Source organism: Paenibacillus psychroresistens (assembly GCF_009728935.1).
Taxonomy (GTDB): Bacteria; Bacillota; Bacilli; order Paenibacillales; family NBRC-103111; genus Paenibacillus_AC; species Paenibacillus_AC psychroresistens.
The window spans coordinates 400172-515514 of record NZ_CP034235.1 but is presented as its reverse complement, the minus strand read 5'-3'; the positions used below and the strand labels follow the sequence as shown (position 1 = coordinate 515514).

Annotated in this window: 112 protein-coding genes, 1 tRNA gene, 1 other RNA gene and 1 pseudogene (2 of these 115 running past the window's edge); 37 read left to right on the top strand and 78 right to left on the bottom strand. The window is 40.2% G+C overall.

The annotated features are described in order from the left end of the window. From EHS13_RS02580 to EHS13_RS36545, 9 genes are all read right to left on the bottom strand, one after another. Positions 1 to 98: the start of a GNAT family N-acetyltransferase gene (locus tag EHS13_RS02580; protein WP_155698865.1), read on the bottom strand. Its footprint begins 298 nt before the window's first position; 98 of the gene's 396 nt are visible here — the first part of the coding sequence; its start codon is at positions 96 to 98; its stop codon lies beyond the left edge, outside the window. A 231-nt stretch (positions 99 to 329) separates the two neighbouring features. Next, the gene (locus EHS13_RS02575) at positions 330 to 806 is read right to left on the bottom strand and encodes a UPF0158 family protein (RefSeq protein ID WP_155698864.1); all 477 of its coding nucleotides are present in this window, start codon (positions 804 to 806) and stop codon (positions 330 to 332) included. A gap of 51 nt (positions 807 to 857) precedes the next feature. Further along, entirely contained in the window at positions 858 to 1334 is a 477-nt protein-coding gene (locus EHS13_RS02570; RefSeq protein WP_155698863.1) for a GNAT family N-acetyltransferase, read from the bottom strand. 278 nt (positions 1335 to 1612) lie between these two features. Then, positions 1613 to 2173: an ATP-binding protein gene (locus EHS13_RS02565; RefSeq protein ID WP_155698862.1), complete on the bottom strand. Its 561-nt coding sequence runs from the start codon at positions 2171 to 2173 to the stop codon at positions 1613 to 1615. 24 nt (positions 2174 to 2197) lie between these two features. Beyond that, positions 2198 to 3211: a serine hydrolase domain-containing protein gene (locus EHS13_RS02560; protein WP_155698861.1), complete on the bottom strand. Its 1014-nt coding sequence runs from the start codon at positions 3209 to 3211 to the stop codon at positions 2198 to 2200. Between the two features lie 27 nt (positions 3212 to 3238). Continuing rightward, positions 3239 to 3748, bottom strand: coding sequence for a hypothetical protein (locus EHS13_RS02555; protein WP_155698860.1), 510 nt, complete (start codon positions 3746 to 3748; stop codon positions 3239 to 3241). A 308-nt stretch (positions 3749 to 4056) separates the two neighbouring features. Further along, the gene (locus EHS13_RS02550) at positions 4057 to 4401 is read right to left on the bottom strand and encodes a hypothetical protein (RefSeq protein ID WP_155698859.1); all 345 of its coding nucleotides are present in this window, start codon (positions 4399 to 4401) and stop codon (positions 4057 to 4059) included. Positions 4402 to 4603: 202 nt separating this feature from the next. After that, complete coding sequence (locus EHS13_RS02545; RefSeq protein WP_155698858.1) at positions 4604 to 4930, bottom strand: hypothetical protein; 327 nt, start codon at positions 4928 to 4930, stop codon at positions 4604 to 4606. Between the two features lie 14 nt (positions 4931 to 4944). Beyond that, positions 4945 to 5127 carry a CCDC50 family protein gene (locus EHS13_RS36545; protein WP_227013765.1) on the bottom strand — a complete coding sequence of 61 codons (183 nt, stop codon included), beginning with the start codon at positions 5125 to 5127 and terminating at the stop codon, positions 4945 to 4947. A gap of 95 nt (positions 5128 to 5222) precedes the next feature. On the opposite strand from EHS13_RS36545, the gene EHS13_RS02535 reads away from it, so the two are divergent. Next, positions 5223 to 5519 carry a hypothetical protein gene (locus tag EHS13_RS02535; RefSeq protein ID WP_155698857.1) on the top strand — a complete coding sequence of 99 codons (297 nt, stop codon included), beginning with the start codon at positions 5223 to 5225 and terminating at the stop codon, positions 5517 to 5519. 164 nt (positions 5520 to 5683) lie between these two features. Here EHS13_RS02535 and EHS13_RS37120 read toward each other — a convergent pair whose 3' ends face one another. The 5 genes from EHS13_RS37120 to EHS13_RS02515 form a co-directional block, all read right to left on the bottom strand. Beyond that, the gene (locus tag EHS13_RS37120) at positions 5684 to 6040 is read right to left on the bottom strand and encodes a histidine phosphatase family protein (protein WP_319633431.1); all 357 of its coding nucleotides are present in this window, start codon (positions 6038 to 6040) and stop codon (positions 5684 to 5686) included. Between the two features lie 92 nt (positions 6041 to 6132). Next, positions 6133 to 6225, bottom strand: a complete 93-nt coding sequence (locus tag EHS13_RS37115) for a histidine phosphatase family protein (protein WP_264373571.1) — start codon at positions 6223 to 6225, stop codon at positions 6133 to 6135. 74 nt (positions 6226 to 6299) lie between these two features. After that, a complete protein-coding gene (locus EHS13_RS02525; protein WP_155698856.1) occupies positions 6300 to 7259 on the bottom strand; it encodes a D-2-hydroxyacid dehydrogenase family protein in 960 nt (319 codons plus the stop codon). A 138-nt stretch (positions 7260 to 7397) separates the two neighbouring features. Next, positions 7398 to 7919: an AAA family ATPase gene (locus EHS13_RS02520; protein ID WP_155698855.1), complete on the bottom strand. Its 522-nt coding sequence runs from the start codon at positions 7917 to 7919 to the stop codon at positions 7398 to 7400. A 222-nt stretch (positions 7920 to 8141) separates the two neighbouring features. Next, positions 8142 to 9041, bottom strand: a complete 900-nt coding sequence (locus tag EHS13_RS02515) for a manganese catalase family protein (RefSeq protein WP_155698854.1) — start codon at positions 9039 to 9041, stop codon at positions 8142 to 8144. 196 nt (positions 9042 to 9237) lie between these two features. Here EHS13_RS02515 and EHS13_RS02510 point away from each other — a divergent pair, with 196 nt between their 5' ends. Beyond that, positions 9238 to 9378, top strand: coding sequence for a lmo0937 family membrane protein (locus EHS13_RS02510; RefSeq protein ID WP_155698853.1), 141 nt, complete (start codon positions 9238 to 9240; stop codon positions 9376 to 9378). 63 nt (positions 9379 to 9441) lie between these two features. On the opposite strand, the gene eutC is transcribed toward EHS13_RS02510, so the two are convergent. The 3 genes from eutC to EHS13_RS02495 are packed head-to-tail and all read right to left on the bottom strand — an operon-like array spanning position 9442 to position 13023. Next, on the bottom strand, positions 9442 to 10155 hold the full coding sequence (gene eutC, locus EHS13_RS02505) for an ethanolamine ammonia-lyase subunit EutC (RefSeq protein WP_155698852.1): 714 nt from the start codon (positions 10153 to 10155) through the stop codon (positions 9442 to 9444). 16 nt (positions 10156 to 10171) lie between these two features. Further along, positions 10172 to 11536 (bottom strand): ethanolamine ammonia-lyase subunit EutB, encoded by a 1365-nt coding sequence (locus EHS13_RS02500; protein ID WP_155698851.1) that lies wholly within the window; start codon positions 11534 to 11536, stop codon positions 10172 to 10174. A gap of 2 nt (positions 11537 to 11538) precedes the next feature. Further along, positions 11539 to 13023: an ethanolamine ammonia-lyase reactivating factor EutA gene (locus tag EHS13_RS02495; RefSeq protein ID WP_155698850.1), complete on the bottom strand. Its 1485-nt coding sequence runs from the start codon at positions 13021 to 13023 to the stop codon at positions 11539 to 11541. A 153-nt stretch (positions 13024 to 13176) separates the two neighbouring features. Between EHS13_RS02495 and EHS13_RS02490 the strand changes: the two genes are divergently transcribed. Further along, entirely contained in the window at positions 13177 to 13419 is a 243-nt protein-coding gene (locus tag EHS13_RS02490; protein WP_155698849.1) for a hypothetical protein, read from the top strand. A gap of 475 nt (positions 13420 to 13894) precedes the next feature. On the opposite strand, the gene EHS13_RS02480 is transcribed toward EHS13_RS02490, so the two are convergent. The 4 genes from EHS13_RS02480 to EHS13_RS02465 form a co-directional block, all read right to left on the bottom strand. Next, a complete protein-coding gene (locus EHS13_RS02480; protein WP_155698847.1) occupies positions 13895 to 14635 on the bottom strand; it encodes a cell shape determination protein CcmA in 741 nt (246 codons plus the stop codon). Between the two features lie 27 nt (positions 14636 to 14662). Continuing rightward, on the bottom strand, positions 14663 to 15292 hold the full coding sequence (locus EHS13_RS02475; RefSeq protein ID WP_155698846.1) for a polymer-forming cytoskeletal protein: 630 nt from the start codon (positions 15290 to 15292) through the stop codon (positions 14663 to 14665). A 13-nt stretch (positions 15293 to 15305) separates the two neighbouring features. Next, on the bottom strand, positions 15306 to 15935 hold the full coding sequence (locus tag EHS13_RS02470; RefSeq protein WP_155698845.1) for a YhbD family protein: 630 nt from the start codon (positions 15933 to 15935) through the stop codon (positions 15306 to 15308). Positions 15936 to 16507: 572 nt separating this feature from the next. Beyond that, complete coding sequence (locus tag EHS13_RS02465; protein WP_155698844.1) at positions 16508 to 17752, bottom strand: hypothetical protein; 1245 nt, start codon at positions 17750 to 17752, stop codon at positions 16508 to 16510. Between the two features lie 172 nt (positions 17753 to 17924). On the opposite strand from EHS13_RS02465, the gene EHS13_RS02460 reads away from it, so the two are divergent. After that, positions 17925 to 18815 carry an SPL family radical SAM protein gene (locus tag EHS13_RS02460; protein ID WP_227013988.1) on the top strand — a complete coding sequence of 297 codons (891 nt, stop codon included), beginning with the start codon at positions 17925 to 17927 and terminating at the stop codon, positions 18813 to 18815. 207 nt (positions 18816 to 19022) lie between these two features. Here EHS13_RS02460 and EHS13_RS02455 read toward each other — a convergent pair whose 3' ends face one another. Beyond that, on the bottom strand, positions 19023 to 19679 hold the full coding sequence (locus EHS13_RS02455; RefSeq protein ID WP_155698843.1) for a hypothetical protein: 657 nt from the start codon (positions 19677 to 19679) through the stop codon (positions 19023 to 19025). A 105-nt stretch (positions 19680 to 19784) separates the two neighbouring features. Continuing rightward, complete coding sequence (locus EHS13_RS02450) at positions 19785 to 20534, bottom strand: putative periplasmic lipoprotein (protein WP_155698842.1); 750 nt, start codon at positions 20532 to 20534, stop codon at positions 19785 to 19787. Positions 20535 to 20768: 234 nt separating this feature from the next. Between EHS13_RS02450 and EHS13_RS02445 the strand changes: the two genes are divergently transcribed. Then, positions 20769 to 21362: a DUF4352 domain-containing protein gene (locus EHS13_RS02445; RefSeq protein WP_162462926.1), complete on the top strand. Its 594-nt coding sequence runs from the start codon at positions 20769 to 20771 to the stop codon at positions 21360 to 21362. Positions 21363 to 21448: 86 nt separating this feature from the next. Here the strand turns inward: EHS13_RS02445 and EHS13_RS02440 are convergent, their stop codons facing one another. Beyond that, positions 21449 to 22735 (bottom strand): Gfo/Idh/MocA family protein, encoded by a 1287-nt coding sequence (locus tag EHS13_RS02440; protein WP_155698840.1) that lies wholly within the window; start codon positions 22733 to 22735, stop codon positions 21449 to 21451. Between the two features lie 163 nt (positions 22736 to 22898). On the opposite strand from EHS13_RS02440, the gene EHS13_RS02435 reads away from it, so the two are divergent. The 7 genes from EHS13_RS02435 to EHS13_RS02405 all read left to right on the top strand — a co-directional run bounded on the left by EHS13_RS02435 (position 22899) and on the right by EHS13_RS02405 (position 31808). Continuing rightward, positions 22899 to 23747, top strand: coding sequence for an AraC family transcriptional regulator (locus tag EHS13_RS02435; RefSeq protein WP_155698839.1), 849 nt, complete (start codon positions 22899 to 22901; stop codon positions 23745 to 23747). Positions 23748 to 23780: 33 nt separating this feature from the next. Further along, positions 23781 to 25523, top strand: coding sequence for a sensor histidine kinase (locus EHS13_RS02430; RefSeq protein WP_227013764.1), 1743 nt, complete (start codon positions 23781 to 23783; stop codon positions 25521 to 25523). Between the two features lie 2 nt (positions 25524 to 25525). Further along, positions 25526 to 27076, top strand: a complete 1551-nt coding sequence (locus tag EHS13_RS02425; protein WP_155698838.1) for a response regulator transcription factor — start codon at positions 25526 to 25528, stop codon at positions 27074 to 27076. A 119-nt stretch (positions 27077 to 27195) separates the two neighbouring features. After that, positions 27196 to 28527 carry an ABC transporter substrate-binding protein gene (locus tag EHS13_RS02420; RefSeq protein WP_155698837.1) on the top strand — a complete coding sequence of 444 codons (1332 nt, stop codon included), beginning with the start codon at positions 27196 to 27198 and terminating at the stop codon, positions 28525 to 28527. 486 nt (positions 28528 to 29013) lie between these two features. After that, the gene (locus EHS13_RS02415) at positions 29014 to 29916 is read left to right on the top strand and encodes a carbohydrate ABC transporter permease (protein WP_155698836.1); all 903 of its coding nucleotides are present in this window, start codon (positions 29014 to 29016) and stop codon (positions 29914 to 29916) included. Between the two features lies 1 nt (position 29917). Continuing rightward, positions 29918 to 30760 (top strand): carbohydrate ABC transporter permease, encoded by an 843-nt coding sequence (locus tag EHS13_RS02410; RefSeq protein WP_155698835.1) that lies wholly within the window; start codon positions 29918 to 29920, stop codon positions 30758 to 30760. Between the two features lie 22 nt (positions 30761 to 30782). Then, a complete protein-coding gene (locus EHS13_RS02405) occupies positions 30783 to 31808 on the top strand; it encodes a glycoside hydrolase family 88/105 protein (protein ID WP_155698834.1) in 1026 nt (341 codons plus the stop codon). A gap of 183 nt (positions 31809 to 31991) precedes the next feature. On the opposite strand, the gene EHS13_RS02400 is transcribed toward EHS13_RS02405, so the two are convergent. The 5 genes from EHS13_RS02400 to EHS13_RS02380 form a co-directional block, all read right to left on the bottom strand. Continuing rightward, the gene (locus EHS13_RS02400) at positions 31992 to 34541 is read right to left on the bottom strand and encodes a glycoside hydrolase family 97 N-terminal domain-containing protein (RefSeq protein ID WP_155698833.1); all 2550 of its coding nucleotides are present in this window, start codon (positions 34539 to 34541) and stop codon (positions 31992 to 31994) included. A gap of 77 nt (positions 34542 to 34618) precedes the next feature. Beyond that, a complete protein-coding gene (locus EHS13_RS02395; protein ID WP_155698832.1) occupies positions 34619 to 36718 on the bottom strand; it encodes an alpha-galactosidase in 2100 nt (699 codons plus the stop codon). Positions 36719 to 36816: 98 nt separating this feature from the next. Next, the gene (locus EHS13_RS02390; protein ID WP_155698831.1) at positions 36817 to 38469 is read right to left on the bottom strand and encodes an extracellular solute-binding protein; all 1653 of its coding nucleotides are present in this window, start codon (positions 38467 to 38469) and stop codon (positions 36817 to 36819) included. Positions 38470 to 38566: 97 nt separating this feature from the next. Beyond that, positions 38567 to 39508, bottom strand: coding sequence for a carbohydrate ABC transporter permease (locus EHS13_RS02385; RefSeq protein WP_227013763.1), 942 nt, complete (start codon positions 39506 to 39508; stop codon positions 38567 to 38569). A gap of 34 nt (positions 39509 to 39542) precedes the next feature. Continuing rightward, on the bottom strand, positions 39543 to 40511 hold the full coding sequence (locus EHS13_RS02380; RefSeq protein ID WP_155698830.1) for an ABC transporter permease: 969 nt from the start codon (positions 40509 to 40511) through the stop codon (positions 39543 to 39545). A gap of 216 nt (positions 40512 to 40727) precedes the next feature. Between EHS13_RS02380 and EHS13_RS02375 the strand changes: the two genes are divergently transcribed. Both EHS13_RS02375 and EHS13_RS02370 read left to right on the top strand, forming a co-directional pair. Further along, a complete protein-coding gene (locus tag EHS13_RS02375) occupies positions 40728 to 42311 on the top strand; it encodes a response regulator (protein WP_162462925.1) in 1584 nt (527 codons plus the stop codon). Further along, entirely contained in the window at positions 42308 to 44050 is a 1743-nt protein-coding gene (locus EHS13_RS02370) for a sensor histidine kinase (RefSeq protein ID WP_155698828.1), read from the top strand. The genes EHS13_RS02375 and EHS13_RS02370 overlap by 4 nt, the downstream gene beginning before the upstream one ends. A 202-nt stretch (positions 44051 to 44252) precedes the next feature. Here EHS13_RS02370 and EHS13_RS02365 read toward each other — a convergent pair whose 3' ends face one another. The 12 genes from EHS13_RS02365 to EHS13_RS02310 all read right to left on the bottom strand — a co-directional run bounded on the left by EHS13_RS02365 (position 44253) and on the right by EHS13_RS02310 (position 53383). Beyond that, positions 44253 to 44636: a retropepsin-like aspartic protease gene (locus EHS13_RS02365; RefSeq protein WP_155698827.1), complete on the bottom strand. Its 384-nt coding sequence runs from the start codon at positions 44634 to 44636 to the stop codon at positions 44253 to 44255. Continuing rightward, positions 44633 to 44890 carry a hypothetical protein gene (locus tag EHS13_RS02360; RefSeq protein ID WP_155698826.1) on the bottom strand — a complete coding sequence of 86 codons (258 nt, stop codon included), beginning with the start codon at positions 44888 to 44890 and terminating at the stop codon, positions 44633 to 44635. The genes EHS13_RS02365 and EHS13_RS02360 overlap by 4 nt, the downstream gene beginning before the upstream one ends. Positions 44891 to 45090: 200 nt before the next feature. Then, positions 45091 to 46230, bottom strand: a complete 1140-nt coding sequence (locus EHS13_RS02355; RefSeq protein ID WP_155698825.1) for a hypothetical protein — start codon at positions 46228 to 46230, stop codon at positions 45091 to 45093. Between the two features lie 100 nt (positions 46231 to 46330). Further along, positions 46331 to 47644, bottom strand: a complete 1314-nt coding sequence (locus EHS13_RS02350; protein ID WP_227013762.1) for a hypothetical protein — start codon at positions 47642 to 47644, stop codon at positions 46331 to 46333. A gap of 78 nt (positions 47645 to 47722) precedes the next feature. Beyond that, the gene (locus EHS13_RS02345; RefSeq protein WP_155698823.1) at positions 47723 to 48283 is read right to left on the bottom strand and encodes a GNAT family N-acetyltransferase; all 561 of its coding nucleotides are present in this window, start codon (positions 48281 to 48283) and stop codon (positions 47723 to 47725) included. 133 nt (positions 48284 to 48416) lie between these two features. Further along, positions 48417 to 48842, bottom strand: coding sequence for a YkvA family protein (locus EHS13_RS02340; RefSeq protein WP_155698822.1), 426 nt, complete (start codon positions 48840 to 48842; stop codon positions 48417 to 48419). A gap of 203 nt (positions 48843 to 49045) precedes the next feature. Next, a complete protein-coding gene (locus EHS13_RS02335) occupies positions 49046 to 49558 on the bottom strand; it encodes a hypothetical protein (protein WP_155698821.1) in 513 nt (170 codons plus the stop codon). Continuing rightward, positions 49555 to 50028 carry a hypothetical protein gene (locus EHS13_RS02330; RefSeq protein WP_155698820.1) on the bottom strand — a complete coding sequence of 158 codons (474 nt, stop codon included), beginning with the start codon at positions 50026 to 50028 and terminating at the stop codon, positions 49555 to 49557. Before EHS13_RS02330 ends, EHS13_RS02335 begins: the two co-directional genes overlap by 4 nt. A 120-nt stretch (positions 50029 to 50148) precedes the next feature. After that, on the bottom strand, positions 50149 to 50880 hold the full coding sequence (locus EHS13_RS02325; RefSeq protein ID WP_155698819.1) for a uracil-DNA glycosylase family protein: 732 nt from the start codon (positions 50878 to 50880) through the stop codon (positions 50149 to 50151). A gap of 152 nt (positions 50881 to 51032) precedes the next feature. Next, a complete protein-coding gene (locus EHS13_RS02320) occupies positions 51033 to 51575 on the bottom strand; it encodes a hypothetical protein (protein ID WP_227013761.1) in 543 nt (180 codons plus the stop codon). Beyond that, positions 51565 to 52437: a serine/threonine-protein kinase gene (locus EHS13_RS02315; RefSeq protein WP_155698818.1), complete on the bottom strand. Its 873-nt coding sequence runs from the start codon at positions 52435 to 52437 to the stop codon at positions 51565 to 51567. Before EHS13_RS02315 ends, EHS13_RS02320 begins: the two co-directional genes overlap by 11 nt. Positions 52438 to 52534: 97 nt before the next feature. Further along, positions 52535 to 53383 carry an alpha/beta fold macrolide esterase gene (locus EHS13_RS02310; protein WP_155698817.1) on the bottom strand — a complete coding sequence of 283 codons (849 nt, stop codon included), beginning with the start codon at positions 53381 to 53383 and terminating at the stop codon, positions 52535 to 52537. 431 nt (positions 53384 to 53814) lie between these two features. On the opposite strand from EHS13_RS02310, the gene EHS13_RS02305 reads away from it, so the two are divergent. Then, positions 53815 to 54231 carry a (deoxy)nucleoside triphosphate pyrophosphohydrolase gene (locus tag EHS13_RS02305; RefSeq protein WP_155698816.1) on the top strand — a complete coding sequence of 139 codons (417 nt, stop codon included), beginning with the start codon at positions 53815 to 53817 and terminating at the stop codon, positions 54229 to 54231. Here EHS13_RS02305 and EHS13_RS02300 read toward each other — a convergent pair. The 3 genes from EHS13_RS02300 to EHS13_RS02290 form a co-directional block, all read right to left on the bottom strand. Beyond that, on the bottom strand, positions 54206 to 57397 hold the full coding sequence (locus EHS13_RS02300) for a DUF3427 domain-containing protein (protein WP_155698815.1): 3192 nt from the start codon (positions 57395 to 57397) through the stop codon (positions 54206 to 54208). The genes EHS13_RS02305 and EHS13_RS02300 overlap by 26 nt on opposite strands. A gap of 96 nt (positions 57398 to 57493) precedes the next feature. Continuing rightward, positions 57494 to 57949, bottom strand: coding sequence for a GNAT family N-acetyltransferase (locus EHS13_RS02295; protein WP_155698814.1), 456 nt, complete (start codon positions 57947 to 57949; stop codon positions 57494 to 57496). A gap of 193 nt (positions 57950 to 58142) precedes the next feature. Next, positions 58143 to 59459 carry a family 43 glycosylhydrolase gene (locus tag EHS13_RS02290; RefSeq protein WP_155698813.1) on the bottom strand — a complete coding sequence of 439 codons (1317 nt, stop codon included), beginning with the start codon at positions 59457 to 59459 and terminating at the stop codon, positions 58143 to 58145. Between the two features lie 255 nt (positions 59460 to 59714). Here EHS13_RS02290 and EHS13_RS02285 point away from each other — a divergent pair, with 255 nt between their 5' ends. From EHS13_RS02285 to EHS13_RS02260, 6 genes are all read left to right on the top strand, one after another. Then, positions 59715 to 63056: an ATP-binding protein gene (locus EHS13_RS02285; RefSeq protein WP_155698812.1), complete on the top strand. Its 3342-nt coding sequence runs from the start codon at positions 59715 to 59717 to the stop codon at positions 63054 to 63056. A gap of 133 nt (positions 63057 to 63189) precedes the next feature. Continuing rightward, positions 63190 to 63654, top strand: a complete 465-nt coding sequence (locus tag EHS13_RS02280) for an anthrone oxygenase family protein (RefSeq protein ID WP_155698811.1) — start codon at positions 63190 to 63192, stop codon at positions 63652 to 63654. Positions 63655 to 63750: 96 nt separating this feature from the next. After that, positions 63751 to 64014 (top strand): hypothetical protein, encoded by a 264-nt coding sequence (locus tag EHS13_RS02275; RefSeq protein ID WP_155698810.1) that lies wholly within the window; start codon positions 63751 to 63753, stop codon positions 64012 to 64014. A 691-nt stretch (positions 64015 to 64705) separates the two neighbouring features. Further along, a complete protein-coding gene (locus EHS13_RS02270; protein ID WP_155698809.1) occupies positions 64706 to 65731 on the top strand; it encodes an ABC transporter substrate-binding protein in 1026 nt (341 codons plus the stop codon). A 66-nt stretch (positions 65732 to 65797) separates the two neighbouring features. Further along, positions 65798 to 66712, top strand: a complete 915-nt coding sequence (locus EHS13_RS02265) for an ABC transporter permease (protein WP_155698808.1) — start codon at positions 65798 to 65800, stop codon at positions 66710 to 66712. Beyond that, on the top strand, positions 66712 to 67506 hold the full coding sequence (locus EHS13_RS02260; protein WP_155698807.1) for an ABC transporter ATP-binding protein: 795 nt from the start codon (positions 66712 to 66714) through the stop codon (positions 67504 to 67506). The genes EHS13_RS02265 and EHS13_RS02260 overlap by 1 nt, the downstream gene beginning before the upstream one ends. Before the next feature lie 108 nt (positions 67507 to 67614). On the opposite strand, the gene EHS13_RS02255 is transcribed toward EHS13_RS02260, so the two are convergent. Continuing rightward, positions 67615 to 68355: a Fic family protein gene (locus EHS13_RS02255; protein WP_155698806.1), complete on the bottom strand. Its 741-nt coding sequence runs from the start codon at positions 68353 to 68355 to the stop codon at positions 67615 to 67617. Between the two features lie 466 nt (positions 68356 to 68821). On the opposite strand from EHS13_RS02255, the gene EHS13_RS02250 reads away from it, so the two are divergent. Both EHS13_RS02250 and EHS13_RS02245 read left to right on the top strand, forming a co-directional pair. Then, positions 68822 to 69712, top strand: coding sequence for an ATP-binding cassette domain-containing protein (locus EHS13_RS02250; RefSeq protein ID WP_155698805.1), 891 nt, complete (start codon positions 68822 to 68824; stop codon positions 69710 to 69712). After that, a complete protein-coding gene (locus EHS13_RS02245; protein WP_155698804.1) occupies positions 69709 to 70497 on the top strand; it encodes an ABC transporter permease in 789 nt (262 codons plus the stop codon). The genes EHS13_RS02250 and EHS13_RS02245 overlap by 4 nt, the downstream gene beginning before the upstream one ends. 147 nt (positions 70498 to 70644) lie before the next feature. Here EHS13_RS02245 and EHS13_RS02240 read toward each other — a convergent pair whose 3' ends face one another. The 3 genes from EHS13_RS02240 to EHS13_RS37335 all read right to left on the bottom strand — a co-directional run bounded on the left by EHS13_RS02240 (position 70645) and on the right by EHS13_RS37335 (position 73636). After that, positions 70645 to 71985 carry a DUF5808 domain-containing protein gene (locus EHS13_RS02240; protein WP_227013759.1) on the bottom strand — a complete coding sequence of 447 codons (1341 nt, stop codon included), beginning with the start codon at positions 71983 to 71985 and terminating at the stop codon, positions 70645 to 70647. Between the two features lie 73 nt (positions 71986 to 72058). Beyond that, a complete protein-coding gene (locus tag EHS13_RS02235; protein ID WP_155698802.1) occupies positions 72059 to 72439 on the bottom strand; it encodes a GntR family transcriptional regulator in 381 nt (126 codons plus the stop codon). Positions 72440 to 72613: 174 nt separating this feature from the next. After that, entirely contained in the window at positions 72614 to 73636 is a 1023-nt protein-coding gene (locus EHS13_RS37335) for a GNAT family N-acetyltransferase (protein WP_155698801.1), read from the bottom strand. Positions 73637 to 73763: 127 nt separating this feature from the next. On the opposite strand from EHS13_RS37335, the gene EHS13_RS02225 reads away from it, so the two are divergent. Continuing rightward, the gene (locus tag EHS13_RS02225) at positions 73764 to 74276 is read left to right on the top strand and encodes a hypothetical protein (protein ID WP_155698800.1); all 513 of its coding nucleotides are present in this window, start codon (positions 73764 to 73766) and stop codon (positions 74274 to 74276) included. 22 nt (positions 74277 to 74298) lie between these two features. Here the strand turns inward: EHS13_RS02225 and EHS13_RS02220 are convergent, their stop codons facing one another. From EHS13_RS02220 to EHS13_RS02195, 6 genes are all read right to left on the bottom strand, one after another. Further along, entirely contained in the window at positions 74299 to 75810 is a 1512-nt protein-coding gene (locus EHS13_RS02220) for a leucine-rich repeat domain-containing protein (protein ID WP_155698799.1), read from the bottom strand. 326 nt (positions 75811 to 76136) lie between these two features. After that, positions 76137 to 76439: a hypothetical protein gene (locus tag EHS13_RS02215; protein WP_155698798.1), complete on the bottom strand. Its 303-nt coding sequence runs from the start codon at positions 76437 to 76439 to the stop codon at positions 76137 to 76139. A 72-nt stretch (positions 76440 to 76511) separates the two neighbouring features. Continuing rightward, entirely contained in the window at positions 76512 to 77456 is a 945-nt protein-coding gene (locus EHS13_RS02210) for a Kiwa anti-phage protein KwaB-like domain-containing protein (RefSeq protein WP_155698797.1), read from the bottom strand. Further along, positions 77456 to 78001, bottom strand: coding sequence for an anti-phage protein KwaA (kwaA, locus tag EHS13_RS02205; protein ID WP_155698796.1), 546 nt, complete (start codon positions 77999 to 78001; stop codon positions 77456 to 77458). The genes EHS13_RS02210 and kwaA overlap by 1 nt, the downstream gene beginning before the upstream one ends. 15 nt (positions 78002 to 78016) lie before the next feature. Continuing rightward, positions 78017 to 78757 (bottom strand): stalk domain-containing protein, encoded by a 741-nt coding sequence (locus tag EHS13_RS02200; RefSeq protein ID WP_155698795.1) that lies wholly within the window; start codon positions 78755 to 78757, stop codon positions 78017 to 78019. 101 nt (positions 78758 to 78858) lie between these two features. Then, positions 78859 to 79707: an AraC family transcriptional regulator gene (locus EHS13_RS02195; protein ID WP_162462923.1), complete on the bottom strand. Its 849-nt coding sequence runs from the start codon at positions 79705 to 79707 to the stop codon at positions 78859 to 78861. Positions 79708 to 79835: 128 nt separating this feature from the next. Between EHS13_RS02195 and EHS13_RS02190 the strand changes: the two genes are divergently transcribed. Next, a complete protein-coding gene (locus EHS13_RS02190; protein ID WP_162462922.1) occupies positions 79836 to 80621 on the top strand; it encodes a phytanoyl-CoA dioxygenase family protein in 786 nt (261 codons plus the stop codon). 189 nt (positions 80622 to 80810) lie between these two features. On the opposite strand, the gene EHS13_RS37110 is transcribed toward EHS13_RS02190, so the two are convergent. Further along, positions 80811 to 80945, bottom strand: coding sequence for a hypothetical protein (locus tag EHS13_RS37110; protein ID WP_264373570.1), 135 nt, complete (start codon positions 80943 to 80945; stop codon positions 80811 to 80813). Continuing rightward, positions 80936 to 81193 carry a hypothetical protein gene (locus EHS13_RS02185; RefSeq protein ID WP_155698792.1) on the bottom strand — a complete coding sequence of 86 codons (258 nt, stop codon included), beginning with the start codon at positions 81191 to 81193 and terminating at the stop codon, positions 80936 to 80938. The genes EHS13_RS37110 and EHS13_RS02185 overlap by 10 nt, the downstream gene beginning before the upstream one ends. A gap of 595 nt (positions 81194 to 81788) precedes the next feature. Between EHS13_RS02185 and EHS13_RS02180 the strand changes: the two genes are divergently transcribed. After that, positions 81789 to 83405: a hypothetical protein gene (locus tag EHS13_RS02180; protein ID WP_155698791.1), complete on the top strand. Its 1617-nt coding sequence runs from the start codon at positions 81789 to 81791 to the stop codon at positions 83403 to 83405. A 122-nt stretch (positions 83406 to 83527) separates the two neighbouring features. Here the strand turns inward: EHS13_RS02180 and EHS13_RS02175 are convergent, their stop codons facing one another. The 6 genes from EHS13_RS02175 to EHS13_RS02150 form a co-directional block, all read right to left on the bottom strand. Continuing rightward, positions 83528 to 84505 carry a hypothetical protein gene (locus tag EHS13_RS02175; RefSeq protein WP_155698790.1) on the bottom strand — a complete coding sequence of 326 codons (978 nt, stop codon included), beginning with the start codon at positions 84503 to 84505 and terminating at the stop codon, positions 83528 to 83530. A gap of 26 nt (positions 84506 to 84531) precedes the next feature. Beyond that, positions 84532 to 85143: a hypothetical protein gene (locus tag EHS13_RS02170; protein ID WP_155698789.1), complete on the bottom strand. Its 612-nt coding sequence runs from the start codon at positions 85141 to 85143 to the stop codon at positions 84532 to 84534. A gap of 866 nt (positions 85144 to 86009) precedes the next feature. Further along, positions 86010 to 86768 carry a TIR domain-containing protein gene (locus EHS13_RS02165; protein ID WP_155698788.1) on the bottom strand — a complete coding sequence of 253 codons (759 nt, stop codon included), beginning with the start codon at positions 86766 to 86768 and terminating at the stop codon, positions 86010 to 86012. Between the two features lie 1173 nt (positions 86769 to 87941). Continuing rightward, the gene (locus tag EHS13_RS02160; RefSeq protein ID WP_155698787.1) at positions 87942 to 90131 is read right to left on the bottom strand and encodes an AAA family ATPase; all 2190 of its coding nucleotides are present in this window, start codon (positions 90129 to 90131) and stop codon (positions 87942 to 87944) included. Positions 90132 to 90397: 266 nt separating this feature from the next. After that, positions 90398 to 90961, bottom strand: coding sequence for a hypothetical protein (locus tag EHS13_RS02155; RefSeq protein ID WP_155698786.1), 564 nt, complete (start codon positions 90959 to 90961; stop codon positions 90398 to 90400). 166 nt (positions 90962 to 91127) lie between these two features. Beyond that, a complete protein-coding gene (locus EHS13_RS02150) occupies positions 91128 to 91391 on the bottom strand; it encodes a hypothetical protein (RefSeq protein WP_155698785.1) in 264 nt (87 codons plus the stop codon). Between the two features lie 591 nt (positions 91392 to 91982). Between EHS13_RS02150 and EHS13_RS36535 the strand changes: the two genes are divergently transcribed. The 9 genes and pseudogenes from EHS13_RS36535 (at position 91983) to EHS13_RS02105 (ending at position 97495) form a co-directional block, all read left to right on the top strand. Beyond that, positions 91983 to 92168 carry a hypothetical protein gene (locus EHS13_RS36535; protein ID WP_155698784.1) on the top strand — a complete coding sequence of 62 codons (186 nt, stop codon included), beginning with the start codon at positions 91983 to 91985 and terminating at the stop codon, positions 92166 to 92168. A gap of 448 nt (positions 92169 to 92616) precedes the next feature. After that, positions 92617 to 93132: a helix-turn-helix domain-containing protein gene (locus tag EHS13_RS02140; protein ID WP_155698783.1), complete on the top strand. Its 516-nt coding sequence runs from the start codon at positions 92617 to 92619 to the stop codon at positions 93130 to 93132. 242 nt (positions 93133 to 93374) lie between these two features. Further along, complete coding sequence (locus tag EHS13_RS02135; RefSeq protein WP_162462921.1) at positions 93375 to 93542, top strand: helix-turn-helix domain-containing protein; 168 nt, start codon at positions 93375 to 93377, stop codon at positions 93540 to 93542. 39 nt (positions 93543 to 93581) lie between these two features. Beyond that, positions 93582 to 93782, top strand: coding sequence for a hypothetical protein (locus EHS13_RS02130; protein WP_155698781.1), 201 nt, complete (start codon positions 93582 to 93584; stop codon positions 93780 to 93782). 36 nt (positions 93783 to 93818) lie between these two features. Continuing rightward, the gene (locus tag EHS13_RS02125) at positions 93819 to 94937 is read left to right on the top strand and encodes a site-specific integrase (protein ID WP_155698780.1); all 1119 of its coding nucleotides are present in this window, start codon (positions 93819 to 93821) and stop codon (positions 94935 to 94937) included. 305 nt (positions 94938 to 95242) lie between these two features. Beyond that, positions 95243 to 95500 (top strand): annotated as a pseudogene (locus tag EHS13_RS36530) (CPCC family cysteine-rich protein); the annotation flags it as partial. Between the two features lie 315 nt (positions 95501 to 95815). Then, the gene (locus EHS13_RS02115; protein ID WP_155698778.1) at positions 95816 to 96436 is read left to right on the top strand and encodes a DUF3885 domain-containing protein; all 621 of its coding nucleotides are present in this window, start codon (positions 95816 to 95818) and stop codon (positions 96434 to 96436) included. A gap of 259 nt (positions 96437 to 96695) precedes the next feature. Then, the gene (locus EHS13_RS02110) at positions 96696 to 97004 is read left to right on the top strand and encodes a GNAT family N-acetyltransferase (RefSeq protein WP_227013758.1); all 309 of its coding nucleotides are present in this window, start codon (positions 96696 to 96698) and stop codon (positions 97002 to 97004) included. Between the two features lie 146 nt (positions 97005 to 97150). Then, positions 97151 to 97495 (top strand): hypothetical protein, encoded by a 345-nt coding sequence (locus EHS13_RS02105; RefSeq protein WP_155698776.1) that lies wholly within the window; start codon positions 97151 to 97153, stop codon positions 97493 to 97495. Between the two features lie 444 nt (positions 97496 to 97939). Here EHS13_RS02105 and ssrA read toward each other — a convergent pair. From ssrA to EHS13_RS02035, 13 genes are all read right to left on the bottom strand, one after another. Next, positions 97940 to 98303: a transfer-messenger RNA gene (ssrA, locus tag EHS13_RS02100) on the bottom strand. A gap of 146 nt (positions 98304 to 98449) precedes the next feature. Further along, the gene (gene smpB, locus EHS13_RS02095; protein WP_155698775.1) at positions 98450 to 98932 is read right to left on the bottom strand and encodes an SsrA-binding protein SmpB; all 483 of its coding nucleotides are present in this window, start codon (positions 98930 to 98932) and stop codon (positions 98450 to 98452) included. A gap of 116 nt (positions 98933 to 99048) precedes the next feature. Next, complete coding sequence (gene rnr / locus EHS13_RS36525) at positions 99049 to 101730, bottom strand: ribonuclease R (RefSeq protein ID WP_227013986.1); 2682 nt, start codon at positions 101728 to 101730, stop codon at positions 99049 to 99051. Between the two features lie 167 nt (positions 101731 to 101897). After that, positions 101898 to 102131 carry a preprotein translocase subunit SecG gene (gene secG / locus EHS13_RS02080; protein WP_155698774.1) on the bottom strand — a complete coding sequence of 78 codons (234 nt, stop codon included), beginning with the start codon at positions 102129 to 102131 and terminating at the stop codon, positions 101898 to 101900. 149 nt (positions 102132 to 102280) lie between these two features. Then, the gene (locus EHS13_RS02075; protein WP_155698773.1) at positions 102281 to 102955 is read right to left on the bottom strand and encodes a M50 family metallopeptidase; all 675 of its coding nucleotides are present in this window, start codon (positions 102953 to 102955) and stop codon (positions 102281 to 102283) included. 118 nt (positions 102956 to 103073) lie between these two features. Beyond that, positions 103074 to 104366: a phosphopyruvate hydratase gene (gene eno, locus EHS13_RS02070; RefSeq protein WP_155698772.1), complete on the bottom strand. Its 1293-nt coding sequence runs from the start codon at positions 104364 to 104366 to the stop codon at positions 103074 to 103076. Between the two features lie 15 nt (positions 104367 to 104381). Then, on the bottom strand, positions 104382 to 105920 hold the full coding sequence (gene gpmI / locus EHS13_RS02065) for a 2,3-bisphosphoglycerate-independent phosphoglycerate mutase (protein ID WP_155698771.1): 1539 nt from the start codon (positions 105918 to 105920) through the stop codon (positions 104382 to 104384). Further along, positions 105921 to 106673: a triose-phosphate isomerase gene (gene tpiA, locus EHS13_RS02060; RefSeq protein WP_155698770.1), complete on the bottom strand. Its 753-nt coding sequence runs from the start codon at positions 106671 to 106673 to the stop codon at positions 105921 to 105923. 487 nt (positions 106674 to 107160) lie between these two features. Beyond that, the gene (locus EHS13_RS02055; protein ID WP_155698769.1) at positions 107161 to 108342 is read right to left on the bottom strand and encodes a phosphoglycerate kinase; all 1182 of its coding nucleotides are present in this window, start codon (positions 108340 to 108342) and stop codon (positions 107161 to 107163) included. Positions 108343 to 108465: 123 nt separating this feature from the next. Then, on the bottom strand, positions 108466 to 109470 hold the full coding sequence (gap, locus tag EHS13_RS02050; RefSeq protein ID WP_155698768.1) for a type I glyceraldehyde-3-phosphate dehydrogenase: 1005 nt from the start codon (positions 109468 to 109470) through the stop codon (positions 108466 to 108468). A 69-nt stretch (positions 109471 to 109539) separates the two neighbouring features. Further along, positions 109540 to 110562, bottom strand: coding sequence for a sugar-binding transcriptional regulator (locus tag EHS13_RS02045; protein WP_155698767.1), 1023 nt, complete (start codon positions 110560 to 110562; stop codon positions 109540 to 109542). 134 nt (positions 110563 to 110696) lie between these two features. Next, positions 110697 to 111284, bottom strand: coding sequence for a YitT family protein (locus tag EHS13_RS02040; RefSeq protein WP_155698766.1), 588 nt, complete (start codon positions 111282 to 111284; stop codon positions 110697 to 110699). A 65-nt stretch (positions 111285 to 111349) separates the two neighbouring features. Then, the gene (locus EHS13_RS02035) at positions 111350 to 112210 is read right to left on the bottom strand and encodes a DUF421 domain-containing protein (RefSeq protein WP_155698765.1); all 861 of its coding nucleotides are present in this window, start codon (positions 112208 to 112210) and stop codon (positions 111350 to 111352) included. 168 nt (positions 112211 to 112378) lie between these two features. Between EHS13_RS02035 and EHS13_RS02030 the strand changes: the two genes are divergently transcribed. Together EHS13_RS02030 and clpP are read left to right on the top strand one after the other, a co-directional pair. Further along, positions 112379 to 112453 (top strand) — tRNA-Arg (locus EHS13_RS02030). Between the two features lie 130 nt (positions 112454 to 112583). Continuing rightward, positions 112584 to 113189 carry an ATP-dependent Clp endopeptidase proteolytic subunit ClpP gene (clpP, locus tag EHS13_RS02025; protein ID WP_155698764.1) on the top strand — a complete coding sequence of 202 codons (606 nt, stop codon included), beginning with the start codon at positions 112584 to 112586 and terminating at the stop codon, positions 113187 to 113189. An 81-nt stretch (positions 113190 to 113270) separates the two neighbouring features. Here clpP and EHS13_RS02020 read toward each other — a convergent pair whose 3' ends face one another. The 3 genes from EHS13_RS02020 to EHS13_RS02010 form a co-directional block, all read right to left on the bottom strand. Then, complete coding sequence (locus EHS13_RS02020; RefSeq protein WP_155698763.1) at positions 113271 to 113540, bottom strand: HPr family phosphocarrier protein; 270 nt, start codon at positions 113538 to 113540, stop codon at positions 113271 to 113273. Positions 113541 to 113657: 117 nt separating this feature from the next. Beyond that, positions 113658 to 114587, bottom strand: a complete 930-nt coding sequence (gene whiA, locus EHS13_RS02015; protein ID WP_155698762.1) for a DNA-binding protein WhiA — start codon at positions 114585 to 114587, stop codon at positions 113658 to 113660. Positions 114588 to 114594: 7 nt separating this feature from the next. Then, positions 114595 to 115343, bottom strand: the 3' portion of a protein-coding gene (locus EHS13_RS02010) for a gluconeogenesis factor YvcK family protein (protein ID WP_227013757.1). It continues 232 nt past the right edge of the window; the window shows 749 of its 981 coding nt (coding positions 233-981); its start codon lies beyond the right edge, outside the window; the stop codon is at positions 114595 to 114597.

Below are 115343 nucleotides of genomic sequence, written 5' to 3'. Positions count from 1 at the left end.
GGATAGTCACTGTATCTACCGTCCCATCCGACCAATTCCCTTAAGGTTGGTACTTCATCTGCTTTTATTGGTAAGTTAATTATTATTTCGTGATTCAATTGTCCCGCTCCTTTACAAACATCTCTGTTTATAGCTTCTGCTATTAATTGAACTAAACTGATACCAAATTGTATTCGCTAATATAGAAATGAGCCACTTAGTTACTGTTTGATCACATAAAATCATCATCGCTCTTCAAATCTAACATGCATTGCGGGGCCAGTATTACCCACATCCTGTAGTAAGCGGTAATCCCCTTTTGGGGGTTATTGAACAGCACAAATAGTTCATCATTCCTCTATTGCAAGGCCATTCTCTTCACACCATTCAATAACTAGTTCCCTTAACTTTTTCTCCTTAAATTCATACCATTGTGTTTCTACTTCATGTTCTCTGATTCCGTCTTTAAATCTTCTGAATGCGCCTCTTCCTTGAATGACTCCAAACAACTCTTTTCGAACCTCTGTGTCGCTTATTGTCCCAATAAATTCTTCTATAATTTCATACTCATGAAACCCGTTTCTTAGTGTGAAATCGAGATAAACCTCATTTTCATCCTCTATAATTTGTATTGCTTTTTCAATGTTCTCTCTTTGCCAATCTGGATAGTTTTCAAGTGGCCCTTCATCTTCTGCCGCTCTCATCTCTTCTCTCGATAAAGTAATAATTTCTCCTGTTTGAGTGTTTATATATGTAAATGTCTCATCAATTTGAATTTCAATTTCACCAATTAGATCATTCAATTTCACCAGTACTTTTTTCTTCATTTCATTTCATTCCTTTCGCTGATATTTATCTAATAAAGTTTATTCAAATAATTACAAATCACGAATATACCATGCATCGCATGCAAAATGGTCGGAACCAGCAAGCGGTGCTTTCAGTTGCTCAAAGCCATATTTCACATAAAAGCGGTTAGCTGAATGCATATTTTGCAGCGTCTCCAGATAGCAAGCTTTATAATACTGTGTTGCAAACCGAAGTGCAGTCACTAGCAGTTCCGCCGCAATGCCCGTTCCTCTCGCCTCTGGAAGCAAATACATCTTCTGCAGCTCGCAAATCCTTTCCAAAGAAGAACCAAATTCCGCAATCCCGCAGCCGCCAAGTATCTTCCCATCTGAATCAAACGCAACCCAATATGCCCTGCCCTCATGGGAATAATAAACGGACAGATGACTTAAACTCTCGTCTTCCCATGCTAACCCTGCACGATTCCCGCCAAACTCGATTAAACAATTCCGAATAATTGCTTCTATGGCGCTGTTATCTTTATCTTGAATTATTCTGATATTCATATGCTGCCTCCATATTGTTCATTCACTTACTTGTATTTGCTCTATAATTTCACTAACACATTGTTCTATGTCCTTTTTTGAGCAATCAAGAGTTTTATCACTATACTTAATGTATGGCTTCCGACAAAAAAATGGGATAACTCTTTGGTAGATCTAGCATCAGGTATAATTCCACCTAACAAAAATGTTGGTTTATCTTTTAATGATAATTGGTCAGCTATCTGATTAGCAATAATAAGGTGCATAATTCGCAAACCCATTACTTACCAGCCCTTTCCTCACAAGCTTTGAGCGATATTCATAATTTCTTGAATGATGGCCTGAACTTCATTACTGTCCTTGATTACAAACAGATGGTCTGATTCCCCTTCTGTTGGTGTAATCACCTCACCATTATGAGACTCAACTTGTTGCCGACTAAATACTTCTTCAAAATTGGAGGCACTCCTGAAAATATTTGTGCTACGCTGACTATTCGCAATTCGAATTTGAAGAATATGATCGAGGATATCAAAATTAACAAGTATGCTGACAAATCCTTTCTGATTGAAACGTTCGAGCAATTCCAACCGACCTTTGTGTCCACGATTGGCGTTACATAAAATGAGATGAAAATTTGTTTCATTAACTGCATAATCTACAATTGTTCGAGAGATGTCGTTCTTGAGTGTATTAGCTCCCTGTATAGGTAACAAGTTTTTATAATATGTGTTGATGAATTCAGCATGGTTATCTCGGTCAATCACGACCGAGTTGTGTAAGTGCTGTTCTAATTCTTTAGCAAATGTAGTTTTCCCGCTATGTGTTTTACCGACTGTGATTATCACTAACCTTTTCATCCATGCAACTCCATTCTCAAGAAGTTAATCCCGAGATTTCATTATAGATTTATGTAATAAAATACACTTGCAAACAATGTCTCCAAAGTTTTGTATGTCTTTTATATAATCATATTCTGGAGGATTAGGTGCGATTTGATTTAACATTCTTACTGCTACCGCATTATACTCAGGAATGACTAATACTGCATTACCGTAAAATCCAAGGGATTGATATGATCCTACAGGAACCTCGCTTCCTAGTTCTGACATAGCACGTGCCTTATCCTGCACCCACCAGAAAAATCCATTCCGAGGTAAAATCTCATCTAAGTGTGAAGGAGTAACAATTTCAACAGCTTGCTCAAATATGGAGCTAGGTAGAATTTGCCTCCCCATATATTTTCCTTTTGTTAAGTGAATATATCCCCATAAGGCTAATTCTTTTGTACTTACAAAGAGGTTCGCATCACTGCCTTGGTTTCCTATATAATCTTCGTCAAGCCAAATTAGTTTATCATTTTTCTCTTTTACCCAAGCAGTCTGAGTAAATCCATAGGGACTAAAAAGTCTTTCCTCCATTACACTTGCAAGTGGTTTATCAAATACCTTGTGAATAATTTTGATGAGCAAATTAACACCTGCATTATTATACTGCCAGTCAGTTCCCGGCGAAAATACTCTTTTGTTATGCCCTTGCAAACCATGAGTATGAGTTAACAAATGCCGTATTGTTGTAGTTCCCATTAGATCTTTGTTCAGGTCATCTAAATATTCTGTAACATAGTCATTAATGCTTTTTATTCTTCCTTCATGGAGAGCAAGGCTAATGGCAAACCCCAAATAAGTTTTGCGGGTTGATGCTATATTAAACTTAGATTCTGCATCCACCAAACGACCGGTTTCAGTAATATCATGAATTCCTGTATACCATTCATTAACAATACAATCATTATGTATTATGAAAGTTGATGCTGCTGAGGCTGAAAGTAGGTTCTTTACTCCCAAAACGTACTGATTTAGTTCTTTGTATATTTCATTTGAAATATTAACTTCCATTTACTCCAATAACCCCTATTCAGAAACCTATTTAAGTGGAACTTCGATTTTCGCTGCTAATTCCTGCGCTTGCTTTATAAAATATTTCATATCACCACTAACTGTAATATTTAACCCTAACCCAACCTCACGGAGTATTTTTTGCAAGTTTTCAAAATTATCTTTGTCCTCTTTGGTTAATTCAGCAAACTTATATAATTCATCATTAGGAAATTGCCTTAATTTATAAAGTAAGTTATTAAGAATTTTCTTATCATTTTTGGAGGGAATTCCTAATTGGCCGTCAGTTGAGATACCAAGCGAAATTCCGTTCAATACGTCTCCCAATTCAGTCGTTACCAAGTTGGGCTCTGACCAATTATTATCCTTCTGATTAGCAATTAATCCTTCTAACTCTACTAAATTATGTTGTACCTCAGTAATGAGTATCTGTTCTTTTACACGATTAATATGTACATATCCCCAAGCTGCAAATACAATTAATAAAATATTCAAACCAATTGAAAATTTAAATAATAGCGTTTGTTTTTTGCTCAATGCTTCATCCCCTTTCTCTGTATAAATCAAGGATAGTAAGAGAATGGTGGTATTTCTCTTTCCTGATCTCTTTCAAAATGGACCTCTTTATATTTAATGTGTATCCATCGGCGAACAAATTATGTTTTCAGAAATAGATTTTATATAATCTTCGTTGATTGCAATCTGACTTTCTTTAAGTTCGGATGCGATTAAGTTGGATTGTATAAGCTCTTGCTTTGTTAATAGATATGAAATTGTAGTCTTGGCAAATGGTAAACCAATAGTGATAGTTCCTTTGTTTAGAGCATTATCATTAATTGTACAAATTATATCATTTGACGAAAAAATGGACCTATGACCATTTCCGCTTTATTTACGCTTAACCGAACATCTCCATCATAATACAGTTTAACCCTATTTTCTATCTCACTGCCATCTGTATAAACACCCTTGCCTAATATGGTTTTCTCAAATGAATCATACATCAGGTTTCCAATATTAGAACGAATTAAATATCGATCCCATTGACTAGGAGGATCAATAAGTTCCGATATTCGATATAAAAGATCATTTCCTTCGAACCAAAAGGATTTCAACTCTAAATTCATGTGGATATCTTTATATCCCTCAAACTTCAGAATTAAATCATAATTATCGAAAAATTTTCTCATTTACTAATTGATCTATATTCTGTCTCAAAATTACTTTTCTTGACTTTTATATATAGACTCACGTTTAGTCCTAAAAGTTCAGTGATGGGTGGAGCAATACACCCTAATTTATTTTTCCGTTGTTCTACTACTCCCCAATTATTCACATGTAGTATGTTCGTCATTATTGGGTTGGACTAATATACACTTACTCGGCTCTTGGCTATCCAAGCTGTATACCCAGTAGATGCTCTTGCTCAATCTTGGCTTGAATGCTTTCTAATACAAGAAAGTCCCTCGTTTTTTTGAATATCTCATCCCGCAACTGAGGATCAATTTTATCATCTTTTAGCCAGAACTTTACTTCAAGGGATGGGTCAATTTGCCGTATTGTCATTTTTTCAATTTCGTTTTGATTTATGAGCAGGCCATTCAAAAATGTATGAATTTCTTCATTTCCTACTTTTTTTACTGTGGCACAGGAAACAAATAATATAACCATAGCGATTAGTATCTTCAGGAAAATGATCTTGCGTGACAAGAAAGTCATACTCATTCCCCCCGTTAGCATAATTTCTTACTAATTTGTATTTCATGTTCTTCAACATAATTGCGGTACTTGTTGCCGGTATAATAATCAATAATATCTTGATTAATTTCTGGGTACAATTGAATCGAGTGCAACTCTGCAGTTGGTATCCATTTGACGTAGCATTTATGGATTATTGTACCATTATTTGTTGCCATTAGAAGAAGTATCTTACACTTCTACTTCTCGCTTAACCGAGTTTTTTATAGTAAAATGATGACTCAACTACACTAAATGATTATGAGGTGTTTAAATGTCCATTAATTTCACAAAAGCGATTGTCAATCTGTTACAACGAGAAGTTGCTGACATAGAAAGCAAAAGCATTCACGAAATGAACAAAAAGGAAAAAGCACAATCCAAGGTTAAACAATTGCAAAGAGATGTGAAATTAAGCCAATCGCCCAGCGATTTAAGCAGCAAAATGACGCGAATAAATAAGTTAAACGAAGAAATCAAAAACATTACTCGTATACAAGCTGATCTCGCCAAGCAGTTAGTGCTGAAGAAAACCTCGCTTAAACAGCATCTGACCAAGGATTCCCAATAAGAGGAATCCTACCACTAGTGATACCTTCACATCTTTTCCTGTTTCCTACAAAACTAAAAACCGCCTTATCACGAGGCGGTTAATTTAGCTTTCGAACCCGTTATGAGGTATTGGTCAACTACGATACTGCGTGTGGTGCGTTCTATTCTATTCGCTTACGACTTTCAATTGAATTTATAAACTTTATATTGTCCATTATCTGATGAATACCTTAAAACATTGCCATCCATTGGAATACCTTCAAAATAAGCACCAATACCGCCTGTTGTACATCTATGCCCAGAAAGCAAAATGTTAATATCTTCTGTGCCGTAAGCATTCTTAAGTTGATGCATAAATTCGAAAATCCTCTTTATGAAGCTATTTATATCTTCGACGCCTCTATACACACTAGAATCAGGAACTACTCCAGCCATCTTAACTTCGCCTCTTTTCAGAGTGTCAGCCTCACCTAAGTCAAATACATCAAGTCTATTATCAATTATCGGCTTCACTCCAGTTGCAATCTCTGCTGTTTGGATGGCTCTTTCATGCGGGGAAGAATAAACATAATCAAATTTGATATTTTCAAGTCATTCCGCTAGGGAGTAAGCTTGTTGTTTTCCATATTCGTTTAATTGCAAACCTTGTCTCCCTGAAGCCTTCCTTCTTTGTTCAAATCTGTTTGTCCATGTCTTACAACATAAATCACACATTTACCTCCCATGTATCAACAAGCAAATAGTAATAGCAATATTGTATTTAATATTACCACAAAATGGATATCTTGTTACTATAGTTTCACGGCAAAAGCGTTCGAACCGGCGATTCGGATAGATAAGCTTCAATATCTTCAACCACGTCTGTATAAAAAGCCTCATAAGTCGATTTCGATACATAGCCGATATGCGGAGTAGTAAGTAGATTTGGAAGCGACCGATAGATATCGTCCTTCGGCAACGGTTCCACCTCGAACACATCTACTGCGGCGCCTGCGATCCAGCGGTTCTGCAAAGCTTCGACAAGTGCAGCTTGATCCACGATCGGAGCGCGGGACGTATTGATTAAATATGCCGAAGGGCGCATACGCTTGAGCTCTGCAGCACCAATCAATCCTCTTGTCCGGTCGCTTAATACAAGATGAATGGACACGAAGTCGCTGCTCTCCAGAAGCTCCTCCTTGGTAGCGGCTAATCTAACTCCAACCTCGTCAGTCTGTTCTTTCGTTAAATTCTGGCTCCACGCCGTGACATCCATACCGAACGCATGGCCAAATTTGGCGATCTTGCTGCCCAGTTTGCCGAGTCCAAGTACGCCAAGCTTCTTGCCGTACAAATCTGCTCCTATAGTGCTTTGCCACTGACCGTTGCGGATCGCATTATGCTCCAGCACAATGTTGCGGGCAAGCCCCAACATCAAAGCCCAAGTGAGCTCGGCGGTTGCGTTGCCTGCTCCTCCCGTGCCGCAAACGATAACGCCTTGCGAAGCGGCTGCGGTCAGGTCGATCGACGCATTGCGCATGCCTGTGGTAATTAGCAGCTTCAAGCGGGGGAGCCGGGCAAGTAACGATGCGGGGAAGGGAGTCCGTTCACGCATAAGCACGACAATCTCGCAGTCGGCGATCTGTTCGACCAACTCATCCAGTTGATCGATATGCCGATCGATACTCTTGACCTCCACCTTGTCCAAAATCCGAGACCAATCTGCGGCAGTAAACGCCACTTGCTGGTAGTCGTCTAATATCATACACCTAAGCTTCATAATAAATTTGCCTCCTTCATAGTGCGCATAGTAACACCAATCATCCAGCACATAAATGTATTTAAAGTATATTCCTGACACGAGTGCCTGTAAACAGATGGCAAAATAGGGTTTAGTTTATTAAGCTATCTTATCCGTTCAAGCGTATTGTAAAACCCATTGTTTTATTTGAGCTGCTACATCGGCTACATCGGCAAAAGTTGTATCAACAATCGGCATTGGCGGGGTATATTCCTTATCCGCATTTTCAAATAACCATTTTGCAAATTTCTTATAGTCTTGAATCATTTCTTCTGACCAATTTCTTTCACGTAATCGTTTCTCACGAGTTTCATCATCACAATGCAAATTCAGGTAATACACATGCTTAAAATAAGCAAAGTCCATACATTTCTCAATATCCCAAGTCATTGCTGTTCCACATATTATAGTCATCCGTCCACTTTCAGCAGTATTTCGTGCAACCCTAAGCCAAATGTTTAGGATTTGCTGCTCGTCGGAAATACCTATTTCGCGGAGATTATCGATATCAAAGATATCAAAATCTTGCAATATTCTTCGCAGTTCATTGATAACGTAGGTTTTCCCCGATCCACTAGAGCCTGTTACAATAAATAGGGGAACCTTTTTCTCCAATATAGTAAGATTTTCATTAATCATTTACTATTCCACCTTTGATTTCGATGAAAGGCCAATTTCTTATTGGTCATAATAAGTTTTAAGAAAATTATATACAAATTTCATGTAACTAATCACTATATAGTTTTTTTATAATTAAAAAGGAGCAGAAAAATACCATTTAGTATTTCACTGCTCTTCCATTATTCTAGTATGCTTTTCATAATTAATTCTGGTTATTTTACTATCGTTATAATGGGCGGTTTATGTAATATTCCCAGCCATTTTGAGCCGGTTGGCAATTTCTTTAAAATCCTCTGGGGAAATTCCAGGTGCGAATTCCTCGTCCACAGCAGGAGCTTCTGGAATCGCATAGCCTTTAGGTACACCTTTGATAACTTCAAGTGGCAAGCCATCCTCTGGATTTGTGCCTTTCCATATTTGATCAATGGCATTAAAATCTTTATCGCTCCACGTGTATAGCTTCGTATGAACGCCTTTTTCCTCGTATTTTCTCGCTTCGTTGAATGCTTTATTGTTTAACGAGGGAATCGGAATTAATTTGGTTACATTAACGCCAGTTGCAACTTCCAATGCTTTGGCATAAGCAACGACATGGACTCCACCCCGAACCAAAAGGTAGCCGATTACTGCACGTGCTGAAGGATGATCTGTCATTTCGTAAACTTTCATTTTATGTGTTCTTGCTCCGACCTCGAGGAAGAAGTTATGGAGCAAATCCTCGACCAGATTGCCACTGTTAAACACATTAGCTCCTGTCCAAGGGTTACCTGTAGAGTCGAACGGCATAGCACCTTGAGCTCCAGCTAGAAAATGGTACGACAAACGTGCGTCTTTTACGGAACCAAGCGGGGTAGCATCAGGCTCTTTATACTGCGTTGAACCCCGTAGACATTTGTTGATAGCATGTGAGACCAGCTCTACATGGCCAAGCTCCTCAGCCGTGATACTCATTACCAAATCATAGAAGGGCTTAAGTTTTTCCTTAGATCGAAAATTAAAGGATTGATACAGGTAATTATTTAACGTAGACATCTCCCCGAACTTCCCACCTAACAGCTCTTGTACGGCTGCCGCAGCATTTGGATCTGGTTTTTCGACATCAGGGATCTCAATCAAAATTTCATCCATCCGTTTGAACATAATTACTCATCCTCCTGATAACAATAATTATTTACTTTATATTGTTCAGCATAATAGATGATTTTTAAACCTAAAGCCGTTGAACTTATTTAAACAGCAATATTTAATAAACTTCTTCTAAATAAATGTTTAGAGAAATAGACATATGGTTATATCTTATCAAGCAAGCAATAAAATTTTAAGGAGGACATACATTATGCTATGGTCCATTTTTATTATCATTCTCGTCTTATGGCTTTTAGGCTTCTCACTTCACGTTGCAGGTGGATTTATTCATATTCTACTAGTCGTCGCTTTAATTTCATTAATCATTAATTTGCTAAGAGGCAGACGGTAAATATTTTTTACAATCGCTACTCTAATGAACACAAAAAAACACCGACTCCGGTGTTTTTCTATGTTATAGGATTAAATTAACCCCGCTGACCTGCTGCTCGATCATTTTGCGGAGGATAGTGCCAATGTGTGCTCCCGCTTCTATAGGAGGAGTTCCTCTGCGGTGGATGTTAGAAATCACCATACGGTCAGAATCCTTCTTGCCTGGTCTTGGCTGATAGCACATATAAGCACTCATCGAGGCTGCCGCCTCTAGACCTGGCCGCTCACCAATTAATAAAACAAGCACCTCTGGCTCTAGCAATCGCCCAATATCATCCATGCAGCCAACCCGGCCACCCCTCACAAAAAATGGCGTACCCGATCCCAGCTTGTTGATAGCCAAAGAATCTATTAAAGCTGGCAGAATATCCGGTAAATTATCATCCACTGCTTTGGCGCTAAGTCCATCCGATATCACAATTTGCACCTGTGGTTTGTGCACACAACGTTCTGTGATTTCTGCTCCCGCTTCCTCGGTCAATACTCTGCCTCTATCCGGCCGCTTTAGGTAGGTCTCTTTATCACCAAACATCGTGTTGACTGCAAATAAACCAAATGCCTCTAAAGTTACAGCGGAAACCTCGCCGTAAACGGAATCAACTGCCTGCGCATGAGCTAAACGCAGCTTTAATATCTCTTCCGTTAAAGGGCGCGTTCCAGTTCTGCCAACGCCAATACGTGCAGGTGTTTGCAACGTCATCTTTTCGAACAATTGAGCTTGCTGCACTTTATCCATTTTCTAACCTCCTATCTCAATATACAAAATAAGCCCCATTTCCTGCATTTGCAGTCAATCGCCCATTCCGTATAATCCCATTATGCTCTAACCAAGCTTCAAACTCGGGTGCAGGTCTTTTTTGCAGAATCTCGCGGATTGTAGCAATGTCGTGGTAGCTTGTTGATTGATAATTGAGCATACAGTCATCCGCCATGGGCACACCAATGATAAAATTAACACCTGCGGATCCAAGCAGAATGCCCAGATTGTCCATATCATTCTGATCCGCCTTCATATGATTGGTATAGCAAATATCACAGCCCATCGGTAAGCGATGCATTTTGCCCATAAAATGATCCTCTAAGCCTGCTCGCAACACTTGTTTGCTGTCATAGAGATACTCTGGGCCAATAAAGCCTACTACCGTATTAACAATAAACGGCTTAAAACGCTTAGCAAGACCATAACAACGTGCCTCAAGCGTCACTTGATCAATGCCATGATGGGATTCCGATGATAGCTCAGAGCCTTGCCCTGTCTCAAAATACCAGCGGTTTGCACCTTTGCTTGTACCACGCTCACGGATTAAAGCATCCGCCTCTTCAAGCAGCTGCAGACTAATCCCAAATCCGCGATTTCCTTCTTCTGTACCTGCCAAGCTTTGAAACAGCATATCCGCTGGAGCGCCATCCATGACGGCTCTCATTTGTGTAGTCACGTGAGCAAGCACACAGTTCTGAGTCGGAATCGACCAGTGATTAATGACTTCATGGGATGCATGCAGCAATGCTTTAATATTCTCCGTTGTATCATTAACTGGGTTGATCCCAATGACTGCGTCACCTATTCCATAAGCAAGCCCTTCGAATAACGATGCTTTCATGCCTCCTATATGATCGGTCGGATGATTCGGCTGTACTCTGGAGGCCAAAGTTCCTGCATACCCGATTGTGGTCCGGTTGGTCGTAATCACCTCTAGCTTGGATGCGGCTTGAATCAAATCAAGATTGGTCATCAGCTTACAGACGGCTGCGATCATTTCGCTAGTCATGCCATCGCCAATCCTATGCATGTCCGTACCCGTAACCTCGGAACGCAGCAGATATTCCCGCAGCTCGGCAACCCTCCAATTTTTTATGGAGTTATACGTTTCTTCGTTTAGATCCTCTTCAATTACTCTTGATATCTCATCTACTTCGGGAGGAAGCAAGGGGTGCTCCCTTATATCAGATAGAGTTAGCTGGGACAGCACATATTTAGCCGCTACTCGTTCTGCCGAATCCACTGCTGCAATTCCAGCCAATTGGTCACCTGATTTTTCTTCGTTTGCTTTGGCAAAGACCTCTTTTAGATCATGAAACAAGTAGGTTTGACCTAACAGCGTGATCGATAAATTCATTGTCATTCACCCCCACTTTCTTGCTTATTAAAGACAAGCGTTTTGATGACTACGGGTATAATATCTTCCTTTAGAGGCTTGCCGATATCTATGTAATCTCCAGCAGCTGGCTTGATTTGATCTATGCAAATGAGCTTCATGCTGGCTGGAAGTCGATTTCTTAACGCATGCCCAAGTGCTTTAGCCATATCATTTTCACAAATAACGAGTAATACTCTGGCAAACTGCGCCACTTCGTTATAGCTTAAGACTATTATATCAGCAAGTCGTTGCAGACGTTTATAAGTCATATACCGATTATCCCTTAATGCTAGAGCGAATGGGGGATCGGAAATGGAAGTTCCGTATGCTTTTGCGGCTCTATTCATAACTGCTCGGACTACTTCATCCAGATTCGTTTCACTATCATCAGCTTTAGGCCATTCACATATAACCACAGGTATATTCCGCAGCGGTAAAACACCGTCGTCATAATACAATGTCGCTCCACTAATTTCTGTAGTTTGCGTGCCTGCTCCAATAACGGTTGCACGTGCTGTTTCCTCAGCTTGCCGGAGGGGTACTGAGCAAATAGCGGATTGCTCATGCAGAGCTGAGGCCAGCAAAGGACCGATATCGCCGAATCTTGTTGCTTCCTCTATATTATCCAGAGTAGATAAGTCCATTAAGCCGCCGATACCACCAGAAATCCAAATTTCATCAGGTTCGGGCAACGGACCTAGCGCTCCAGCAACCAAAAGTGGTTCCAGATTAGCGCCTCTAATAACAGGTTCAATGCCCATAATACCGTCTAAAAGCGCTTTTACCAGCTGGCGAGCCAGCGCTTGCAGGAAAGTGAAAATATAAGCTTCACCTTCTATCGGCATTTTCACCGCAACATTACGCTCGGCCCAAAGCTTCAGATGGGGAGATACATATTCTACAAAGCCTTTTTTGCCTAAGCGAATAAGCCGCCCACCAATGTGCATTGTTACTGTCGCTATCATTGCCCCATCTCGAAAATACGCCGCATTAGCCGTACCTCCGCCAATATCAATATTAACAACAACACCATCCCGCTTCTTGGTATAAGCTTCTGCACCAGAACCTTTACCTGCTAGCTGAGATTCTAAATCCGCACCTGCTGTTGCCACGACAAACTGACCTGCATGCTTAGCCAAATGATGGGCGAGTTGTTCAGCATTATGCTTCGTTGCCGTTTCACCCGTAATTATGATCGCACCTGTGTCGATCATCTCTGGACTAATACCAGCCTTGATATATTCTTGTTCCAGTAGCTTAGACAAAGCCTCCATATTAATTTCTAGTTCATTGATAAGTGGCGTTGTATAAATTGGACTGACGTAGGTTAACCGTCGTTCCGTTATTTCATAGCGTGGCAGTGCGAATCCACCAGAGGTTTTTGTTAGCTTTAATCGGGAAAGGATCCACTTAGTCGTACTGGTCCCAATATCGATCCCCACACTTGTAATCCACTTTTCATTCATTAAAAGCACCTCCTATCTCACAAAAAAGTCACCTGTACATGTGTCGAAGTGTTTTGTTGAAAACTTTGTTAATTCGCCAGCATAAACCAACAAATTTCTCATTGAAATGCCATTATAATCTGTTATTATCACTAATTATTAATGGAGGCAACTATGCTAAAAACAACGGACAAGCTGGTTCGACAACACATGACCTACTTACTATCATTGGAGGATATCACAACGGAATTAAGCAGATTTGAAACCCTCTATGATCACATCCTATATTATTCTGTCTCGGTTCTCAACATGGATATCCATGAAGCGGTGCTTGCCATTGAGGACTTCCTGTCCGATCGAGTCTTCACAGATTCATTAGAAGAAAATTCGTCCGATTATATGATGCAATTAAGCTAATATTCTGCTAGTCCATACAGCAAATAAATACCGCATTAGGCGGTATTTTTAGTTACTGCAGATGAGAATAAACTCACTTATATTCAAAAGCGTCGAACCCAATGAATTTCAAACCGTCTTCGTGCTGTTGTCTGAGCATTATCTTCAACGTTGCGGGTGTATTTGTTGTACGTCACAAAACCGCTTACAGCAAACGGAACGGTGATTAAAATGAAAAACAGAACAATAAATTTAATCCGTATAGGCAATTAGAGGTTTTTTAGGAAATTAAGGTTCATAGGTTCTCCTTCTTGAGAAGGTTATGTGTTCTCATAGACCCTAAGATAACATTTCATTTCATAACTGACGATCTTTTTTGAAAGACTCCTTGGGGGACAGTGCTGGTAGAAAGCAAAAAGACACCGTCTCGGTGTCCTTTGCAATAGGTCATACTAATAGAAAAAGGACATCACAGAGACATCCTTTTTGTCACTATTCATATTTTATGATTCTCTTTAACGAGACTGTCTTTAACTTTGATAAATTGCTCTTCATACTCGACGAGTCCTATGTCGCATCCAGGCCCAATAGTAACATTCTTGCCACGGACAATCTTGGCTTTCGTATGCTCGAGATAGATTTCATCACCTTCTATTATTGAAGCCGTTAATGTTGCACTTGAAGACGGCTTAAAAAAGAAGTTCAAATGATTGATCAAGCTTGCTCGACGAATGTTGATTTGCTCTGCACCAATTTCTTTTGCCTCGCAATTATGATAAAGCTTAATGTCCAGCTCCCCCACATTCAACATACCGCCAATTGTGAAGATTCCTCGCCCCTTGAACACTTCCACTTCGCAGTCGCCTTTTGTAATTAGATGGCCATTTAAGTCAATATGTTCACTGTGCAGATTCCCGCGAGCTTCTATTGAGCCTGAACATTGAAGTTTTTTGAAGTTGGCATTCCCGCTAGCAACTACAGACCCTGTAATCCTAATGGCGTCCGCTTGGATATCCCCAGATATGGAGCAGGTTCCAACAATTCTGATCTCCCCTGCTTTCAAATGACCTTCCATATCCAACGTTCCTATGCACTTCAGTTGGATACAATCTACATCGCCGTCGATTTTTCCTTCACCAATCATGTTGACCTTGTTATATTTACCGCCAATTGAGGAGGTTTCACCGGTTGATTTTAAGTTCCCTATAACGGGCTTACCTTTTATCAAATTTGCCATTATCAATGCCTCCATTCTTACAACCTATTATATTTGTGTGGATCTCGATACTTTAGAGTCCTTATGCAGATCTAGTTTCGTTTTATATTCTACAAGCTCAATTTCACAGCCCGGCCCAATGCTTACGTTGGAGCCCCTTACAACCTCAGCCATTGTATATTCCAGATAAATATCATCGCCCTCGATGGTTTGAGCCTTCAGCTTGTCGAAAGGTGGGATCGAAAGTGCATTCAACAACTTGGTTACGGCGATGCCCCGTGGCTTGCGAATTTCAATCCACTCCCCGCCAATCTCTGCAACGACGCTGCTACCTCCGTGTAATGTAACTTGAATGTTCCCTGCATTTAGTGCATCCATCTCAAATCGACCATTGACCTTAAACTTCTCAGCTTCACATTTCCCTTTTACAATCGCTCTTCCAGTTAATTTAATACTCTCCGCGATTAGGTCGCCTTCAATAGTAATCGTTCCATTTATTTCAGCCGAGTTTGCTTTAACACTCCCGTGCATATGGGCTCTACCATTAACAGTGAAAACAGCACATTCCAAATCTCCCGTGACCGTTCCATTACCATCAATTTTGGCTAAGTAGACACTTCCACCATTTGTACTCCCCATACCCGTTATGATTAGATTACGTACGCGATCTTTATCCATGGATTACACTCCTCTACCTGGCCGTTAAGGTCAGCTTCAATTCTTCAATACTTCTAGCTACATTAACCCGCAGAATAATCTTTACACCACTCTCAAAATAGATCTCGCTCCCCAATGAAACAAGTAAGAACGCTGAAATCCCCATTTTGCGAATAAAAATCAGATCACAATTCTTCCCATCAAATTTCGCATAATGCTCTAAAAGAGTCTGCAACAAATATTTCCCTTCATCGAGGTTCATCTCACCGGTTTGTAAGCAATGCTCCAGTAAATACAGATATAAGGTTTGTTCAAAGGAATAAAGCGTCGGATTACCTACATGATGCTCAGCATAATCCACAGTATTTGTCGAAACAATGTTTCGTTCAATAAGCTCTTTTTTGGTAATTGCGAGGTCTGAAGGGACAGTTGAGAACATATTCGCCAGCTCATCTAGCGACAAGCCGTCCTTCATGTGCATGATTTTATCGATTCTCGCTAATATTTGCTGCTTAGGAAAAAAAGTTTCTTGGCCTGTAAAGGCTGATTTATGAATAAACCACTCTTCTGGCAGCAGGTTTTTACGCTTCCAACGGTATAACTGTCCGTAAGAGATACCCGTGAGCTCTAAAAGTTCTTTTTTCGAAATTAGATCTTCTTCCAAATTGTCTGCCTCCTTTGTTGCTCACATCGTAACATAACATTGTTACGATGTAAAGATACGAGTGAAACTATTGTAGAATAATAAGGGTCTCCACTTCCATTTGGGCTGTATCCCCTTGCCTCAGTAACTATTGATGTATTAATTTTTGATGTAACTGTTGATGTAGCTATAGGTGTAACTATTGCTGTAACTTTTGAAGTAACTAGTCCGTAATCCCCCAGGTAGATGAGAATGAAAATGCGAAAATCCAGTTTCATTGGATAAAAAAGCAAATAATGAGCATTCTGCCTGCAAATATCCAGTTAGAGTTTATGAAAAGGCCCAATAATAGCCCATTTCAAGCTTTTAGGAGAAGGCAAACTGTATAATTGCAGGCAAAACCCTTAAATTTATGTTAATTACTGAATTTAACTGTATATTTGCAGGTGGCATGAGATTTACAAGTCAGTCAGCCACGTATGCTGAGGGAAAGGGATAACACCCAAAAGGAAATGCACTCGAGAAATAAACAGCAAAAAAGCGACCCTCGCAGTAGCTTATCTGCAAGAATCGCTTAATTATTGATTACTACGTTATATTTGTGACAACTCATCTTGAAATGCCAGCTTTTTCGGATATAGCTCAAGCAGCTTACGAACAATTTCTTGCACGGGTGCGTCTTTGCCTGCTTTTTTGAATAGTCGAATCACCTTGCAAACCGCTTTATAATCCTTGCGTGAGCTTGCTTGTGATGCCATCTGTTCAATATGCTGCTTAAATAAATCAAAGACTTCACCAGGAAATGTTTTTATTAAGTAGGTATAGAACAGCTCAACTCGAGATGGAGATTGTTTAACATACTCCAGCAGCTTAGCCCACTCTTTTTCCTCAACTAGAATTTGTGTGTATACCTTTTGGAATGTGTTTTGCTGCTGTTCTAAGGTTTGAATTAGATGGGGATACATCTCTGACCAATCTGCCGAAGCATAGGTTAGTTTCAATTCTGCATAGTAGTTAAAGTGGTTATTCAACACGAACTCTACGGCTAATTTCTGCTGCTGTTCTAACTGGTTCGACCGCTTATACGCTTCATACCGCAGCTGCTTCCATTTAAAGACCAGCGTATTCCATTCATGATCTTGTTCTTCTCCCTCTAGTGCCAGTTGTTCCGCTTGCTTATAATTTCCTTTATCCATTTCAGCCTTAATTGCTCGCTCGCGAAAGCTGGCAATGGTTAAATTACTGCTATTAAACTCAGCCGCTTGCCCTTCTCCTTCATGCTTCAATATCAATTGATACAGCAGATTCTTGATTTGCTCGTTTAATCGATCCGCTACCCACGTGTTATCTTGATTCTGCTCTAGCAGCTTCTGAAAATACCCCTCTAAAACCACTCTCTTATCCAATGTGTCCGTGAGACTAACACAAACCTTCAGCAAGGTTAAGCTCCATTCCGACCAACCATCGTAAATTACGTTTGTGGACTCATCCGTTAACAGCTCGAACAAACTAGCATTTTGCATACTGTTTAAGGAGACTTCCGCTTGAGCTATCGTACCAATCAATTCCAAAGCATCTGTGATCGCATCACCTACATACCCTGCTGAATCATCGGCAGATTCCAATAGTAGAATCATCGCATGCAAGACAGTCAAACAAAGCTTCACCGCTTGAACATAATCTTGATTCTGAATATTATCCTGCGCCTTGCCTAGAACTATGCTTACTCCTGTTAAGGCAGCTTGTACATTTTCATAAGCTACAAATCCGTCCTCTTCTGAATTCCGCACAATGTACGATTGGATTAATTTCTCGCATTCTTGCAGCTCTTCGTTCATATTCACTCCACCCCGATCCTAAAAATATGTGCTATATCTTCTATTTACCATTTGCCATTAGTGGACTATTTTGGTACTGTTAAATCGAACGTACGTTCTATATAAATAGGCGGTGAATATCATCTCTCGCATCCAATATGAACCCATAACGTGCAAAACTTTATTGAATGATGTGAAGGCTACCTTAATGCCTTTTGAAAAATCGATCAATCCATACCGCGGCTGCCAGCATGGCTGCAGCTTCTGTTATGCCCGCTCGACACATAGCTTTCTTGGGCTTGAAGCCGATGATAGCTTTCAGAATCATATCCTCCTCAAATCCAATGCAGCTGAAGCTTTAGAGCAGCAACTAAAGCGCATGACCCGCGCTGGGAAGCATAAAGCTGCAATTGGACGAATAGCGATTGGTACAGCTACAGATCCTTATCAGCCCATTGAAGGAAAAATGAAAATAACTCGTCAATGCCTTGAAGTGCTTGCTAAGTATCAGCTTCCTACTACGATCACTACTCGTTCACCACTTATCCTTCGTGATTTGGATTTGCTTAAGGAAATCCCAATAGTCTCCGTTAATATTAGTTTGACTACCTTGGATCGAAAGGTTTGGAGGAATACCGAGCCCTCAACGCCATTCCCGATGAAACGACTAGAAACGGTCCAAAAGCTGAATGAAGCTGGTATTCCTGCCGGTATATTTATGGCACCAATTTTGCCTTATCTGACAGACGGGATAGAGGATCTTACAGCACTAATCCAGCAAGCTTCCATCCACCAAACTAAATTTGTCATGCCTTCCTACTTAAGACTTAGCACAAGAGCCGTTAAGGTTTGGTTTTTCCAGACACTCCAAGAGCATTATCCGCACTTAGTTCGGCGATATGCTGATCTATACCTGCACTCCGCTCATGCAGCTCCCGATTATCGCAAGCCCATTCAGCAGCAAATTCATGCCCTTTTGGAGCAATATAATGTTCAATCTAAAGAGCCTATTCAAGTAAAGCAGCCTGCAGTTAACCTCCAACCCGAAGCTGATCCGCCAGTGCAGCTTGCTTTTTTATTCTAATTATAAACTTTAGTCCGTTAGAGAGGCAACAAACCGCTAATGCTTGTAAACCAAAAAACCACAATCTCTAATTAATTGTGGTTTTTCAGCGGCTTACTTTTATTAAATTAATGAATTAGGTACACCGGCTACTCCCTATAATCCCATCGGCTCAGTTCCCTGAGGCAAAGGGATACAGGTCAGAAGGAAATGGATTGGACTTTACAATTAACCGTTCTTCTTCATCTCATGTATATCACGGCCATGGTGTTTATTATCTTTATCCTGGCGATGATCATTCTCTTTATTGGCATGATTCTTACTGTTTTTATTATCTTTACCGTCATTCTTACCATCAAACTTGCCATCACAATCTTTTTTATCTTTATCGTCTTTCAGTGCGGCAATTGCTGGATCTACAGCTTTCACTTTATGGATTGGTTTAACTACTTTTGGTGCGTCTGTTGGGCTCGGTGTTGGTTTAACTGTAGCCGTTGGTGCTAAAGTTGGTGCTGGTGTAGCTAATAAAGCTGCAGCTTCTGCTTTTAAGAAAGCTTCTGAGTAAGCTTTAATGAAAGCAACCTTGTTACTCGAATTAAAAGCAAATTCTAGCTTGTCCCCAACCTTCAGGTTCGCTAATACTGCTTTCTCTTTATCACGAAGCACTAAGATCGTTTTATCCAGCGGATAAAGCTCCGTTCCAGCTTCTAAACTCACCTTAACCTTCGTATTCTCTTCCTCTAAGGCGATGAATTTACCGGTTACAATTTTATGCGATATGTTAACCGAGTCGGTACTTGTCCCACCATTAGCAAAAGCGACCACACCAAAACTAAGTAATGCAATAGTCAGGCATGTGATAAATAGTAATTTTACTTTCTTCAAAACAACCACTCTCCTTCGAACCTTTTTAGCAACCATTTGATGCTGCTGATACAGTATTCGGGGTGAGCTCCTATTTTAAGTGGGTATAACTGGGCAAACAGTGCTCTACGGGGTTGGCTCTAGCACGAACATCCCGCTCGGATCTAGACGATAGCCCCGTATTTGGTCATCTACTCCAAGCGTAAAGAGTTTTTTCTCATTGTCATATAGAACGCCCTTTTCGGTATTTAAAACTTCATTTACATTCGTCTCCATTAATTGTTGCCCTAGCATTTTCACGATTTTAATGGTTGGAATAGTACCACTTAATCTAGATAGGATCTCAAGGCCACCATCTTGATCCAAGTCGATATGAGCCGCATCACCACCGAAGAACATTAGAGAACTTACACCACTACTATCAATCTGCAAATAATCGGTCATCATGCAATTGGCACCGCAAACTCCCTTTATCCGTACAAGCGATTTACCGAAAATCCTGGTTTCCAGAATAGAAATGTCCGCATAATAATGTCCTTCTCCAATATCGCCAATTGGATAGAATGCCTTACCCGCCTTATAAGCGTAGCGTACCATATCTCCCGTATTCTCATAAAAGACAATCTGCCCTTTCTGGCCAATAGGATGATTGGCAAGTTCCTTGTATGTTGTAGGCAGCGTTGATTGAGCAATTACTCTGGCAGGTGCGATTTCTTTAAATCCTGCCTGTATTTCATTAGCAAGTGTAGCTGGGGTTGAAGGTATGCTAGCTGTTGGTTGTTGGCTCGTAGTTATTTCGTCACTTGCTGCTGGTTTATTTGATTGACAGGCTGATAAAATTGCAACAAATATTAGTAGGATAGCTAAATACTTCATTACATAACCTCCATCGATTCTTCCTAGTGTATTAGACTATAAAAGTAGGATAAAGTTGTTAAATATACTAGTATTTTTCAAAAATAATGGGATAGCAAATATCATCAGGAATCCTTTGAACTGGGTTCACTCCTTTAGTCCCAAATATAAATTTTTTGTTGAAATATGTTGAAAAATGGAAAATTATCGTTTTTTATAGTATATTATTAAATAGTAAATTATAGGGGTCATACAGTGAAAAAGGCATTTTTAGGAGTTATTTTACTAGTAGTATTAACAGCATGTACAAGCACAACCGGCGAAAGCGCCAATCCAGACACGCCAAAAGAATCAGCTGCAGTTTCAGAGGCTAGTGCAACACCACTAGCAACACCTGTGGCAACACCCGTAGCTACAGCAGTAGCAACACCAGAACCAAAGAAAACACTTAAAGTCGGCGAAAAGTTTACTTTAAAGGATTGGGAAGTGACCGTAGAATCTACAAAATTTGATAAAGATGTATCCGATGATTTCATGTCATCTTCTGCCGATGAGGGTAGTAAGTTTTTAGTTCTTCGATTAGCTGTTAAAAACAACGGGACCGAAGACGCTAGTTTTGTGGAAATGTTCGGCGGAACCGAAATTAAAGCAGTTTATAATAGCAAGTATGAATACACACCTAGTACCACTTTAATTAAAGGGGATTTGAGCCACGAAAGTATTTCACCGCTAAAAACAAGCAAAGGCTTTAGTGTAATTGAGGTTCCCGATGAAGTGGTAACTGCCAAAGAAGGAATTGTTGTCAGCTTTGAATTGGATGGAGAAAGTAAAACAGTCCTAATCAGATAATCGCATTAAAAATCCTCACTCTAGTATTTAACTAGTGTGAGGATTTTTAATTTTCAGTAACCCTAATTTCAATAAGCTAGCCCAATCTAAAACCGCACCAGATCATCAATCCGAACAGCCGCGCCTGTACGCAACGAACGGTTTGCCGCTATTCCTGTCAGGATGGATCTCGCTCCATCGATATGATTAGCCGCACGATTGAAGCGGTCAGGTACAGGATGTCCAAAAACATCATTTAGCAATATCGGATCCCCTCCGCCGTGACCGCCCTCTTCCTTATCAACCTCAACCTTATATGGCTCAGCAAACATCGGAAATACTGTAATCGTTTGCCCCTCTATCGCCCCTTCCAGGGATTTGTCACCACCCGAGTTAACGTACGACTTCTCCACAACGTTCATTTCCAATCGACCTTTAGTACCGTTAAAAGCGATCCGATAACCTTCCCAAGGCATATAAGCATTCAACGAATAGGTCATAATCGCTCCGCTTTTATAGCGGACCAATACCCCCATCGTATCTTCAATAGAAATCCCATCACCGAATACACTCTGGTCACGGCGGTAGCCATCCTCGTGCTCTGCGTCCAGATACATCGCCTTAAGCTGTACATTTTCATCCAAATGCAAAGCAAACGGATCATCCTTGGCCAACGGATTTCCTGTAGCCCGTTCGTAGAATTTGGTTTCACCGCGGCTTTCAGCATTCTCCCGTCCATAGAATAAGAGATCGCCATAAGCAAACACGGATTCAGGCTCAGAGCCGATCCAGAAATTAACTAAATCAAAATGATGGGTTGATTTGTGGACAAGCAGTCCTCCGCTGTTGCGTTTATCTCTATGCCATCTCCGAAAATAATCGGCTCCATGCTGTGTATCAAGCAACCACTCAAAATGCACCGAATTAACTTTCCCGATTACGCCATCCATAATTAGCTCACGCGCTTTAGTATGATGGGGAGCATAGCGGTAATTGAAGGTTACTCGAATTTGCTTGCCAGTACGTTTTACGGTATCGAGAATAGCTTGGCATTTATGCTCATCCACTGTCATCGGCTTTTCCGTAATCACGTCACAGCCAAGCTCCATAGCTCTTATAATATAAGTGTGGTGTGACCTATCCAAGCAGGTAACAATCACAGCATCAGGTTTTTCCACGGCAATCATCTCATCAAATTGCTCTGATCGATACGTTCGTACCTCCGGATATCCATAATTATCAACCAGCAATCTGTTGGCATACGCCATTCTTGTTTCATTAATATCACAAAACGCAGTTAACTCCGCCGTTTCCCGATAATCCGTCGCAAGTGCTCCATAGAAGAACTCCGCCCTGCCACCTGTTCCAACTAGTACATACTTCTTTCGTTCCATTTCGGGCACCTCATTCATATAGATTATTTAGAACTAATAGGTCCAATATAGTGCATACGAATATATTTATCACCGCTTTTCATGCCACAAACAACCTAAACCACGCTTTTTTTGCTATAATGATTATAAATTACGGAATAGGAACTATAGAAGGGAGCTATTTGTGAATACTCCATTTCATCACTATTATGCAGATGACTCTAGCGGTTATAACATTGATCATGTCAAGAGAAAGGGCCATTTCTCCATGACCGTTAATCATTTCCATAATCATTACGAGCTTTATTATTTATGTGAAGGGGAACGGTTGTATTTCGTGCAGGATCGTACCTACCATGTCAAAGCTGGCAATTTTGTGCTAGTCGATCGACATGTGCTCCATCGAACCTTGGATACAGGAATGCCGGATCATGAGCGGATGCTCATTAACATTGAACAAGAATGGATTGAAGCATCTTATCCCAACCATGCTGCAATGCTACTGAAGCCATTTGGCCAAGGGATTCCCGTTCTGAGCTTTCCCACAGCCCAACTCGCACACAATCAGCGACTCATCGACCAGATTTCAAGCGAAATGCTGCAGCAAGAGCCCGGATATGCCATTCGGCTACAGCATGCGGTAATTGAGCTGCTCATATCCGCTGCACGCTGGACACAAACGGAGGATCATAACCCAGCCGAGCTGCAGTCGCCAGCCCATGCCAAAATAACAAAAATCATCCGTTATCTAAATGACCACTTTGCCGAAGCTCTCAATTTGCCGGATCTTGCAGCCCGCTTCAGCATAAGTCCGTATTACCTAAGCCGCACCTTTAAATCAACTACAGGCTTCACCTATAGCGAATATTTAAACCTGATTCGACTAAAAGCAGCCCAACGACTGCTCCGTGAAACAGAGCTGAACATCACAGAAATTGCATTGCAAACTGGCTTTGAGAACTTCTCGCATTTTGGCAAATCTTTTAAAAAGATGGCTTTAGTTTCCCCCCGCGCATACCGTGACCAACAATAAAATGACCCAATTACTCCTAAGCAGGTGATTCAATTGATTGCTATTTTCCGTAATTTACGAATTAAGCATAAGGTATTTTCACTTATCTCTTTAATTATGATCATCTGTTTTTCCATAACGTATTTCTCTGTGCAATATGCCTATTCCATTTATGATGAACAGCTTTATATCAAATCGTCGCAGGTATTGGATTTGTCCTCCAATGGGATTGAGAATGAGCTGAAGAAAATTGAGCGCCTCTCCTTTAATGTAGCTACTGACATCAATATCCAAACGGATTTAGAGGAACTAAACGAAACGGCTCTCGACTATCAGAAGCTGATTATTCGTAATGCAATAACAGACAAGCTTGTGCAATATGCCGGCTATGAAAAATATGTATACTCAATTGAGATCACGGATGCAGATGGGAATGAGTTTGCAGCTGGGCAAAGAGTAGTAGCTACCAATGAGAAAATAGCTGCTATTCGCAAAGAAGCGCAAGGTGGAGCTGGAGAAAATCGCTGGATTTATCCTGATCAAGAGAATACAACCATGGCAGCCGCTAGGCAAATTCGTTCCTATAAAACATTTGATTTCAACAATCTGGGAACGGTTGTCATTTGGGTTCGTATCGATCAGATTGTAGCCGATATCATTGCCGGATCAGAGCTTAAAAAAGGCGATATGGTTATTCGTGCAGGTGATCGCATCATTTATCCGGACAGTGGTGAATCCATTGATGTAACTGGTTTCGGCATCATCGATAGAAATGGCTACATGATTAAAAAAGTCGCGGGCAAGTCCTTTTTCTTCTCCCAATTCCATTCGACCACCTTCGAAAATTGGGTTTATTACAGCTTGGTTCCCTTCGATGCTATCTTTAATAAAATTATTCTGATGAAGCAGATTTTGCTAATTTCCTTTATTGCTAGTTTGTTGATTTTGTTAGGATTAGCTGTGAAGTTCTCTCGAAGCATTACGAAACCAATGGATGATTTAATGGCCAAAATGAAAGAATTTCCAAAAAGTGACCTCACTCAATCTAAATTTGAAATCGTGGAAGTTGAGCTGTTGCCAATGGATGAGGTCGGTCAGCTTCATCGCACATTTCGGATGATGATTCAGCAGATTAATGAATTGATTACAGAGAATTATGCCAAACAGCTGACAATTCGAGATGCGCAATTCAAAGCATTACAAGCCCAGATTAACCCACATTTTCTCTATAACACGCTTGAATCCATCAACTGGCTAGCGAAAGGCAACGGTCAGCCGCAAATATCCAAGATGGTCGAATCACTTGGCTTTTTACTGCGAAATTCAATAAGCTTGCAGGACACCTTAATCACAGTTAAAGATGAATTGGAAGTTGTCTTGAATTATATAACCATTCAAAAATTCCGGTTTGAAGAACGGCTTCAGTTCCATATGGAATTCCTGGAACCTATCGGGCATCATCGTATACCCAAGCTTACCCTGCAACCACTAGTCGAAAACGCTATCCATTATGCTTTGGAGCCGATGATTGAGCCTTGTACTATTACGATTCGCGCAGTTGAGGAACCAAGCCGATTGGTACTGATTGTCGAGGATAATGGACCTGGCATGACGCCAGAGCAGCTAGACCAAGTTCGTAAAGGTGAAATGCGCACCGCGAGTAAAGGCATTGGACTGAAAAATATTGAGGAACGCATCGTCATTGCATTTGGCGAGACTTATGGGATTCAAGTCGATAGCGAGCATGGCAAGGGTACTAGAATCTCTATTTATATCCCTTATTATTTAGGAGGTTAAACATGTACAAGGTATTGCTAGTCGATGATGAGCGGATTATTCTTGAGGGCATTTCCAAAGTTGTTAATTGGTCTTCCGTTGGCACTGAATTAGCGGGAACCTGCCGGAATGGGATAGAAGCTTATGAACATATTGTACAAGCCCAGCCTGATATTATTATTAGTGACATTAAGATGCCTGGTATGGATGGACTTCAGCTTGCTGCCAAGGTAGCTGCGACCTACCCCCGTATCAAGTTTATTATGCTGTCCGGCTTCGGGGAGTTTGATTATGCCCAAACCGCTATGCAATACGGGGTAAAGCATTATCTGCTTAAGCCCTGTAATGAAACCAAAATCATGGAAGCATTAACGGAGCTAGTAACCGAAATTAAGCAAACCGAAAGCGCAGAGTATTTTATCAAGAACATTAAGGATGGACTTGTGAAGGTACTGCCTCATGTTAAGGAGCAGTTTCTGAAAGAGTTTGTTACCAATAAAACCTATGGAGCCCACGATTGGGAGTACTATCGCAAGTTGTTTGAGCTTGATCTGGAGGAACGAAATATTCGGCTGATCCTCTTTAAATTGGAAGGCAGCTTTGAATTTGAGCATCTTTTTGCTGTAAAGAATATTGCTGGCGAGATTCTGCAGAATTCGATTCTCAGTACCACTGTCGGTGACCATGTGCTGATGGTGGTGGAGGATACTGAAACCACAGAGGAGCTTTACGAGCTCATTGACCGCGTCCAGCTCACCTTTTTGCAATATTATAAAATAGATTTGACGATTGCTTTAAGCGAGGCAGATGCCATTACCCAGGCCAGAAAGCTTTACAAAGAAACTCTGGAGTGCTTGAATCACCGCTTTTATCTAGGAGAGGGCAGCTTAATTACTAGATCGGATATTGGCGATGATAGCCTTGGTGAAACCCATGATTTCATTTATGATGAAGAAAATTTACTGCTGCAGATTAAAACCGGACGTTCGGAGGATGTTTGCCATGAGATGGATGCTTTTTTTGAAAGCTTAAGCTCTACTCGCTCGGATATCCCGCTTGCTAAATCCTATGTGATTCAACTCTATATGGCGATCATCCGCTTAAGTGATGCCGATACGTTCAATGCTTATCTGGAGAAACTGGTTACCTTAATGGAGATGACTACGCTTAAAACCATCCAAGTGTTTATTAAAAATGTAGCCTCCGAGATCGCACAGCAGCATTATAATCACAAGGTTCACCAGCACAGCTCGATCATTCAGAAGGTAATTGCCATTATTGAGGAGCAAGTTAGCCATCAGGAGCTCTCCCTAAATCGGGTAGCCCACGAAATGCTCTATATGAATGCGGATTATCTCGGCAAGTTATTTAAGAAGGAAACAGGTGAAAAGTTCTCTAATTACGTGATGAAATTTCGGATTAATAAAGCCATGGCCTTGCTGGAGCATAAAGAGGATGTGAAGATATTCGAGCTAGCCGAGCAGCTCGGCTTTGGTGATAACCCTCAATATTTCAGCCAGGTTTTCAAAAAGTATACCGGCTTGACTCCATCTGAATACATTAAAAAAATCTGAAACCCTGTTTTTTAAACAAACATAACGGTTTTTTGGATTAACGTTCCGACTGGAAAGCGACATAATAGGGAATGTAAGCACTACCAAAAAATAATTGTGTCAAAGGGAGGAAATACAAAATGAAGAAAATAATGACCCTTGCGCTCTCAGCGGCAATTCTACTAACAGCAGCAGGCTGCGGTACAAACGAAAAAACTCCAGCTGCGAGCACCGGTGCAACAGAGACAACGAAGGCAAGTATTGCCCCAAGTAAAGATCCTGTAAAGCTGCGCATTGCCTGGTGGGGTGGCCAATCCAGACATGATTATACGCTCAAAGTAATCGAAATGTATAAAGCCATTAACCCTAATGTAACGATTGAAGCTGAATATGCGCCTTTTGATGATTATTGGAAAAAGCTTGCTCCACAAGCAGCGGCAAATTCCTTGCCTGATATTATCCAAATGGATATTTCCTACTTAACCCAATATGGCGGCAGAAATCAATTAGCTGATTTGAAGCCTTTCATCGATAGTGGCGCGCTTAATACAACAGACATTTCTCCTAATGCCTTGTCTGGTGGAGAAGTAGGCGGAAAGCTAGTAGCCATGAACTTAGGTGTTAATGCCCTGTCTATGACAACCGATGTAGAAACGATTAAAAGCTTAGGTTTAACAGCACCTGCCAATGATTGGACTTGGGATGACTACGAAGCCCTTGCCGCTAAAGCCAAAGAAAAAGGCAAACAAATTGGCGGTTTCGCCTTTCACCATGAAGTTTTCTTCCCTTATTATTTAAGAACGCTTGACCAGAAAATGTTTAGCGCTGACGGAAGCACCCTTGGTTATACGGACGACAAGCCGTTTATCGACTATTTCAACCGTTACCAGAAATGGTATGATGCCGGCTACTTCCTATCTCTGGATAAAGAATCGCAAAAGAAAGGTGTAGCAGAAGAGGATGAAATTATTCTAGGTAACTCACTAGGATCTACCGGATGGTCAAACCAATTCTTAGCCGTAGCCAACCTATCCAAGACACCGCTTGAGCTAGTTCCCTTGCCAGGGCGTAATGGCAGCAAGGGTCTATTCTTGAAGCCAAGCATGTACTTTGCCGTATCCGAAAGCTCCAAGCAGAAGGAAGAAGCAGCCAAATTCATCAGCTTCTTCGTTAACGACATCGAAGCCAACAAATTGATTAAAGGTGACCGCGGCGTACCGGTTTCATCCAAAGTAAAAGAGGCATTAAAGCCGATTTTGAGTGCAAACGAAGTAAAAATCTTTGATTATGTGGCCTGGGCCGATAAAAACAGCAGTCCTGGAGATCCGCCAAACCCTATTGGTGCGGTAGAAATCGAGAAGCTGCTCCGCGATACAAGCGAGAAAATTCTCTACAAGAAAATCACCGTCGAGGAAGCAGCCGTTAAATTCCGCAAGGAAGCCAATGCCATTCTGGAGAAGAACAAAAAGTAATTTAGAAGATCATTAGTCGGCGGGTTCGACCAGACGCTTATTCCTCATCTGTAACGATGTTTTTTATTACTACAGAGGCAACTCTAAGGGAGCACATCCCTGAAACGATATTCTATATCGTTACAAGTCCGACTCTACAGCAAAATGAGCCACCTAGTCCGTCGTAACAATACTTTTTATCGCTACAGAAGCAAAGCTGAAAGAGACCACTTCTGAAACGATGTTTTATATCGTTACAACTTCGACTTGTGGTGAGGTAGCTAATAAGTATGCTTAAATATAGCCCCAGAGCCGTTTAAGGCTCTGGGGTTTTCGTATATAAATTCCACTGCAAACCTCTGCACACACACCCGAGTTTTGTCGGTTTTTTAAACAAATTCAACGGTTTTTTACCTTCTTATCCCTTCGAATACTTCCTATAATAAACCTATAGCAAACAAGAGGACTGAATTGTTCCCTTGTACCCTGCCTTTAGGAGTTGAAGCCATGAATAAATTTCGCAATAATGAGCATTTGGTTGGATATATATTTACGGCTCCATTTATACTGGGTTTTCTGATTTTCACCTTGTTTCCCATTGTATCTTCCCTATACTACTCGTTTACCAATTATAATCTGTTAGAAGCTCCCAGATGGATCGGATTTGATAATTATCAAGCGATATTTATGGAGGATGAGAAGATTGCCAAGTCCATTCAAGTCACACTAACCTATGTTTGTGTGAGCGTCCCCTTCCGGCTTATCTTCGCTCTAGCAGTAGCCATGCTGTTGAATAAAGCAGCAAGAGGCATCGGTGTTTATCGCTCTGCTTATTATCTGCCTTCCCTAATCGGTGGCAGTGTTGCGGTCTCCATCATGTGGCAGCAAATTTTCGGTGACAAAGGCTTAGTCAATTCCATGCTTTCTACCATAGGCGTTGAGACTTCAACCTCTTGGATCGGGAATCCAGGCACAGCTCTCTGGACGTTGATTCTCCTCTCGGTTTGGCAGTTTGGCTCTTCCATGCTAATCTTCCTTGCAGGATTGAAGAATATACCGGTTTCACTTTATGAAGCAGCCAATGTAGATGGAGCCAATGCTAGATATCGCTTTTTCAACATCACTTTGCCGCTCTTGAGCCCAATCATTTTGTTCAACCTGATTATGCAAACCATCTCTGGCTTTATGACCTTTACACCGGCTTACATCATTTCCCGAGGTGAAGGCGGCCCGCTGGATAACACATTATTATATTCGTTGTACCTGTTCCGTCGGGCTTTTTCGTTTTTCGAAATGGGCTACGCCTCAGCCATGGCTTGGGTTATGCTCCTAATTGTCGGTTTGATTACATTAGTCATATTCAAAACCTCAACCTATTGGGTCCATTACGAGTCAAAGGGGGAAAAGTAGCATGCCCGTTAACCGTCGCTTAAATAGAGTCCTCTACCACTTGATTATCAGTGCAATCGGTTTAGTGATGATCTACCCGATTCTTTGGCTCGTCGCCAGCTCCTTAAAGCCCAATGGCGAAATCTTCTCGCATGCCTACAGCTTAATTCCCAGCCGCCTCGAATTCTCCAATTACAGCTCGGGCTGGAAAGGCTTTGGCGGGAATACTTTTGGCACCTTTTTCATGAACTCGTTTTTTATAGTGATTCTTTCCACGATTGGAGCTGTGGTCTCCTCTGCCTTAGTGGCGTATGGCTTTGCAAGAATTAATTTTTTCGGAAAAAGCTTGTGGTTCACCTGCGTGATGTTGACCATGATGCTGCCTCATGATGTGATTATAGTTCCTCAATATGTGATGTTCGCCAAGCTAGGCTGGTTGAATTCTTTTAAGCCGGTTATTGTGCCTTTTTTCTTTGGGGTCCCGTTTTTTATCTTCTTGATTATGCAATTTATCCGCACCCTGCCTCCCGAGCTAGATGAAGCCGCTAAGATTGATGGGTGCAGTAAATATAGTATTTTTTACCGTATCATTGTGCCTTTGATTATTCCCGCACTGATTACGTCCTCGATTTTCTCTTTTTACTGGAGATGGGATGATTTTATCAATCCGTTATTGTATTTGAACCAACCTAGCCAGTACCCGGTTTCACTCGCGTTAAAGCTCTTCCTTGATGGAGAGTCGATCAATAACTGGGGCGGTATGTTCGCTATGGCGACCTTGTCCCTGCTGCCGATTGTAGTCGTATTCTTTATTTTCCAAAAATATATTGTCGAGGGCATAAGCACAAGCGGACTAAAAGGTTAAAGAAATGAGAGGAGAATTTAACATGCCAGCATTAAATTATAACGAGCAAGAAATTAGAGAGACCATTGACCGCGTTGTACACCGCACCTTCCAGATGGATTTTAATTGGGATTGGCCTGGCGGCGTGGCCTTTTATGGGGTTACAGAAGCCTATGAAGCCACAGGAAATGCCGAATATATTGAGCTTCTGAAAAAATGGGTCGATGAGCAGCTTGAGGATGGACTGCCGAAGCTCTCGGTCAATGCCGTATCTATCGGCCATTCACTGCTTACACTCTATAAAGTAACTCAAGAGCCGCAATATATTGAAATCGCCGAACAGATGGCTGACTTCCTTAAGATGGAAGCTCCGCGTTTTGCTGACGGGATCTTCCAGCACACAGTGAACTCGGAGGATTATAATTTTCCAGAGCAGGCATGGGTCGATACGATGTTTATGGCTGGCTATTTTCTGGTGCGGATTGGCGTCATTCTGGGAAGGGAAGATTATCTCGAGGACGGAATCAAACAATATCACGGTCATGAGAACTTCCTTCAGGACCCGACAAGCCAGCTTTATTATCATGGCTGGGATCATACCGTGCAGAGTCATATGTCAGGCATATTCTGGGCGCGCGGAAATTCATGGGCAGCGATTACAATGGCGAGAGCCTTAAAGAATATTCATGTCACTCACCCCTCCTTCATGATAATAGAAGGCTCCTTGCGGGATCAGCTTGCCGCGCTTGTGCGTTTGCAGGATGAATCCGGTTTATGGCACACCATTTTAACCGATCCAACCTCCTATCTCGAGACTTCAGGCTCAGCAGGTATTGCTGCAGCCCTGCTCTCAAGTGGTAAAATGTATAACAAATACATCAATAAAAGCATCCAAGGCATTCTCGGACAAATTGGCGAGGACGGCTCGGTGCATGGCGTATCTGCAGGTACAGCCGTCATGCGTGATAGCGTAGGCTATAAGGGCGTCTCTTATAAAAGAATTCAAGGCTGGGGCCAAGGGCTTGCTTTAACCTTCTTAGCCTCACTTCTTACTCGAAAACAATGGTAAGGCCAGCTACGCTTACCAAATAACAAATCAGAAACAAAGCATCCTTGGGCGGCTTTCGATCCCCCAAGAATGCTTTGTTTTGTGCAACATTTTCAACTAATACTATTTCGCAACCGCCTTCACAAACCTTCAAAAGAGATACAAGTTGCTCTTATGTTCAGGAATCATTATGCTACGCTAAGTTCATTCATCTGCTGTAAGCGCAAAACCGTATAAATGAGCTGCCCGACCTTGATCATTGTATAGACGCATTGTATTCTTACCCGCTTGCATCCAGATGCGGATTTCACGTTGATCTTTAATATCCCAAGTAGGGAAACCCCAGCCTGCTGTGTTGTGCAAATTTGTTCTGTACGTATTGGCTCCGTTCACTTCTACACTGAGGTCTCTGCTTTCCCCTGTACAGTAGTCAAAGCGCAACAAATAATATCCATCCTTCGGCAGCATAATAGGGTCAAACTTAAGCTCGCCTCCATTACCAAGACCTGTAGCCTTTTCTCCACCTGATGCATCCAAAACAAATTCTGCACCACCACATAGGCTGCCTCTTCCAACAGGAATATACGATTCTTTCTGTGGTTTGTTATCAATAATATGGATTTTTTCCAACGCGGGCACAGAGCCTGCAATACGTTCGATGATCAAAGTGCTCTCGCCGCTTGAAAAAGGAAATACCACGTCTTTCGTCATAAATATCTTATCGGATCCACTTTGCGGAATTTCCTTTTCCACTTCGTTGATTCCGTCGCTAATGCGCACCTTCCAAGGCTCTTTTGCTGCGTAGAACAACCTTATCGTTTGAGGCGTGTCCGTTGTTTTCACTAAAAACACAATACTGCCATTCAGCAATACGGCTTCCTGTTCATTTTCATACACGACAGGCTCGCTCCCTTGCCGCGTTTGTGCCGCTTGCGCCAAATATTCCGATCTTTCATCACTCATATAGCCAGAAGCAATCCCTTTTGGCAATGACAAAATCTCTTTGGCGATATAAATGCCGGCGCCGCCGCTTTTCTTAAGCGGTAGTTCGATCACATCCCTGCTAGTCACTTTGCAGCGTCTTACTTTCATCATTTCGCCACTGGAGTCATCCTCGTAAATATCAGCCTCAAACTCGCCTTCGGGCAGAAAATCCAGTTTCAGACGCAAAATCATAGCTTCGTTCGTGATGCAGCCAATCAACCAATCTTCTTTGGAGCGGCGTAAAATGGCTGCATGATGGCCTGGAAATCCAGACAGCACCTTTACCTCATCGTAAACGGGCTTCATGCGGCGTAAAAAATCTGTCCCTCTCCACGCTTCCAAATAATAAATGGAAGCTGCGATGTGCGCAGCGCCTGATTCAAATACGACTGAAAGCGCCATTTGATGCGCTAACGTTGTATTGCGGTTTTTGTTCGAAAAACCGGTCGGCGTATAATCCATCGGACCGACCACATTGCGCGTAAACGGAACCGTACAATTGTGTTGGGCGTCCGGCAAGCCGCTCCACATATAATGTTCGATTCCCAAAATCCCTTCTGCCGTCATAAGGTTCGGCCATGTGCGTCCTTCGCCCATGCATTTGGTTGCCCCATGGAAATTAATCATCAACCGATGCTCAGTCATCATATTGGCAATCATCTCATATTGCCACATCGTGTGCTGAGAATCGTTCTGGAAGAAATCGACCTTAAGCCCGTCTACCCCGCAGCTTGCCCACAACGAAATTTTCTCCCGTGCTGTTTCAGGAGTATTAATATACTGCATTGCGCTCCACAGCCAGACGACAATCCCTTTCGAATGTGCATAATCGCACAACTCTTTCAGCCACGTAATATCCCAGTCCGCATCCACGGTGAGTCCTTCAAATCCGATCCCTGCCGCAAAATCCACATAACGTTTTTGCTCTGTGTATAGCTGTGCACTATTCATATACTCCCACCAACCCCATAAACAACGCCCCGGCTTGATCCAGCTTGTATCTTCCATCGTGGAAGGCGGATTCAAGTTATAGTTTATGGTTGTATTAACCAATTCGTTTAAATCGTCTGTCACCGCAATGACGCGCCAAGGTGAGGAAAACGGCAGTTTGCAGGAAAGCGGCGCGCCTATTTCTTCCGGAGCGAATTCCAAAGACATGCTTTGATTTCCGGCTCCGCGCAAATGGCAAGAGCAATAGCTGCCGTCCGTGTTATATACCTCTGCTTCCGTAATCATGACCCAACCGCCATTGTCGGCGTGGAACAAGCTTGGCATTCCGTAATCTCTGCCTTCTTTGTCTTCCCATCCGGAACGATCATAGGTAGCTTCATAGCTGCTTGTCAAGTGCTGCAACCACAAATCATTATAGGCCTCCGCCAAAGTGAAGTTTGTTGCTTCACGGATTACTTTCATGGGTTTTTCTACATCGGACAGTACTTGATAGCGGAAAGCAGCACCATCATCATAAGCGCGCGCGCAAAGTACAAACGTATACGCTCCGCACTCAAACTCTAACGTCATCTCATTCGCATGATTCCCATAAACTGCTTTTTTACCTGCTGGTATCGAATATGTCTCGTCAACAACAGCACGTGATTCCCTTATAAAACGAAAGGCCTTTGTGAAATTTTCCAAATCACTTTCAAAACCAAGCTTACTTTGCTCGATTACCGCTTTGCCATTGCGCTCAACAGCGTACCCTAACTCCCCCTCGGAATTTTTACTAACCGTAATACTAACATCATTATTAGGCGAATACAGTTCCCACATAGTTCCAATCTCCTGTCCATTCGTATTTTTCTAGTTTTGTAGTTTTGTAGTTTTGTAGTTTAATAATCCATTCAGCCTTAACTTTCCGGCAATAAGCGCACCATGCAGCTTGCATAATCATGATTCAGTGTAATAGTTAGACCACTGTTCATCAAAAACGCTCCAGAATATTTCTGCTGTTGCTGCCCTTCTATTTCTACCCGATAACAAGTTTTCGCATCCAACCCTCTTGGACGAATAGTAAATGCCGTGCGCCAGCGAGAGGGATGATCTAAGAATGCAAACAATACGCTTTCTTTTCCATTCTCGTACTGTACTGCCTGCAATCCGTCCATCGGTAACGAAGCCAGTCGGTGTAATTGCCCAAACTGAATAATTGAACGAATTTCTTTATAAAGCCCCACATATTTTTCCAGAAGTTCAAATTCCTCTTCCTTACACTCATTTAAATTGAGACCAATCCCAAGAGCACCACACATGGAGCAATGAAGACGGAACAACAGCGGCATGGCACGTTTTCCATTATTTCCTGAATCCGTCACCCAAGCACGCATATACTTGATTGGGTAAAGATAGCTATATCCTTCTTGAATAGACAAACGATCCAGAGGATCCGTGTTATCACTTGGCCAGAATTCTTCAAAATACTGCATCGCGCCATAATCCACACGGCCGCCACCGCTTGCACAAGCTTCCCACTCTACCTCTGGATGCAGCGCCCTCAACGATTGGATAATATGGTAAAACCCTTTCGTATGCCGGTACCAAATACTTTTAAATTCACTACGATCCAACATAGCAGAAGCAACTTCACTCAAACCCCGGTTCATATCCCATTTGATATAGGAGATATCATTCTCCGTAAGCAACTGATCAATTTCACCAATGATATATTGTTGTACATCCTGCCTTGTAAGGTCCAGCATATACTGGTAGCGTCCTTCCATCACCGGACGACTAGCGTAATGATAAACCCAGTCAGAATGAGCGCGATACAATTCACTGTCGTGGTTTACCATCTCGGGCTCAATCCACAAACCAAATTGCATGCCGTAGCTCTTCAGCTTTTCGGTCAGCGGTGCCAGTCCGTTTGGAAACTTTACTGCGTTTACCCGCCAATCTCCCAACCCAGCATGATCGTCGCTGCGCTGTCCAAACCATCCATCATCCATGACAAACAGCTCCACACCTATTTGTGCGGCCTTTTCTATAAGCTGAACCTGCGCCTGTTCATTCACATCAAAATATGTGGCCTCCCAGGAGTTATATAAAACGGAAAGAGGCTTAGCTGCCATAGGCTTTGGCATTACATATCGTCTGGAGAACTCGCCCATCGCATTAGACATTCTGTCAAATCCATCCGGAGAATACCCCAGATAAAGAGCCGGTGTTTCCAGAGTTGCCCCGCCTGTCAATCGCCATTCAAAGTCTGTATCGCTCATACCCGCCAAAATATTTAAATACTCATAGGGAGTTTGCTCCAATACAATTTTGAAATTTCCTGACCATGCCAGTGCACCATAATATACTTCTCCGTATGTTTCCCCCGCATTTTGATACAGAATAAAGCTCGGATTTGCTACATGACCAGTTGTGCCTCGCAGACTTTCCAACACCGTTTTTCCGCCCATTATTCTTTGCTCGTAAGCATCAAAATCAGAATTCCACATGCCGTTAAAGTTTTTCAGATTCCAACCTGCTCCAGGCAACGAACACTCTCCCGAATGCAAACGCTCCACTGAAATTACTTCGTTGCCACAGTTTTTTACTGTACGGCGCTTTTCAATGATATCCACATCTTCATACACCTTATAATGCAAGTGCATTTGAAGCGGATACACCATATCCTCCAAGAGTACTGTAAGTTCACCATTCTCGATCGTGTGCCCCACATAACGATAGCGGAAGTCCCTCACACCATCGGCATAAGTTACTTTGAAAGAAGTTTCTTTGAACCGCATGGTTCCAAAAGATGAACATTCCTCTCTCTTCACGTCATTGAGGGGATGAAAACCTTGCTCCCATACATATGGCTCGTTTTTAAAATCTTCAATCGTATCTATGCGTGCGCCCCAATAAAGATGCCGCAACAGCCCTTCCTGATCTACACTGAAGCTATACGAACAGTTTTTTGTGTTTAATAAAAAAACATTGTTTTCTCCAATAGAAATAGCCATTTTCTGTCTCCTTGAAAAATGAATTCACGCTCTACAACATACAAAGGGCAGGGTACACAATGTCTCACCCTGCCTCTACTCTTTCGGATTGCTAATGCTTAGTTGTTTTCAGAAGCATTATACAATTTCATACGATCCTTATAGTTAGCCGTGTAAATATCTTCGATTTTTACTGCTTTGTTTGCATCTAACTCAGCAATCATTTTTGCATACATACCGTCAATTTCATCCTGTGACTTTGCATACACCATAGTGGAGAAGCTATTGTCGATAATATCCTTGATTTTTTGCTCACTCAATGCGTCAGGTGTGCCTCCCTTTGGACCGAGATCATCATAAAGCGCGGTATCCCAAGTGGAACCTGCCATTGATTTCAGTGCATGTTGATCCCATTTCTCTCTTTTGTAACGGAACATTAAGTCATAAGGAGTGCCGTCTTCGCCCAATCCATTACGAATCATCCATGTCCATTTGCGCGCGCCTGTTTCTTTCGAGAATTTCGCCCAATCAGCACTGATTGCATCCAATGCTTCTTGTGTCGGTTTATGAACACCGTTCTCCATATTCCAGTTCATGCCTTCTTTACCCCACATCAGCAAATATTGGCCTTCTTCACTCGCTAGGAAGTCCAAAAATTTGATCGTTTCTACCGGATGCTTATTCGCTGTTGTAATACCAACTCCGTCCCAGCCCAAAGAACTACGCGGCCCATAAGTTGTTTTATCTGGATCAACGCCTGGGGCCGTCACTTTAAATCCGTAGAATATTTTATTTGTATCCGCGCCGTATTGAGTGCGAAATGCAACGTTGGCAGCACCCACGATACCGCCCGCCGTTGCAAACACACGTCCGCTGGCCGTTTTCTGCTCATAATTTTGAACTTTATTGATTCCCCATTCACGGTCAAGCAAGCCTTCTGAATAAAGTTTATTGATGTATTTGATCATTTCCAAGTAATGCGGATCTCTTACATCAAATTCAAGACGGCCATCATGCTCATAATAAGTTTTCATCCCATACATCGCCTTGAATGAGCCAATTATGGTAGGCATGTGATCTGCGTTCACTGTCATCGGTATGGAAGGTTTTCCGTCTACCTCAGGATATTTCTCCTTAAATTTCTTCAGCAAGTCCAAAAATTCATCCTGTGTAAAGGAATCTCCGGCCAATGCGCGCTCGGCATATCCGAACTCTTCCAGGACATCCATACGCATATTGATTGCCCAGTTTGGATCCGGATCCAATCCGTACCAGTTGTTCAAATAATAATTCTTACCATCCTCGTACACACTTTTGGATAGCACGTCACCATAACGCTTCATGATATTCGGAGCGTGCTCCTTAATCAAATCATTCAGCGGAATCAAAGCTCCACCGGCAATGTATTTGTTCAAGGTTGCTTCACGTCTGTCAATTAGAGCAATATCAGGCAAATCTCCGCTGACTAACATCAAATTCAGTTTCTCATCCGGATTACCGGTAGGTTGCTGAACCTCAATAGAAACACCTGTACGCTCTGTAATTTCTAGTGCAACAGGGTTAGTAAACGGATCACCCACATTTTTGTCAAACAAAGTTAATGTAATAGGCTTCTTCGTTGGACTGTTTACTTCTTCCACTTTGGGCGTCGTTGTACTGTTTACTTCTTCCACTTTGGATACGGTTTCAGCCACATTTTTGTTTCCGGCACTACATGCGCTCCAAAGCATAGTGCATGCAAGTACCGCTACCATAACGATTCTTTTTCTCATTCTGATACCCTCCTATGAATTTTATATTTCAACCATATTCCGAACTGGATATCAGATACGGGATAGGGGCGAAAACACGATCTTTGATTGGTAGCGCTTAGCCTTTTACTGCCCCAATAAGCATTCCTTTTAGGAAGTACTTTTGCAGTAATGGATACATAAGGATGATCGGAAGTGTAGCTACCATAGTAACTGCCATACGGATACTCTCACTGGATACCGGCATCTTACGCTGTTCATTGGCAAGCTGCTCTGACGCACTTAACATGTCATTGGTCTGGAACTGATTCAGAATTTTCACCAAAACAGCAGACAATGTTTTCAAATCAGGATTATAGGTGTAAATGTAAGAATCATACCAAGCATTCCAATGACCAATGGCTGAAAACAAGGTAATCGTAGCCAGTACCGGAGTACACACAGGTATAATTATTTTCAGAAAAATCTGAATGTCATTTGCACCTTCTATTTGTGCCGCTTCCTCCATTTCTTTTGGCAAACCCTCCATGAAGGTGCGAACCAATATCATCCAAAATATACTCATAATCCCGGGGAAGATAAAAACCCAGAAACTGTCGATCAGATTCAAGCTGCGCACTACCATGTAAGTGGGAATCAATCCACCGCTGAAATACATCGTAAATACAAAAAACAAATTAATTCCACGCCAGCCTACAAGTTCTCTTTTACTTAGTGCATAAGCCAGCATTGAAACGCAAGCCAGCGTAAGAGGTACTCCTATCACCGTTCGACCAACCGTCACTACGATGGAATTCAGAATTTCTGCATCACTCAAAACGGTTTTGTAACTGGCCAGGCTGAAATCGCTTGGCCACAGCATAAATTGCCCATAAGTTGGGTCAGACGCATCATTCAGGGACAAAATGAAAATATGCCAGAACGGAAAAAATGTAACGATGAACAATAACAATAAAAATCCGTAAACGATTATATTTCCCGTAATTGTTGCCAGCGTATAGCGCTGTGGCCACTTGCTTCTAGCGCCTGTCTTGTTATACCGTGCAACTTCATTATCCATTTTCTTATTCCTCCCCCAGCCGTATGCACAACTTTTAGAACAGATGAGTTTGGCCCATTTTTTTAGATATATTGTTTACAGTAATCACCAGAATAAACGCTATTACTGATTTGAACATACTTACAGCAGCTGCATATGAGAACATGCCATTCTGAATGCCATAACGGAACGCATAGGTATCAATTACATCAGAATATGATCTATTCAGTGAATTACCCAGTAAAAAATATTGATCAAACCCGGTATTCATCAAGTTGCCGATGTTCAAAATCAACAGAATAATAATCGTAGGCCGCAGCATCGGCAGTAAAACGTGCCAGATTTGCTTCAACCGATTGGCGCCGTCCACTTTCGCAGCTTCAAATAACTCCGTTGGAATTGCAGCAATGGCAGCCAGATACATGATGGAATTGTAACCCATATCTTTCCAAGCATTCGAAAGGGCTATAATGATCCAGAACATCTTGCCTGCCTGCATAAACAAAACACCTTGTTCTACAACTCCGATTTTCATCAGCAGCTGATTTACAGGTCCTTCAGCGGATAACAATGTAATAACAATACTTGAAGCAACAACCCATGAAATAAAAAATGGTAAATAGGAGGCTGTTTGTACCGTCCGTTTAAACCAGTTTAATCTTACTTCATTCAGCGTTATTGCAATAAAAATAGGAAGAATAAACCCTATCGACAGTGTTAACACACTCGAAACCAAGGTATTGCGCATCACTCGCAAAAAATCTTGTCCTGAAAAGAAGTGTTCAAACCACTGAAATCCCACAAAATCCGCTTTAAAAAGAGAGCCCCAGAAATTTCCTAAAGTAGGCTGATAATTTACAAATGCCATGTACAAACCAACCATAGGAGCGTAAGCAAACAATGCTGCCCATACAACTCCCGGAATTAGAAGCAAATAAAAATATCGCTGTCGAACCATTTTTTTAATTGTAGGATTTTTAAGAAACGGCGTTTTCTCGTTGCTTCTATCCACCCCATATTCCATTCTCCCGCCTCCTCATGTCCAATTTAAGATTGCTAATTCATCATATAGAATCTTGTATTGTATGGCTATATCACGATTTTCCGATTTCTATCATAAAAAAACGAACTTTCACAATATCAAGTGTTTTGATTGAAAAATAGGGGTTAATGCTATACTCTATTCTAAGTAAGGGTACCATCTATAACGACTATATCTAACGATATGCGTGGAGGATCTATGTACAATATTATTTTAGTCGATGACGAACGGCTCACTTTAGATAATCTTGCCAATTATATAGATTGGGAACAAATGTCCTGCCGTGTCATTGCCACTGCCAGCAACGGACGAGATGCATTGACAAAAATAGAATCCCTACAACCGGATATTCTCATTACCGACGTTAAAATGCCTTTCATGGACGGCATTGAACTCTGTAAACAAGTTCATACTCGCTTCCCTAAAATTCAAATTGTTTTTCTAAGTGGATACAATGAATTTGATTATGCTTGTGCCGCACTGCAACATGGTGCCTGCGGCTATTTGCTGAAGCCAATTGACCACGAAGAACTGGCTACTACTATGAGGACGGTTCGTCAACGTTGTGAAGAGCAGAAAAACCTACTCAATTCCACCTTATTAACGTCGGGAGAATACCTGCGAGAACTTCTTCAAATCGGGGGTAATCTGCTCTCCGGCTTAGCGGACGAAGTTACTACTGTATACAACCACCATTTGCATCTTCCTGCGGATAACAAAACATTCTACTTTGTATTTATCAGTATAGACGAATATACTCTGTTGACAGAGAATCCGCTTACATTCGACGCGCCTTCCGGTGATTTTTCCACTGTGGAAAGATTAGAATTTTTCATCGTCGGATTGCCCAGTTTTTTCCCCGGTGTACTGACCAAACTGCGCGATGGCCAATGGATTTTCGTCACAAAGGAATCAGACAGCAAAGTGTTTACGCATTGGCGGAATCAGTCTGCGAATGCGCAACGTTGGATATCTCTATCCCTGACAGACAACCCACAGTCACTGCTCATCTTTACAAAACAATGGCCAAAGATGCTGCAAATGCGCAATCAACTGGTTGCTATTCACGGTACAGGACTTATCAACGACAACTGGGATAATATGCAAGTCGTATGGCGCAAGGAACCATTTCCCAAAACAGAACACTTGATTGCCGCCGTACAACAAAACCGCAGAGACCAAGTTGAAGAATGGCTCCATGACTTTTACGATGGTGGTCTGCCACCCGGAAATATCAGTCAAGCTTTTGTAGACAGCGTTTCAGTTTTTGATGCGGTGCTGTCTGCAGTTGCGGCTAATAACCGTCATTTGCAAGACATAATTGAAAAAGATTCCCGATTTTTCGGGCGCCTTTCCCTGATGGAAAGCATGCAATCTATGAAGACACACATGCGGCAAATACTGAGCACTATGATGGACGAGTTGGAAGCATCTCCTGTCGATCGACATATCGAGATTGTCAACGAAGTATGCAATATCATACAAAAAAATTATGGACAGGTTATTACGATTGATATGCTGACTGAACTCATCTTTCTTTCACCCAACTATCTCCGAACTATATTCAAAGATGTAACCGGAAAAACATTAATGGAATATGTGACTCAGATCCGCATGGATAATGCTGGCCTCATGCTGCAGGAAACAAATATTAGAATTCATGAGATTGCCAAACGAGTCGGCTATGAAAGCCCCTCCTATTTCGGCGCTGTCTTTTTCAAACGCACTGGGCTCACCCCTAACCAATACCGTACACACGCGAAAAAGGGATCACGAGCATGAAGACATTGAAAAGGCTTTTCAACAATTCGTCTTTGCTGCAGAAATTGCTGCTCATGTTTCTTACCGTAACGATCACCCCTCTTATATTTATTACGGTTTTCTTCTATGATCGCACGGAGCAACGGTTGTTGGAATTGACTTATGAAAATATGTATAGCAGCAACCAACAAATCAGCAGCAATGTAAATGCTCGTTTGGATACTCTTCGCCAAGTTTCATCTCTGATTTATACAGATGAAACCTTACAAGCTTATCTTACGCAAACCTACACAACCGACTATTCTATCCTCGAAGCATACCGATATATCGATGGACTCTTATACAGCTTTCTGACTGCGAACAACAACCTTGCCAGCATCAACCTTTATACAGACAATAATTCACTTCCGGAGGATGGTCTGTTTCTCAAACATATCACACTTGAAAATTTGCCGATTCAGTACCTAATTCAATTACAACAAACATACGGCAACAATATATTCAGCAACGTGATTCAAGACAAAAACGGGGAAAACGTGATATATCTTGGGCGAATTCTCAACTTTAACACACAAAGCCAATTTTACGGAATGGTGACTATCGGTCTCCATGAAGAATTACTCTACAAGTTAATTGAAAAAGAAGAGCAAAACAAAAGTGTCTACTTGCTCAATGAAAAAAATCAAATAATCTCTGCATCAGATAAATCGCTTTTAAACCTGTCATTTAGCGAAGCCATCGGCCCCGAGTTGTCAATCAATCAAGAAATCGTCACCATAAACGAACATCCCAATTTGCTGGTGTATAACACCATGAATCATGGTTGGAAAACAGTTTCTCTCACACCAATTGACGAAATAATGCGTTCATCTCGTAAAACAGCTTTGCAAATTGTTGTAATTGCGCTCTTTAGTCTTGTCTTATCCATCTTAATGATCATTGTCATTGCCAAATACCTTTCGCGCCGCCTGCGTAAATTAAACCGACAAGCAGCGCAAGTAGAGCAAGGAAATTTCACCCTCTTGCTCACTGATTCCAGCAAGGATGAAATTGGTCAATTAAGCGCAGCTTTCAACAAGATGAGCAGACGTCTCAAAGATTTGATTGATACGCTGTATGTCAAGGAAATTGCCAAGCGCGATGCGGAACTTTATGCACTGCAAAGCCAGATCAATCCACATTTTCTTTATAATACACTGTCGGGTATTTCCTCTCTGGCCATCCAAAACGATGATATTGAAGTAAGCAAAATTGTAAACCATCTCGCAAGATTCTATCAAACATCACTAAATATGGGGCATCAATATATTACGCTGGAAAAAGAAATCACCCTTACAAAACACTATCTTGCAATCCAGCATATGCGCTTTGATGATAGCTTTATTGAACGCTGGGAAGTTGACGAAAGCTTGTCAACCTATGAAACGTTAAAATTGTTATTGCAACCTTTTGTCGAAAACGCCATTAATCACGCCATATATGATGATCATAAGTGTCTGGAAATCTCCATCCGTGTTTACCAATCCATGCACGTTGGTGTTCCAGCGCTCTTACTTGAAGTAGAAGATGACGGTTGCGGAATGTCTTCAGAACAAGTAGAAGCACTGTTATCCTCAGAATCGAAAGCAGGATATGGTATCAAAAATGTTCATGAACGTGTGCAACTTGCTTACGGACAAAACTACGGTGTAACCATTCATAGTCAAGCTGGATTGGGCACAAAAATTACCATCATGCTGCCTTTGCAACAAGATGATTGAGTAAATGTGATTTTCAGGCTGGGGAGCTGGAGATTAGAGAACCTTCTAAATTAAATCTGAGGAAGATTATCTCATAGAAATATTCTTAATTTTAGGTGGGCAGTATTTTACGCTTAAATATCAATTAAAAACAAAACCTTGATACACCGAACACTCAGCGCATCAAGGTTTTATAAAATTAATGATACTGATTATGCTTAAATCATTTATGTACTGAAATCTTCAATTCCTTAGAATCAATAATCAGACTAGCATCTCGAATAAAATCAAATCCAAGAATGCCATCAATCTTCATTCCATAATTCATCTCTCCAATTTCCACTTCAAATCCTTTCAAAGAAACCTCTCCAAAACGAACGAAGTCAAAGTGTTTGGAATAAACGATTTCAACTCCACCTACACCTCTAATTTTATTCAGAATATCTTCAGGTTCTACCATTACTCCAATCTGATCTACAACGTCAGCATTAAAGACTGTACCGGCAGAACCCGTATCAAGTAATACTCGATCCAACAGAACTTCTTTCCCACGGAAACAAATGGAAACTGTAACGAATGGAAGTCCATATACCACGTCAATATTCATCTTGGACCGCGTACCCCCGCCCACTTTTCCCGGAGCTGTAACGTTTCACGAGAGGTATGGAAAAAACCATACTCCCTTAATGGCTTGTCTTGATGCAGCTCATAGTAACGCTTCATGGCAACTCTGGAATCTTCAAATCGATCAATAACCATTACCTCTTCAATAAAACAAAACCCGCCTTCAGAATGAGATTGTAACGTCTCACACACCACCCATTCATTGGGAAACTGTTCCCTAACCTCTTCCCACCGCATTTTGCCACCCCCCGAAAGAAATCTTATTTATTCATTATAACACAACAATAATCTTCACATAATTCGTAGAAGCTCATAGCTCTCATACATTGCTATGAGATCGCTAACTTGCCTTACATAAACATTATTCCTCAATTGCAAGAGTCCGAAAGCCCGTTTCGCTTCCTCCGGTGAACGTCAGTACGGTGAGGGCGAAGTGTTTATTGGAGTTCGAATGGGGCAGGTTTTTGAGCTTTACGTTTTAGTATTTCGACTCCTTCAGGAATTATTTGTTGTGGAGTAACCTTTACATTTTCCGTTTTATTGGTTGAATCGTATTCAAACATATTTGATTCTTTTTCTCCAACCAATGGCAATTGATTTTTCATATAGCCCAATGGCACTTGGAATTCATTATAAAATACAGTTAAACAAAAGAAGACTTTTTGAGCATCATCTCCGTTCCGTGAATACCCGCCTTTAATTAAACGGTGATCATAGAGCTTTACCAGATTTACATCCGATGTTTTTGCCGAATTAGTTAGTAAAAATTGATTGTAATCCAATGTGTTCGTTTCCACTTTCTTAACTTCAGCGTCATATTGTTCTTGATTATCAAAGGATTGGATGGCGATACTTGTATAAGATTTGAGCGCAGTATCCATATCATCAGCTCTAACCACAAGGTTCATATCGTCATATTTGGTATGTAGAAAAGTAATCCCCTTACCGTTTGTGATTTGGGGAACCGACCTACTCACCACACCAGTAGTCTGGGCAGTCGCTAAAGTTATGACTCCCTTTTCAATCAGCGTAGCACTAAGTTCCACATTACTTTTCATTGATGCTTTTAAAGAATTAAAGGAGAGTAGAGCAACATGATCTCTCAAAAACACAGTGCTATTCAATTGGTCTTTTTGCTCTGGTTTAATAATATTCAATTCAAGCAATTTATCTATCGATTGATTCCATTTAAAATCACCAAGAGTATCATCATATCCAAGCGCTCTGAGAATAAAAGTAGCATACTGCAACGCAGATAAATCGTCATTGGATCCAAAGCTGGTTGGGGTTATTCCGCTTGTTAAATGATTGGCATACATATATCCAATTGCCGAATCCGCCCATTTAGGGACATCTTTAAAAGGATGTTTATTCTTTTGCTCATTAGCTGTATCCTCTTTTCCAAGTAAACGAAGCAGCATTACTGCTCCCTCCACTCTAGAAGGTTTGCGAGTTAGTTCAAATCCCTTAGCGGTTCCTTGAAATAAACCTAAAGCTTTTAATGTATTCGCTTGTTGCAGATATTGCCCTTCATAAACCTTAACATCTGCGAAAACGGTACTCACATTTAAAATCATAACAAAAAAAATGAGGATTGAAATTACAGCTTTACTCCCTTTAAAATAACCTTTTCGAACCAAACCACTCACCTAACCCTTCCATTTAGAGAAAACTAATCTACTTAACTATCTTCTCAATACAAACAATATGACTATTCACAGTCAGAATAACTGAATTCCCATTAATCGGCAGAATGTTAGCATTGGCTATAATAGCATTCTTCATCGCCAGAATGAATCTCGGCTTGCCTTTATTATCAAGCGAATAGACCGTTCCTGCATTATTACCAAAGAATACATTCCCTTGTGGATCCACTCTTAAATCACCACTGTATAGACTTAAACCTGCTTGTCTCTCATATTTGCTCAAGCTATAACTCCACTTTGTCTTACCTGTTATATAATCCCGATCTATTACGGTATTCGTATTATCAATCAGATTATAGTATCCGCCGTTTTGATCTGAATTTCCCAGGTTTTTGTTGATAATGGATGCTTCTTTCACCAGGATCAGACCTTTCGCGGTCATATCATATAGCTTCGACTCGTATGAACTATAATCTTTAGCAGACGTTTGTTGCAGAAGAAATCCCCCTGTTGTAATGGAGGTAACCACATGGTTATAGTCCTTAGTAAAGGAATACTCGCGTGCCCAATTCACTTTTCCTTTAGTGCTAAGCGAAACTATGGTATTGCTAAATATCATAAAGATATTCCCTTTGGAATCGGAGAATAACCCATCCGTTGTCTTTGAATTAAAGCTAGCTTTTGAGGTTTTAATCTTGTCTAACAACCAATTCGTTGATCCATCTGGCTTAATCGATAACAAACCTTTGTCGGTTAATACAATAAAATTCCCTGCTGAATCCCCTACTTGCTGACTTGAATGAATCGACCTTTCTTTTGTAACATGTAATTTAATAGACGAGAATACCGTTTTAGTCCCATCCACTCCAAATCGAGAAATATCAGTCTGTAAAATATTCGGGGATAATTGCTTAGCGTTTTCCAAAGAAAATTTATAATAAGACCCATCGCTGCCTATCGTTGGAACAACTCCGAATTGATATTTACTTGGAATCTTCCATACTGTCTCTCCAGTATCCGCGTTAATCGCAATAAGTTCTTTAAAATTTTGAGCAAATAGCAGACCGTTTGGACCTTGAGAAAGCTCATAATGTTGATACGGACTTTCATCACTTAGGGACCATTTCATCTTATATTCCTTGGTATTTTTCAGTAACCAGTTCTCGCCTCGATCATCCTTAATAGCAAGCTTCTGAGTTATACTCAGAGGATCCTTCTGGGTAGTTGCTGCTGTACATATTACTACAATTAAACAAAGCATACTCATTTTTAAAAGCCAATTTCTTATAGTGCGTTTCTTCAAAATCATCATCCATTCTAGACCTATTTTATTAAACCTTACCATAATTCGCCAAATAGTGATATGGAGAAATGGAAAATGGAGAAGCCTCGAAAGCTTCTCCATCACTTAATTTTATTCATTCTAAGAATTTTTCAAAACAGCCAAAGTAATCACATCATGCCAAGTCTTAGTACCCTCGTGCCATAGATGTTTTTTTAACAAGCCTTCTTCTTGGAAGCCGAGCCTTTTTAATATTCTCAGGGATGCTGTATTCTCTGGAAAAACCTCCGCACAAACTCTGTGGTTGCCCAGCTCATCAAAAGCAAAAGCTATAGCCGCTTGCACAGCTTCCGACATAATTCCTTGGTTCCAGTATTCCCGTGACAATTCATACCCAATAACTAAGGGTAATTTCCATTCAAAAGGCCCTCTAACGGGAGCAAGCAGGATCGTGCCGATTACCTTTTTATCCTCTTTGAGGGTGATCCCCCAACGCATGAAAGTACCTTGCTGAAATTGATTGCTCCAGTTCGTAATGATATCTTTGGCATGATCTACTGAGGACGGACCGAACCAATCTAAATATTGGGTAACCAGCCGATCATTATAATAGCCAAATAAATCAGCTGCATCTTCTAATAAAATTTCTCTGAGGAGCAAGCGCTCTGTCTCTACTAACGGAAAGCTTTTATGTGAATTCATCGTCTACATCCCCCTTCCAAACATCTCCATTAATCATCATAGCAAGCATGATCAGGCTCTGTACAGTCCGAGAATGACTATAATTAAACATTATAAATCCTTTATAGTGGGTATGACCGCTTCATTAAAAGAATTATTTTTCAGGAGTCGATTCCCCCTCTTTCTCCTCATCCACTATCTGCGAGTCAACATCAATAATATCCTGATTATTCAAGATATCTGGTCCAAAAAAACCAGTAATTTTATCCTTTGCCTGTTGTTTGACGTTATCATCAATACTCATTGCAGTAGCTGCAATTGCTAGCCCCAAAGCTCCTAAATCATCGACATAACCAACCACCGGCAAGAAATCTGGTACCAAATCCAGAGGAAGAATTAAATATCCCAGAGCTCCATATATTTGGATTTTCGATTTTAACGGTGTGTTCGGACTTTGAACAGCATAATAAAGGATAAGGCCGCTATAGACTACTTTAGTTCCTGCTTCTTTAGCATACTTACCAATCTTATTCCAAAAGCTATCCTCGGAAAAATGCTTTTCGTATTTCGATTTCTCCATTTTCAAATCCTCCTTCATGTGTATAAGATCCAAACCTCGCTGCTATATTATCCAATAACTACTTCCATTATTATACTATGAAATTTGCCGCAATACTTCGAATACGTCTTCATGAAGCCATTGAACGAATAAGTTACAATAGCCGGACATGCAAAAACCCGACCCAAAACGGTCGAGTTCTTTATATTATGATTATACATCCTTTAACGAAGTTCTCCCCGAACACCACTTTTGACTGGATGACCCTTGATATATCTATAGAACAACCCTGTAATCGATTGAACAATAAGAAATACAATTATATTATAGGCTGGCTTGTATCCCTGCTGGTAATGAGTCATTTCCATCCACCCTGCTAACCACTGAAAAGCCAAGCCAATAACAATCCACCCGACAATATAATACAAAAGCGTCTTTTTACTGATTCTTAATACCTCATAAAAGTAGATAAAAAAGTAACCAAAAGGTGCGAACATGAAATAAGTAAACAAGTCCGTTAATTCATAGTGATTCGAGTCATTGACCCGATAGTAATCCAGCAATCCTCCACCAATTGTAAAGTCGAATAAAGTTGAACTGGCAAATCCCCAAACTAAACCAAGAATCAGTAAGCTCGTCGATACTCTCTTTGGCAGTATAATAATGGCTGAATAAGTAACGATTAACATCACTAACACAAACCATTCATTTTTATCAAAATGCTCCCACAAAATCATGATGCTTTTACCTCCCTGTGAGTAGATCTCCTATACAGCGTGAATAAAGCAAAAGCTATCGATTGAATAACCACAATTTGTAGAATATCGTAAAACACATTCCAACGCGTATAGCTCCATATGTCGTAGAAGCGCAGCACACCATTCAAGGCTAGAATGATTACCATCGTGATTCCTATGGATAACAATGTTATGGAAGTGGATTTCACCTTATAGATCACATTAAACATAATGAGCACAATTGTTGGCTTTATCATACTTCTGTAGAGAAAAAACGCTGCATACAGCCAGCCTTCCTTAGTTAACTCAATCAGCTTGAGTTCTTCGATAACCACCCAGGATATATTTATCCCGATAACCATAACTGTTAAATAGATAAAGCTGTTTTCTAGGACAGATAAGCTTTTGTTCATGGAATAGAAAATAAAAAAAGCCAACCAAGCCACGACAAAAATGACAACAAATCCCATAAATTTAGAGCCTCCCCACCGTACGCAAGATAGCTCCATCATATCCATATTTATGGCATGTTATACTATTCGCGGAGAATGAGAGGTAGTGTGCATCTGCCTCGGGAATAGACTTCATTCCTAAGCTTTAATTAATTCTGATGCTTTTTGCTTACGTAATTCAAAGTTTGGTTGCGTCAATCCATTTCCACTCGGGAAGGGGGATACAGCTGCTTTTTTCCCAGCAATATTAATGAACTCCCCACATTCAACTACATTCGAATAAATTAAATCTTTTCTCAACAAGCTCAAAGGTGCTCCACCCAATAAAATTAATAAATCAGGATCGCAGAATTCAATTTCTTGCAGCAATAACTCCCTGCTCTTTGGCTTATTGAAGTTATCCGAGTTTACCTCATAAACTTTTGAAGCGTCCGTAATAAATACAAAATCCAAATCTAATTCCCAATCACTTAATTGTTGTTTAATACGATTCCAGCTAGCAAAGCGAAACCTTTGATTTAAATTCAGTTCTTTATTATAAGCTGTATAACTCGCTCGATCATGGATATGTGCTAGTAAATGGGCAAAGAAGACAACACTCCCTGCATCTTGAGCTTTTGAATCTTGAGCAATTATAAAGACTCGTTTTCCCTTTTCTGTTGAGAAATAATGCTTTCCCCACCAGGGCAGGTCAGCACCTTTTCTAATGGAGGGATAATTATGGTTAGTGAGAAACTCTTGTATTTGATGACTGTAGTGACATGAGGGGTACTGCCGTTGAAAGACTTTAACTGGCGAGTCATTTAGGTATTTAATAGCTGGAAATATACAATAGGGTTCATAAACTTTACTTAATCCCTTAATAGTCATCCTTTTCACACCCACCTTATAATTTATTTCCACCCCTAATGTTACTTAATAAAATGTGCAATTGTTGTCGTTTGTTGTATAGGCAGCATAAAAAAAGACCCCGGAGGGTCGTTTACTTAACTGCATAATTTTAAGATCATATAGATGAGTGATCATACCATTAAGAACCGAACCAGACCCAATACCGCAAAGCAGAACAGAATGGTACCCGCTCCAATACCTGTAATCGCACTATTCGCAACGTTTAGTTTTTTAGATAAGAATATAGAAGCTGCAGCCACTATAATCAGGACCGAAGCAAGAATATTTAAACTGGAATCTTGAAAAACATCGACTAACGCAAAAAAATGAACACCCACAATAAAAGCAATCCACGGGGCGATATAGTCCTTATGTTTGAATTTAATCAAGAGGAACGCACCAACTCCAGCCACGAAAAACTCCGTATATACATAAATTAAATAATCCTTAAATGCACCAGAATCCGCTAGAGCCGAAGCTTCATGCCAATTCTTAATACTCAAGTAAACACCAATTAACCCAACGAGAAGCGCAATCCCTGAGGCAATCCCAAGATATAAGCGCCAGCTTTGCCGTGGCCTTTCCTGAGCCCACCCAAACCAATTAAAACTGAAAATACCGAAAATAGCTGCATACATCGTGTAATCCCGAATATAATCCACGTTAGCCTCCATTCTGAGCCTCCATCCAATATTTATAAAAATCAGCCATAGATGTATACCTCTCATTTCGCTTAGGTTCTGTGGCTTTAAGTGCTACATCATATAAGGCTTTCCCAGCCTCCCATTTAGAGTAAGCGTGATCGAGTTCCCCGCCAATCAGCCCAAAAGCAATGGCCCCCATATTAAATATATTCGTAACCCCATCAATACTTGCCCCAAGCTCAAATTCTTCAGGAGACATGAATCTAGAGGATCCCCAAAGCCTTCCCATCGTATTGATAAAAGGTTTCTGCTGGTAATAATCGATATCACATATCATAGTTGTATGGGAATTGAAATCATATAAAATACTGCCATCATAGAAATCTACAGCCACATAACCTCTTGCTTCCACATCCACATGAAAGGAAAAAATACTATTCAAAGAAAGCAGCCGCTGCTCAACGGGCAATTGTCTATACCGATAAAACGGAGAGTTGGGATCGTTGTACTTAGCAGGTGGCGGAAAGGACCAATGAGGATGCAAACACTCCCCTTCAAACCATTCAAAAACCAAAGCATATCCACCGGCAGCTTCAAAATGATCCACTAATTTTATTATACGCGGATGATTCAATGCTTCATAGACCGGTATTGCTTGTTTCAAGCGTTCGATCGCCTCCTGCGGATCACCCGAATATTCTAAAGTACTTGCGCCTGCGAATTTGACGAACCTTTTGGTTGTGCCGTTCTGGATGCCGAACGAGATGTTTCCTGAATCCTGCTGGTCGAAGACGCAGAAAACAGTTCCTAGTCTAGTTAGCCAGTCGAAGTTTTGAAGTTCTTTTAGCTGGAATGAGATGTTATTTAGTTTGATGGTTATTGGGTTTCGCATTGGGGCTCCTTTCTATAAAAGAAGAGCTACAACCAACAAAAATCGGTTATAACCCCTCTTATTTATCCGTTTAATAGCTAGTAACTACCTATAAAATTCAGACAGTATGTTTAGTAATAGCTTCAATAATTTGATCCCAATCATCCGAATGATTTTCGTGTCCCGTTCCCTCAAGGGTTAACAAGGCTGCATTAGGAATTTCCGCTGCAAGCGCTAGACCATGCTCATACGGAAGTATTGTATCTTCTGTACCATGGATAACCAACGTGGGAATACTGATCCCTGGAAGCTTTCCTTCATAGTTAGCATCACCCTTAAGCTGAGCGTGATTAAACATACTGAGTAGATTGTTAGCTCGTTTTATTTCTTGTCTTACCTGTTTATAAGCCCTCTTCTCATCAAAAGTATGCTTCGAACCACAGAGCAACGCTGAGCCTGCAACTAAATATCGGGCAACCGCCTCTTCATCTTTCCAATTTAAAGTCGCTCCAGTAGCATGATAAGCCAGAATCCGCTCGTCCATCGGTGGCAACCCGCGATCGATGTCATCATCCCCAAAAATACTCGATGCCTGCAGTGTCAAAGTTAACACTCTGTGAGGATTCCGCGATGCGATTACTTGCGCTATCATTCCGCCTAACGACATTCCAACAATGTGTGCCCGCTCAATATGGTAGGCATCCAGCACTCCAACAGCATCATCCGCCATGTCTGCCACGCTGTAATGGGAGGTTCCCGACTCATAAGTAGTGGAACGTCCAACATCTCGATTATCGAATCTGATCACATATCGTCCAGTATCGGCAAGTCGTTGGCAGAACTCTTCATCCCAATACACCATCGAACACATTGCACCCATAATCAGCAAAATGGTTGGATCATTGGCTTTTCCAAAGCTTTCTGCACATATCTCAATTCCATTAATATTTAATATTTGTTCACTCATAGTTAGTCCCTCGCTTCATTCGATTTTGGTTAATTGAATTTTTGCACACAAAAAATGCCTCATACATTTTCAAAAAAAATGAATGAGCATAATTGACTGCATCTCAAATTAACGTAAACGAATGAATTTGATAATCACGATAGCACTCTCCTATTGAGAAGTGGAAGATTTAGTTCCTTTTTTATTATAACATTTGAGTTATAGCTTTTCGAGTTGGCCGTTCTTGAATATCCATTTATTTTACCTTGGTCTGCTAAAGAGTTGTTTTTTTAAATCCTTTTTAATAATGGATAATTCAAATCAAAAGTATTTCTACAATATTTACTGTCAGATAAGAAAACTACCATTCTTGAATATAGTCAATGTTTCTTCCCCAATATAAAATGTGCTACTATAACATCATTACTATAGAATATTAAAGGAGCTTATTAATGAAAAAAATCGACGTAGTCGGAGCTGTTATATTAAACGAAAAGAATGAAATTCTATGTGCATTACGCTCTCAAAAAATGTCTTTACCCGGTCTATGGGAATTTCCAGGTGGTAAAATTGAAGCTAATGAGACACCACAAGAAAGTTTAATTCGTGAGATCCAAGAAGAATTGAATTGCACAATTAGAGTAGGTGAACTCGTTTCAGATGCAGCTTATGAATACCCTACTATAATAGTACGTTTAATTACTTATTTAGCTAAAATCGTAGATGGTGCACCTATAGCGAATGAACATGAGCGTCTTATTTGGTTACCTATTGATCAATTATTTACTCTTGAATGGGCACCAGCAGACTTGCCAACTATTGAAGCTCTAACTACTTTAAATATCAACGCACAAAATCTGAAAATATAGCCTCTGGGATGTCATGATGCAATTGCCATTTAATATTCATCGGTCTGTCGCCATGACTCTCTATATAATCAACTTCACCCAAGTAAGTAAAAGGCAAGGTAACCCCATGCATGTTTTCAAACTTGCGAATAAATAAGTGAATATGCTTACCTTGCCTTTTGTGGTGAATATATTCCTGACCCCGTTGCGAATCATGAAAGGTAGCATTCTGCGTTTGCCAATGAAAATGCTGTTGATCCATTAAATAATCATGGTACTGCAAATGATCTGCCGTTTTCTCACCTTTTTTAAGGTTAATAAATAAGAGAATATGGTTTCCTACTTTACTAATTCCTTCACGCCACGAACCTTCGGCTGCTTCTGATTCAAACAAATACATGAGATCATTCCGCGTATAGTTTTGGTAGAGTATCACATTTTTTGAACTAGCAAAGAACACATTAGGACGAAACATACGGCGAAATTCTGCTAGACCATATTCAATCCTGGCGTTAAGATAATTATTAATTGCAGTCTCTCGAACCACGTTTTGCATAGTAATTGATGCAGTGAATTCTCCCTCCACACAATCCCCAAAACTCCAAGTATGTTTCGGTGAAGCCGTTGCTAGCTTTTGCATAGCTCTTTCAATTCTACTCCCGTGTATTTCCTCTGAAATTTGCAGAGCAAATCGATATTGTAAATCTGCAATCACATCTTTTATGGTAACCTTCAAATGTACAAGAGCCAAAGCTAAAATTGAATATTCATAAGGCCATTTTATTGGCAGTAGTTTCTCTAAACGTTGAACTATTTGTAGCTTTAATGACTCTTCTAGTAGGGTTTGATCAAACTCGTTTATATCTAGCATTTTTCTCTTAGTCTCTAGCCAAGAACCGTATTTACTAATGAAAAAATGGATATTCGGCGCACCATCAAAATATAAGAAGTCACTGATTTCCGGAGAATAACCTAGTTCTTTCTTAAACTGATAATATAAATCCATTAGAAGCTGGTCACGATCCATACGAATCAATTCTATTTTTTTAAGTATCTGTTGTTTGGAGATCTCTTCAAGATCAACAAAGCAACCATCAGGCAAATCGGCAAACTCCGTTTCAATAGCCACACGTAAAGAATCACGATCGAAGGCTTTGTGATTATTTTGACCAGATAAAGCTAGAGGGACAATAAAAGATTTATGATAGTTTCCTATAAAGTCCAAAACGGTGACGTATTCTTTTCCGGGAACTTTCCGTAAACCACGACCTAATTGCTGAATAAAAATCGTAGCGGATTCCGTAGGTCGCAAGAATAAAATCAGATTCAATTTAGGAATGTCCACACCTTCATTAAATATATTAACTGTGAAGATAATCTGCAAAGGATCCTCGTTTGACTCTAATCTCGCTATTAGTTCTTGTCTTCGAGTCGGTGTATCCTCACCAGTTAAACAGCCTGCTACAAAATCACTCTTTTTGAACTCTTCCATCATAAATTTCGCATGTTCTATAGATGCACAAAAGCCTAAAGCCTTCAAAAAAGTGCCATCATAACCAAACTTTCGTATCATATCGATAACATAATCAACACGCTCATGTGTATTTAAAGCGCTGACCAACTGGTCTTCGACGAACTGTCCATTCTTTTGCATAGCAATTTCTGTATAATCAATTGTCGGATCACTTAAACCAAAATAACGAAAAGGTGTTAAAAGACCCGCATTTAAAGCATCACGCAAACGAATTTCATAGACAACATTATGATCGCATAACGCAAGCACATCCCGACCATCCATTCGATCAGGTGTTGCCGTAAGTCCTAAAAGGAATTTTGGTTTAAAGTAATCAATTACTTTTTTATAAGTCGCAGCCTCAGCATGATGAAATTCATCAACGATAATATAGTCAAATGCATCAGCAGAGAAATGATTCAAAGTCTCATCCCTAGATAGCGTCTGTACAGTAGCAAAAAGGAATGGTTTATCTAAGTCTTTGCTAAAACCTGACAGTTTACCACAATCATTAGCATTACCAAATACTTTCACAAATGTAGCTTTAGCACTCTCCAATATTTCATCACGGTGTGCAAGAAACAACATTCTTTTCGCTTCAAAATTTTTAACATCGAAAGCGGAAAGGTAAGTCTTCCCCGTACCGGTAGCCGCAATAACAACACCTTTATTATGTCCGTTTACTCTTGTAGTACTTAATGCTTCCAATGCTTCTTGCTGCATTTGATTTGGTATGATTTCCTTAGTCGAAGCTTCAAGAGAACTATCTACTTTTTCAAATACATCCACATGTTGAATGGCTAAGTATGGACTCACTAGCATAATTTTTCGATTCAGCAATTGCTTCTCATAATCTCGAATCAATTCTATTCGCAAGGGAATGGCTCTTACATCATCCCAATTCGTCTGAAAGGATTTCATCGCTTTGTCATAGATGGAATAATTAGCTGTATCCGGTAATTTCACATTCCACTCATAACCTGTATTCAAAGCTGCCTTGGATAGATTTGATGATCCGATAATAGAAGAATTTAATCCAGAATCTCGTTTAAAAAGATAAGCCTTCGTATGAAATGAAACTGAACCGGAATCGAATATTCGAGTTTCGACATGAGGCATTTCTAACAAGCGATAGAGTGCTATGGGTTCTGTAATATTCAGATAAGTAGATGTGAGAACTCTTAATTTATTAGATGGTGCAGCTTGGCGAAATTCATCCAATGGTCGTATTAATAGTTGTAACCCAGAAAAACGAATAAAACTAACCATAAAGCTAGCTTCGTCTGCAGTCTGTAGCTCATATTTTAGACCTCTGAATAAATTGAATTGGTCTGAACTGGAATTGGTTAACAACAACGGATTAGTTAGGAAAAATTCCGGATACATCGGCAGCATCCGTTCATCATTTCGATAATGTATAGCTTTTAATGGTAACTCATATTCAAACTCTTCCTGCTCCCGAATAACTTGTCTAATTTTACCTGTTAATTCATATATCTTTTCATATTGATTATCTGCAGCAAGCTGTTGAAAGCTCTGGCTCAAATCTTTGATCATTTGTTGGATTAATGCGTCACTATACTGTTGTGGAAGTAATGGTGAAGTGTGTTGGTTTGGAGGATATGGCTTATTCTTATGTAATAACTCTTCAAAAACTCCCTTTTGCTTATCCACGAATGTCCCCCTACTTAAGGTCATATTACTAATTTCTAGTATATGACATTAAATTGGGTTTTTCTATATGTCTTGTCACACTTTGTCTGATGTCCCTCACAAATGCAGTTCCATTGCTTCAGCAGCATTTGCATATCCGTTTCGTTCATAAAATGGTACCCCTTCCATGCTTGGCCATACAATGAGAAATTCTAAATTTCCCTCTTTTGCCCAACGTTCCACGCTTTTGATAATTTGGCTGCCAATCCCTTTTGAACGAAACAGCGGCAGTGTATATACATTGGTTACATAGCCAAACGGATAAGTAATTCTACCTGGCCGCGGCACCTTATCAATTAATTGTATGTATATATGCGAGACTACTTTCTCGTCCACTTCAGCCACCCATATGAACCACCTCGCACCTGTAATGGCCTTCTCTAGAAACGTTTTACATTCCAAATAAAATATTTCGTAATCCGCATTTATCTCAGGTGCATATTCCAATGTGAAGTCATACCGCATGCGAATCAATTGGTCTATATCTCGTTCAGTTGCTAAACGTATTTGCATACATTGCCTCCCCTTTATACTTTCTCACTTCAAAATCAAATCCATTTGTTTACCTATTCGTGCAACAACTTATAATCCCCTTTTTATGTAAGAGTTGAGTTAGGCAATACTGTCGGTCGCCTAGACATGCGAAAACCCGACCATTGTTCAGTCGGGTTTTTCATAATGAACCGCTGCTTTATAAAAAATCGCCTTAAAATGGGCTAACAGTAATTCCTGCAAGACTGATTTCACCATTACCACCCGTAAATCTAATGATATTGTCATTGCCCGAATTTAATTGAACCGTAATACTGGCACGACCAGTCAGGTGAGCCGAACCATCCGTCGACAGCACATTAAGCAATGAATAATCATCGCCATTGACCGTCAGATTTAGCTTAGCTAAACGCTCTACTGTAGCATAATGGATATAAATAGCTGCTCTCCCTCCATTCTCTCCATCAACATGATTAAATTGGCAGTAGGCACCTACAAGGTGCAAATGATTTACAACGCTTTTACCCTGCTCGTTTACTTCAATTTCCGCTCCCCCGCCAACACTACATTTCACCGCAGAGTACGTTTTCTGATTTGGATTGGGAATAGGCGCAGTTCCTACCGATTTGACACCATCTTTGGTCTGGACGACGGTTTGGATCGTTCCATCTTCGTTGAAATTCAGATAATCAATGCATACGCTTCTTAAATTACCTTGACCCGAAATGTCCTGATTGTGGTAAAACATATACCACTGCCCTTTAAATTCTACTACGGAGCCATGAGTGGTTGAACAACCTGTCGGTTCGAGAAAAATTCCCCTGTAACTCCATGGACCAAGTGGCTGTGTACTGGTAGCATATCTCATGCGGTTATTTCCATCGAGATTATCCGAATAAGTCAGGTAGTATAGACCTGCTCTTTTAAAAACCCAAGCCGCTTCATGAAAATCCTCTAAGCCTTCCATTTCCTGCATTCCGTGCTTGATTGTCATCATATCATCGTTAAGCTCGCCGCCCTCGCATCTGCTGCCTCCGCCGTAATACATATAGGCTCGCCCATCCTCATCGACAAGCACGCACGGATCAATCAGCGCAAATCCCCCAAGGCCTGGAATGTAACCTTGGTCGATAAAGCCACTTGCAGGTTCTTCGCTTGTCGCAACCCCTATTTTCCACGAGTCGTTCCAATTGGACCCGCTAGGATGCGGATAGTAGAAATAATAGGTTCCATTCTTATACGCGCAATCGGGAGCCCACATAAAGCCTCCCTCTGGTCTGCCCCATGACACATTCTCGGAGCGGAGGATTTCACCTTCATCCAACCAGTTAACCATGTCCTCTGATGAGAATACATGATATCTATCCATCAGATCGCAGCCTCTTGCCGGATCCATATCATGAGAAGCATAAATATATACCTTCCCGTCCTCCCAAACATGGGCAGATGGATCTGCCGTGAATAGCGTTGTTATAGCGGGGTTTTTTGAGGTTAATTTGCTGCCTTCTGTCAAAATCTCTTCTTTACTCATAATTATTTCCCTCCCATAGTCAGACTTCTATTTTTGTAATTTACTCATAATTAATAGAAGATTAGCTTATTTCAGCATAACCCGAATCAATCCTTGATCACCATGAGACGATATTAAACAATACAGTCGATTTATAGCTCATTTTGGGCCATCATTAAAATCTTACATAAAAAGGAAGAGAGAGGTTGTTTCACGAATATATTATTTCTGTGCTTTTCTATGGAGGGTTAAGATGATGCAAAGGGGGAGGATTGTTTGGTAGGCTGCAGCATTCAACTGTTAGGCGGTTTGAAAATCACCTTTGACGAAGAAGAGTTTACCACAGTTACTTCCGGTGCAAAGGCTCGGTTGCTGGCATATTTGGTTCTAGCCTATGACATACCGCAAAGCAGGAAGAAAATTGCCTTTGATTTCTGGCCGGACTCCACTGAGAAACAGGCTTTCTCCAATTTGCGGAAACTCCTTCACGATCTGCGGGAATGCTTACCACAATCTGATCGATATCTTAAAATTACTTCGGCATACATTCAGTGGAATCACGAATTACCCATTTATTCGGATGTGCGCAAGTTTGAACAAGGTGCAAAAGGAACAACTCTTTACGAGCTTCGCAATGCCGAAGAACTCTACAAAGGCCAGCTTCTGCCTGGGTTTCAAGAGGAATGGCTTGGTGCGAAACGGGAACAGCTGGCACAATCGTATACGTATGTGGTCGACAAACTCATTTCTATTTTGGAAAATCAACGGGAGTACTCGTCGGCACTATTTTTCGGGAATAAGCTACTTATACAGAATAAATTAAGGGAGGAAAGTTATGTCACGCTAATGCGGCTTCATGCCTTGAACAATGACAAGGCTGGAGTAGTGAACATTTATCAGCAGCTGCACAAGGTACTACAAGATGAGCTTGAGATAGGCCCTTCCGCGGAGACCGTACAGCTGTTGGAAAGGCTCACACAGATTGGCGTGGAACCATCGACTGCTGCTGGGCAAAGCAAGACGCCACTGGTAGGGAGAATCAGTGAATGGGGAAACATAGTTAGCCACTGGAAGCAGGCAACGGTCGGAAGAAATACCTTGCTTCTATTGAAGGGTGAGGCGGGAATTGGCAAAACCAGATTGACCTTGGAGCTTAAAGATTGGGTAGAGAAACAAGGCTATCAAACAGCCTTTGCCGGATGCTACCCGTCGGTAAGATCGTTGTCCTACAGTCCGGTCACAGCATGGCTCAGGAGTATTCCCTTGCCTAAACTCAGTCCAGTCTGGTTGTCGGAATTGACCCGGTTGCTGCCAGAGCTGTTGGAACGATACCCTGACTTGCCGAAGCCAGATCACATTCAGGAAAATTGGCAATTAAACCAATGGTATGAAGCGATAGAACGGATGCTGCTGGCTAAGCAACCACTGCTGCTCATCCTTGACGATATTCAGTGGAGCGATCGAGAGACACTTCAACTCCTCTCTTATCTACTCCGCAGTGATTCCAAGGCCAAACTGTTAATTATCGCGACAATGAGAACGGATGAGTTTTCGGGTGATGCCGTCAGACACTTTCTCTCCGGGCATCGAATCGAAAGGAAGCTGATGGAAATCGAGCTCGCGCCGTTCAGTGAGGATGAGACGAAACAGCTGATGACAGATACGGTTGGCGATGAGTTGGCAGACCTCCATTCGTCCGATTTATACACGGAAACTGGTGGCAACCCGTTGTTCATAGTGGAAACGTTACAGGAATGGCAAATCGGCAGCGATTCAATTGAATTTCGTCTTTCACCATTGGTGAAATCCATCATCGAAAATCGTTTAAAGAAGCTTTCACCGGATAATCGACAGCTTGTATCGACCTTTGCTGCTGCGGGCAGACCTTTATCATTAGCGTTTATGGCGAAGGTAGCTGACTTGAGTGTCGAAAAAATGCTAGAGAAAATGGAACACCTTTTGCAATGGAAAATAATGAAGGAGACAGAGGACGAGAAGTACGATTTCACACATGACATCATTAGGGAATCTGCGTACACATTAAAAAATGAGAGCCTGCGCCGACAATACCACCAGAAACTCGCATACGGATTGCTTGCTTTTCATCACGAGCGGCTTGAAGTCGTCGCTGCGGAAATCGCCTTTCATTGTGAGCTTGCAGGTTTGGATGATATGGCCATTGTCTATTACGAAATGGCTGCAACGGCTGCTGAGAAGATATATGCCAATGAAACTAGGATAAAGTATTATCGGAAGCTTTGCACCTTGTTGCCTCCTGAACAAATCCTGCCCAACCTGATGAAACTCGGCGATGCTTTAATCGTAAAGGGAGATTGGAACGAAGCGGAGAAGACTTACAGACAATGGCTTGAACGTGAAGAAAATTCAACCGCCTTGCAGGATCGATCTTTCTGCGATGTGGCGCTGGGCAATTGCCTGCGATTGCAGGGGAAATATGCGGATGCGAGCTTTTATTTGGAACGAGCGCGACGCTATTTTGAGCTGATTGACGACCATTCCGGCCTTAGCCTCGCCTATGGAATGCTCGGCGTAATGCATTACTACATGGGGAATAACGACAAATCGCTTCACTATTTGAAAGTAAGAATGGAATTGCCTGATTCCGAAAATCGAACCAGGGAGGATTGTCGGTTCTATGGCATTATCGGCGGTCTGTTTTATCATCAGTGCGAATACGACCAAGCGATTCGTGCGTACAGGAAACAGTTCAAACTCGCTACAAAGAATCGAGATAAGAACGCAGTAGCGAAAGCTTTAGGCGGATTGGCGCTGGTTTATCTCGACACCGATCTAACAGATCAGGCATTCGACTGCATCGTCGATAAGATTGAAATCAGCCAATCGATTGGAGACCGGATGGGTCTGACTATCGCACTGGGGATGCTCGGCAAATATTACGGATTTCTTGGATCGCTTACGATAGCGGCACAATGCATCGCCTTTTGTCTCGAGGAAGCTGTTGCTGTCAAGGATTGGCGCTTTACCGCCAACTTGCTCGGTTGGGAAGGCCACAACCTTTTGTTGCAGCGTCGGGATGAAGAAGCGTATCTGTTCATTGATCGCTCTCTTCGATTAAGCCGACAGCTTCGCACTCCTCATTTTGAATGTAATGCACTCTATCTCATGAGTGTGCTGAGTCTTCACCAGGATCAATGCGAAAAAGCGCTGGAAATCACGGAAGAAGCGCTGAATATCGCTATTAAGCTATATCGCCGAGATATGCAGCTTAAGCTTCTTTTGCAGCTATTGCATTTGAAGGCGGAGTTAAGTCTATTAACTCCCGCAGAAATTGTAGTCCAGCTTCATAAGATGCTAAGGCCGTATTCCGATCAGCAGGAACAAGCAGCCATTTACTATACGATGTGCAAGCTGAATCCTGAATCCTCTGAATTTAAGACCGATGCGCTCTCGTTGAACGAAGAGCTTTACCTCAAGTCAGGTAAAGTAGAATATCTTGTTCGTTGTAGTGAACTGAGCAGTTTAAGCTATGCCCCCATCTCGGTACGTCCGATGCCGCTGTTTGCTGCCGAAGTCACTCAACACAAAAGCATCTCCCCCATAATTTTAGAGGAAATTGATTGTTATTTAAACCTGTAGCTATGAAGCGCTTTTGAAGCGCTCCATTATATAAAATATGTCTTAGGAGATAGGAAATCTGGATAGTTCAAGTTGACCTTAATCCTAGCTGCCTCGGCAAATTCCGAGAGACTATTCTTATGCAGGAGGAAAAATGATAAAAACAATTTTCTTTTCCGTTAATTTATTATTAGTGGCACTTGTGGTCGGGACAATGTTCGGAATTTGGTTTGGACTTAATCCTAAACAGATGCCCTACCCTGTTTATTTGGAACATCAACAACTGTTAATCCGATCTTTAAATGTGAAATTACCGTTATTGGCAGCAGTAGGCATCGTACTCACAATCATTTCAGCTGTTCTTTGCCGAAAAGATCGCAATATGCTGTTGTTGTTGATTGTTGCGGCTATTTTTTTAATCGTTGCCGGTATTATTACACGTTTCCTGAATCAGCCCATTAATGCAAAGATGATGACGTGGGTGATAGAAAATCCTCCCTCCGATTGGATAAGTTTACGGGATAGCTGGTGGAAGTGGCATATTGTACGTTCAATAGCAGGTCTAATAGGGCTCACCATTCTTATTTTGGGGCTGCTAATAAATCGATCTGTTAGATAAACCATCTCGGCTGTTCTTTAATCCGCTTTTTATTTAGCACATTCTATATTAAAAGTACATTTTATATAGAATCTAAATAGAAACGAGGTGATAGGAATGGCTCGTGTTAAAGCTGTTCAGCAGCCTGATCTAATTTTGATCAGTTGGACAAGAAACCCTCTAGTTCCTGGCTCTCCACGCAGGATTGTTGCTGCTCGTGTTATTGGCAGTGCACAACCATGTAGTTTTACTTTGGCACCCAAAAGATTGCTTATCAATGCCTTTAACTGCTTACTTGATCATGACATTGGTTTTAGAGTGGTATTCCAGAAAAAAACTTCAAATATTAGTGGATATGTGTTATTACAGCGCTTTAAATAATTTTTGTAAGGGGGCAGTGTAAACTGCTCTCTTTTTATTGAAATTATTCCTTATAATTTTAATCGACACAAAGTTATACAGCAAAAGGATATGGATGGAGACGGTGTTATCACTCCTATAAATATCTCTATAATGCTAAATGCAATTACACCTGTTCCTATGTGATTTCATTCTGATAATAGGGATACGGGTAAACAGAGAAGCACCACCAGTTTGTAGTTATTTCTAATACTCAGGCGGCGCTTTTTATTGTACGATAATAGGAAAAAGGACCCCTTTCGAGGTCCATTTCAACGGTGAATTGATTTTTTGGTACTTATGTCTTGAACCTTACTTAAGCTCGGTTTTTACCTCATCACCATATTGCAGTATGTGTACTACATTAAAGTATTTGGGGCACATCCCTCCACTTCTATCTGGATTCAGAAACAACTTCCCTTGGAATTAATCGTTGAATTGTACAACCCAACCACAGCCCCTCTTTTCACCGTTGATTGTTATTATGGTTAGTTAAATAAATTTTATTCATAAAATACAAATTGGCACTTATAGATTAAAGTAAATCGAATTGGTTAGTATTGGACTATGGAGCTTGTTAATTTAAGATTGACGGAAACAAACAATTAAACTATGGTTAATTCATGTCTACATATTTCTAATAATAGATTCATATTCAGAAAGGGGAATTATTTTGAAAAAAAAGCTTTGGTTACCCATTATTTTATCAGCAGCATTATTATCGTTAGCAGGATGTGGGAAGGAATCCACAAACTCTGCTGACAGCACCCCAGCAGCCGACCAAAAAACGTATAAAATCGCAATCTCACAAATCGTAGAACATCCTTCACTCGATGCAACACGAGAAGGTTTTCTTGCAGCACTTAAGGATGCCGGCATTACGGAAGGCACCAATCTTAAAGTCGATTTTAACAATGCTCAGGGAGATTCAGCCAATAATTTATCCATCGCACAAAAAATCGCTTCGGCCGATAACGATCTTGTTCTCGGTATCGCTACACCATCAGCACTCGCGTTAGTCCAGCAAGTTAAAGAAACCCCAGTATTGTTCGCCGCGGTCACAGATCCTCTAGCCGCCAAAATTGTAAGCAGCATGGACAAACCAGGCGGGAATGTAACCGGCGCTTCGGATACGAATCCAGAAGCCATCACACAGCTGATGGAATTCATCGCAAGTAACTTTCCAAATGTAAAAACGGTTGGCCTTGTGATCAATGAAGGCGAACAAAACGCAGTCATCATGGCGAAGAAAGCCGAAGAGGAGCTTTCCAAGCATGACATCAAATTAATCAAAGCCCCAGTAGCTAATACTTCAGAAGTGCAGCAAGCAGCCGAGTCACTTGTCGGTCGAGTGGATGCTCTCTACATTACTTTGGATAATACGGTCGTGTCGAGTGTGGATACACTAATTAATCTGGCGAAAGAGAAACATCTTCCTTTCTTCTCAAGCGATCGTGATACAGTTGAAAAAGGTGCATTTGCCACTGTTGGTTTCAAATATTATGACCATGGTTACCAAGTAGGACAAATGGCTGTTGAGATTTTAAAAAACGGTAAGAAACCGGCTGATATGAAGGTTACCTTACCGGATAAACTAGATCTTATTCTTAATCTAAAGGCTGCAGCCGATCAAGGCATTGAGGTTACGGATGAAATGAAGAAAGCTGTTAAGGATCCAGAGAAAAATATTATTAAATAATCAACAGGTAATGGGGTGAACGTCGCTTTCGTTCTCCCCTTTTCTTGCTTTTTAGGAGGGTGAAAAATGTTTGGTTCGTTGTTGGGAGCGGTTGAACTTGGTCTATTGTATGCACTTATGGCACTTGGCGTTTACATCACGTTCCGTATCCTCGACTTTCCTGATTTAACTGTAGATGGCAGCTTTGTTACTGGCGGAGCCATTGCATCCATTATGATTTCGCATGGCCATAATCCTGTTCTGGCTTGTCTAGCTGCCTTTGCTGGTGGACTTGCAGCTGGAGCATGTACCGGGATTTTGCATACAAAAGGAAAAGTTAATGGACTTTTGTCCGGTATCTTGATTATGATCGCGTTGTACTCGATTAATTTGCGGATCATGGGCAGACCGAATATTTCCCTAATTGGAGATAATACTTTGTTCAGCTCCATATCACCGTTATGGCTCATGGCTATTGTTGTCGTTATAGTCAAATTGCTACTTGATCTCTTTTTGCACACGGACCTGGGACTTGCGCTTAGAGCTACAGGAGATAATGCCCGGATGATCCGCAGCCTTGGCGCTAATACGGACAATACCACAATTTTCGGGATTAGCTTAGCCAATGGTCTTGTAGCCCTTTCAGGGGCATTGATTGCCCAGCAAGCCGGCTATGCGGATATCAACATGGGTGTCGGGATGATCGTCACTGGTCTAGCCTCCGTTATTATCGGTGAAGCTATATTCGGAGCCCGCTCTGTCTTTTTTGCTACATTGGCTGCTGTCCTAGGCTCCATTGTGTACCGCATCGTTGTTGCACTTGCCCTGCGAGTGGAGTGGCTGAAAGCTTCTGATCTCAAGCTGATCACAGCCATCATTGTGATTGTGGCGTTAGTTCTACCTTCAGCACAGCGTGTATATAAGCAAAAAAACATGGCCAAAAAGCGCTCAGCTGAGCTCCTTTCCACGGCTACACTACAAAAAAATGGAGGCGATCGCTGATGCTGGCTCTCTCCAATGTTTCTAAACTGTTTAACCCGGGAACGCCTGACGAGAAGATTGCACTCATGGGCATCAATCTTAAGATGAATCCAGGTGACTTTGTGACAGTGATCGGCAGTAATGGAGCCGGCAAGTCCACCTTGATGAATATCATATCTGGTGTCATGACTCCGGATACGGGTGATCTTCGAATTGAGGGCAACGCCATTCAGCAGCTTCCAGAATATCGTCGAAGCCAATGGATCGGACGAGTCTTCCAAGATCCCATGGCCGGAACGGCACCTCGCATGACCATAGAGGAGAATCTCTCCATGGCATATGCACGCGGCAAAAAGCGCGGCTTCAGGTTTGGCGTTACCTCCGGCAAGCGCGCGATATTCCGTGAAGAACTGAAGCGCTTAGGCATCGGTCTAGAGAATCGGCTTCAAGCCAAGGTCGGGATGCTATCTGGAGGAGAAAGGCAAGCACTCAGCCTGTTGATGGCGACATTTACGAAGCCGCAAATCCTACTGTTGGATGAACATACCGCAGCCTTAGATCCAGCTAGAGCAGAATTAATCACCCGATTGACGATGGCAATAGTAAGTGAAATGAAGCTGACGACCCTTATGGTAACCCATAACATGGAGCAAGCCATCCGCCTAGGCAATCGTTTGATTATGATGGATCGGGGACGGATCATTCTGGACATTACCGAGCAGCGAAAAAAAGATCTAACTGTGGCCCAGCTGCTTGGAGAGTTCGAACAAATCAGCGGCAGCAAGCTGTCCGATGATCGGGTAGTTCTTGGCTGAAATTAGTAATCGAATTTCAAAATTAAGTAGAAAATAACAAACCCGACCTCATTGGTCGGGTTTGTTATTTCTATTTTAAATAATATTTCCTTTGATTTAAAATAAATATCATTTCACACTTTGTATATAACGCTCAAGACTTTCTCTTACATTATTAGAAATAAATAAAATAAAACCATCTATATTGTTCAGCGTACTCGCCTTTTCCAAGGTTTCATAATAGGCGATTCGAGAAGTACTCTCTGCTTTAACAATGGCAGGCGGAAAGCCACTTCTCATAAGTATTAGATTCATCAGAAGCCTGGCAGTCCGTCCATTTCTATCCGTAAACGGATGAATATACACATATTGAAAATGAAAGCGAGCGGCTAACTCCACAGGATGAAGTTCATCTTTCTCTTTCAAAAACCAAACCATTAGTTGCTCCATTTGTTCGGAAACTTGTCTAAAGTGAGGAGGAATATGCTTATAACCAGAAATTCCCACATTAGTTTTTCGATATTGTCCCGCATTTTCATCATCAATATTTTTTAAAACCAATTGGTGCAAGGATTTAATTATGTGCTCAGATAGCTCTATTCGACGGTCTACAAGATCCTTAACATAATAAATAGCTTCAGAGTGATTTATAACTTCAAAATGCTCTATTAGCTTTTTTCCACCTATTGTTAATCCTTCCTCTAAAACCAGCTTGGTCTCAAGTAATGATAACGTATTGCCTTCAATCGCGTTAGAGTTATAAGTCCATTCAACCTGATATACTTCCTCTAAATTCCTCAATGCTGCTAGTGGAAGGGGTCGATAACTATCCAATTCTTTCTTTAAAGAATCAACTGCATCAAACTCCATTGGCTTCTACCTCCAAACAATTTCTCTATTAAATACTACATTACAAGTTGTTACACCAGTAGATGATTAAACCTCCTAGACTTTTAGAAATCCCAGTATTACAGTTCATATTAGTATACAACATTTTTTGACAATTCTCATTCCTTGCAAAGACTCCTAGTCTATTCTCCAATCTACTTTTGTACTCTATAAAACATTTTGTTTTTATCACATTTTCTACATAAATTTAATAATACCTTTAAGAAATTCCACTTTCGACAAAGGCTCCTACTGCTCTACAAAATAAGACAATTCCTATAGTTGCAGATTCAACCAACAACACTCCTTCGACCACCCTGTCCATGGTCACTTCCCTAAATCAGCCTTCCAAACGATTCCAAAATCAGCCTGAAGAACGAGGTTAGATACTTACATACATAGTATCCTTTTTATATGATCTAGAATATAAAGGACGGGACGATGATCAATGAATACTTATGCGATTGAAGTAAGTAAGCTACGCAAAAGCTACGGTAAACAAACTGTACTGGACGGAATAAGTTTTACAGTTGCAAAAGGAACGATTTTCGCACTGCTTGGACCAAACGGCGCGGGCAAGACGACACTGATTCACATTCTGTCAACACTGACCGATCCGGACGATGGGTTCGCACGAGTTGAAGGGCACGACGTCGTCTCAGCCAGGAATGCAGTCCGCCAATCGATCAGTCTTACCGGTCAATTCGCGGCGGTTGATGAAGTACTGACTGGCCATGAGAACATCATGATGATGTGTCGGTTATCTGGCTTATCCCCCGGGGAATCCCGGTTACGAACCGCAGAGTTGCTGAGGTGGTTTGAACTCGACGCCTCCGCAGGTAAGCGTGTAAAAACTTACTCAGGCGGAATGCGTCGCAGGCTGGATCTGGCAGTTAGCCTAGTCGTTCATCGTCCTGTGCTGTTTCTCGACGAACCAACAACCGGCTTGGACACAGTCAGTCGACGCTCCCTCTGGGGAATTATTTTACGGCTTAAGCAACAAGGGATGACGATCTTTTTGACAACGCAATATTTGGAAGAAGCCGATCAGCTTGCTGATGAAATCGCGGTGCTGGATCACGGGAGAATTATTGCGATAGGAACGGCTGAAACGTTGAAAGCGCGTATCGGGGGTGAAGTAATCGAATTACGGAACCAAAGGGATGAAATAGTTCAATCCATTCCAACGAGCGGAAGTATTCACGATTTTCAGCAAATATTAAACGAGGTTGCCCCCATGTGCCCGCCAGATACACGGATCACGATTCGCAAGCCTAGCCTGGACGACGTCTTTATTACTTTAACCACGAAAGAACAAAAGGAGGCTGCTCTCGCATGAACAAACTTCAGCCGATTACCAAATCCGCTTCTTTCACGGTAACAAACGCCGTCTTCATCGGTCGCAGCATACGCCTTAGCTTACGAAATGTCGAGTCGCTTATCATGTCGATCATGCTGCCCATTATGTTAATGCTAATGTTTACTTATGTATTCGGAGGCGCGATTGATCCGAGTGGGGATTATGTAAATTATGTCGTGCCGGGCATCATTCTATTATGCGCTGGATTCGGTTCATCCAGCACCGGTGTCGATGTTGCGACGGATATGACAAACGGTATCATAAATCGATTCAGAACGATGCCGATCAGCAGCTTAAGCGTTGTCACTGGCCATGTCGTTGCCAGCCTCCTGCGGAATTTGCTTGCTACAGGCATCGTCATCTGCGTTGCATTGCTTGTCGGATTCCGCCCTACTGCTAACACGGGCGAATGGTTGGCGGCACTCGGCGTTATTGCCCTATTCATTCTCACCTTTACCTGGCTCTTCGCCGCAATCGGCCTCGTCACGGGCAGCCCTTCCGCTGCCAGCGGCTACGGATTCATCTTGCTGTTCCTTCCTTATCTATCCAGCGCATTCGTCCCGACAAGCTCAATGCCATCTTGGCTGCAAGGGGTTGCCAATAACCAACCGATCACACCAGTCATCGAGACGATTCGTGGGCTGTTGACCGGCACCTCTGTGACGGATTACGTCTGGTTGGCACTTGGGTGGTGTATGCTGATTCTGGCGATCTCCATAATTTGGTGCAATTTCGCTTTCCGCCTTAAAAGTAAGCGGCATTAATAATAGAATCGAGCACTAGGGCGGCTAGTCCTCAAGCTCTGCATTCCTATGAGTGTATGGTTTAGAAAAAATCCACAACCTCGTTTGGTTGTGGATTTGATCTATAGCAATGGTAGGATTACTTGAATTTGCAACCCTAGCCTCAGCTCAACTATTTTCTACTTGTTTTTGCAGCTGCTCATATAACTGTTTTGTTAGAAGCGGATCCTTCTCATTATAGAAAACATAGACATCCTCCAGCTTGATTTGGATATAGGGTGGATTATTTTTGACAATATACAGTCTTGATTTACCTATATCTTTTAAATGAAATTGCCCTCTTAAATTCTTTTCCGTAGCTTCACCACTTGACTTCCTCCCCGAAGGTACTTGTTGAACAAGCTTTAGTTCTTTAATTTCACTCCTATTAAAATCGAAGGAATACATGAGATAATCAATTTCGATTTGGTGATCGGGTGTGATGGTTAACACGGGTGATATTAGCTCCGATAGAATCAGCATGAGACAAGCTCCTATTATAGCTGCTGCAGTTAAACCTATGGTGCCCCACATGATTATTTTACCAGTCAAGGTACCCGTATTTATTGTTAATCCTATTCCAACTCGCTTGGGGACTAAAATAGTTCGATCCAGAGGATTATGATAGCTAAAACCATTTGCCCAGTATTCATCATCATCCGTGTAGATTGCTTTGCCGTCCTGTGCTAATACTTCTTGCTCGAGGGTATGGATCTTACCATATACATGCAATACCAGCCAGAGCGGAAATCCAGCAAATAATAGGGTAATCGCCACCCATACCCCGGTCATACTTCCATGTCCATTAACAAGGATTAAGCAAATCAACAAACAGTGAATATTCTCAATTATTGCCATACTCAGCCATAAATAAGAAACGGCTCGGCGATTTGCTTGATTTAAGCTTAAATTCACTTCACTATTTGTGCTGTATACTTTAGCCTTGCCTCTACGCAATTGGAGTGATAGGAGCAAAAAAATAACAGTGATTGCAAAACCGCCAGAGATAATACTCAATAACTGAATTTCTACACTTGTACTCCAGAGCACCAAACCAATCGTCATTGCAAATGGAATCGTGAACAGCCACAAAGATGCTGAACGTTGATTTTTCAAATAAGCGACACGCAGATCGCTCTGGATCACACGCTTTGTACCGACAAACCAATCATTATCTGATTTTAAAGCCAATGTATCACGAAATGCACGACGAAACGGAATAACACTGATAACAAAATAAACGCAGAACCATCCTAAAAAATAAATAACCTGATAGGCAGTCCAAAAGTGAAGTACAAAGAAAGGAACAAGAAATAAGGTCATCCATAAGCTAATCTTGTTATAATGCTTATTAAACCGAGCTCGAACCTCTAGTATATCCTTATCATCGATGGCATGAGCAGGCAAAGTAACGGCAAACAGCATACCATTCTTATACTTAGCTTGTGGTTTGTAAGTAACAAATAACAAGATGTAACAAAGGATGGCTGAACCTAATAAAATCGCAGTTATGATAGGAATCCGCTCATTTCAATGAGATTTGTTAGTGCTGATACGTCATTTTCGAAAATATCTGTGAGCAGATCGTTTGAAACCGTGATTGATCCATTCCGCGAATAGCCGCTTGCGCAATAATTAATTGAAGCTGCCCCTCTAATTCTGCGGAATGATTAGGACTTTCATCTATCGTAGGGCTCACCTTAGCTCCGTGTCGCCGATCAATCACAATATATCCTTGTTGTTTCAATAGCGAATAGGTTTTATTGACCGTCATCGTATTGATCCCTAAATCTTCTGCTAACTGACGAACTGTGGGCAGTTTTTCCTGGGGCGCTAGCCCCCCCGTAGCAATTCCGATGACAATCTGATTACGAAGCTGTTCATACAGTGGTGTTTCACCATCTAATTCTAATGAAATAATCATCTTATCTTTTCATTCCTTTCAATCGATATTATATGTATTATTCATAGTAATACAAATAATACTTAAAGTCCATATTTATCGGTAAAATATTACTGTTATTACAGCTTTACTCGGACGTAATAGAAAGTAAAAATCCACAACCTCTTGCGGTTGTGGATCTACGGCCGATTAATCTCATTTGACATGAGTTACACTCCTATTATTTTTTTCCAAATAAATCATTTTCGGATTTGAGCTCACTTCTTCTGTTTTAAAGACTTGATACCCCATTTTATTGTATAGATATATATTCCGCTCACTTTTAATGCCTGTAAACAATTCGTATCTCTGGCAATCTTCAAATATCCGTTCTATTTCCAGTATAAGCTTGGTGCCAAGCCCTTGATTTTGGATTGTTGGATGAACGATGAGCTTACCTATTTTACAAGTTCCTTCATCCTTATAAGCCCTCACTGAACCCACTATTCTACCCTCAAAAGTTGCCTTCAGTATGACTTGAAACGTACTCTCCTGCTGCAATTCTTCGATAGTTTGCGTTAATGGTTGAATAAAAGGATTTCTATAAATCTTAGCTTCACTTTGATAGGCTAAATATTGGAGTGCCAGAATTACAACCAAATCGGATTTTTCTGCTTGAGTGATTAATATCTTGGAGTTAGATTTCTGGGATTGAGCTTCCCACTCCTGTTTCAAAATAGCATGCAAATAAGAATCATGCCACTTTCCCTTGTGCCACATATGCTCGCGCAAATGCCCCTCATATTGCATACCGACTTTTTTCATAACATTGGCTGAGCCGATATTATCTGGGCGGCAAGTTGCAAATATTCGATGCAAACCCAGCTCTTTGAAGCCGTAATCAATTAACGCAAATGCAGCTTCTGAAGCATACCCCCTCCTCCAATAGAGGGGATTGAAGCAATAACCGATTTCACCTATCATGCCATCTTGATGAAGTCCACAGCCTCCGATAAGAATCCCAGACTCCTTAAGTATAACGGCACATTCGAAGTCTTTACGCGGCTCCTGCCTCTGCATTTCTATTGTGCTATTGATGAATCCCCTTGTCTCCTCAATGCTATTTGGTCCCCAGATCATATACTTCGCAACCTCTGAATCTGAAGCATAGGAATGAACCTCTGTCCAATCTTCAAGGACAAAATCTCTTATCAGTAGCCGTTCTGTAGTAATATTCATCTCTATCTCATCCCCTAATTTAAATTCATATAACTATGCAACAAAAAGTAAATTATCAATGTCTTACAAAGTAGGAGCAAGCAAATTAAAAGTAAACTTGCATTAGAATCAAGGAGGAGAAAATAAGATGAAAAGTTTCTTTGTAATTCTCTGCTTTGTTATATTGATCTCGGCATGCTCAAAGGAAGTTAGAGCACCTAAAGATAGTTATGAGGGTCACGGATCTTTGTGGGATGTACATGTGGAAAATTCATTCGTTGAAAAAAATGGAAGTCGTTTTTTCAACATTATTTACTCCTACAAGGGATCGAATGATGAATTACAGGAGATTACACATATTTCGTTTGCTCAAGGCACACAATTAAACTCACAAATAGTTAATGTTTTTAACAACTCCCATAAAGATAAACTTATCGCAGAAGGAAAATACCAAGAGGAGGAAATAACTCGCCTCGGTATTATCTTTGATGACTTAAAACATAAAAACGATAAAGATTTTAAAATTGAATTTAAGTCCAATGATAACGATAAAGACTTTGATGTTTTCAAAGTAATAGAAAGTGATCGAATAAATCTACAAATACACTGGGAAAATAATCAGGAAAAACATGAAGAAAGTATAGAAATAAAAGGTAAATAAATTCGTTGGAGTTCCAACTCTATCAATTTGTTTTAATATATACACTTGAGCTAAATTCATCCCACCTTACTTCTGTACCTAAAGCTTCACTTACAAAACGCACTGGAACATAAGTTTTCTCATTTATTAATTGAGGTTCCACATCCAGTCTTTTTAATTTGCCATTTATTTTAGCGTCTTTCGAGCCCACTTTTAAAACGACTATCCTTTCGCCTTTTGTTGCCGTAATTTCAGAAGTATTGGGATTCCATTCAACTTTTGCACCAAGCGTTTCAAACAACTCTCTTAACGCGATCAATATTCTTCCATCCACGACTTGGGGCTCAAGCTCAAGCTGTTTCTCTTTTCCATCTATCCAGAGGTATATGCATTCTGTCGAGCAGTTTGCATATTGAAAATGACCGAACATAACAACTGTTCCATTTACATTTAGCTTTTCTCTGGTTTGCTGAAAAGAGTCATCTAGCGGGTTTAACGTCAAATTGATCTCTAATAAAGTAGTTACATCCTTCAATGCGCTAATATTACTGATCTGATTATTTGAAAGCCAAGCAAAACGCAATGACTTGATATTAACGATTGGATCTACGTTTGAAATCTTATTAGCAGTCAAATCTATAGAATCTACATTTGTTGATATTAACGGTGATATGTCCGATATTTCATTGTCATTTAGGTACAATCCCATTCTGCTAGGCAGGTTTTTTAAAGGTTCGAGACTCTGAATATGGTTATGCCCCATCCAGATACGCGAAACTTGCTTTAAATTAGCAAGCGGTCCTAAATCACTGATTTCATTATGGGCCATCTCTATATTTGCTAATTCGCTCATACTTTCCAAAGCTGAAATATCAACGATTTTATTAGAATTTAATTTAATGATTTGTAAATTTAAACCTTTCAACGGGTTAAGATCACTAATTAGATTACTATCTGCCATGAAAATATTCAGAGCTTTCATATTCCTCATCGCACCGATATCTGCAATCAAATTCTCACTGATATTTAAAAAGTACATTTGATTTAAAGCTGCCAAGCTGCTAATGTCACTAATTTGGTTATGATTGATACTCAGAGATCCGAGCTTAGGTGAATTCTTAAGAACACTGATATCAGTCAGTTGATTATGGTCAATGGACAAATCAAGCAAACTAGGAAGAGCTCCCAGTGGACGAATATCTTTTATTTGATTTGTACCTAAGTTAATATTTGTTAGTTTAGGTAGATTAGCAATCGGCGAAACATCCGAAATATTGTTATCAGCCAAATATAAACTGAATAAATTAGATGCATTTTCAAGGCCTTTAAGGCTTTTCACTTTATTGCCTTTACGAGTAATATATATGGTTTTCAGCTTTCCTAAATCTGCTTTAGTCAGTTCCCCGCTATATTTTTGAAGAACATCTCTTACTGCTGATTCCAGAACAGGATCCTCTATCAACTTATTAGCCGCGAAAACCTTTTTACCTTCATACAAGTTAAATATTAGAGACAATAATGCCACCGCAACCAAAATTTTTCTTAAAATCTTCATCTGCTATTATTGCCTCCTAATGTTTTTGCCGAATTAATGTTTAGACTGGTCAAACTTATTCACAATTGGCCAACACATCCGCTATGTTGTTACACTCGAATCATTCTTGTATTAGATAAAGTACTCCGTCTTCCTTATAGTAACTCAGACCTACGCAACTGAATCTCATGCGTTTCTTAGCTTCTTCGATTTCTATTTTCCCTAAGTTAATCCCAAGAAAATCTATCTTTGAGTTAATATCAATTTCATATCTTTCCGGATACTTGATTGAATTTCTTGCCTTCCATTTAATAAATAAATCTTCATCCTTTCTATAAAATCGCACTTCATTTTCGTCTAAATTGATGCTCGGATACATAAAGGCAGCATAGACGCTCTCCCGGTAGAATGATATTATTACTCAAACTAGAACCGTCCTCTATGTTTATAGCTCTATTCACGATTTCTTCAATCGAATCAATTTCCCACTCAAACCTTTCTAGATAAATCCTAGGCGCATTGCTGTGTCCACTAATTTCGAATATTCCACAATCAATATTTATGTACCATTCAATAATTCCGTCCGTTTTCATAACACCCGATAAAGTAGCATCTGTTATTTCTATAGGTTTTGAATTTATTAAGTTCATTGTTTTACTCCCTTCCTATAATCCCATTGATTTCACCTAAACTTTACAGCCCCTTTTAGAAGCAACATACCTTTATGTCCTTCTCTTGGATGAAATCTCATATCGATTTGCCGTTATTTCGGATCGCAAATAATCGTCGTTCAATGCTTTTAGAAATAAGAAAGCATTTTTCGCTGTAAGGGTGAATTCCTGGGTAGCTTGATTAATTTGAATATCCAGATTATAAAGCTGAATGGTTGTACAAATTTGATCGAAGCCCATTTGCGGGATAAGGCCGTTATTTAGAATAGCAGCCAGCTTCCTTTTCTTTCTACCATCCGTGCCAACGAAGGTGCTTAGATCAACCATATTAACGTAATTATGAGTGGCAGCAATTTGCTGCAAGGCGTTTTGAGATGCGGTCTCATACAACTCCTCATAGCCAAATATTCGCTCGAAATTCATCGGTTGCAAGACAACGATTTCATTATTAAAAGAGAAAGCATCGACATCGTTAGGTATTTGAAATATATTCTCTTCCACATGAGTAAATCGTCCACCATTATAAGCAATCGCATTAAAAATACCAGGACGTAATATTTTCCCAGAGCTATATTTGCGATAGTAAATAATATGTTCATCATCAAAGGTTACTTTTACTGCGTATGCCCACATTTTTTTTATAGTATCATCATCTACATATTCAAATATCTCCGTAGTCGCATCATTGATAATCGGTTGGTTAATGAGCGGGGCATGGGTGACATTTTCCAGTGGAATATATTGCGGCGATTCGTTCGAATCCATATTTATATCATACGGTTCGATATTTACTTGATGGCGTATAAGTTCATCAAGCGAAAGCTTGAACATATCAAAGAAAGCTGTTGAAAGAGCTGGGGAATGCACTGTTTTATAAACGGTAAAAGGTATCGATGCGGTTCTTTTTTCCTTTAAAATAAAATATAAATGCGCCCGTTTAATGGTCGCTTGTTCCAGTCGTTGTTTTAGTTGCTCAAGTTCACCCAATGTCGTCATTATATTTTCACCCCTAAAAATATCTTATTATCGATATTATATATTTCCGTGGTGTCGCCTCTACGAAGATCAGATTTTGTAATTAGGATGATAGACTGGTTTATTTCAAGTATTCTATAACCAAACACTATCAAAACAGGATTAATAAAAAAACTGTTGGTATGCGTATAAATAATAGTTAGGACAATGAGCAATAGAGTGAATACTAATATATCGTTAATTTTATCCGTTTTAAATGCAAGAAGCGGGATCACATAGGTAGCCATATAGTTAAGCACATCGCTGCTTTTTGTGTTAATTTCATTTATCGTACAGTTCGATGGCGTATTCCCCTTACTCTTGCCTAGGATAAGAAATAAAACAATGTTAGGTATAACCACCAAGCCCAGAAAAATCCAAGCTATAATGGGCTCTATTAAAAATAAGGACTTATTTACAGTTGAAGTTTTATGGAATATAGCAAAGTTAAAATTTTGAACAAACAAAATTAAAAACATCGGAGATACTGAGCTCAGAAATAAAATGGCTTTAACCCCGGTCCTCATTCAATCACCTCATTTTCATTTAATGTCATTCTGCAATCCCCTTGGATTAGGTACTATTCCTGCTCCTACATAGCCATCAGTTAAATTAATTGAACACGATCCCAGGTCAATGCCATTCTTCTTATAGTAGAAATCAATACGAATTGTGTACTGAGGATTGATGCTTTGAATTTCTCTTGTAAAGGAAATCATATAAGCCTTCTTCGTATATTCTGGTAAGCTATCCCAATACTTAAAAAAGCTATTCTCACCCAATGCACCCTCATAGTATGCAGTTGTAAAAATAAAATTGCTCTTTGTTAATTCTCTCTCGCCTGATTTAAAAATCGATTTGAAATAAGAATAGTCACCTGTTATTTTGTTGATTTCTTCATCTTCTGTAACTTTTATCACATTTGGAGTTGGTGTTGGAATTGGTGTCATCTCAGGCATTGGTGCTGGCGTGAAAATTGGACTCGGACTCAGCGTAGGTGGAGTTGGTGTTGCAAAAACCGTTGAAAGTCCAACCTCAACCTGCTTCAAATCCTTATTCCACTCCACTTTTACGTTAAGTACATCACTGATAGATTTCAAGGGAAGATATGTAGTGCCTTGGTAATTTAGCGCAGGTAAACTGTCACTCTTGAATTCTTGTCCGTTTACCATAATGGGATAACCTATCTGGGTCAGAACATATTCTTTAATATCTTTTGCAAACACGTTAGTTGATGCCGTTAACGCACACCCTAGAATAAATGCTATGACTACCTTCTTCAATCTGAGCACACCCTTAAGTAATTTAGTTTTGTGATTGCAAGAAATATATAAAGAATGTATTAAACTTAAAGTAATATAAATAATTCGCCATGATTATCCAATTACCTTCCATGTATAAGAGCAACACCCTTTCTCCTATAATTACTCGGTGTAATTCCAACAGTCTTCTTGAAAACGGATTGGAAATGCGTCACACTCTCACACCCCACCTTGGCGGAAATATGCCCTACCGTATCGCTGGTTGTTTGTAAAAAATGCTTCGCCGCTTCTATTCGGTAATTGGATAAGTATTTCATCGGACTGATCCCATAACAAGCTTTGAAGGTGCGGGATAAATGGAACGTGCTTAGGTAGCATTTTTCAGAAATCAATTGTAAGGTAAGTTTTTCTGCATAGCGTTCTTCTATGTAATGCTTGGCTGTTTCCGCTGCCTGTGCGCTATGATTAGTAACTCCAACAGACTCATGTGTGCTATCTCTTAAAAGCAGCATGAGAATTGCTGCGAGCAAATGATTAGCGGCAGCATGAGCAGCAGTTTCCAGACTGTATTTAAGCTCATTCATTGTAATAAACAGCTGCTCCAGGGTTGCGAATTTCTCTATGGACAAAGTATATACACAGGGCTCATTCGCAGTTACCAGCATGCCTGGCTCCAAACCTGGAACCTGAATTCCAGCGCAATTGAAATATAACATCTTAACTGGTCTGGAAGGCAGCAAATTCTCCTCATGCCACACACCTTGGTTATAAATGACTACAGATTGCGGAGCAATTGCGTAGTTAACCCCCTTGATCTCAATGCTCCCTTCTCCATCCACCATAAGCAGTATCTCAGTTGAGTCCGGATGGTGATGCATTTGAAGCACGTATCCAATGCCCTTCTCAACATCCTTAATACCACAACCCCCAAGGACAGGAAATCTACCATCCATAAACAGATTTTTTATCAAGTCCTCACTCCTCATAAATTAGCAAGAAAACGTAATATTATAGCAAGTTTCTTCACTGGAAAATAACTTCTTTTATTATACAATACAAGTAAATAAAGAAGTAATTTGATATCAGGAGGATGTTCATCATGAACAATATTCAAGAAGATATTTTATCCATACAAGAGGCATTGGCAGCATTAGGCGTATTTGAAGATACACTTTCTACAGTTGAGAAGAGAGCTTTAGACGAACAAGGGTATATAGTCTTGCCGAATGCAATTGAGGAAAAATGGTTCATTCGTTTGAGGGAGAGCTACGAAGAGCTCATGCACAAGGAAGGGCAAAATGCTGGCAAGGAGGTGCATCAAGAAAAGGGTACACGAAGATTGGCCGATCTGATTAACAAAGGTGAGGTTTTCGATGGCATCTATACACATCCGCAGGTTTTGGCTGCAGTAAACCATATAATCGGCAGAGAATTCAAGGTATCCGCGACTAACGGGCGGGATGCTATACCGGGTGAAGGCCATCAGGCACTTCATCAGGATTGGGGGCAGTCCCGTACCAAGAACGAGCCTTTCCATGTAGCTATTTCACTGTGGATGCTCGATGATTTCACCACAGAGAACGGCGCTACACGTGTAGTTCCGGGATCGCACTTGTGGGAGGGCTCGGTTAAAGACCACGTCGACCCCCTTGCAACCCATCCGCAGGAAGTGTTGCTGACAGGTAAAGCGGGCTCCATCGCAGTGATGAACAGTCACTTATGGCATGGAGGAACCAGCAATCGGACTCAAGGCAACCGTCGTGCGCTCCATCCTTACTATACCGCTCGAGAATTTCCACAGCAGCAAAATATGCAGGAGTATATTCGCAAATCTACCTTTGATCGCATATCCCCGGCAGCACGTTATTTGCTCGATGTTAAATAGCATGTTCAGTAGAAAAAGGGGGATTCTCTATGATAGAGCATGGGGCTGTTGAGAAACTATTGACGTAACAAGAAATATATCCAAGTGTTACTAAATCAAACCATTTTGTAAATACAATTTCCGAGCCGTCAAGACCATGTTTGACTGCAGTTTGGTCTGATCCTTCTGGTCTCACGCCAATCGCTGTTACTACATCCGCATAAAAATAGTTCCAGCTGAACCAGTATCCAATAAAATATTATTCAAATGCATCTTACGGCCTGCAAATGTAATGTCAATATCTACAATGGGTAGTCCATAAATCAATCTCAACTCTACCGCCATCTTTTGAAACCAGCCCACTTCTCTTTAATTTTCAAATCAGATCGTGAAGTGTGAAGGAAATAAATCTCTTTCGCTGGTTGTTTTCGATGAATCTCTTTATATCTGTGCATTGCCTCAATAGAATCGTCGTATCGATCAATAATTGTTAAAGATTCCACACAGTGTAATCCATCTTCGGAATGTGCTTCTGTAGCCTCAAACACAACCCACTCATCAGGGAATTTCTCTTGTACTTCAGCCCATCGCATTTCCGTTCACCTCCATATATTTACATTCTCATTATATCATAAAAATAAATCTATCAGCATGCATGCAAAAGCCAGACCGCGTGAGGTCTGGCTTAGCGGTATATTCCAATCCCGTGCTCCTTTGCTAACGTTGAGTTCGCGCGGCACTGAACCCCCTGAGTTCGACTCCCCGCCTACGTCTCGACATGCAAAAACCCGACCTCATGCGGTCGGGTTTTTCATGGTGGAGACGAGGGGAGTCGAACTCTTGTCATGTACTTTTTAACATGTATTAATTCGAGTTTATTGATGTGGTCAACCCTTATTTCATAAGGGTTGCGAGGATAGTTGATGTTAATTGCTCTTTGTTAAATTTACCTCTTATTATTCCGTTCGGCTACAAGTTGGCTACTCTGAAAATGCTAATTCCATTGGTCACTTTATTCTTCTGCGTTAATTTATGTCCAAATACATTTCTAATACCTACTTCTCAAGAGACTCGAATCCCTCTAATTGTATGTATAAATAATCCAATCTTCTCTCGAAATTAAATTATAAATATAAATCGAAATAATCGCAAACACTACCTTTAATTAGAAAGGTAGTGTTTGTGATTGTGCCAAATAAAAAAACCATGGAATTAATGTGGGATGTAGATAAGAATTTCCAAACATCTGGAAAGAACTTTAATGATGTTAATTGTAAAGATACATTCGATGCTCATTGGGTGTGTTTTTTTGAAAACAGAGGTTGCTCTTTTGTTAAGTCTCCAAAACAAGTTTATCAAGCAATTTATCATGGGTCTCCGATATGTAATTTCTGCAATGAAATTCCCTTTGAGAAAAGCATAGCCTTTTCATCACCTGAAAACGTGAATTACTACTGGGACTACAATAAAAATGAATTGCATAATATTTTTCCTGAATACTTAAAGTCTCAATCTAACGTTAGAATTTTCGTTAGATGTGAAAAACACAAATGGGAAGCTCAGCGAAGTTGTGCTGATTTAAATTATCATATTCCATGTCCGTACTGCAGTAAAAGAATGGCATCGCCTGAGTATAATTTAAAAGTTTGCTTCCCTGATATAGCAAATGAGTTGCATCCCAAACATAATAGTGTATTAATACTTCCGTTTTCAACATGTATAGTTGAATGGTGGTGCAAATATTGTAGAGGCTATTATGAGAAGGCAGTTGGGCTTCGAACTTCTCAGGGCCATGGTTGCCCTTTGCATAAATCCGCACATCAGAGTTCAAAAACAGAAGGCATAATTCTTCTTGTTTTAAACAAGTTATTAGGAGGCTTTTCAAAAATAAAATTTAAGACTGTTAGATGGTCTAATGGGAGACGCATAGAGATAGATATATTTAATAGTAAATTAAAGGTAGCCCTTGAATACGATGGGTACCCACATAAAAGAAATTCAATAATGATAAGTGATCAAAAAAAGAATGAAATATTACATTCCTTTGACGAAATATCAGTGCTTATAAGAATAAGGGAGGAAGGGTTGCCACCTTTAAAATATAATAATAATCAATTTGAAATAATTTGTGCTAAGCACGATCAGACCTATCTTTTTTTAATACCTGCCATTCAAAGAGTTTTGCAATTGATTAAGGATCTAAACCTAATTTCAGTTCAAGTATATTCAGACATATATCTGATATCAATTTTAGAAGAAATATTTCCTCAAGTATATAGTAATGCCGTATTTGTATTGGAGAAAAACAGTTTTACAGTCTCTGCCCCTGGACTTTTGGGACATTTGGATGACAATAATCTAAATCCATCTTTGGTTTCCAGAGGCTCAAACCACATTTTCAATGTTTCTTGTCCAAATTGCAAATATAAATTTCCTGAGAATCAAAGCAGTGCCAAGAACTTAATTAGGTCAAAAGGTAGATGTCCGAAATGCATGTTTTACGTTGAAGATATTCAAGATAAAGAAAGTCTTCCAAAACGAAAGTATTCAAAAATATCTTATAAAAAAAGCCTTGAAGCAAATGAACCTGAAATCAGTAAATTTTATTCAAGTAAGAATACCAGACTGCCAAATCAAATTTCACATAAAGGCAGCACTTTCCTTTATATTTGGAATTGTCCCTACTGTTTAAAAGATTACGAATCTAATAATCGGAATCAGGTAAACAATGGTTGTAAGTGCATACATTGCTATAAAAAGGCTATTGATTTTGAGGATACGCAAATAAATCTTACTAATAGATGAAACGCAGAGTAAACCGAGGATTTATTAATGTGTACATTATTGATGAGTTGAAAAACCGTAATAAAAAATCGCTATTTAATTTAGCTTTCATACCATTTACCCTGGCGAGTCACTTTCTGTAATTACATCGATCCAACAAATAATTTCTGATTACGAAACAGAGTTTTTTCCAAATTGAGATTCACGATATCCCAATTATGACAATCCTCAAAAACATTAACATTAGTATTTCGAAGTAGTTCGTGGTCTATTAAAAACTTACCAATCCTTTCAACGTCTCCAATCTGACTTCTTGCAAATATTTTTTTGGATAACAATTGTAACCGTTCTTCACTTGCCACATAAATTGTAAATTTCAGTTTATATGCTGAGGAAAGCATTCCTGTTGTAATTAAATAATGAGCTGTATTAGCGATTTTCTTTGCTACTCCCCCAGGAGTTAGACGATTTGTAACATCAATAATTGCTACGTGTAAAATTTTACTTTTTGATGTTGCATAATCAAAATAGATCCATCCATCATGCATGCTATTCAAATCAAATTCCTTATCTGGTTGTACCTCTACATGATCTTTAGTACGCATCCGTAATTCAATACATTTAAGCCTCTTCACCTCCTTATCTACAATGTGTTGATTCATTACCTTAGACTCGGCAAGCTCACTCAGAGCAACGTAAACTTGTCCGCGAAGTAGAAATAAAGACGATCTTCGGTAATATATCTGAGTAGCCCTTTCCCAGGTTATGATTTTATTCATGTGAAGTAGAAATATCTCTCCTATATAAGCAGAAAACATTCTTTTTTCTTGAGTAATATTAATTGAACGAATTTCCTCTCGACTTTTTCCTGTCAGGTATGTGATAGCAAATTTGCGAAGCTTAATATAAACAACCCCGAATGTCTTTCTCCTCTCAATTAATCCCCCTTGTTCTAATAGTTTCAAAAGATGCCATGTTGTTTGCTCACTCCACGCCCAAAATTGGGTTGCCAGTCGTTCGATATGTGATTTGTACATAACCCCCTTTCCAAATAAGAAAACAAGCTCTAATATCCCTTTATATTCGTCACAAAGACTTTTTTTTGTTGCAGATGTTACCAATTAACAATTCCCCTTTCTTTGTTAAATTAAATTTTTATTTCATGAAACTTGGCATTCATTATTTGAGTAAAATTTTCTTTTGCTTGAATTTCTTCATTCCCATACGAACTTGTTGTAACTTCCACTGCTACAATACTTTCACCATTGCTATAGCCTCCATCTGGGAGACTGAGTAAATTTCTTTTATATAATGAGATCAATTCATCCGCACGTTGATCCTTTCCTTGAAAACGAAGATCCGATATCTTTGCTTCAAATCGATCTCGCCAATCACGTTCAGTCAGCCAAGAGAGCTGTTGTTCTGAACTCATTTCAAAATACTTTTTAGCAAGTGCATTGTCATGTCTAACACTTTGACTTGCGTAAAAGTTGCTCAAATTTAAATGATTCTTACATAATTCTTGTCCTTTCTTTGACAAGCGGTATACATACTCCGCTTCTTTTGTTTTATTGTTATCTACGACGCACTTCTCGATATATTGATCACGAATAAAATTCTCTATTCTACGATCACTTAGACCAAGCTTATCCTGCAAGTGGCTTTTTTGTAAGAAACCACAATTTCTAAATGCTCTAAGCATTGCCTGATCCTTGCTTGTTAATTTATTAATGTAATTACTTTTGCGTCCACGTGCCATTTCTGCATGAACCTCCTTTATTGGTTACTGATTTCCTTGTGTTGTTCATTTTAAATAAGCAAAGGCTTATTTGAAATGTTCCAAAAGTGAGAATACAGCAGAAAACGTCGCAGAGCCGACCCGTTTTCTACTATATTTGAACTGTTGGAAATTGCTTTGCTTTAATACGACAAAATCTTAGTTTAGGACGGTGGGCGGAGCGATAAGCCGAAACGACGAAAGAGAAATGAGCAACTTGTTGCGATCGCCAAAGGCGACATTTCACTGCACGGAGTAGGCGTTCTACTGTGACTTAGCCAGCAGCTTTTGGCTGGGTAAGGACGCGGTAGATATTGCGGAGCCCACCGTTCCCACTTCATCGTTCCCACTACCGATATCAAGCGTAATAATTATAAGCAACCCTATTACAATTGAATAACCATGATTTGTTATAGTTGATATGATACGAAATTATTCACTACTAAGTGAGTTTCGAGTAGACTGCACCATGAGATGATACGGATATATTAGATTTTTGCGACTAATAGCATTTTAAATCTTGTTAACTATAGTGAATTCCACTGAACGAACATCCCTTTAAATGCAAATAAAAGAGCCACGAAAATGAGGGGAAAGGAACCTCATTCTCGCGGCACTTCAGCAATTTAATTTGTTTTTATATTGGTTTTTATATTGGTTTTTATTCGAATTTGATTTGATCACAATTATTCTGAAATCTACTCCTATTTTTGAAACTTTTAATGTCTTATGGACTTATCGGCCGTAATAAAGCAGGCAAGTTCAGTAACATATTGTCATATTAGGAATTTGTGTTTTTTTGTAAAAATACACTGTCTGTAAAGCAATATTTCTATATAAATATTTTTCTATTGCTTCGCAAATATATGAGTTAAGGTTTTGTACAACTCAATTTTCAGTTCATTAAAGTCATTATATATAATTATACGTTTTGATTTTAAATCAAAAGGAAGCTCGTTTAATGATTTTGATAATAAGATAGTCGGTTTTCCTAACGCATGGGCTAACCCTAACTCATAAAATACATTAGGATTTCTACCATTAAGATTAACTATTACCACCCTTGCACGAAAAATCGATTTTAATACGTGTGGGAGAATATCTGTTTGAATGAACGTCTCATCTCCTCTTTCACAACGCAAAGAGGCATTATTACATACATCCCGAATAGTCTCATAAGTATCCCTTTCGTCTGAATGAAACGGCGTTAGTACAAACACAAAGTCTTTTTCAACAGTTAAATCACTCTTTGAAATACCCGCATCTTTAAAAAAATCGGAAAGGTTTGATAACGTGAATTCATTTTCTGTACGTACATTAGTTTGCTTGTTGAACTCATAATCTTGTGACTCAAGCAGTAAATGATTAACATGTTTCCACCGTGATTCATCACTAAGCATCTTTCCAGTCAACTCGTTAATTTTTCGCTCAAAATATTCTCTCATTTTCTCCATTTCCATGTGCTTTTCTAATTCATCATATTTATATTTGCTTCTTTCACGGACATTTTTTACAGCATAAAATGCTATTATCACTACAACCATTATTAAAACAATTATTAAAACAATACTTATTAATATGGTTTGTGAAACTATCGCATTATCCATTTGAGTTCACCCCTGACAACATTAATTGTATTGAAATAATTATAGTAGGTATAGCAAATACGTAAGAAATAATGTTGAACAACACGATTGATTTCCACATTCTGCTATTCACAGTTCCAAACAAATCCGTCGCTTTCTTAGCAAATGCGAACGTAAAAATTGAGGTTAAAAATAAAATAAAAAGGTACACTGTTCCACTTTTAAAGTTGCTTCCATCTGTCAGAATGTAAGTAGTCACAAAAGAGATTGAAAGAAATACTATATCCGTAGGAAACTTAATCCATTCGTCCAAAAATCCTTCCCATGAAAAGTTTCTGTTTATTGTCATTTTAAGTAAAAATGATATTGCCAATATTAGTATGGGCAATATTATGTTTACAGCCGTATCAGTAAAAGTATACAACCCTCTCGACCCCCGTTGTGCAAGATAACTTGAGGATATTATACCAATATTCGACAAGATTTTACCAGTGTTATTGTTCTCCTCTGACGATTTGTCGAAGGCTTCTTAGCTCCAAGGGAACAAGTCAACAGGATTATAGACATGTTGAAGCACTATGACGATATCTCATCTATTAACTGATAATTGATACCATATCGGACAATGTCTAAATCATTTTCAATTGCTTAGTATATAGGGCGGTTCTTTCTTTTGTTTTAAGGAAGCTAACAGTTCTATTTGTTAAACAATGTATTAATGTGGTTGACACCAACGTGAACTTGATATTATTGGAACCTGTGAAGATACAACTTTATATTTAATTGTTAGCGCCCCTCAAACTTATCCATTTTTTCTCAATATAGTCTACATCGTTTATAATTTTAGTATGATCGACATTTACTTTCACCTCGAGGTCTTCTTCATAGCTAAATGTCTGAGTCATAGATGTGTTAATTTTGATCAAAATCTCGGAAGCAAGCTTACCGAGACAGTTAACGTATAAAAGAAGATGAGATTAATTATCGACAAAGTTAGATGATAAAAACTTTGTAGAGATATCTTGGTCGCCTGATCGTCTTGAAAGTAATAAACTTCATTATGTAATACTGGCTCCGTTGTAAAGTGAGCCGAAACATAGTAACCAACAACAAATTCTTGATAATATTTTATCTTAAAAATGACATTTTGATTTTACCAAAGTTATACCGACCTTATTATCGCAATGCAACCGTTTAAGCTACATCTTCAATCCCCATCATCATTTTAAAATGTGCATGGTGTCCTGTTACTTCAAATATTCTCTCAAAAATACTCAGATACTTTATAACAGTATCATTATTACATTCTATATATAAATCGTCATTAGTAAAGTGAGAGCCATCATTTATCCATGATAAAAGCGCCCGACAAATTATTTGTTCTTCATCTTGGAATTTATTGATTATATCATCCTCGCTATAGTTTCCAAATATTTTAAAATAATTTTCAATAATTCTTCTAATTAAGTTTTGTACTGTATTTGAAGATCTCTCTTGGGCAAATTGTATCTCTTGCCACAATAATTCATAAGACGTTTTAATTGGATTACAATCAAAGCCTTGAATCTCAGAAATATTATTGTTTTTTCTTAAAATCCAAAACGTCTCATCCTTTAATTTATTGGAACCTTTCCCTTTATTGAAAGTTACTTCCTTGTGGAAATAGATATTATGAGTAAGAATGAATACCTGTTGGATTGTACCCTTTTGAGTGCGAATATCCTCAATAATTTTTCTGATTAAATTACTTACTATAAACAAAATATTACTGTCCAGACTTGAAATCGGATCATCAATTACAACAATTTTATTCTCAGTAATTCTACTCTTATCATTACTTCCGTTAAGTAAGTGGATAAAATATAAAAACGTTACAAACGTTTTTTCACCTTCACTTAACGTTTGCTTTGCATCTTCTCCATCTTGTCTAACTATACTGTAACTACCTCTTTCTGAAGTTTCCAAAAATTTAAAGTTTGTAAAACTAAATGATTGCAAAAGTTTATTCATCCCATTTATAGATGGTGTCACACTTGTTATTTGACTTTCTAACTCTTCTACTTCTAAAATTAATTCCAATATTTTCGCATTTTTAACATTTATGGTAGATGTTATCCCTGAAATTGCCTTCTCAAAACGATAATCTTTTTCAACATAGATTTTATGATCTTCCTTATTCTCAGCAGCAATGAATGTCCAAATTGAAGTAATTAATTTATCTTTCTCAAAGTTAAAATTGTCTATTATTGCATTGTGATTACTAATGTTTTTGTTTGCTTGGTTTATACATTCACTTATTTTTTGTAATTCTTCACCAATTGCTTCAAGGGTCACAGAGCAACTCGGCTCTTTCATTTTTTTCATTATTAATATCTTGTTAGATTCATGCTTGGTAAAAATAATGATTTTCTGGGTTATTATATTTTCATTATGAATAAACTCATTTTCCAATTTTAATACGTTTTCAATTTGATTCAGTATCTCATCAACCATAGTAACATATTTATAATTAAAGCCTTCTAATTCTTTAAGTTGTTCGTTGTAAGAATCATTAAAATATTGATCTAATTTCACTTTAAATACTTCATTTAAATTTTGTTGACAGAAAGGACAAATTCCTTCTGTCATTTGCATATGAATATGACCTTGCTTCACCCAGTCACTAATGTTTAATTTGGTAATCAAATTAGCGATATCTATATCTTCTTGCCCAATAATTCGATTATTTAAAATCGGGTTGTTAATGACAGTCGAAGTCCCTTTGAACTCAATGTAATTTATGGTATGTATTCTCTGTTTAGTGCCTCTAAAAATTTTACTTGATAAACTTTTCAATTCCTCAAATATCATACTTGTATCCGCATTAATTGATTCTAACTTACATTTATCTTTAAATTTATTCTTTCCAGCCCTATAACCTTTGAATGCTTCCTCAAGATCACTATCATACTTAATTTTAAGTATCCAACATTTTTCTTCATATTCTGCTTCATTTTCATTTCTTTCTATACTTTTTTGAATAAAATTATCTTTTAGTTTCAACATTTCATCGTTTAGTTTCGTTATTTCGCTTGCCTTACTTGTTATTTTCTCTTGTATATCAAGAGACTCTTTACCTAATGTAAAAATACCCTTTATGTTATTTTTTTGGTGAAAGTTTTCTTCTACAAATTCTTTGTTATACACCAATTTTTTGATCGCTATATCTCTATTCCAAGTTATCTTACAATCTGGGAACTCTTCAGAGTTTTTGATTGAATTTGATAATGTCGTTTTCCCTGTACCGTTTGTACCGTAGATAAAGTTCACTTGTTTCAATTGATCTAACACAATACCAACTTGATCATAACTCGCTCTGTTATTAATTTTGATTTTTTCAATCATACCGCAGCATCCCCTGTTTTAAATATATTTAGTTCACCTTAAATAATATTGGAGCTTAAGTATCGGTAATTAATATCTTTATTAGTGCTATTTCGACATATTTCCTATTTATTCCTCTATCCCCCAGTAAAGTGGATGTTTGAAGCATTTAAAATAAAGAGTCAGCGCAAATAGGAAGAGGCAGATAAGCGGATTTTTGGCGTAATTATTATATTTCTAACTTTTCAATAGGAGTTTAATTTTGATTGTCAGATTCCAGTATTCTATCATAGCATTTCGAGGGGATCGACCTCTTTGTATTCCCATGTATCCTCAAAAATATAAATAAAGTGGTTCGTCAATTCATTACCAAGTTGTTCTATTAAGACGTAGTCGTTCTCAAAGTCCTTATAAACTTCAAGATTATACAATAACCAAAAGGCTGGAATATCTGAGAAGTTGTAACCTCTTTTTATTATTTTAATCGCATGCTTTTTATAAAAATCAATGCAGTTTAAAACAAACTTAAACATATCCTCCCCATTACTCTCAAAGTAAATGAGAGTTTGCCTTTCCAATGCACTAAGAACATTACCATAAAATTTACTCTCGGAAATTGATGGGGAGTGCAAAGCAACACTCAAAGCCGCTGCAGTGTATAATTCCATAAATGCACTTAAATAATCGTCAGTCTCTTCCTCAAATCTCGGAAACCGCTTACATAGCATTCGATAATTAAACCCAGAGTAATTATGTGTATAACGAATTATAGCTTCTACTTTCTGATCAAGCACAGTTGTTGATATTTCTATTATTTCTTTGTCTTTCATTTTCTTTTTTAAAAAAAACATTTTCATATACCCCCTCTGTTAAATCATATATAAAACGTAATATCACTTTCAACTTCCACAAATACAATGCTGACATGAATTACACCGCAAATTCACTTGGCATATTGGACAAGCTACAGCATTTTCGTTCAGTTTAAGATATTTTACAGAACAGTAAGTGCAGCCTTTAACAGATTCTTTCTTTGGAGTTTGCGTTTAGGTACATCTGGGCAAAGTTCGACCATTTGAAGTTGAAGGTCGCTTCTACAGCAAACACTGTATAACCCTCTTGTGCATAGTTTAATGCCTCTTCATTCTTGAAAAAGAAAGCAGACGATATATCTTTAACAATTTCCCCGTCATATTTTTGAGGATATTTCGTACTACCAAAGAGTTCATTGTGTGCATACCCAACGACAAAAGGCCCTTGGACGGGGATTTCTCGTACCATATGTACCCCTCATGTATTATTTAATACAGTCATAATTGAGTAAACCATATCCTTCCTCATGTGTAAACAGTATGGATATTATAATACTTAACTGCTGCTTCAACATAGTTAAGTAGCTAAGCGGAATACCTAATATAGCAAGTCCTTATATTTGCTGTTAAGTAAGTAACAAGACCAATGACAACTACTAAATAACTGAATTTACTTCTTGCAGTAGAATGTGTTTTATTAATCTAAATTGCATTTACAGTTGTGCTTTGAACTTGCCCCCCGCCATCTCGCCTTGTTTCTTTTTCTCTAATTTGTCCCTATTGCAATTGTTACTAATCTGCAGCACTTGACTGTAAGGGAGGGCGGTCTCTGTACAGGAAACGGCTCGATGCCCCCCCCTGCTACGCTAATTCAATATTATTAGCGTAGCAGGGGGGGCTGAGAGGAAAGGCGTATAACCGCCGAGGTATCCGTATCATCAGCCTCGCATAGCGACAAGCTCAGCGGAGCCAAGGTCTGGTATCAAACGCTCCGTAATCACAACAATTATTGCTTGCCCCCCTATCCCTTGCGGGAACCAGGACAGTCACATCCTAAAAAATGGACATCTTTATAAGTTCGGCTATGGCGGGCTATGCCTTACCGAACTATCAAGGCAAAAACGCCCACCAACAACGGCATTGCCAGGAAGAGTTAGTTCCTCGGTTATATTTTAAGGCGATTATTCCTTCAACGCCGATACTTTTTATATTAACGTCCGATTTCTCATTAACGGACTATACGTAATTAAACTCCCAATGTCACGTAGATTAATTCACTTTTGATATAACACATAGAATAGATTTAATATCCTATACTGATGGGTCATAGTTTATAACACGGATAAACAGCATTCGACAAAAAAGCAGACACTCTTTACATGTCTGCTCCTATTATTCATATTGATGTACCATAAAATTTAATTCCATAAGTAGATGGTAACTGCTGAAATATAGGCAAAATACTTTCGGAAATATACAAAAATCGAGAAAATTTGAACATCATGATGTTTGTATTATAAATTTAAATCTCTTGGAGCGAGGAAAACCGTAGGTTTATCATTTAGCACATAATTCCTAAAATAACTTTATTTAAATAATATTTTATTGACTATAGTCAATAAAATATTATTTATTTGACATTAGGTCGATTATATATTATTGTAATATTATTCAAATACGAAAGGAGCGCCAAAATGAATATCAATTCTAACGATTCTGAAAAGGAACCAACGGGATCGCATCTTGGTAAAATAATTTCCACAATTCGTTTGAGCAAGAAAATTTCTTTAAGTGTTCTTGCAAAAAGAGCCAATCTTACAGCTTCATATATCAGCCGAATTGAACGAGGCGAACGGAAAAACCCCTCATACCCTGCTCTACACATGTTAGCAAAAAGTCTATTTGAACCTGAGAGGTTATTATTAGATGCTGTTTTAGTGGACGAGGGTATAACACCACCAAATATTGAAAATTTTAATAATCTATCACTAACAGAATTGCTTAAGGAGAAGATTCTATTTTCCGAATTCTTGATTGGTAGAACACAAGCAACGATAGAGGCAAAAGTCGCTCTATTGGAATTATTAACACTATTAGATCAAACACTTCCTGAATTAAGTAGACACGATGAGTCAAGCATACTTCAATCGATAGATGCCCTATCTACAATATTAAAACTCCATCAAGCTGAAAACTTACTCAAGGTGTGAAATCTTCATTTATAACATTACAAATTATCGTGGCATCATATTTTAATTAGTTCAGTAAATGCAGCAATTAAATTTTAAATTAAACTCCTCTCCTCCTTCTCCTTTTTCCGTTAATCTACCTCATTTCATTCCCTTGTCATCATTACTGTTCTCCTACATAACTCCCAAATGTGGTATTTCCAAAACCACATTGAGCTATGTCCAAAACATATTCAATATCCATTAAGAAAGGAGGTAAACACATGAGTAATAACAATCACCTATTAACCATTGATGAGGCAAGGAAGATACTGAGAGTCGGGAAGAACGTTATGTATAGCAAGATAAGTGAAGGTATTATACCCCATATAAAAATTGGGAAACAAATTCGGATACCTGAAGAGCAACTCTTTAAATGGATCAACCAATAAACGAAAGTATCATAAACTAATCTGAAAGGTGTGATTTAAATGGCTGGAAATATTAAAAAAATTGGAGCTAATTATCTTGTTACCCTTGAATACGGAATTGATGAAAAAGGAATCCGTAAACAACAACACAAAACTGTTCCAAGCAGAAAAGAAGCAAACGCAATATTAAGCGAATTTGAGGCGGATCTTAACCTCGGTTTATATCCCGAGTCATTCTCAATCATTGCTCCAAAAAAATAATAAGTTTAATTTATTTTATTTAAAAGGTGTGAATTTATGGCTGGTTACATTAAAAAAATTGGTGATAGCTATCGTGTCACTTTTGATTATGGTACTGATACAAAGGGAAAGCGTGATCGACGATCCAAAAACGTTTCAAGTAAAAAAGAAGCTAACGCATTATTAAGTGAATTTAATACTAATCTCAATCGAGGGATAATTGTAACGTCATCCAAATGCACAATCAAAGAATTAATGGAATTATGGCTAAAAGTTCATACCAAGAATAAAATATGGGCTGAAACAACTTTATATGGCTATGAGAATATTATCTATAAACACCTCATACCATACCTTGGTGAAATTGAACTTAGCAAACTTACAGCTCTTCATATTCAAAACTACTACAATCATCTAATAGACGATAATGGACTATCTCCAAATACTGTGCATAAACACCATATTTGCTTAAAATGCGCAATCAACTACGGAAAAACCCAAGACTTGGTGTATCGTAATGTATTAGAAGCAGTAGTTCTACCAAAAATTAAACCATTCGTTGGAGGCACTTATGAATCTTCAGAAATACGCCAATTACTAAATAAAGTAAATGATACACCAATCGCAATTGCTGTATACCTTGGATCTTATTTAGGCTTAAGACGATCTGAAATTATCGGTTTACGTTGGCAATTTATTGACCTCGAAAATCGAACTATACTAATAAAGGAAGTAAGAACGTCTGCAGGAAAGAAAACCATTATTAAGGAACCCAAAAATGCATCAAGTATAAGATGTATTCACATCCCAGCCGATCTTCACGATGCATTATTAAAGCAGAAGGATGAACAAGCCATAAATCAAAAAGTATTTAAAGATCAATATATTAATTCTGATTATGTATTTACAAAAAACGATGGATCGCCTTATCGAGTGAATTCGCTAAGTGAACACTTCAGTAATTTCCTTAAGAAGAATAATTTTAAAAAAATTCGATTACATGACTTAAGACACTCCTTCGCAAGTATCCTCTATGATAAAAAAGTTGATTTAATGTCAATTTCTGAGGTTTTGGGTCACTCTAATATTTCTACCACGAGCAAAATCTATACCCACCGATTTGATAAAACTCATAAAAAAACAATAGACATAATGGGATTAGCTCTTGAAAACTAAATGATCCTAACAAAAAATAGGTAGGACAGTCCTACCTATTTTGTTTTTTATTAATACAACTTTTTTATCATCTGACTTGATACATAATCTGTAAACGCTGGAGCATATCGTTGTTTAAAGTTCTAAAGTTGAATTGATATTAATTTGGATTAAACATTAAGCTACGGGTAGTTATCTTTCACAGGAATGTGTTAAAATATGGATATACTTGATGCGTAATGTGAGAGGTAAATCCTTTGTTCACGGTTGAGATTGTAAATTTAATATATTTCGACAATAAAATCTCATAAGAAAGAGTCGATGTTATGAATAAATATACTTGTCCTTGTTGTGGGTACAGAGCATTTGATGAAGAACCTTCTGGTACATTTGATATTTGTGACATTTGTTATTGGGAAGACGATAATCTGATGAATGAAAATCCAGATTATTGGGGTGGTGCAAATGGAGTTTGTTTAAGGCAAGCACAAAGGAACTTTATTAAATTTGGTGTTAGTGAGAAGAATTATTTAAATAATGTTGATAAATATGATTATGAAAAAGACCCTTTATGGAAACCAGTGTGGGAAAATGAAGTGGTCCTTAATAAAAAGAAATTAGCGGAAATACATATTAAGGGAAATGTTATAGATGGTAGGTTTAAGGAGTCAATTCATATTAATGATTTTTTAGACGCGTTTACTGAGTTTCTTGAAGCAAAAGGATGGGCTTTTGGTGGTGAAATTAAACAAGCAATTACACAAATTAATAAAGATTAGGTAATAGGCAAAAAAAATTAAACGGATACGATAGCTGAACAGCTTGCTATTCTGAAATAACTCTTCTTTTCTATTGAGGGAACGGGCAGGAGAGCGGAATAAAGTGCATTGGGGTGCAGAATGATACAGGAAATTAATGAATATTTACAGGAAAAGTTCCCTAACTTTTGGAGCGATACAAATATTCGATTTGAATTGGGTGAGCCATATCGTAACGGTTCAAAGCAACGGCTACTTCAAGTAAACAGAAGAGTTAGCATGATCTTTGAAGAGCTGTTTAAACCAGAAGATTATATATATGTATACATCAAAGACTGGGCAGGGTATGAAGATCCAATGTTCGGAAACACAACGCCGAACTATCTTTACGATCTTCTTGAAGGCAAGTCATTAGAAACTGGAATCGGTATTGATTTAGATGAGGACGAAGATGAGAATGGAATCAGCATCGAAGTAAAGAATGAATACCAAATTAAAATCTTATTTGGGTTGGTTTCTTCATTTCCATCCAAGAAAATCTTTGAAGGCATTTCTCATTATGAGCAGGGTAAAGAACCAGCCATCGGACAGAAGATTTACTTTATTAACAAAGAAAAAAATATTCTTTTTCATATGTACGATGACAGAGGATGTATCGCTCACACTTTGTCGAAGGAAGATATAAGACCACTGTATGATAAATATAACGATTGGTTAGTGGACTATTGGAGGGCATATATCAATAATATATTCAAAGAATAAGCAATCCTTTGCAACGGTACCCCGTTAGAAGTTGTTGACGCTTTCGTTTTCATTACTCAACTAACGGGTGACTACAGCATAGCGAGTCTTCTGTTAGATATGCAGTCCCATTGATACAAAATTTATACCATTTGATATATTCATAGGGAGGCTGATTTAACTGGATATTTCTTTTCACAAAGATATTCCTAATAAGGAAGACTATTTTCATTTATACCAATCTACTGGTTGGAACAATGATGGGGTATTTACTGCTGACTTGCTTTATGAGGGATTAAAAAATAGCTGGTTTATAGTATCTGCCTACAATGATGATAAGCTTGTGGCTTCAGGTCGTATAGTATCCGATGGATTTATTCAATGTTTTATTTGTGAAATGATTGTTTTACCTGAGTATCAGAACCAAGGTCTTGGAAAACGTATAATGGAGAACCTTTTAAATCATTGTAAGTCTAAAAATATTCGATGGGTTCAACTCGCTTGTGCTAAGGGTAAAAAAGCATTTTATGAAAAGTTCGGATTTCAGGAGAGGGCAACTGAAGCCCCAGGAATGAACTTATTTCTTTGAATGAAAGATAATGGTAGAAATTGCTACATTTAATATTCCTTGTTCGCTAAAGTAACTGGCAGTTTAACTTAGCAAGTTCTGGTTGGTATACTTAAACAAAAGCAATAAAATCGGTCGGATATTGATAAATAAAGGATGGTTCTAATATGATAAACGAGTTACGAAAATGGTCTTTGGAAAATGAAATTGAAAAGAAAAGTATTGATGGTTTTTGGTATTGCTTCAATAATTATAAAAACGATGATCCCCAAGAATGTAGAGAAGTCTTTGGAGAAGATTTTGATGAATCGCAACTCAATATTCAACTTAAGAATGTAGCACTATTTATTGACAGATGGGATGAATCAAAGGAATACGATGCTATCTCATATCAATTTGATTACGCAGTCTCCTACATACCAATTGAGTACAAGAATAAAAATTTGGGTGTTTATCGGATGCTATTCAAGTTAAACGGAGAATCTTTTGATGATTTCTTTGGGCTTGATTGAGTGAAAAAAGCAATTGGCATATCATTAAACTACCATGAAAATCCTTTTTTCATCCTCAGTGGTGCAGAGCTGATTTTGAGCGACATGTATGACTAACGGGTAATGATAGCATAATAACAATAATAAAATTTCATCTATGGGAGTTGCCTTGGCGGCTTCTTTTTTTATCGAATTTGAAGCATTTCTTTGCCGTCAGTATTTTGAAGTATTTCACTACAAAAAGGTAGGATTATGCTTCAAGACACATATTATACTTTATAAATTGCTTTTACATCCCAATGAAAATGTAAGTTCTGTAATAAAATTTGATACCAGTTATGACGAAATTTTTGTAATATATAAATTCGAAATACAATGAAATTAATAGTTAAAAAACTAACGGCTACAATCGGGCTACAATTTTAGGTAAAACAAAGCCCCGACCTCATGCGGTCGGGGCTTTCATGGTGGAGACGAGGGGAGTCGAACCCCTGTCCGAAGGTATCGCAACATATGCTTCTACGAGTGTAGTTACAGATTTGATGTCACCCTAGTGTCGTCCTGTAACCGACTACTCTTTGGGTCAGCCTGATTGTCTTCTTCAGCCCACCGCAGGCGGAGATGGGTTAGCGTATTCCACTACTGTTGAGCCCCTGTCTCAGTCACATGGACGATGCTGAGGAGAAGCACGCCGACAGTTCTTAGGCTGCTAAAGCGTAGTTGTTTTGAGTTTTGCCGTTTAATAGGCTTTAGCGTTGATAAAGCGGACGCGTCCCCACTACTCGCTACCTATGCCCAAACTACCCCCGTCGAATCCATAAACGTCCCCATGAATTGACAGTATTGAAGGTTACTGACCTTGCGGTCAAGCAGTTCAAACTTGTCTAAAATCTTACTTAATCAGTATAGCATAAATGGATGCCGATTACGCAGCTTAACTATTGGTAACTCCACCGAAAAGCCCCAATACTGCGATTACAGTATCTTCTTCTGTTTCTCACGCAAAGCACGTTGAATGTCGCGTGTTGCATCTCTTTTCTCATCTGTCTCACGCTTGTCATACGATTTCTTACCTTTACCTAGTCCGATTAAAAGCTTGGCATAGCCATTTTTAATATAGACTTTAAGCGGTACAATCGCATAACCTTGTTGCTTCGCAGCACCGAGCAGTTTCTTAATCTCAGGCTTCTTCAGCAAAAGCTTACGTGTGCGAGTCGGGTCAGGCGGGTTGCTGGTGTTGCCATTCTCGAAGGGGCTGATATGCATATTATGCACCCAAGCTTCTCCGTTACGAATGGTAGCAAAGCTGTCTCCGATGTTCGCTCTTCCTTTGCGTACGGATTTAATCTCCGTCCCCGTTAGGATCATGCCACATTCGTACGTTTCCTCAATGAAATAATCATGGGAAGCTTTTTTGTTCTGTGCGAGCGGTTTGTCGTGCATGGATGTCTTACCCATGGTTCACCTCATTGTTATTGACGTAGCATTAAATGGCAATTCTCGTGACTAGGAGTAAATTGTATCAACTTCAACCCGATAAATCAAGGCGTATCGGGTTGAAGAAATGGTTTTAGTTATTTTTTCCGTTTTGGACTGGTGCTGGCGACACCTTTGTAAAACGGTTTTTTACTGCGTTTCGATGATTTGGCCTTGCCTGCTGCGTTAGCACCAGCGCGAGGATTGCCAACCGAAACGCCCTGCCCCGGCACGATACTATTCGTATTCGTGCCACTGCGCTTGCTCTCGCCCGTAGAGGCTCCGCCGCCTACAGGCTCGCCCGCCCTTGCGCCGCGCTTACCGCCGCCGCGCGCGCTAGAACCTTCGCCGCTGCTACGCTTGCGGCGGCTAGCCCCGCTTTCGCCGCTGCGCCCGCCAGCGAAACCGCCGCCGCGTCCGCGGCCTTCACCCGCGCCGCCGGCACCGCGCGGGAACATCTTCGCGCGAGGAACCCTCTCGCCGCGCGGCTTCATATCCACCATCTCAAAATCGATGGTGTGCTCCGCTATGCTCACTCGCGCTACGCGCACCTTAACTTCATCGCCGATGCGATAAACTTTACTGGTTCGTTCGCCAATCAGCGCATGCTGCGCAGCTTGATGATTATAATAATCATCCGTCAGATCGCTAAGACGGATCAACCCTTCCACCGTGTTATCCAGCTCAACGAACATCCCGAAGCTGGTCACGCTGCTGATGATGCCTTCGAATTCCTCGCCGACTTTATCCAGCATGAACTCGGCTTTCTTCAAGGCATCCGTCTCACGCTCAGCTTCAACCGCCACACGCTCACGCTCAGAAGACTGGCGAGCAATATCCACCATCCGAGCAGCAAGATGCTCAAATCTCTTCGCAGAAAGACCACCACCAATCGGTGTGGCTTTAATAGGCTCAGCACTTAAGGTTCCAGCACTTAACGCTCCAGCACCTAATTCTCCAGCACTTGAACCTTCAGCCCCTTCAACAACTTCCTCAACCTTTTTCTTCCGCCCGCGTTTTTTAACCTCTGGCTCAGCTTTCGCTTGACCAGCCTCAATAATCTCCCTCATCACGCGATGAATGATTAAATCAGGGTACCTTCTAATTGGCGATGTAAAGTGAGAATAATATTCGGCAGCCAAGCCAAAATGCCCCGTGCTCTCCGCATCATAACGAGCCTGTTTCATAGATCTTAATAACACCGTACTGATTACCGTTTCTTCCTTCTTGCCTTTAATCTCGGCTAACAGGTTCTGCAGCACACGCGGCTGAACACGATTGCCCGTCATCCCTTTGACCACATAACCAAAGTTAGTAATAAACTCCATGAAATGCAGCAGCTTTTCCGCGTCTGGATCTTCATGTATCCGATAGAGGAACGGTACTTTTAACAAGTTAAAGTGCTCCGCAACCGTTTCATTGGCCTTTAACATAAACTCTTCAATAATCGATTCAGCAATCGAACGCTCTCTTTTTTCAATCGCTATTGGCTTGCAGTTCTCATCGACTTTAATCTTCGCTTCTTGGAAATCAAAATCAATCGCACCACGACTCATCCGGCGACCGCGCAGCTTCAATGCCAGCTCTTCCATCAGGAAGAAATCAGCCTTAATATAATCATATTGTGTCAATAATTCGGCATCTTCACCGCGCAGAATTTTGCGTACATTCGTATAGGTCATGCGTTCACTGGTTTTAATTACACTCGTAAAAATCTCATGATGAACAACGATCCCGTTAGAATCGATCTCCATTTCACAGGACATGGTTAAGCGGTCCACCTTCGGATTCAAGCTGCAAATCCCGTTAGATAGCCGGTGCGGCAGCATGGGGATCACTCGATCGACCAAGTACACACTGCACCCACGATTATAAGCTTCCACATCCAAAGGAGAGTTCTCACGAACATAATAACTCACATCCGCGATATGTACACCTAACGAGAAGTTTCCATTAGGCAAACGCTCAACATTAACCGCATCATCTAGATCCTTGGCATCCTCACCATCAATCGTTACAATCCGTTTACCGCGTAGATCGCGACGTCCAACAAGCTCGTCCTCGCGAATCGTGTCTGGAACTTTATCTGCTTCTGCATTAACTTCCTCACTAAATGCCTCGGGCAAATTAAATTTACGGATAACAGATAGGATATCAACACCAGGATCATCTTTATGCCCCAGCACTTCAATAACTTCACCCTCTGCAGCCGCATGGCCTTCGGGGTAATTGACAATTTTCACAACGACCTTTTGTCCATCCACTGCACCTAAATACGAAATCTTTGGAATAAAAATATCCCGTACCATCCGCTTATCATCCGGCAACAAGTAAGCATGAGTTTCACGATCCTGAAATACACCTACAACCTGCGTATTAGCTCGCGTAATAACCCGCACCACTTCACCCTCGAGCTTGCCGCCTGTCGCACCCTTTAACGTAATTCGCACAAAAATAATATCATTATTCATCGCACCATGAAGGTCATTCGCATGTATGTAAACATCCGGCTGTGTTTTGTCCTCAGGCAATAAGAAACCAAAGCCCTTAGCATGGGCTTGCAGCTTGCCTCGAATCAAATTCATCCGTTCCGGTACTCCATATCTTTCATTGCGGGTACGAATCACTGTACCTGCCTGCTCCAATTGACTCAGCATTTTTAAAAATTCACGAAAATCATCGGCATTATTTATTTGAAAATGCTTTTCCATCTCCACATACGTCAAGGGTTTATAAGCTTTTCCCCTCATATATTCGAGTAATTCCTGCTCTGATACCAATATATTCACCAGCCTTCCCAAATTAAATGTCTCTATTTGTAAATATTGTCTATGTAACTGTTAGTATACACTATTTTTAACTGCCAAAACCTAGGACGCGCACCCTACTTCATGGAAAAAGAAAAAACAGTAGGAGCAAGTCCCACTGTTTAGAAAGTTTTTAAGCATTATTTTACAACGTAAGCAACCATTACGGAAAGAACGATAAACAATCCAGCCAATACCATCGTTAAACGGGATAAGAACAAGTCCAAGCCACGTGCTTTAGTTTTACCGAATAAATGCTCAGCTCCACCTGAAATAGCTCCAGATATACCAGCGCTTTTCCCTTTTTGCAGCAATACCGCGGTAATTAGACCTAATGAAATAATAATTAGAAATATTTTCAACGTAATTTCCATGATTGTTCCTCCTATTAAATGTCAAATCGGCACCCTACGCCGACTGGCAGGTTCCGTTCGTATACAGACAGCAAGAGTATTCTATCATAAGGGCGAGCAAAAGACAACTATTTCTGGTGTAAAGTCCACTCGCTGGTGATCTTGTTTGCTCATTTTGGATTCTTTTCCCGCCCGACAAAAGCTGTGATCGCCTGCTTCGCACACCAAGCCGCGAATAAAGTGAACCATAATGACCAGACCAAGGCAGGAACGGATGTCGTTTGACTCAGCAAGCTGGCGTCTCCTGCTCTACCGGAATGAAGGACAGCTGAAAAGTTCAGCCAAATTGGACCGAAAACAGACTCCTCTAAGGACAAGAAGGCGATCAATAAGTAGTAAAAGCGGCTTATCCCTTTTCCCGCGAACATTAGCACCACCACATTCAAGGCGATAAAACCAAGCAACCAAATAAAACCATACCCGTTTCTCACAAAAAATACCAAAGTAGCAGCAGCAATAATCGTAATTGCCATTAAACCGCTTCTTTGCTTGCCTTTAGCATAGGAAGCAAACAAGAACCAAGTAAACAACGAAGCCGTCATATACCCAGCTAGCCCAATCGGCAGCATCGACCAGCCATTAGAAACCGCCGAACGCGTTACCCCGCTTTGGTCGGAATATAAAGCAATATTCATCACACTACCCGATAGGACCAGTGTCATCCATGCATGCCCGAATTCATGAATCAACGTATCCACATTCTTAAAAAAAGAAGAAAACGGCAAAAAATTCGCTAAAATCGCCGATCCCAGAATATACAAAATTGTTTTGGACCACTTTACCATAGCCTTACCTCCCGCACTCGCAAATATCCGCTTTCCTAATACGCTAAAAAACAAGGATGGTTGCGTTTAATCCGCAGCCACCCTTGTTAGGATTTATTTATAGAATTCGTTTAGAAGCTTACTTGAATTTCTTAAGGTTATAGAATGCTGACTTACCAGCATATTTGCCCACTTGAGCCAACTCGTCCTCGATGCGAAGCAATTGATTGTACTTAGCAACGCGATCCGTACGTGACGGTGCGCCTGTTTTGATTTGGCCAGCGTTTGCAGCTACTGCGATGTCAGCAATTGTGCTGTCTTCGCTTTCGCCTGAACGGTGAGAGATTACAGCTGTGTAACCCGCACGTTTAGCCATTTCAATCGCATCAAAAGTTTCTGTCAAAGTACCGATTTGGTTAACTTTAACTAGGATGGAGTTACCGATATTTTCGTTAATTCCTCTTTCAAGACGCTCCGTGTTTGTAACGAACAAATCATCGCCTACTAGTTGAATTTTATCGCCAAGACGCTCAGTTAGAAGCTTCCAGCCTTCCCAATCATCTTCGGAACAGCCATCTTCAATGGAGATAATCGGATATCTGTCTGCCCAATCCGCCAAGAAATCAACCCACTCAGCTGATGTATAGGATTTGCCTTCGCCTGCAAGGTGGTACTTGCCATCTTTGTAGAACTCAGTTGAAGCCACGTCCATACCTAGGAATACATCTACGCCTGGTTTGTAACCGGCTTTTTCGATTGCTTCAAGAATAGTAACGATTGCCTCTTCATTGGAGCTAAGGTTTGGAGCAAATCCGCCTTCGTCACCCACTGCAGTGTTCAAGCCTTTTTCTTTAAGAACAGCCTTTAAGCTATGGAAAATTTCAGCACCTGTACGCAATGCTTCTTTAAAGCTCTCAGCACCAACCGGGATAACCATGAATTCTTGAACGTCGATATTGTTATCTGCGTGCTCACCACCATTGATAATATTCATCATCGGTACTGGCAAAGTTTTAGCATTGAATCCACCTAGGTAAACATACAAAGGTACATCCAAAGCTTCTGCAGCAGCGCGAGCTACGGCCATGGAGACTGCAAGAATAGCATTAGCGCCTAATCTAGCTTTGTTCGGAGTTCCGTCTAATTCGATCATTAGCTGGTCAATACCGACTTGATCTAATGCATCCATGCCAATTACTTCTGGTGAAATAATTTCGTTGACGTTTTCTACAGCTTTTAGAACGCCTTTACCTAAGTAACGACCTTTGTCACCGTCGCGAAGCTCAACGGCTTCGTATGCGCCTGTGGAAGCTCCTGATGGAACGATAGCGCGACCTAGTGCGCCGGATTCTAAGTAAACTTCTACCTCAACAGTTGGATTGCCTCGTGAATCTAGAACCTCGCGTGCATAAACATTGGAAATAATTGTCATGGTTTCTAACACTCCTTATTTTTGAATTATGGATGTTCCTGTCATCTCAATCGGTTGGGCTACTTGCAATATGTCTAAAATCGTTGGTGCTATATCAGCCAAAATGCCGCCTTCTCTTAGTGTAACATGTTTAGCTGTGACAATAAAAGGAACGGGATTTGTAGTATGAGCCGTCATCGGACGACCTTCTGGATCTCTAACTTCATCTGCATTACCGTGATCTGCTGTAATTAAGGCAATTCCGCCTTTTGCCAGGATCGCTTCCACTACTTGACCCAGACACTCGTCTGTAGCTTCAATAGCCTTGATAGTTGGCTCCAGCAAGCCAGAGTGACCCACCATATCCGGATTAGCAAAATTAAGAATGATTACATCATGACGATCTGCTTCGATTTCAGCTACAGTGGATGCTGCCAATTCGTATGCGCTCATCTCTGGCTTTAAATCATACGTTGCCACATTAGGTGACTTGATCATAATGCGACTTTCTCCAGGCATAGCCGATTCACGACCCCCGTTGAAAAAGAACGTCACATGCGGATATTTTTCCGTTTCAGCCGTATGCAGCTGAGTCAAACCGTTTTGAGCCAATACTTCGGCCAACGTATTATCCAAGTTATTGGATTTGTAAGCTACAAGTCCGCCCACCGTTTCACTGAACTTCGTCAAGCTAACGAAATATAAATTTCGCGGCCACTGCACACCACGATCAAACTCTCTAAAATCGACATTATTAAAAACATTAGATAACTGGATAGCGCGGTCAGGGCGGAAGTTATAGAAAATAACGGCATCCTCGTCCTCAACTAATGCTACTGGAGTTCCATCTGTTTTTACAATAACGGTTGGCAGTACGAATTCATCAAATACTTTTTTCTCATAAGAATCGAGAATAACTTGCATGGGATCCGTATTCTGCGGACCGTCGCCGTAAACCATAGAACGATAGGAAAGCTGTACCCGGTCCCAACGTTTGTCACGATCCATGGCATAATAACGACCTTGTACGGTAGCAATTTGGCCGACGCCAACTTCAGCGATTTTGGCTTGCAGCTGCATCATATAATCCTTACCGCTATCTGGTTGAACATCACGACCGTCGAGAAATGCATGGATGTAAACATCCTTCAAGCCTTCTCTTTTAGCCAGATCCAGTAAAGCGAATAAATGCTTAATGTGACTATGCACGCCGCCATCGGAAAGCAAACCGTATAAGTGCAGCTTTTTCTGACTGTCTCTAGCGTAACGAATAGCCCCAACCAAAGTCTCATTTTCGAAAAAATCACCATCACGAATCGATTTAGAAATCCGCGTTAAGTCCTGATAAACAATTCGACCTGATCCAATGTTTAGATGTCCTACTTCAGAATTGCCCATTTGACCTTCGGGCAAACCTACTGCTTCACCGCATGCAATTAACGTTGTATTCGGGTAGGTCGCCATATAACGATCATAGTTCGGCTTGTTCGCTTGCGCTACAGCATTGCCTTGCACAATATTACGCAGTCCGAATCCATCGAGAATAATTAGAGCTACTGGCTTTGGTCTAGACATTTATTTGGCCCCCTCTACTAATTGAGTATAGGATGCTCCTTCAAGGCTGGCACCGCCGACAAGAGCACCGTCGATATCTGACATCGCCATATATTCTTTAATGTTGCCTGGTTTCACGCTGCCGCCGTATTGGATACGCACTGCATCTGCAACCGCTGCGCCGAATTGACCTTTTACCAGCTCGCGTATGTAGCTGATTACTTCGTTAGCATCCTCAGAAGTTGACGACTTGCCTGTTCCAATCGCCCAAATTGGCTCGTATGCAATGACAACCTGTGCCGCTTGCTCTGTGCTCAAGCCTTGCAATGCTGCTTCTGTTTGTACTTTGCAAACTTCTTTGGTTTGTCCAGCTTCGCGTTCTTCGAGCTTTTCGCCAACGCAAACGATCGGCAATAAGCTGTGCTTGAAGGCTGCATGAACTTTTTTGTTGACGATTTCGTCGGATTCTGCAAAATAAGCTCTGCGCTCGGAATGGCCAATTATGACGTAATCTACGCCTAGTTCTTTTAGCATAATGCCGCTGATTTCACCTGTGAATGCGCCGTTGTCTTCAAAATGCAAGTTCTGAGCGCCGACTTTAAGTGATGTGCCTTTTACGGCTTCAACTAGTGCTGGCAGGCTTGTGTAAGGCGCACAAATCACGCTTTCTACACCGTCTACCTCCGCTTTACCTATTACGTCTGCTACAAAAGCCTTTGTTTCTGCGATCGTTTTGAACATTTTCCAGTTTCCTGCTATTATGGGCTGCCTCAACTCGTTCATCTCCTTTTTAAGTAAAAGCTAATTGTTGAAAATTAAGATCGTTTCAGGATTGTATATCGGTTCCAGCCACTCTTGGAATTGCATCCTTTTTTATTGAAATAAAACAAGATGAAACGATGCAATATTCAAAGGCGGCACGTAAACTTTCCACTCGACATACAAACCTTCCACTACCCGTTTTCAACCAACTAAATCTACATCTCAAACGTTCATTTCACTCCGTAACAGTAAGTACTAATCCACTTCTCACGAATGGAGAATTCTTATAAGGAGCAAAAACCTAAATTGCACAACATTACTTCTTCGGCTTATCTCCCCCGCACTGAAGCAAAGGGATACAGGTCAAAAGCATTGAAAATTAATTATATTACTCAACTACAAAAGTTAAACTAAGCTACAAAAGCTAAACTAAGCTACAAAAGCTAAACTAGGCTAACTCTGATCTCCAACTGCTAATTAAGAGCAAAGATTTAATTACTTACTTATCAAGCAAAGCTACGACTCCGGGGAGGGCTTTGCCTTCCATGAATTCGAGGGAGGCGCCGCCGCCGGTGGACATGTGGTCCATTTTGTCGGCAAGGTGGAATTTCTCAACGGCTGCTGCGGAATCGCCACCGCCGATGATGGTGTAAGCTGAAGTTGCTGCGCAAGCTTCGGCTACGGCTAGAGTGCCTTTTGAGAATTGCTCGATTTCGAATACGCCCATCGGACCGTTCCAGACAACCAATTTGGATTCAGCAATCGTCTTAGCATACAACTCACGTGTTTTAGGACCGATATCAAGGCCTTCCCAATCTGCTGGGATTCCGTCAATATCAACGATTTGAGTGTTGGCATCTTTGCTGAAATCATCAGCAACTAGGATATCGACAGGCAACAAGAAGTTTACGCCTTTTGCTTTTGCCGTTTCTAGGAAGCTTAATGTTAGCTCTAATTTGCTGTTATCTACCAAGGACTTACCAATCTCATGCCCTTGTGCTTTAAGGAAGGTGTATGTTAATCCACCACCGATGATGATATTGTCGGCTAGGTTTAGAAGGTTTTCAATGACACTGATTTTATCTTTAACCTTGGAGCCGCCAACGATTGCTGTGAAAGGACGCTCTGGACGAGTCAAGGCTTTGCCCAGTACATCTAGTTCTTTTATCATCAAAAGGCCAGCTACTGCAGGGATGAATTGTGCAATTCCAGCGGTTGAAGCATGAGCACGGTGAGCAGCGCCAAATGCGTCGTTGACGAATAGATCTGCCAAGCTTGCAAAAGCTTTCGCTAGTTCCGGGTCATTCTTTTCTTCACCTTCATAAAAACGGACGTTTTCCAATAATAGAACATCGCCTTCGTTAAGCTGAGCAACTTGCGCTTGCACCGCTTCGCCAATGGCTTCGTCTGCTTTGGCAACGGATTTGCCTAAAAGCTCAGAAAGCCGAGCAGCTACAGGTGTTAAACGTAACTCTTCTGCTACTTTACCGTTTGGACGACCCAAATGACTCGCCAAAATAACCTTAGCACCTGCATCAATTAGAAACTTGATGGTTGGCAAGGTTTCACGGATCCGCGTATCATCGGTGATTATACCTTCTTCTAATGGCACATTAAAATCTACACGAACAAACACTTTTTTACCCTTTAACTCCACATCACGAACACTCTTCTTGTTCACTTTTATTCCTCCTCAGAGTTTTGCCTTGGCAAAACTGTCTTCGTAAGCATCAGATCTAAGCCGCATATTTAACAGGGGAAAGAGGAGAATCTCTTCTCCCCTCCACTGTCTAGTTGTATAGAATTATAAACCTTTATTTGCAATGTAGCTAACTAGATCTACAACACGGTTGGAATAGCCCCACTCGTTATCGTACCATGAAATTACTTTAACCATGTTATCGCCGACAACCATTGTGGAAAGTGCATCGATTGTGGATGAAGCAGGATCGCCGTTATAATCGCTTGATACCAATGGCTCTTCGGAGTAGTTCAAGATACCTTTAAGTGCGCCTTCGGAAGCTTCTTTAAACGCTGCGTTGATTTGATCAACAGTTACGTTAACTCTTAACTCAGCAACCAAATCGGTTACAGATACGTTTGGAGTTGGAACGCGCATAGCCATACCATTCAACAAACCTTTTAATTCCGGAAGCACTAGGGAAACAGCTTTAGCAGCTCCTGTTGATGAAGGGATGATATTCTCAGCCGCTGCACGAGCACGACGAAGATCTTTATGAGGAACATCCAATACGCTTTGATCGTTTGTGTATGAGTGAATAGTAGTCATCATGCCTTTAACGATTCCGAATTTATCATTCAATACTTTAGCAAAAGGTGCCAAGCAGTTCGTTGTACATGAAGCGTTAGAGATAATTGTATGTTGAGAAGCATCATATTTATCTTCGTTAACACCAAGAACGATGGTAATATCCTCGTCTGTAGCTGGTGCGGAGATAATTACTTTTTTCGCTCCACCTTTTAAGTGCAACGATGCTTTTTCTTTCGAAGTAAAGATACCAGTTGATTCAATAACGATTTCTGCGCCAACTGAGCTCCATGGCAAGTTCCCAGGATCACGTTCTGCAAAAACTTTTACTGCTCTACCGTTAACGATGATACTGCCGTCGCCAACTTCAACTGTTGCATCTAGAACACCATGAGTCGTGTCATACTTAAGTAAGTGAGCCAATGTTTTAACATCTGTTAAATCGTTTACGGCAACAATTTCTACCTCTGGGTTGTTTAAAGCTGCACGGAATACATTACGACCAATACGACCAAATCCGTTAATTCCTACTTTTACCATGCTAAATTCCTCCTAAGATATAATCATATATTTCAAAACAAGCTTAAAGCTTGTTGTGATTTCAAGTCCTTACAAATGCTTCAGCATTTCTCTTGCAGCGGCTTCATCCGTGACCAGAACATCATCGTGACCAAAGCGCATAACAGCAGCAATACTTTCTCCCTTACTCTTCCCACCAGCTACGGCAATAACCGTCTCCGTTTGTTGAATATCTTCCAGCCTTATCCCCATGGTTGGCATTTTATGAACGACTAAACCCTGTTGGTCAAAATAATAACCAAACGCCTCAGCCAATGCACCATCCTGCTGCAAGCTTTTTACGGTATCGCTGTCGACTTTTCTACGTCTTGCCATAACTAAAGCTTCACCAATGCCATGGATCACTATGCGAGAGGTACGAATTACTTGCAGCATTTCATTAATGTTAGGATCCTGTATTAAGGATTGATACGCATCTTCCCCTAGATGATCGGGAACATGCAGCAAGCGATATTGACAGCCTGTTTTCTTAGCCATGTTGGAGGCAATGGTATTCGCCTGCAGCTCCAAGCTTTCTCCTAAACCACCGCGCGCCGGTACGAATAAACTGCCTTTGAACTGGGGTATAGGTCTAAGATGATTGGCAACCTCTGCCATTGTCGAACCACCCGTTACAGCGATCACTCCGTTTTTGGCTACTAACTTGCGTAGAATTGCGGCTCCCGATCGTCCCAACTCCTTTTTCACAAAAGGCGAAAGGTCTGAATCTCCCGGTACAACTACAACCTGTGCAATATTGAATCCTTGCTGGATTCGATCCTCAAGATCCGTTAAACCAAACAAATGCTTGATCATCGGCTCCATCTCTTCAAGCACCTGTAGACCTGAATCCGTTAACCGCATGCCAAGGTTGTCTGTTTCCAGCAATCCCTGAGCTTTAAGGAAATCAATTTCCCCACGCAATACACGTTCCGTCATATTAAGTGCAGAAGCTAAGGTGCGTCGACCAATTAATCTTGAGATCATAATCAGATGCAGAATCGTATAACGTTTTTGCATAACTTCAACTAAATCCGGGAGCAGCTTCTTCTGAATGTCTAGAATCTCACGCATTATTTCACCTCTGAAATTCAGTTGGACGTAAAACGACCCACATCAACATTTAATGTCCCACTACGGCAAAAAAAGAAGAACTTTCAATCTCATTGTATCTAATATAGCTCAATAAAGCAACACTGAAAATAGTCCTAGTTCTTTCCTTTCATATTCAACAAGCTAGTCGTGACCCCTCCAGCTGCAATCGTTAAGGCCGAATAATAAAAGGTTTCAAGAGAAATCAATAAGCCGCCTAAACCAATAATCATGAAATCCATTATAAAAATAAGTACCCCTACGTTAATCGGAATCCAATTCGTTAGTAATTGGGCGATCAAGTCCGTACCGCCTGTGCTTGTCTTAAATCGCAACATAAGACCCAAGCCTATGCCTACTAATGCACCGCCTAATACAGCACTCGTATAGGCGGTTAGCTCGATATAGTAAATAAAATAATATTGAAAGGGGGCAAATAAATCGATCATAAAAGCGGAAACCAACATCCCCGATATACTCTCAAAAAAATATTCGCGGTGGAAGCAGAAGGCGTAAATGAAAATAGGCAAGCTTAGGATCATAATCATCAGCCCTATTCGCGTTTCCCATATATAATTAAGAATCAGCGAAATCCCAATCATTCCGCCATCCAGCACCTGAAAGGGCACTAAAAAAAAATTAATACCCACAGCAATAAAGATACTTCCTAAAATGATTGCAAATATTTTGGGTATAACTAACATTTAATCCAACTCCTTGTGAGGGCTTGTCAGATTATATGCTCAGTATTGAAGTTATAGGTTAACTTTTAACGATGGAGCAATGGCGTCAGCTCCGTGATTGTTTTTTGCAGCTTGGTTGCACATTGCTCGTACATTTGCTTAGCCTGTTCGTTTTTGGTTCCTAAACTGAACAGCTCAAGATCGGCCTCACATTTCTTTAAAGTTGCAAAAAGAACAGCTTTTAACTGGGGCTTTGGTACTTTTAGCATGTCATCAAACAGATCCACATACAATTGCCCATATCCATCCACTTGCCCAAGGAATACATTTTCAATGCTGACGCCGATTTTATCCAGCTCTGTTTTTAACCACTCTCTACTAAACCCTGCTGCAGCCAATGGCTCTCCGATGACTTTACCATCCATTATCACAGCTTGTGATGCCACACCTGGCGCCACCTTTATTCCTAAATGCTTAGGGGTAAGCGGTTGATTCTCGCGCATAAGCAGCACATCAATATCCCCATTGGGCTCCATAACCGCAAACTCCACATCGGCTGCTAAGAAAACATTTTTTTTGCGCAGCTGCATCATAAGGTCATCGCTTGTTACTCGTTCCTTTTTCAAATTATCTTCGAGAATTTTGCCTGATTTAATTAGAATCCTTGGCTTGCCGTCAATCAGATCTCTCATGGTTTTGCTCTTCAGCTGCAGATAATCAACACCAATCGATACAAGAACCCATACCACTAAAGCAATGACTCCTAAATGCCAATTGGTATCCAAATCAAGCGAAACGTAAGCCGTAATACTCCCAATCGTGATACCCGTAATGTATTCAAACAATGACAGCTGACTGACTTGTCGTTTACCGAGCATTTTTGTTAAAAAGAAAAGCACAAGTATGGCTACTAATGTACGTATGACTACTTCCAGTTCTTTTGACATTTATTTAATTCTCCTATCCTCAGCATCATTCCCTTTAAAGATTATTTGTTTAATTGCTTATTTTTATGTCATCGTCTTGTTACTTGCTTTTCACATTCGCATATCATATAATGGTTTTTGCTTGCTACAATGGGGAAACCCTATGAAATGGCACTTTTTAACTTCTATGCGCCCATGGTCCAATGGATATGACGCAGGCCTCCGAAGCCTGAGATTGAGGTCCGATTCCTCATGGGCGCGCCATATTATGTCACATCTACCTCGTTAAGAGGTTTTTTAAAAAAGAGTCTTTGACCTTTCTTGACCTTTGTAGCGTTTTTCGCTATGATAAGATTAGATTCACTCATTCAATGCTCTAAAGGAGGATTTGCGCATGAACTCGAATTTTATACCCATGGTTGTGGAACAAGATGCACGTGGTGAACGCGGATACGATATCTACTCCCGTTTATTGAAGGATCGCATCATATTTCTTGGCAGCGGAATTAACGATCAAGTAGCAAATGCAATTATTGCTCAATTGTTGTTTCTTGCGGCGCAGGACTCCGAGAAAGACATTAGCATTTATATTAACAGTCCTGGCGGTTCGATTACATCAGGAATGGCGATTTACGATACCATGCAATTTATTAAACCAGATGTTTCTACGATCTGTGTAGGCATGGCCGCATCAATGGGCGCATTTCTTCTAACCGCCGGTGCTAAAGGCAAACGTTTTGCATTGCCTAACAGCGAAGTCATGATTCACCAGCCTCTTGGTGGTGCAGAAGGTCAAGCCAGTGATATTATGATTCGTGCTAACCGAATTATCAAGCTGCGCGAGAAGCTTAACGGCATTATGGCTGAACGTTCAGGAAATCCAATTGAACGCTTGGACAAGGATACAGATCGCGATTTCTTCATGAGTGCGGATGAAGCATTGGCTTATGGATTGATCGATAAAGTCATCCAACCTGCTGAAGTTATTGCTAAACCATAATTCCTAAATAAACAACTTAAAAACCAGCTTCGAACATGCTTATGCATGATTCAAAGCTGGTTTTTTGGTCATATTGTATGATTATTGATTCTCTAGTTCTTCTTTACCTACAAGAACAGCTAAAGCGTTTACAGCCTGCTCAGAATCCGCACCTTCAGCGCTGATGACAACTTCTGTTCCAGAGCTGATAGCTAAGCTCATAATACCCATTATGCTCTTGGCATTAACTTTCTTCTCATCCTTCTCCACAAAAACCTCTGAAGAAAATTTATTAGCCTCTTGAACGAACAATGCTGCTGGTCTTGCATGTAAGCCTGTTCTTAATTTGACGACAACGGGTCGTTTCGACATGAACCTTTACCCCCCAATTACTTGTTAACGACAATTATCTGTTTATCTAAATTAAATGAAAAATACATATTTCAATCATTATACCATTCTTTATGAGGGGAAGAAAGACACTTGTCATTAAGATTTTCGAAGTTTGTCTGCAAGCTCGTCAATTTTGCGTAATCGGTGGTTAACTCCCGACTTACTTACCGCTCCATTAAGCAGATCGCCAACCTCTTGTAGGTTAACATCGGGATGCTTCAAACGAATTTCTGCAACAACTCTTAGCTTCTCCGGCAGGTTCTCCAGACCAAGCTCTCTTTGAATAAGTCGGATATTATCCAGCTGTCTCACCGCGGCACCAATGGTTTTATTCAGGTTAGCCGTTTCACAATTAACAATACGATTGACTGAATTTCGCATATCTTTCATGATTCTCACATCTTCAAAACGCAATAACGCTTGATGAGCTCCAATTAAGCTCAAGAACTCAATAATTTTTTCGCCTTCTTTGATGTAGAACACAAAACCTTTTTTACGTTCGATACATCTCGCATTCAAGTGAAATCGATTGGCCAGCTGTACAAGTGACTGACAATGCTCCTCATACATCGAAGCAATTTCAAGGTGATAGGAAGATCCTTCTGGATTATTAACAGAACCGCCGGCAAGAAATGCACCGCGGAGATAGGCTCTTTTGCAGCAATTATTCTTAATCAGCCCTTTATCAATCTTCGTGGCAAATTGAAAGCCCTCGGTGACAATATGGAGCTGGCTTAACACTTCCTGTACTTGGTTCGGTATTCGAACGATATAAACATTATTTTTTTTCAGCCGCATTTTTTTACGAACGAGAAGCTCGGTATGGATACTAAATGTTTTTTTAATTAAGGAGTAAATACGTCTGGCAATGGCTGCATTCTCTGTAGAAATATCCAGAACTACTTTTTGACTTGAAATCTGTACGGCGCCATTCATCCGAATCAATGCCGAAAGCTCTGTAATCTCACAACAAGCGCCGCTCTCAATCAGGGTCAATTCCTTTTTGGTTTCAGCCGCGAAAGACATAAAGCACTCACCTCTTCTTCAACATCCAATCACTGACCAACTGGTAAATATGATGGCTTAGTTTTTCCGCATCATGCCGCAAATACGTACGGAATAATACAAGAGTATCGGCAATGACTTGATAGCCGCGATTGGTCACTTCCTCCAGATCTAAATGGACGGCTTTTGCACCTTTTTCGGCATATTTCTGCTGAACCTGAGGTGGAATTTCACCATTATTGACAATCACATAATCGAATAATTGCTGGCCCACATGATCGTGAACCGCTTGCAAGTGATCACTAACCGAGTAACCATCCGTTTCTCCTGGCTGTGTCATCACGTTGCAGATATATATTTTGACAGCGTTGGATTCCATGATCGCTTTAGCAATTCCAGGCACTAGTACATTGGGAAGTATGCTTGTGTATAAACTTCCCGGACCAAGCAGGATTGCATCTGCCTCCTGTAGGGCAACTAATGCTTCTGCCAAAGGCTCCACATCCGGTGGTTCGATGAATACTCTGCGAATGATTCCGCCCGCTTTAGGAATGGATGACTCTCCTTCAACGATTGTGCCGTCAGCCATTTCAGCTTTTAATACTATCGCATGACTTGTTGCAGGCAATACTCGACCTCGAACGGCAAAAACTCGACTCAATTCTCGTACAGCCAAAGCGAAATCTCCTGTGATATCTGTCATCGCCGCTAAAATTAGGTTTCCCAAGCTATGACCAGCTAAACCTTTACCTGCTTTAAACCGATATTGGAACATTT

What these genes read in the sequence shown, in the direction of transcription:
- EHS13_RS02340 (WP_155698822.1), bottom strand. Translation starts at nt 48,842, where the DNA reads ATGGAGAAATCGAAATACGAAAAGCATTTTTCCGAGGATAGCTTTTGG.
- smpB (WP_155698775.1), bottom strand. Translation starts at nt 98,932, where the DNA reads ATGGGTAAGACATCCATGCACGACAAACCGCTCGCACAGAACAAAAAA.
- EHS13_RS02520 (WP_155698855.1), bottom strand. Translation starts at nt 7,919, where the DNA reads ATGATTAATGAAAATCTTACTATATTGGAGAAAAAGGTTCCCCTATTT.
- EHS13_RS02275 (WP_155698810.1), top strand. Translation starts at nt 63,751, where the DNA reads ATGGCTCGTGTTAAAGCTGTTCAGCAGCCTGATCTAATTTTGATCAGT.
- EHS13_RS02345 (WP_155698823.1), bottom strand. Translation starts at nt 48,283, where the DNA reads ATGAATTCACATAAAAGCTTTCCGTTAGTAGAGACAGAGCGCTTGCTC.
- EHS13_RS02560 (WP_155698861.1), bottom strand. Translation starts at nt 3,211, where the DNA reads ATGGAAGTTAATATTTCAAATGAAATATACAAAGAACTAAATCAGTAC.
- EHS13_RS02385 (WP_227013763.1), bottom strand. Translation starts at nt 39,508, where the DNA reads ATGGATAATGAAGTTGCACGGTATAACAAGACAGGCGCTAGAAGCAAG.
- EHS13_RS02125 (WP_155698780.1), top strand. Translation starts at nt 93,819, where the DNA reads ATGGCTGGTTACATTAAAAAAATTGGTGATAGCTATCGTGTCACTTTT.
- EHS13_RS02375 (WP_162462925.1), top strand. Translation starts at nt 40,728, where the DNA reads ATGTACAATATTATTTTAGTCGATGACGAACGGCTCACTTTAGATAAT.
- EHS13_RS02480 (WP_155698847.1), bottom strand. Translation starts at nt 14,635, where the DNA reads ATGGCAAATTTGATAAAAGGTAAGCCCGTTATAGGGAACTTAAAATCA.
- EHS13_RS02570 (WP_155698863.1), bottom strand. Translation starts at nt 1,334, where the DNA reads ATGAATATCAGAATAATTCAAGATAAAGATAACAGCGCCATAGAAGCA.
- EHS13_RS02305 (WP_155698816.1), top strand. Translation starts at nt 53,815, where the DNA reads ATGAAAAAAATCGACGTAGTCGGAGCTGTTATATTAAACGAAAAGAAT.
- EHS13_RS02465 (WP_155698844.1), bottom strand. Translation starts at nt 17,752, where the DNA reads ATGAACGAAGAGCTGCAAGAATGCGAGAAATTAATCCAATCGTACATT.
- EHS13_RS02525 (WP_155698856.1), bottom strand. Translation starts at nt 7,259, where the DNA reads ATGAAGCTTAGGTGTATGATATTAGACGACTACCAGCAAGTGGCGTTT.
- secG (WP_155698774.1), bottom strand. Translation starts at nt 102,131, where the DNA reads ATGGAAATTACGTTGAAAATATTTCTAATTATTATTTCATTAGGTCTA.
- EHS13_RS02360 (WP_155698826.1), bottom strand. Translation starts at nt 44,890, where the DNA reads ATGCGGTGGGAAGAGGTTAGGGAACAGTTTCCCAATGAATGGGTGGTG.
- EHS13_RS02280 (WP_155698811.1), top strand. Translation starts at nt 63,190, where the DNA reads ATGATAAAAACAATTTTCTTTTCCGTTAATTTATTATTAGTGGCACTT.
- EHS13_RS02320 (WP_227013761.1), bottom strand. Translation starts at nt 51,575, where the DNA reads ATGGAGGCTAACGTGGATTATATTCGGGATTACACGATGTATGCAGCT.
- EHS13_RS36545 (WP_227013765.1), bottom strand. Translation starts at nt 5,127, where the DNA reads ATGGCAACAAATAATGGTACAATAATCCATAAATGCTACGTCAAATGG.
- EHS13_RS02150 (WP_155698785.1), bottom strand. Translation starts at nt 91,391, where the DNA reads ATGGTACGAGAAATCCCCGTCCAAGGGCCTTTTGTCGTTGGGTATGCA.
- EHS13_RS02415 (WP_155698836.1), top strand. Translation starts at nt 29,014, where the DNA reads ATGAATAAATTTCGCAATAATGAGCATTTGGTTGGATATATATTTACG.
- EHS13_RS02155 (WP_155698786.1), bottom strand. Translation starts at nt 90,961, where the DNA reads ATGTTTTTTTTAAAAAAGAAAATGAAAGACAAAGAAATAATAGAAATA.
- EHS13_RS02265 (WP_155698808.1), top strand. Translation starts at nt 65,798, where the DNA reads ATGTTTGGTTCGTTGTTGGGAGCGGTTGAACTTGGTCTATTGTATGCA.
- whiA (WP_155698762.1), bottom strand. Translation starts at nt 114,587, where the DNA reads ATGTCTTTCGCGGCTGAAACCAAAAAGGAATTGACCCTGATTGAGAGC.
- EHS13_RS02380 (WP_155698830.1), bottom strand. Translation starts at nt 40,511, where the DNA reads ATGGAATATGGGGTGGATAGAAGCAACGAGAAAACGCCGTTTCTTAAA.
- EHS13_RS37110 (WP_264373570.1), bottom strand. Translation starts at nt 80,945, where the DNA reads ATGGCGGTAGAGTTGAGATTGATTTATGGACTACCCATTGTAGATATT.
- EHS13_RS02535 (WP_155698857.1), top strand. Translation starts at nt 5,223, where the DNA reads ATGTCCATTAATTTCACAAAAGCGATTGTCAATCTGTTACAACGAGAA.
- gap (WP_155698768.1), bottom strand. Translation starts at nt 109,470, where the DNA reads ATGGTAAAAGTAGGAATTAACGGATTTGGTCGTATTGGTCGTAATGTA.
- EHS13_RS02365 (WP_155698827.1), bottom strand. Translation starts at nt 44,636, where the DNA reads ATGAATATTGACGTGGTATATGGACTTCCATTCGTTACAGTTTCCATT.
- EHS13_RS02420 (WP_155698837.1), top strand. Translation starts at nt 27,196, where the DNA reads ATGAAGAAAATAATGACCCTTGCGCTCTCAGCGGCAATTCTACTAACA.
- EHS13_RS02350 (WP_227013762.1), bottom strand. Translation starts at nt 47,644, where the DNA reads ATGGTAAGGTTTAATAAAATAGGTCTAGAATGGATGATGATTTTGAAG.
- EHS13_RS02220 (WP_155698799.1), bottom strand. Translation starts at nt 75,810, where the DNA reads ATGAAGATTTTAAGAAAAATTTTGGTTGCGGTGGCATTATTGTCTCTA.
- EHS13_RS02450 (WP_155698842.1), bottom strand. Translation starts at nt 20,534, where the DNA reads ATGAAGTATTTAGCTATCCTACTAATATTTGTTGCAATTTTATCAGCC.
- EHS13_RS02260 (WP_155698807.1), top strand. Translation starts at nt 66,712, where the DNA reads ATGCTGGCTCTCTCCAATGTTTCTAAACTGTTTAACCCGGGAACGCCT.
- EHS13_RS02160 (WP_155698787.1), bottom strand. Translation starts at nt 90,131, where the DNA reads ATGATTGAAAAAATCAAAATTAATAACAGAGCGAGTTATGATCAAGTT.
- EHS13_RS02210 (WP_155698797.1), bottom strand. Translation starts at nt 77,456, where the DNA reads ATGACGACATTGGGTGAACTTGAGCAACTAAAACAACGACTGGAACAA.
- EHS13_RS02040 (WP_155698766.1), bottom strand. Translation starts at nt 111,284, where the DNA reads ATGTTAGTTATACCCAAAATATTTGCAATCATTTTAGGAAGTATCTTT.
- EHS13_RS02330 (WP_155698820.1), bottom strand. Translation starts at nt 50,028, where the DNA reads ATGGGATTTGTTGTCATTTTTGTCGTGGCTTGGTTGGCTTTTTTTATT.
- EHS13_RS02165 (WP_155698788.1), bottom strand. Translation starts at nt 86,768, where the DNA reads ATGGATAATGCGATAGTTTCACAAACCATATTAATAAGTATTGTTTTA.
- EHS13_RS02545 (WP_155698858.1), bottom strand. Translation starts at nt 4,930, where the DNA reads ATGACTTTCTTGTCACGCAAGATCATTTTCCTGAAGATACTAATCGCT.
- EHS13_RS02410 (WP_155698835.1), top strand. Translation starts at nt 29,918, where the DNA reads ATGCCCGTTAACCGTCGCTTAAATAGAGTCCTCTACCACTTGATTATC.
- EHS13_RS02020 (WP_155698763.1), bottom strand. Translation starts at nt 113,540, where the DNA reads ATGTCGAAACGACCCGTTGTCGTCAAATTAAGAACAGGCTTACATGCA.
- EHS13_RS02215 (WP_155698798.1), bottom strand. Translation starts at nt 76,439, where the DNA reads ATGAACTTAATAAATTCAAAACCTATAGAAATAACAGATGCTACTTTA.
- EHS13_RS02400 (WP_155698833.1), bottom strand. Translation starts at nt 34,541, where the DNA reads ATGTGGGAACTGTATTCGCCTAATAATGATGTTAGTATTACGGTTAGT.
- EHS13_RS02575 (WP_155698864.1), bottom strand. Translation starts at nt 806, where the DNA reads ATGAAGAAAAAAGTACTGGTGAAATTGAATGATCTAATTGGTGAAATT.
- EHS13_RS02140 (WP_155698783.1), top strand. Translation starts at nt 92,617, where the DNA reads ATGAATATCAATTCTAACGATTCTGAAAAGGAACCAACGGGATCGCAT.
- EHS13_RS02495 (WP_155698850.1), bottom strand. Translation starts at nt 13,023, where the DNA reads ATGAATGAAAAGTGGATTACAAGTGTGGGGATCGATATTGGGACCAGT.
- clpP (WP_155698764.1), top strand. Translation starts at nt 112,584, where the DNA reads ATGAACTCGAATTTTATACCCATGGTTGTGGAACAAGATGCACGTGGT.
- EHS13_RS02325 (WP_155698819.1), bottom strand. Translation starts at nt 50,880, where the DNA reads ATGACTATTAAGGGATTAAGTAAAGTTTATGAACCCTATTGTATATTT.
- EHS13_RS36535 (WP_155698784.1), top strand. Translation starts at nt 91,983, where the DNA reads ATGGACATCTTTATAAGTTCGGCTATGGCGGGCTATGCCTTACCGAAC.
- EHS13_RS02185 (WP_155698792.1), bottom strand. Translation starts at nt 81,193, where the DNA reads ATGCGATGGGCTGAAGTACAAGAGAAATTCCCTGATGAGTGGGTTGTG.
- EHS13_RS02310 (WP_155698817.1), bottom strand. Translation starts at nt 53,383, where the DNA reads ATGAGTGAACAAATATTAAATATTAATGGAATTGAGATATGTGCAGAA.
- EHS13_RS02295 (WP_155698814.1), bottom strand. Translation starts at nt 57,949, where the DNA reads ATGCAAATACGTTTAGCAACTGAACGAGATATAGACCAATTGATTCGC.
- EHS13_RS02490 (WP_155698849.1), top strand. Translation starts at nt 13,177, where the DNA reads ATGCTAAAAACAACGGACAAGCTGGTTCGACAACACATGACCTACTTA.
- eno (WP_155698772.1), bottom strand. Translation starts at nt 104,366, where the DNA reads ATGACAATTATTTCCAATGTTTATGCACGCGAGGTTCTAGATTCACGA.
- EHS13_RS02405 (WP_155698834.1), top strand. Translation starts at nt 30,783, where the DNA reads ATGCCAGCATTAAATTATAACGAGCAAGAAATTAGAGAGACCATTGAC.
- EHS13_RS02390 (WP_155698831.1), bottom strand. Translation starts at nt 38,469, where the DNA reads ATGAGAAAAAGAATCGTTATGGTAGCGGTACTTGCATGCACTATGCTT.
- EHS13_RS02510 (WP_155698853.1), top strand. Translation starts at nt 9,238, where the DNA reads ATGCTATGGTCCATTTTTATTATCATTCTCGTCTTATGGCTTTTAGGC.
- EHS13_RS02500 (WP_155698851.1), bottom strand. Translation starts at nt 11,536, where the DNA reads ATGAATTTATCGATCACGCTGTTAGGTCAAACCTACTTGTTTCATGAT.
- kwaA (WP_155698796.1), bottom strand. Translation starts at nt 78,001, where the DNA reads ATGAGGACCGGGGTTAAAGCCATTTTATTTCTGAGCTCAGTATCTCCG.
- eutC (WP_155698852.1), bottom strand. Translation starts at nt 10,155, where the DNA reads ATGGATAAAGTGCAGCAAGCTCAATTGTTCGAAAAGATGACGTTGCAA.
- EHS13_RS02550 (WP_155698859.1), bottom strand. Translation starts at nt 4,401, where the DNA reads ATGAGAAAATTTTTCGATAATTATGATTTAATTCTGAAGTTTGAGGGA.
- EHS13_RS02035 (WP_155698765.1), bottom strand. Translation starts at nt 112,210, where the DNA reads ATGTCAAAAGAACTGGAAGTAGTCATACGTACATTAGTAGCCATACTT.
- EHS13_RS02475 (WP_155698846.1), bottom strand. Translation starts at nt 15,292, where the DNA reads ATGGATAAAGATCGCGTACGTAATCTAATCATAACGGGTATGGGGAGT.
- EHS13_RS02170 (WP_155698789.1), bottom strand. Translation starts at nt 85,143, where the DNA reads ATGGCACGTGGACGCAAAAGTAATTACATTAATAAATTAACAAGCAAG.
- gpmI (WP_155698771.1), bottom strand. Translation starts at nt 105,920, where the DNA reads ATGTCTAGACCAAAGCCAGTAGCTCTAATTATTCTCGATGGATTCGGA.
- EHS13_RS02075 (WP_155698773.1), bottom strand. Translation starts at nt 102,955, where the DNA reads ATGGTAAAGTGGTCCAAAACAATTTTGTATATTCTGGGATCGGCGATT.
- EHS13_RS37115 (WP_264373571.1), bottom strand. Translation starts at nt 6,225, where the DNA reads ATGGGAGGTAAATGTGTGATTTATGTTGTAAGACATGGACAAACAGAT.
- EHS13_RS02135 (WP_162462921.1), top strand. Translation starts at nt 93,375, where the DNA reads ATGAGTAATAACAATCACCTATTAACCATTGATGAGGCAAGGAAGATA.
- EHS13_RS02290 (WP_155698813.1), bottom strand. Translation starts at nt 59,459, where the DNA reads ATGAGTAAAGAAGAGATTTTGACAGAAGGCAGCAAATTAACCTCAAAA.
- EHS13_RS02315 (WP_155698818.1), bottom strand. Translation starts at nt 52,437, where the DNA reads ATGCGAAACCCAATAACCATCAAACTAAATAACATCTCATTCCAGCTA.
- EHS13_RS02395 (WP_155698832.1), bottom strand. Translation starts at nt 36,718, where the DNA reads ATGGCTATTTCTATTGGAGAAAACAATGTTTTTTTATTAAACACAAAA.
- EHS13_RS02115 (WP_155698778.1), top strand. Translation starts at nt 95,816, where the DNA reads ATGATACAGGAAATTAATGAATATTTACAGGAAAAGTTCCCTAACTTT.
- EHS13_RS02355 (WP_155698825.1), bottom strand. Translation starts at nt 46,230, where the DNA reads ATGATTTTAAATGTGAGTACCGTTTTCGCAGATGTTAAGGTTTATGAA.
- EHS13_RS02425 (WP_155698838.1), top strand. Translation starts at nt 25,526, where the DNA reads ATGTACAAGGTATTGCTAGTCGATGATGAGCGGATTATTCTTGAGGGC.
- EHS13_RS02335 (WP_155698821.1), bottom strand. Translation starts at nt 49,558, where the DNA reads ATGATTTTGTGGGAGCATTTTGATAAAAATGAATGGTTTGTGTTAGTG.
- EHS13_RS02250 (WP_155698805.1), top strand. Translation starts at nt 68,822, where the DNA reads ATGAATACTTATGCGATTGAAGTAAGTAAGCTACGCAAAAGCTACGGT.
- EHS13_RS02515 (WP_155698854.1), bottom strand. Translation starts at nt 9,041, where the DNA reads ATGTTCAAACGGATGGATGAAATTTTGATTGAGATCCCTGATGTCGAA.
- EHS13_RS02190 (WP_162462922.1), top strand. Translation starts at nt 79,836, where the DNA reads ATGAACAATATTCAAGAAGATATTTTATCCATACAAGAGGCATTGGCA.
- EHS13_RS02130 (WP_155698781.1), top strand. Translation starts at nt 93,582, where the DNA reads ATGGCTGGAAATATTAAAAAAATTGGAGCTAATTATCTTGTTACCCTT.
- EHS13_RS37335 (WP_155698801.1), bottom strand. Translation starts at nt 73,636, where the DNA reads ATGAATATTACTACAGAACGGCTACTGATAAGAGATTTTGTCCTTGAA.
- EHS13_RS02105 (WP_155698776.1), top strand. Translation starts at nt 97,151, where the DNA reads ATGATAAACGAGTTACGAAAATGGTCTTTGGAAAATGAAATTGAAAAG.
- EHS13_RS02045 (WP_155698767.1), bottom strand. Translation starts at nt 110,562, where the DNA reads ATGCGTGAGATTCTAGACATTCAGAAGAAGCTGCTCCCGGATTTAGTT.
- EHS13_RS02370 (WP_155698828.1), top strand. Translation starts at nt 42,308, where the DNA reads ATGAAGACATTGAAAAGGCTTTTCAACAATTCGTCTTTGCTGCAGAAA.
- EHS13_RS02440 (WP_155698840.1), bottom strand. Translation starts at nt 22,735, where the DNA reads ATGGAACGAAAGAAGTATGTACTAGTTGGAACAGGTGGCAGGGCGGAG.
- EHS13_RS02245 (WP_155698804.1), top strand. Translation starts at nt 69,709, where the DNA reads ATGAACAAACTTCAGCCGATTACCAAATCCGCTTCTTTCACGGTAACA.
- EHS13_RS02565 (WP_155698862.1), bottom strand. Translation starts at nt 2,173, where the DNA reads ATGAAAAGGTTAGTGATAATCACAGTCGGTAAAACACATAGCGGGAAA.
- EHS13_RS02235 (WP_155698802.1), bottom strand. Translation starts at nt 72,439, where the DNA reads ATGATTATTTCATTAGAATTAGATGGTGAAACACCACTGTATGAACAG.
- EHS13_RS02255 (WP_155698806.1), bottom strand. Translation starts at nt 68,355, where the DNA reads ATGGAGTTTGATGCAGTTGATTCTTTAAAGAAAGAATTGGATAGTTAT.
- EHS13_RS02225 (WP_155698800.1), top strand. Translation starts at nt 73,764, where the DNA reads ATGAAAAGTTTCTTTGTAATTCTCTGCTTTGTTATATTGATCTCGGCA.